Origin of the sequence: Variovorax sp. GrIS 2.14 (assembly GCF_046115955.1) — a bacterium.
Lineage (GTDB): Bacteria > Pseudomonadota > Gammaproteobacteria > Burkholderiales > Burkholderiaceae_C > Variovorax.
Map to the genome: position 1 here is coordinate 56568 of NZ_JBJXIA010000011.1, position 114880 is coordinate 171447.

Genomic DNA, 114880 nt, shown 5'->3' on the forward strand with positions numbered 1-114880 from the left:
AGCGCCCTCCGCGCTGCTCGCCGTATCGGGTGCTGATCTGGTGCTGATCGCGGTGCCCGTCGCTGCATCCGAGGCCACTTTCAAAGCGATCCGTCATGGCCTCTCGCCCGACACGCTGATCATGGACGTCGGCTCCACCAAAGGCGACGTGATCGAGGCGGCGCGGCGCGGGTTGCAAGACCAGTTTTCGAGCTTCGTTCCAGCGCATCCGATCACCGGCAAGGAAGTGGCCGGCATCGAGCATGCCGACGCGGGGCTCTACGCTGGTCGGCAGGTCGTGCTCACGCCAGTGAAGACAACGCTCCGCTCGAAAGTTCAGTGCGCGTCTCAGGTATGGACCGACATCGGCGCGCACGTCGTCACGATGACCCACCAGGATCATGATTTGGCTCTCGCCGCGGTCAGCCACTTGCCGCATCTGGTCGCTTTCGCTTTTACCAACGCGATCGCGGCCCACCCGCATGGCGCGCGCTTCATGGCGCTGGCTGGACCGGGTTTTCGCGACTTTTCGCGCATCGCCGCCAGCGACCCTGCCGTTTGGCGCGACATCTTGCTGGCCAACCGCGAGCAGGTGCTGTTGCAGTCGCAGGCCTTCCGAAAGCAGCTGACGCAATTCGAGGCGCTGATTGCTTCGGGCGATTCTCAGGCGCTGGAAAACGCGATCGCCGAGGCAAGCCGAACGCGGGCGCAGTGGCAGCCGTCCGGCTCCTCTTCCGGCAACTGACGCCCGATGTTTTCGACGCCATTTCTCGACCTGCCCCCGCTGGTCGCCGCGGCAGGCACGGTGCAACTGCCAGGATCCAAGAGCATCTCGAATCGCGTGTTGCTGCTGGCCGCGCTCGCGAGCGGCACGACCACCGTTCACGACCTGCTCAATTCAGATGACACCCGCGTGATGCTGGACGCCCTGGTCCGACTCGGGTGCGGTGTGCAGCACGACGGCGGCACCACGCGCATCGAAGGGTTGGGCGGCGAACTCGGCGTCGCTTCGGCGGCCCTCTTTCTCGGCAATGCCGGCACCGCCATGCGGCCGTTGACCGCCGCGTTGGCGCTGCTCGGCGGCGAGTTCGAACTGAGCGGCGTGCCGCGAATGCACGAGCGACCGATCGGCGACCTGGTCGACGCGCTCACGCAGTTCGGTTGTCGCATCGATTACCTTGGCAACCCGGGCTACCCGCCGCTGCGGATTCATCCAGTCGACCACGTCGCGCTGGCGCTCGACACGCCGATCCGCGTGCGCGGTGATGTGTCGAGTCAGTTTCTGACGGCCCTGCTCCTGGCGCTGCCGCTGGCCGCGACGCGCGACATAGTGATCGAGGTCATGGGCGAACTGATTTCCAAGCCTTACATCGAAATCACGCTCAATTTGCTTGCGCGCTTCGGCATCTGTGTGCGCCGCGATGGCTGGGAACGTTTCACGATTCCTGCCGGCAGCTGCTATCGCTCGCCAGGCGACATTCATGTCGAGGCCGATGCTTCGTCTGCCAGTTACTTCATTGCTCTGGGTGCGATCGCGACCGGAGGCGCGAAAGCCGCGGATGGCCCGAGCAGCGCAGTGGCCTCGCTCCGCATCGAAGGGGTCGGTGCCGACTCCATCCAGGGCGACATCCGCTTCGTCGAAGCCGCGCGGCAAATGGGCGCCGACATCACGAGCGGCGCCAACTGGCTCGAAGTGCGGCGCGGCGCCTGGCCGCTGAAGGCAATCGACCTCGACGCCAATCACATCCCCGATGCCGCCATGACGCTGGCCGTGATGGCGCTCTACGCCGACGGCCCGAGCACGCTGCGCAACATCGCCAGTTGGCGCGTGAAGGAAACCGATCGTATCGACGCGATGGCGAACGAACTGCAGAAGTTGGGCGCCACCGTAGAGGCCGGACCGGACTTCATTCGCGTACATCCCTTGCCAACGGGCGGCTGGCATGCCGCCAGCATCCACACGTATGACGATCACCGCGTCGCCATGTGCTTTTCGCTAGCAGCGTTCAATCCGGATCGAATCGGGGTTCGCATCCTCGATCCACATTGCGTAGCAAAGACCTTTCCCGACTACTTCGAAACGCTGTTTTCGGTGGTCGAGCCTGCATCTGTGCCGGTCATCTGCATCGATGGCCCGACCGCTTCGGGCAAAGGCACGCTGGCGGTCGAAGTTGCGTATCGGCTCGGCTACCACTACCTTGATTCCGGCTCACTCTATCGCGTGACCGGCCTCGCGATGCGACGCCAAGGCTTCATGCCCGAGCCACAGCACGAAGCGCAAATCGCAGACATGGCGCGCTCGCTGCCGCTGCGTTTCGTCGAAGGCAAGGTCATGCTCGCCGACGAAGACGTGACCGACGCGATTCGCAGCGAAGCCGCCGGTATGGACGCGTCGCGCGTGTCTGCATTGCCGGCCGTGCGCGAGGCCTTGTCCGCCCTGCAAAAGAGCTTTCAGCGGTTGCCCGGACTGGTGGCCGACGGGCGCGACATGGGCACCGTCATCTTCCCCGATGCGCCGCTCAAGGTTTACCTCACGGCCAGCGCCGCCCACCGCGCCGAGCGCAGGTATAAGCAGTTGATTTCAAAGGGTATTTCGACTACACTCGACAGTCTTCGCGCTGACTTGGAGGCACGCGACGCAAGGGACTCATCCCGCAGCGTTGCGCCTCTCAAACCCGCGCAAGATGCCCGCCGCTTGGACAACTCCAGCCTTTCGATCGAACAGTCGGTCGTCCAGGTGTTGGCTTGGTGGCAGCAAACGCAGCCCTTCAAGGAAGCTTGACCGGCTGCGTGGTTCCAGCCGGTCCCTGCCGCGCGACAAGCGCACCGGCCTGCTGGCTTTTTTAACTCAACCCGGGCTACTTGCCCACAACCGCCGTCTACAGAACTTACGCAGCCGCACGCAATTTCGCACTGGCGCCTGCTCACCCTGCCTGACGGAAGGAACCATAAATGTCTGAATCTTTTGCTGAACTGTTCGAAGAATCGCTGAAGCGTTCCGAGATGCGTACTGGCGAGGTCATCACGGCCGAAGTCATCCGCGTCGAACACAACCACGTCGTCGTTAACGCCGGGCTCAAGTCCGAAGCGTACGTGCCGATCGAGGAGTTCAAGAACGACAAGGGCGAGCTCGAAGTGCAGGCCGGCGACTTCGTTTCCGTTGCCATCGGCAGCGTCGAAAACGGCTACGGCGACACTATCCTGTCGCGTGACACCGCCAAGCGTCTCGCTTCATGGCTGGCGCTTGAAAAAGCCCTGGAATCGGGCGACTTCGTCACCGGCACCACCAGCGGCAAGGTCAAGGGCGGCCTGACCGTTCTGGTCAACGGCATCCGCGCATTCCTGCCGGGCTCGCTGATCGACACGCGTCCTATCAAAGACCTGACCCCTTACGAAAACAAGACCCTCGAATTCAAGGTCATCAAGCTCGATCGCAAGCGCAACAACGTGGTCTTGTCGCGTCGCGCCGTTGTCGAAGCCAGCATGGGCGAAGAACGCGCCAAGCTGATGGAAACATTGAAGGAAGGCGCAGTCGTGCGCGGTGTCGTCAAGAACATCACCGAATACGGTGCGTTCGTCGACCTCGGCGGTATCGACGGCCTGCTGCATATCACCGACATGGCATGGCGTCGTGTTCGCCACCCAAGCGAAGTCGTCCAGGCCGGCCAGGAAATCACCGCCAAGATCCTCAAGTTCGACACCGAAAAGAACCGTGTCTCACTGGGTCTGAAGCAAATGGGCGACGACCCATGGATGGGCGTTTCGCGCCGCTACCCTCAATCGACCCGCCTGTTCGGCAAGGTCACGAACATTGCCGACTACGGCGCGTTCGTCGAACTCGAACCCGGCATCGAAGGCCTGGTGCACGTCTCCGAAATGGACTGGACCAACAAGAACATCGCTCCGAACAAGATCGTCTCCCTGGGCGATGAAGTCGAAGTCATGGTCCTGGAAATCGACGAAGACAAGCGCCGGATCAGCCTGGGCATGAAGCAGTGCAAGGCCAATCCGTGGCAAGAGTTCGCGCAAAACACGAAGCGTGGCGACCGCGTCAAGGGCCCGATCAAGTCGATCACCGACTTCGGCGTGTTCGTTGGCCTGGCAGCAGGCATCGACGGCCTGGTTCACCTCTCCGACCTCTCGTGGAACGAAACCGGCGAAGCCGCTGTTCGCAACTACAAAAAGGGCCAGGAAGTCGAAGCGCTCGTGTTGGCAGTCGATGTCGACCGCGAACGCATCAGCCTCGGCATCAAGCAGCTCGACAGCGATCCGTTCACTACCTTCACGACCGTGAACGACAAGGGCCAGATCGTCACCGGCAAGGTCAAGACCGTCGACGCCAAGGGCGCTGAGATCGACCTCGGCGAAGACATCCTCGGCTACCTTCGCGCCAGCGAAATCTCCCGCGACCGCGTGGAAGATGCTCGCAACGTGCTGAAGGAAGGCGACGAAGTCACTGCTGTCGTGTTGAACGTGGACCGCAAGACCCGCAACATCCAGCTGTCGATCAAGCAGAAGGACATGGTCGACGAACAAGGCGCCATGGCCAACCTGAGCCAGCAGTCGGCACGCGAAAACGCGGGCACCACCAGCCTGGGCGCCCTGTTGCGCGCCAAGCTTGACAACAACGACAGCAAGTAAGCTGCGTCCGCAAGACAGAGCCGGCCAGGTGGCCGCTCTGTCTTTTTTTTCGCCTTCGTTTTTCTTGCGGCCTATGACACGCTCTGACCTCGTCGAAGAACTTGCAGCCCGATTCGCGCAACTGACACATCGCGATGCCGAATACGCAGTCAAGACGATTCTCGACGCCATGAGCGAAGCACTCGTGCGCGGGCATCGCATCGAGATTCGCGGCTTCGGCAGCTTCTCGGTCAATCGGCGACCGCCGCGCATCGGACGCAATCCACGCTCGGGCGAGAGCGTGCAGATCCCCGAAAAGCGGGTACCGCATTTCAAGCCGGGCAAGGCACTGCGCGAAGCGGTAGACGCTCGCACCGCCGAGCTCGACGCCGCGAGCCGCAAGGCCTGATGGCAAAATCGTCGCGCCAACGGGGATGCGCATGAAATACCTCCTGTGGCTGCTCAAGGCAGCCATTTTTTTTACCCTCTTCGCCTTTGCGCTGAACAACCAGCAAGACGCGACGGTCTATTTCTTCTTCGGTACCTTCTGGCGCGCACCGCTCGTGCTGGTCGTGCTGGCCGCGTTCACCGGTGGCCTGGTGGTCGGCGCCCTCGGCATGCTGCCTGGCTGGTGGAAGCACCGCGTCGCCGCGACCCGAATCCCGGAGACGCTCCCCGTCGCAACGGCAGCCCCGGCGGCTAACGTGGAACTGCCTGTGGCACGACAACATGGACTTTGACTTCAGCTGGCTATTGCTCGGCTTGCCGATCGCTTTCGTTCTCGGCTGGCTGGCATCGCGCTTCGACCTGCGACAGTTGAAGCTCGAGAACCGTCAGGCACCCAAGGCCTACTTTCGGGGCCTTAACTTTCTGCTGAACGAACAGCAGGACCAGGCCATCGACGCCTTCATCGAAGCCGTGCAGAACGACCCCGATACGCAGGAACTGCACTTCGCGCTCGGCAACCTTTTTCGACGGCGCGGCGAGTACCAGCGAGCTGTGCGGGTACATGAACATCTGCTCGGACGCGGCGACCTGAGCCGCGCTGACCGCGACCGCGCGCAGCATGCATTGGCGCAAGACTTCCTGCGCGCCGGCCTGCTCGATCGCGCAGAAGCCGCACTGCAAAAGCTCGAAGGCACACGCTATGAGAACGAGGCCCGTTTGTCGTTGTTGGCGATCTACGAGCGCTCGCGCGAATGGGCGCAAGCGGCCGAGGTCGCGCAAAAACTCGATGACTCGGACCAGGCCAGCTACGGCACGCGCCGCGCCCATCATCTGTGCGAGCAAGCCGCCGAGCAGACCGCAGCGGGCGACCTTTCTGCTGCAGCGCAGTTGCTCGCTCAAGCGACCGCTCTGGCGCCGCAAGCCCCACGGCCGGCCATCGACACGGCCAACCTTCAACTGCGCAATGGCGAGTCGGCAGCGGCCTTCGAAACATTGATGGCCCTGTCGGAAGCTGCGCCGCTGGCGTTGCCGCTCTTCGCCGCGTCGTTGCAGCAGGCTGCCGTAGCGTCACAACGTGCCGGAGAAGCGCTCGCGTTGCTGCAGCGCCGTTATGCCGCGTCACCATCGATCGACGTGCTCGAGGCCGTCATCGCGCTGGGCGGCACGCCGATCCTGCCGGACGATCTCACCTCAGCCGAAGCACCGACGCCACGAGACGGCTACATCGCGCATTTGACCCATCAGCCCTCGCTTGTGGCCGCATCGCGCTGGCTCGCGGGAGAAACGCTGACCCACGAACAGTTTCATCCGCAGGTTCAACGTGCGCTTGACCAGGCCACACGGCCACTGATGCGCTACCGGTGTGCCGCTTGCGGCTTCGAGGCGCACCAGTATTTTTGGCACTGCCCGGGCTGCCAGGCATGGGACAGCTACCCGCCGCGACGTGTCGAAGAACTGTGAGTAAGAGCCAACAGAACGCTGAGCCTCACCCCAAGATTTGATGAGTTTTTGCGGCGTGGGTATTGAGACATTTGATTGGGAAATCCCGGTCAACGCCCGTTGTCGTGACTCCGTTGAAACGAAGCCGGCGCGTCTTGCGCCGTGCTTTCACATCAATAAATCAGGGAGTAGTAATCATGTTCAAGAAATTTGCAGCGGCTCTGGCCGCCATGGTGTTCGCAGTCGCTTCGTTCGCCGCAGTCGATGCCAATAAGGGTACGGCCGCAGAACTCGATGGCCTCAAAGGTGTCGGCCCCGCGATGTCGAAGCGCATCATCGATGCGCGCACCACCAGCCAGTTCAAAGACTGGCCCGACCTCATGAGCCGCGTCAAGGGCGTCAAATCCAAGACGGCAACCAAGCTTTCCAACGAAGGCTTGACCATCAACGGTGAAGCTTTCAAGGGAGCAGTCGATGCAGCACCGGCGAAGTCGGCTAAGAGCGCAAAGGTCGCCGTCAAGGAAGACGCCAAGCCGAAGGTCGCCGCCAAGCCGTGATCAGATCACGTGCTGCGATTTCAAGACGAAGTCAGCAGCAAAGAAAAAGCCGCCTTCGGGCGGTTTTTTTGCGTCTGCGTCGCCGGTGCCGGTGCAAGACGGCATCGGCATGATCGTCCGGCCCTGCGCCGTCATGCTGCAGAACATGACCGGCAAGGACAGCAACGTGATCGCCAAGGCGGCCATTCCGTTCTTCTTTTGTTTGGTAGTCTGCATCGCGCTCATGACGATTTTCCCGAGTATCGTGACCCTCCGTCCCGACCTGATGATGGGCGTAGAAAAGTAGCCAAACCATGTTCCTGCAAGGCCTCGTCATCTGCATTGCCGCGTGCGTCGGCGCTCTGTTGCGGTGGGGCGTGCAGCTCTGGCTCAACCCCGGCGGCACCTTGCCGTGGGGCACGCTGGCAGTCAATCTGGTCGGCGGCTTCCTGATCGGAATCTGCATCGCGGCCTTCGACGCCTTTCCCGATATCGACCCTGCCTGGCGCCTGATGGCGATCACCGGCTTTCTCGGCACGCTGACCACGTTTTCCAGCTTCTCCGCCGAGGTGGTCGGCATGCTGCTGCAGGGTCGCGCTGGCCTGGCGCTCGGAACCGTCGCGCTGCATCTCGGCGGCTCGCTCTGCCTGACCTGGCTCGGCTTTCGCGCGGCCCAATCCGTGCTTGCGTGAGTCGGGAAGTGCCTGTGACAGCGCACCCATGCAACGCACACCAAATGCCAAAGTAATACTTCTTCAATAAGGTCAGCCGTCGATTCCCTGCCTTCATCGTCATGGGGCTGCTGATCGTGCTTGCGACGCCGTTCGTGCTATTGAAGATGGCGACCGACTGGCAGCCAGATGCCAACCTCGAGGCCGGTCGGCAAAGCCCGAAAAACTAGCGCAGTTCGCAAGGCTCGTCCAACAAGGCGGTCGATAGAATCATTCTCGATGCCCCTGGTTTTCCTCGTCGTCCTCCCCTTCGTTGCCAGTCTGCTGGCGGCGCTGCTGCCGTCCAATGCGCGCAATCGGGAGTCGACGCTGGCAGGGCTTGTCGCGTTGGGCTGTGCGATTCAAACGGCCTGGTTTTTCCCGCGACTGGCCAACGGCAACGTGCTGCGGCAAGAGATCGAATGGTTGCCCGAACTGGGCCTCAATCTCGTGTTTCGCATGGATGGCTTCGCATGGCTGTTCTGCATGCTGGTGCTGGGCATCGGCGCGCTGGTGGTGCTCTATGCGCGCTACTACATGTCGGCATCGGACCCGGTGCCACGCTTCTTCTCGTTCTTCCTCGCATTCATGGGCGCGATGATGGGCGTGGTGCTCTCGGGCAACCTGATGCAGATGGTGTTTTTCTGGGAGCTCACCAGCCTCTTCTCGTTCCTGCTCATCGGCTACTGGCACCACCGGCGCGACGCCCGACGCGGCGCTCGCATGGCGCTCACCGTGACAGGTGCCGGCGGGCTCTGCCTGTTGGCCGGCGTGCTGGTGCTGGGCCGCATCGTTGGCAGCTACGACCTCGATGTCATACTCGCTTCGGGCCAACTGATCCGCAGCGACACGCTCTACCCGGTCGTGCTGGTGCTGGTGCTGCTCGGCGCCTTCACCAAGAGCGCGCAGTTTCCGTTTCACTTCTGGCTGCCGCGCGCCATGGCGGCGCCGACCCCCGTGTCGGCTTACCTGCATTCGGCCACGATGGTGAAGCTCGGCGTGTTCCTGATGGCCCGGCTGTGGCCGGTCCTGTCGGGCACTGAAGAATGGTTCTGGCTGGTCGGTGGCGCCGGCGCCATCACGCTGCTGCTCGGTGGCTTCATCGCGATGTTCCAGCGCGACCTGAAGGCGCTGCTCGCTTACTCGACCATCTCGCACCTCGGCCTCATCACGCTGCTGCTCGGGCTCAACAGCCCACTGGCTGCGGTGGCAGCCGTCTTCCACATCATGAATCACGCGACCTTCAAGGCGTCGCTGTTCATGGCCGCCGGCATCATCGACCACGAGAGCGGCACGCGGGATATCCGCAAGCTGAGCGGGCTGCTCAAGCTGATGCCGATCACCGGCACGCTGGCGATCATCGCGAGCGCATCAATGGCCGGCGTGCCGCTGCTCAACGGCTTTTTATCGAAGGAAATGTTCTTCGCCGAAACCGTGTTTATTCAATCGACTCCGTTGATCAACTGGGGCCTGCCGACTCTGGCGACGCTCGCGGGCATCTTCAGCGTGACCTATTCGGCGCGCTTCGTGTTCGACGTGTTCTTCGGCCCGACCTGCGCGTCGCCCGACGTGCCACGTACGCCGCACGAGCCGCCGCACTGGATGCGGGTGCCTGTCGAACTGCTGGTGTTGCTTTGTCTGGTCGTCGGCGTCGCGCCCGCCTGGTCGATCGGCGCGCTGCTGGCGACCGCGGCCGCGCCGGTGGTCGGTGGCGAACTGCCCGAATACAGCCTGGCGGTGTGGCACGGTTTCAATCTGCCGCTGATGATGAGCTTCGTCGCGCTGGTCGGTGGTGCGGCGTTGTACCTGCTGCAGCGCAAGCGCCGCGCGGCGGGCGCCCTGGAGCAAACACCGTTGCTGCATCGGTTCGATGGCCAGCGCATGTTCGAGCATGCGCTCGCACAGTTGAGCGAGGCAGGCCGCCGCAGTCGGCGTCTGCTCGGCACGCGCCGGCTGCAGTCGCAACTGCTGCTGCTCATCGGCTTCGCTGTCGTTGCCGCAGGCGCTGCGCTCTGGCAAACGCCGGCGGTACGCGGTGGCCGCGAGTTGCTGCCGTTCTCCCCGATGTTCGCCATGACCTGGCTCATCGGCATCGTGTGCGCGCTGGGCGCAGCGTGGCAGGCCAAGTTCCACCGCCTCGCCGCGCTCATGCTGGCGTCGGGCGCCGGGCTGGTCTGCTGCATCACTTTCATCTGGTTCTCCGCGCCCGACCTGGCGCTGACGCAACTGGTTGTCGAGGCCGTCACCACCGTGCTGATGCTGCTCGGCCTGCGCTGGCTGCCGATGCGCAAAGAGGCAACGCAGCCGGCCCGCACACAGCTGCGGCAATGGAGTCGCCGCGGTCGCGACGTGCTGCTTGCGACAGCGGCGGGCGCGGGTATGGCGTCGCTCGCTTGGCTCTTCATGACGCGGCCGTTTCCGCTCAGCATCTCGCCCTTCTTTCTTGAACATGCACAGACCGAAGGCGGCGGCACCAATGTCGTCAACGTGATGTTGGTCGACTTCCGCGGCTTCGATACCTTCGGCGAGATCACCGTGCTCGGCGTGGTCGCACTCACGATCTACGCACTGCTGCGCCGCTTTCGGCCGGCGCCCGAATCGATGGCCTTGCCGGCGCAACAACGCGCGCAGGACGACGGCAGCAGCGACCTGCTCAACCCGCGGCTCGCCAAAGACACGGCCGTCGGCTACCTGATGGTGCCGGCCGTGCTGGTGCGCCTGCTGCTGCCGCTGGCGGTGCTGGTGTCCATTTACTTCTTCATGCGTGGTCACAACGCGCCGGGCGGCGGCTTTGTCGCCGGGCTGGTGATGTCGGTCGCGCTGCTGCTGCAGTTCATCGTGTCGGGGACCGAATGGGTCGAGGAGCACTTGCGCATCTATCCTCGGCGCTGGATCGCTATCGGCCTGTTGCTGGCGCTGGTGACCGGCGGTGGGTCGGTGGTGCTTGGCTATCCGTTCATGACGACGCACACCGCGCACCTGCATCTGCCCCTGCTGGGCGAAGTGCACGTGCCGAGCGCGCTCTTCTTCGACATCGGCGTGTTCGCACTGGTGCTCGGCGCCACCATGCTGATACTCACCGCGCTCGCGCACCAATCGGTGCGCAGCCACCGCTGGGCCGAAGAGCAGGACGAGCGCGAGGCCGAGGCCAAAGCGGCCACAGCGTCGGCCTTATCCGCCCCACCCGCAGAGGCCGCTGCCTGATGGAACTCGTTCTCGCCATCGCGATCGGCGTGCTCACCGGCTCCGGCATCTACCTGCTGCTGCGCCCGCGCACGTTCCAGGTCATCGTCGGTCTCACGCTGATGTCGTATGCCGTCAACTTGTTCATGTTCAGCACCGGCCGGCTGGCGGTCGACAGTGAACCGGTGCTGGTGAAGGGGCTCAAGGCCACGCTCGCCAACACCGCCGATCCGATGCCGCAGGCGCTGGTGCTCACCGCCATCGTCATCGGCTTCGCGATGACCGCGTTGTTCCTCGTCGTGCTGCTGGCCTCACGCGGACTGACCAGCACCGACCACGTCGACGGCGAAGAGGTCCGGCGTGAATGAGCTGACCCACATGCTCGACCGGCTGCTCGAGTTCAGCATGCCGCACCTGGTCGCTGTGCCGATCCTGGTGCCGATGTTCACCGCCGCGCTCATGCTGCTGCTGGGCGAACAGCAGCGACGGCTCAAGTCCGCGGTGAGCGTGATCTCCGGCTTGGTCGGCCTGCTGGCGGCGCTGGCGTTGCTGCGCTGGGTAAACGCACCTGACACCGGCACCGGGCCGGGCTCCATCGGCGTCTACCTGCCCGGTAACTGGAAGGCGCCCTTCGGCATCGTGCTGGTGGCGGACCGGCTCTCCACCATGATGGTGGCACTCACCGGCGTGATCGCTTTCGCGGCATCGATTTATTCGACCTCCCGATGGGACCGTGCCGGCGTGCACTTTCATCCCTTGCTGCAACTGCAGTTGATGGGCCTGAATGGCGCGTTCCTCACCGGCGACCTGTTCAACCTCTTCGTGTTCTTCGAGGTGATGCTGGCGGCTTCCTACGGCTTGCTGCTGCACGGCTCTGGCCGTTTGCGGGTGCAGGCAGGCCTGCATTACATCGCGATAAACCTCGCGGCGTCGTCGCTGTTCCTCGTCGGCGCAGCGATGCTCTACGGCGCGACAGGCACGCTCAACATGGCCGACCTCGGCATGCGTATCGCGCAGATCGCGCCGGCCGACCGCGGCCTTGTCCATGCGGCGGCCGCCATCTTGGCGACGGCCTTCTTCGCGAAGGCGGGCGCGTGGCCGCTCAACTTCTGGCTGGTGCCGGCGTACAGCGCCGCCGTATCGCCGGTCGGTGCGGTGTTCGCGTTGCTCACCAAACTCGGCATCTACACGATCCTGCGTTTGTGGACCACGCTCTTCGCGCCCGACACCGGCCTGTCTGCGCAATTCGGCCAGGGCGTGCTCATCGGTGTCGGGCTCGTCACGCTGTGCATCGGCGCGCTCGGCATCGTCGGCACGCAGCGGCTGTCGAACCTCGCCGGCTACAGTGTGCTCATCTCCGCCGGCACGCTGCTCGCGGCGGTCGGGCTGGGCGACCCGGCCGTGTGGGCCGGTGCGCTCTACTACCTGGTGAGTTCGACCCTCGCGGTCAGCGCGTTCTTCCTGCTGATCGACATGATCGAGCGCTGGCGCAACGCCGGCGTGAGCATCGCGCCGCACGAGCAATCGGGCAATGCCCCCTTTTTGGCCGAAGATCTGAAGCCGCTCGCCGACGTCAACCTCGACGACGAACAGCAGGCGCTCTATGGCCGCGCCATTCCGGCCGGCATCGCGTTCCTCGGCCTGAGCTTCATGGCCTGCACGCTGTTGCTGGCGGGCTTGCCACCGCTCTCCGGCTTCGTCGGCAAGTTCGCGATGCTGTCGGGACTGCTCGATGCACCCGTGGTGACGCCGGCCGGCATCGCCTTCATGGTGCTGCTGATCACCTCGGGCTTCCTGACGTTGCTCGCGTTGAGCCGCGCCGGCATCCGGCATTTCTGGACGCAGGTGCACGCGACCATGCCTTCGTTGCCCGCGCTCGAAGTGCTGCCCGTCGCGGCGCTCCTGGTCGCCGCCGCAGCCTGGACGATTGCAGCAAACCCGGTCATGCACCACGCGATCGAAACCGCCAATGGGTTGCACACGGCCACGGCCTACCGGCACGCGGTGATGAACGCGCGGCAGGTTGCCAATCCAGTACCCAAACGTGCAGCCGCCGCGCCGGGCCCAGTTTCTGGTGAGGTCGTGCAATGAAGCGCTGGCTGCCCTCGCCGCCGCTCTCGCTCGCGCTCTTCATCGTGTGGCTGCTGCTCAACCAGTCGATGGATTACTCGACGCTGTTGCTCGCCGCCATCCTGGCGATCGCGGTGCCGCTGCTCACGCGCAGCCTGCGCCCCGCCACCGTGCGCATGCAACGGCCCGGCGTCGCGCTGATGCTCGTCGGGCGCGTCATGGTCGACCTGTCGGTGTCGGCATGGACGGTCGCTCGCATGCTGCTCACGCGCCGCACCGCAGACATCCACTCTGCATTCGTCAAGGTGCCGCTCCAGATGCGCGACCCCAACGGCCTGGCCGTGCTGGCGATGATCCTGTGCCTGACGCCCGGTACTGCGTGGGCCGAGCTGTCGTTCGACAGCTCCGTGCTGCTGATCCACGTGTTCGATGTCGACGACGAGGCCGCATTCATCGCGCAAGTGCAGCAAAGGTACGAGCGCCCCCTCATGGAGATTTTCGAATCATGACGCCGGTGCTGCTCTGGGCGCTCAAGCTGGCACTGCTGCTGCTGGCGGTCGCGATGCTGTGCGCGCTCGCCCGCCTGACGATCGGCCCCACCGCTCAGGACCGCATCACCGCGCTCGACTGTCTCTACATCAACGGCATGCTGATGATGCTGGTGCTCGGCATCGTGTACGCGAGCAATGTGTACTTCGAGGCGGCGCTGCTGATCGCGCTGTTCGGCTTCGTCGGCTCGACGGCGTTGGCCAAGTTTTTGTTGCGTGGCGAGGTGATCGAATGAACGACGCTTTTCTCGGCGGCCCGTTGCCGCTTTGGGCAGAGATCGTCACCGCGGTGTTCGTGGTGGTAGGCGCCGCCTTTGCCGCCATCGGCTCATTCGGGCTGGTGCGCCTGCCGACCTTTTTCCGGCGCATCCATGCGCCCACCATCGGCGCCACGCTGGGCGTGTGGTGCATGACGATCGCGACGATCGTCTACTTCTCAGTGCAGGGCGGCAACCTGTTCTTGCACGCTCTTCTCATCGCAGTTTTCGTCGCGCTGACAGCACCGGTGACGACGATATTTTTGATGCGGGCGGCCCTGTTCAGAGAACGTCAAAAAGGGGGCGATGTTCCGCCGGCGTCGAAACGCGATTAAGGTGGCGCCTATGAGCAAATCGATCATTGCCCGGCTCGGGCTGTATGGCCTGTTGGCGTTACTTGGCATGGCCTGCTGCGCCTCCGCGCTCGCGCAAGACGCACCGAAAGTTCCGATCCAGACCGATGACAAGGGCAGCGTCTACGTCGCACCCAATGTTTCGTCGACAGAGACCTCGATGGACGCGAAAGGCGCCACGGTCGGCGTTCAGCAGAAGGACGGCAGCGGTGTCTACACCGGCATGGACACATCGACTGCGCGTCCAACTTATTCGGTAGGCGGCAGCACCGGTGGCAACACGTCTTTCTCGGCGGGCGTCAACTCCAACGGAAAAGAGAACAAGGGCATGAAGGCCGGTATCACCATCAAGTACTGATCGCAGGCCGATGGGCCCGCGGCGCTTCCGAGTCGCTTATTCCTTGCTTATTCCTTCACCGACCCCGTCATCCCGGACACGTAGTACTCGACGAAGAACGAGTAGATAAAAGCCACCGGCAGCGAGCCGAGCAGCGCACCGGCCATGAGCGGGCCCCACTGGTACACGTCGCCCTGCACCAGCTCTGTGACCACGCCGACCGGCAAGGTTTTCATCTCGGATGACGAGATGAATGTCAGCGCATAGATGAACTCGTTCCACGACAGCGTGAAGGCAAAGATGCCGGCCGAGATCAAGCCCGGCACAGCCAGCGGCAGCACGATCTTGATCAGGATCTGCCAGCGATTAGCGCCATCGATCAGCGCGCACTCTTCGAGCTCGGCCGGGATCGACCTGAAGTAACCCATCAACAGCCAGGTGCAGAAGGGAATCAGGAAAGTCGGGTACGTAAGGATGAGCGCCCAGCGCGAGTCGAACAGGCCGAGGTTGAACACCACATTAGCCAACGGAATGAACAGGATCGACGGCGGCACCATGTACGCCAAGAAGATCGACAGGCCGACCTGCTTGGAGCCGGTAAAGCGCAGCCGTTCGATGGCGTAAGCCGCGAACACCGAGGCTGCGAGCGAGACGAAGGTCGACACGACGGAGACCAGCACCGTGTTCCACAGCCACTGCGGATACGAGGTTTCAAACAGCAGCTTGTAGAAGTGCCCGAGGGTCGGCTTGATCACCCAGAACGGATTGCCGTCGCGCGACAGCAGCTCCGCATCAGGCTTCACCGAAGTGATCGCCATCCAGTAGAACGGGAACAGCAGCACGATCAAAAAGACCAGCAGCGGCAAATACACCGTCACCATCTTGCGTGGCAACGAGTCCAGAAAACTCATGCCGACGGTGTCGACCTGGTTGTTGGGATTGCTCATTTGTCGCTTCCGCCTTGTTGCCATGCACGGCGTTGGAGGCCGAAGAAACTGAACATCACGCAGGCCAGCAGGAACGGCACCATTGCGATGGCAATGGCGGCGCCCTCACCGAGCGCACCGCCGGAGATGGCACGCTGGAACGACAGGGTCGCCATCAGGTGGGTCGCGTTGAGCGGGCCGCCACGGGTGATGACGTAGATCAACTGGAAGTCGGTGAACGTGAACAGCACCGAGAAAGTCATGACCACCGCGATGATGGGCGTCAGCAGCGGCATCGTCACGTGGCGGAACTGCTGCCACGGCGTCGCCCCGTCGATGGCCGACGCTTCATAGTACGAAGGCGAAATCGTCTGCAGGCCGGCGAGCAAGGTGATGGCCACGAAAGGCACGCCGCGCCACACGTTGGCGATGATGACCGCGATGCGCGCGTTCCACGGGCTACCGAGAAAGTCGATGTACGTATCGATCAGCCCCATCTTCACCAGAGCCCAACTGATGATGGAAAACTGCGAGTCGTAGATCCACCAGAACGCGATGGCCGACAGCGCGGTCGGCACGATGTACGGCAGCAGGATCACCGCGCGGAAAAAGGTCTTGAAGCGGATGTTCTTGTTCAGAAGAATTGCAAGCCACAAGCCCAGAATGAACTTGAACACGCTCGCCACGGCTGTGTAGAAGAGCGTGTTGAAAAGTGCGAGCCGCACCACGGCGTCGCCCCACAGGTACTCGTAGTTTTCAAGCCCGACCCAATGGCCGGGCCGGCCGACCTTGGCATCGGTGAAGCCCAGGTAGGTGCCCAGCCCCAGCGGGTACGTCAAGAACAGCAGCAGCAATACCGCGGCCGGCAACATGAACATGAAGCCGAGCGCGTTGCGACTGTTCTGCATCCTTGCGAGCAGAGGCATCGGGCGCGCCGCGGCGGCTGGCTGCAGCCGACCGCCGTTGGCCCCTGACGATGAAGTGACGACCCGTGGTGTGGACATTTATCTGGCGACTTCTCTGAGCTGGTAAAGCTTGTAGTTAAAGCTTGTAGTAACGCTCGGCGCGCTTCTGTGCGCGCTCGGCGGCTTCCTTCGGCGTCTTGGCGCCGCTGGCGGCTTCAGCCACCATGTTCGGAATGATGAAGTCCGCTGCCGCACCAGCCGAGGCGTAACCCAGCTTGCCGTCGTAGCCCGCAGGACGCAGGTTCTTCACCGAATCGCGGTACGGCGTGTTCTTCGGATCCGAGCTCCAGATCGTGTTCGCTTCGTAAGCACGCAAGGGCTGTGCGACGTACCCGCCGCCACCTTGAAGCCACGGATCGAACTGTTCTTTTTCCATCATGAACCGCAGGAATTCCTTGGATGCCTGCGGAAATTTCGTGTACTTCATGATCATCTGGTTGAAGAACAAGTGCGACTCGGTCGGCACGCCGACCGGGCCGATCGGGAACACCGCGTGGTTGATGTCGGCGGCCATCTCCTTGACCTTGGGGTCCGGCGAATTCTTGGCGGCGTAGTAGATCGAGATGCCGTTGTTGGTCACGCTGATCTGGCCATCGAGGAAAGCCTTGTTGTTGTTCGGGTCGAGCCACGACAAGGTGCCAGGAATGAAGTTGGCGTAGAGCTCCTTGCTGTACTCCAGTGCCTTGATGGTCTCCGGGCTGTCGATCACGACCTTGTTGGTCTTGTCGACCAACTTGCCGCCGAATGCCCAGACCAGCCAGTTGGTCCATACGCTGTCGCCGGTCGCATTGCCGAGCGCCATGCCACCGGGCGTGCCCTTTTCTTTCAGCGCCTTCAACAGTTTCAGGAAGTCGTCGGTGTTCTTCGGGAAGGTGTCGAACCCGGCTGCCTTGACCATGCTCTCGCGATACACGATGAGCGAGCCCGACGCGCCGAGCGGCAAGCCCAGCCACTTCTTGCCGTCGGGCCGCATGAAGGCCTCACCGGCCGGATACCAGCCGCCGTACTTCTTGCCGAGGTATTCGGCCAGGTCGGTCACGTCGAGCAGCTTGTCGGGGTACAGGTTGGCATCGTCGTTGGTCGACAGAATGATGTCGGGGCCGGCACCGGTGTTGGCCGCCACTGCCGCCTTGGGACGCACGTCTTCCCAGCCCTCGTTGTCGACGCGCACCTCGACACCCGTGACTTCGGTGAATTTCTTGACGTTCGCCATGTAGGCGTCGATGTCGCCCTGCACGAAACGGCTCCAGCGCAAAACGCGCAGCTTGGCGCCTTTTTCGGGTTTAAAGGTCATCGTCTGCGCTTGCGCCGACGAAGAGAACAGCGCAGTGCCGGTGCCGAGTGTGGCTACTGCGGCGACGCCGGCAGAGCTTTCCAGAAACTTGCGGCGGTTGAAGTCACTCATTCATGTCTCCTAGGTTTGAACGGGGTCAACAGATAACTCAGGCCACCAGCCGTTCGCCGGTGCCTGCATCGAAAAGGTGTGCGCGCTGCAGGTCGGGCTGCAGATGGATCGTGGTGCCGGGCACGAAGTCGTGGCGCTCGCGGAACACGGCCGACAGCTCGGCGCCCTCATGCCGGCACGACACGAAGGTGTCCATGCCGGTGGGCTCCAACACCACGACCTTCGCAGGGATGCCGCCCGCGTCGGCCAGCAACAGGTGCTCGGGCCGCGTGCCGTAGACAACAGGTTGGCCATCGGCACCACCAGCCTGCAACGGCGCATCGAGCCGCGTGCCGTCATGCAGTTCGACATGCGCTGCACCGGAATTGCGGCGCAGCGTGCCGGGCAGGAAGTTCATCGACGGCGACCCGATGAAGCCGGCGACGAACTGATTCGCTGGCCGGTCATACAGCTCGAGCGGGCTGCCGGTCTGCTCGATGCGGCCATCGCGCATCACCACGATCTTGTCGCCCATCGTCATCGCTTCGATCTGGTCGTGCGTGACATAGATCGACGTCGTCTTCAGGCGCTGATGCAGCTCCTTGATCTCGCTGCGCATCGCGACACGCAGCTTGGCGTCGAGGTTGGATAGAGGTTCGTCGAACAGGAAAACCTGCGGGTCGCGCACGATGGCACGACCCATCGCCACGCGTTGCCGCTGACCACCAGACAGTTGTCGCGGATAGCGATCGAGCAACGGGATCAGCGCCAGAATTTCGGCCGCGCGCTTGACCTTCGACTCGATGATCGACTTGTCGGCCTTGGCCAGCGCGAGCGAGAACGCCATGTTGTCGCGCACCGTCATGTGCGGATACAGCGCGTAGTTCTGGAACACCATCGCGATGTCGCGCTCCTTTGGTGGCAAGTCGTTGACGCGCTTTTCGCCGATGCGAATTTCGCCGCCGTTGATTTGCTCCAACCCCGCGATCATGCGCAGCAACGTCGACTTGCCGCAGCCCGAAGGGCCGACCAGCACGGTAAAGGAACCGTCCTTGATGTCGATGTCGACGCCGTGCAGGATCGGGACATCACCGAAGTTCTTCTTGACACCCTGGATCGTGACGCTGGCCATGCAGATGGAATCCTCAAAAATTCTCGAACAGACTTAAAGAATGCGGAGACTCCGCATTACAGCCAGCGGAGTATCGACATTGCAGCCATCTATCGCTATCAGGGCAAACCGGTAGGAGAAAACCCCCGAAAATTTGTATGATGACCTGATAACCGTGCTTCATTCCGCTGCTGCCGCACAGGCATCTCCCTCTTCAAAGCCCTTCCATCTGGTGGCCGACCGGCTGTCGGACAGGCTCGCGCTGCGCCTGATTTCGCAGATCGAGTCGGGCGCGTGGCAGCCCGGTGACCGCCTACCGACCGAGCAGCAACTGGCCGAGTCGCACGGCGTCTCGCGCACCGTCGTACGAGAGGCAGTGCACCAGCTCAAGTCAAAGGCGCTGGTCATTTCGCGGCAGGGCTCGGGCGTGTACGTGGCGCAAACGCCGGTCAACCGGCCGCTGGTGTTCGACCCGGCGGTGCTCGAGTCGGTTCAGGCTGTCGTGCATGTGGTCGAGGTCCGTCGCGTGCTCGAAGGCGAGATCGCTGCACTGGCCGCCGAACGCGCCACGCGCCCCCAGATCGCGGCCTTGCGTCGTGCACTCAAGGCGATCGACACGGCGGTCGCGGCCGGCCACGACGGCGTTGCCGAAGACCTCGCGTTCCATCGGGTCATCGGCGAATCGACCGGCAATCCGCAGTTCCGCCTGCTGCTCGGCTTTCTGGAGCAGTACCTGCGCGAAGGCATGCGCATTACGCGCGGCAACGAGGCACGGCGCATCGACTTCATGCAGGCGGTGCAGCACGAGCATCGGGCACTGGTCGAGGCCATCGCCAGTCGCGACGCCACCGCCGCGCGGCACTACGCGACGCAACACATCATCCGCGGCGAAGAGCGGCTGGTCGAAGGCGGCGTCATCACCGGACAGCGCCGCCGTGCCGCGGCGCGTGTCTCGACACGGCAGACCCCAGTACTTCAAATCAAGACGAGACGAACCATCCAAAAGGAGACCCCATGAAATTGCTGATCACCGGAGGCGGCGGCTTCCTCGGCGCGCGACTTGCGCGCACCCTGCTGCGACGCGGCACCTTGGCCGGACAGAGTATCGACAAGCTCGTGCTGACCGACATCGCACCGCCGCCAGCCGACCTGCTTGCCGATCCTCGGGTCGAGGCGCGCACCGGCCCGCTGCTGACGCAAACCGATGCGCTGCGTACCGAGCCCTTCGACGGCGTGTTTCATCTGGCCTCGGCCGTGTCCGGCGAATGCGAGGCCGATTTCGACCTCGGCCTGCGCTCCAACCTCGACAGCACGCGCGCCTTGCTCGATGCCTTGCGCGCCAATGTGAACGACGGCGGCAAGATGGCGCGCGTGGTGTTCTCCAGTTCGGTCGCGGTGTTCGGACCCGACCCGGCGATCACCTTTCCCAAGGTGGTCGCCGACGACACGCTGCCAGCGCCGCAAACGTCCTACGGCGTGCAAAAGCTGATCTGCGAGCACCTCATCGCCGACTACACGCGCAAGGGCTACATCGACGGCCGCGCGGCGCGCCTGATGACGGTTACGGTACGCCCTGGCAAGCCGAACGGGGCGGCATCGTCTTTCTTCAGCGGCATCATTCGCGAGCCGCTGGCGGGCGTCGAGTCGATCTGTCCGGTGTCGCCCGACGTGTCGCATCCGATGTCGTCGCCGTCGCGCACGGTCGACGGGCTGATCGCCGTGTACGAAGCCTCGCGCGAAGCTTTCTGCGGCCGGCTCGCACTCAATTTGCCCGCGCTCAACGTGCGCGTGAGCGACATGCTCGAAGCGCTCGAACAGGTGGCCGGCAAGTCGGTGCGCGCGCTGGTGCGCTTCGAGCGCGACGAGCGCGTTGCCGGCATCGTGGCCAACTGGCCGAGCGGCGCAACCGCTGCGCGCGCTGCCGGCCTCGGCTTGCTGCCGCACGAAAGTTTTGCCGAAATGATTCAGCAGTACATCGATGACTGCTCCGCCTTGCCGACCGCACAAGAAACCCTCAAGGGGATGAAACGATGACGAAAGCCTCTACGCCCAAAAGCGACCCAAAGAGCAACCCCAAGAGCACGCCCAAGAAGCCGCGCACCAGCCCGCAGCGCCTGCGCTCGCAGTCGTGGTTCGACAACCCCGACAACGCCGACATGACGGCGCTCTACATCGAGCGCACGATGAACTTCGGCCTGAGCTTCGACGAGTTGCAGTCGGGCCGGCCGATCATCGGCATCGCCCAGACCGGCTCTGACATCGCGCCGTGCAACCGCCACCACATCGTGCTGGCCGAGCGCGTGCGCGAAGGCATCCGCGACGCGGGCGGCATCGCGTTCGAGTTTCCGATCCATCCGATCCAGGAGACCTGCAAGCGCCCGACCGCATCGCTCGACCGCAACCTGCAATACCTCTCGCTCATCGAGGTGCTCTACGGCTACCCTATCGATGGTTGCGTACTTACCACCGGCTGCGACAAGACGACACCGGCGCAGCTGATGGCTGCCGCCACAGTCGACATTCCGGCTATCGCACTCAATTCCGGCCCGATGCTGAACGGCTGGTACAAGGGCGAGCGCACCGGCTCCGGCACCATCGTCTGGAAAGCGCGGGAGCTGATGGCCGCCGGTGAGATCGGCTACCAGGAGTTCCTGAAGCTCGTCGCGTCGTCGGCCCCATCGACTGGTCACTGCAACACGATGGGCACGGCATCGACGATGAACTCGCTGGCCGAGGCACTGGGCATGACCTTGCCCGGCAGCGCGGCGATTCCGGCGCCCTACCGCGACCGGCAGGAGATGGCCTACCTGACCGGCAAGCGCATCGTCGAAATGGTGCGCGAGGACCTGAAGCCATCGGACATCCTGACGCGCGAAGCCTTCGAAAACGCCATCGTCGTCAACTCGGCCATCGGCGGATCGACCAACGCGCCGATTCACCTCAACGCCATCGCCAAGCACATCGGCGTGAAGCTGGACAACGACGACTGGGAAAAGATCGGCTACAAGGTGCCGCTGCTGGTCAACCTGCAGCCAGCCGGCGAATACCTGGGCGAAGACTATTACCGCGCTGGCGGCGTGCCTGCCGTGGTGGCCGAGCTCATCGCCAAGGGCAAGATCAAGCCCGCGATGACGGCCAACGGCAAGACCCTCGTCGAGAACTGCGAAGGCCGTTTCACCGACGACCGCGACGTGATCTTCCCGTATGCCAAGCCCATGAAAAAGGACGCTGGTTTCCTGCATTTCAGGGGCAACCTGTTCGACTCGGCCATCATGAAGACCAGCGTGATCACACCGGAATTCCGCACGCGCTACCTTGAAAACGCCGCTGACCCGATGGCGTTCGAAGGGCTGGCTGCGGTGTTCGATGGCCCGGAGGACTACCACCACCGCATCGACGATCCGAAGATGAAGCTGAACGAGCACACCGTGTTGTTCATGCGCGGTGTCGGCCCGGTCGGCTACCCCGGCGCGGCCGAGGTCGTCAACATGCGCGCACCCGACTACCTGCTGAAGAAGGGCGTGACCGCGCTGGCCTGTATCGGCGATGGCCGGCAGTCGGGCACGTCCGGTTCACCGTCGATCCTCAACGCCTCGCCCGAAGCTGCGACCGGAGGCAACCTGGCATTGCTGAAGACCGGCGACCGCGTGCGCATCGACCTCAAAAAGCGCACCGCGAACATGCTGGTGAGCGACGAAGAAATCGCCAGGCGCCGCGCCGCGCTCGAAGCGGCCGGCGGCTACAAGTACCCGGCGAGCCAGACGCCTTGGCAGGAGATCCAACGCAACATCGTCGGCGAGCTGTCCGAAGGCATGGTGCTGAAGCCGGCCGTGAAGTACCAGAAGATCCATGCGACCTTCGGAGTGCCGCGCGATAACCATTGATCGGCGAAGGCACGGTGCCGACGGCCTAAGGCCCCGGTTTCCCTACACCTTTTCCGTCGCCTTTCCCCGTGTTTGCCCCGTGTAGACTGCGTGGTTTTTCGCTCTGGACGGTATGGTGCAAGTGCCCCGGCGTGCAGGCTTCAGCGGGTCGACACTCGTTCGCCTCCTCGCCCGACTGACGGACATCGACGTCGCCGACTCCAAACGGTCTTTCGCAGACCGATTGAGTCAGTGGCTCGGCTGGACCGACGCGATCACGCTCTCTTCGGTGTTGAACGGCGAGGTGTCGAATGCACCGTTGCGCCTGCGCAATCCCCTCGCGGCATCGAGCACCGAAGAAGCCGAATGCGTACGCGTGCGGGCCGTGCTGGTCACCGCGATCAACGGAGACCTCGCGCCTTCCCGCAACGCGGCAATGGGCACGACCACCGACTTCGCGCCTTATCGCAGGCGCTACATTGCCCGACAACAGGCTATGGAGACGAATATCGCCGGCCTGCGCAGGCGTGTGCGCGTGGCGTTGGCGAGCAAATCACCGGCCATGGTGCAGCTCGCCGCGCTGGATGCGGTGATGGAGCGGGCGCTGGCCGTGCACGAGCAACGTTTGCTGGCGACGGTGCCGGGCTTGCTCGAGAAGTATTTCAAGCGCCTGGCGCATGGCGAGCCTGAAGCGTGGCGAGACGCATTCGTCAAGGACATGCAAAGCGTGTTGCTCGCCGAGCTGGAGATTCGATTGCAACCAGTCGAAGGGCTGCTCGAAGCCCTTCGAGAGACATAACGGGATGCCATGAGCAGATCACTTCACTTCACAGCGTTTTTCCTCGGCTTGGCAGCCATCTGCTGGGTCGGCATCGGCTACATCGGCGTGAGCCCGCTGGCGCTGGTGATGACGCTGATCATCGGCGGGTTTTATGTGATGGGCGGGCTGGAGCTGTACCGCTTCGATCAGGCGACGTCCACGCTGGCACGCGCGGTGACGGGCACATCCGAAGCGCCGGCTGGCCTTGCCGCATGGCTCGGCCAGCTTCCCGCTTCGTTGCAGAACTCGGTGCGTCTGCGCATCGAAGGCGAGCGCGTTGGCCTGCCTGGCCCGACGCTGACGCCGTACCTCGCAGGCCTGCTGGTGCTGCTCGGCATGCTCGGTACTTTCCTGGGCATGGTCGTCACGCTGAACGGCACCGGCACCGCGCTCGAAAGCGCATCGGACCTGCTGTCGATCCGCTCGTCGCTGGCTGCGCCGGTCAAGGGACTGGGCCTGGCTTTCGGAACATCGCTCGCGGGTGTCGCGGCATCGGCCATGCTGGGCCTGGTTTCCGCTCTGTGCCGACGCGACCGGCTGCAGGTTGCGCAGTTGCTCGACACCAAGATCGCGACGACCTTGCGTGTCTTTTCGAGTGCGCACCGGCGCGAAGAATCGTTCAAGCTGCTTCAACGCCAGGCCGAGGTCATGCCTGAACTGGCCGACCGTCTGCAATCCATGATGGCCGCGATGGAAAAGCAGAGTCAGGCGCTGAACGAGAAGCTCGTCGCTGGGCAAGACAGTTTTCATGGGCAGGCCGAGTCCGCTTACGCGAGCTTGGCGTCGGCCGTCGGCGAATCGCTGAAAGAAAGCCTGACCGAAAGCGCCCGCATCGCCGGCGCGACGATTCAACCTGTGGTCGAGGCCACGATGGCCAGCATCGCCAAAGAGACGGCCGCTCTGCACACCCACGTCGCGCAGGCAGCGCAGCAGCAACTCGATGGGCTGTCGACCCGCTTCGAGGCCAGCACCGCAAGCCTGGGAGCGCATTGGAGCGCTGCGCTCGCTGAGCATCGCCGTACCAGCGAATCGTTGGCCGAAGACCTGGGCACCTCGCTCGATCGGTTCGCAGAAACCTTCGAGCAACGCGCGACATCGCTCGTGCATTCATTGGGCGAAGCGCATGGAGATTTGCAGAACAAGATCGCATCGCAAGACCAGCAACGTCTGGCGTCGTGGACCGAAGCACTGGGCTCGATCGCCGGGTCGCTGCAGCACGAATGGCAGCAGACCGGCACGCAGGCCGCCAGCTTGCAGCAAGAGATCGTGAAGACGCTGGAGCGCACCGCGAGCGACCTATCGGCCCAGACCGAGGCACACGCGAAGAACACCATCGCCGAGGTCGCACAGCTGGTACAGACGGCTTCGGAAGCGCCCCGTGCGGCGGCCGAGGTCATTGCCGAACTCAGGCAGAAGCTGTCGGACAGCATGGTCGGCGACAACGCGCTGCTCGAAGAGCGCGCCCGCATCCTCGGCACACTCTCGACCGTGCTCGACAGCGTCAACCACGCCTCCACCGAACAGCGCGCGGCCATCGATGCGCTGGTTGCGACATCGGCGGATTTGCTGGCACGCGCCGGCACGCAGTTCACCGCCAAGGTCGACGCCGAATCCGAAAAGATGGCGGGCGTCAGCGCGCAACTCACCGGCAGCGCGGTCGAAGTGGCGAGCCTGGGCGAAGCCTTCGGTCACGCTGTGCAGCTCTTCAGCCAGTCGAACGACAAGCTGGGTGCCCAACTGCAACGCATCGAAGGCGCGCTCGGCAAATCGATGGTGCGCAGCGATGAACAACTTGCCTACTACGTGGCGCAGGCCAGGGAGGTCATCGACCTCAGCATGCTGTCGCAAAGGCAGATCGTCGAAGACCTGCAGCGGCTCGCAGATCAGCGCTCGCTCGTGGGCAGCGAAGCGTGATGAACGAACTTTCCGAAGACAGCGACGGCGGGCTCGAATCGAGCGTGCCGATCTGGGCTGTCTTCGGCGACCTGATGTCGGGACTGCTCGGCGCCTTCGTGCTCATCCTGGTGTGCGTGCTCGGCATGCAACTGGAACTCGCGACCAAGCTCGAAGCCGAGGTCAAGCAGCGGCAAGCCGAGTCACAGCGCCGCGAGACCTTGGAAAAGGCGCTGGCCGGGCCCTTGGCTGCGGGCCGCGTGACGCTCAACAACGGGCGCATCGGCATCAGCGGCAGTGTGCTGTTCGCGCTCAACTCGGCTGAGCTGCAACCCGAGGGCCGGCAACTGTTGAAGAGCCTGACCACACCGCTGGCGGCCTACCTGCAGTCACGCGACGAGATCCTGATGGTGAGCGGCTTCACCGACGACCGGCAGGTGCGCGGCGGCAATCGACAGTTCGCGGACAACTGGGAGCTGTCGGCGCAACGGGCATTGACGGTGACGCGGACGCTGATCGAAGAAGGTCTTCCGGCAGCGTCGGTCTTTGCCGCGGCTTTCGGCGCCGAGCAGGCCGTGGCATCGAACGCCGATGCGGATGGACGCTCAAAAAATCGGCGCGTCGAGATGGCGCCGACGCCGCGGCCTTCTGGTGCCAACAATGCAGCCACTGGCACTGCAAAGGTCCGTGAGTAAGGGCGTCGTCGCGAGCGATGCCGGCGTGGACCACGGCGCCACGCTCAACGCGTTGCGCGCCCGTGGCGATCACCGTATTGACCCCGTGCGCTTCGGCTTCATAGAGGTACTTGCGCGGCGAGCTTTGCTGCAGCAAGGGGCAGCGCGCCGCATCCTCGACGACAGGCTGGCGCAACTGTTGTCTGCTTACTGCGAGGACGTCGAAAGAGCGAGACTTGCCAGAGATGCGGAGCAGGCAAAAAGCGATGTTGCAGGCGAACTGCCCGGCCTGCCGGGAGCCCCGGGTACAGGTTCCGCGGTTCGCAGCGCGCTTGCAGAACTAGCCGGTCAACTCGCACCGAGGGCGAACGGTGACGATGGCGCCATCGAGGGCTCGATGACGCGCGCGCTCAAGTACTTCAGAAGCACATGGTCGAAGCTCAGCGCCGAGCGCCATTTGTCCCAATCTCACGCGACGGTGCCGGACAATCCAGGTCCCCTCAACTCGCACCATCTGGTGCACCAGGCACTCAAGTCGATGCGCGATCTTTCGCCGGGCTACCTCAGCCACTTCATGTCGCATGTCGACGCGTTGTTGTGGCTCGACGATGCGAATGCCGTTGCTGCGGTGTCGAGTGCGAGTGCGAGTGCGCAGCGCGACGCGGTTCAGAAGAAGCCTGCGCGCAAAAGCTCTCGCGAATCCAAAGGCAGCATCTAAAGATTAGCGGGAACAGTCTCCGCGTAGTTTCCGCTCCATGCGGACTGACCGGCTCCGCTAGCCGCGCTGGCTCTTTGCATCGCGGCATTGCCGGCAGCGATGGCGGCCTTCTTGCTGGGCAACGGGCCCATGGCAAAGTCGACGACAAAGGGAGTCTCTTTGGCCGGTGCGCGCCGCACCAGCGTCCAGAAAAAATGTCCGGGAATCGTCTCTTCAACAATCAGATCGAGCGTCTTGCTCATGTTCAAGCTCCAGTTGGTTTGAAGCCATTGGGCACGGCGGACGACATTCGCGGGGAGTGCAAAGTTCACATCTGCGGGAAGTGCGGTGCAAAGCCGCCTCGGTCCTACGGCCGGGTACGCCTGGCCCTACAACGAAGAGCGTTGCGAAAGAAGGTGCCATCACCGCGCACGCCGCAAAGCGTGGTCGACCTGATCAACCGCAGGGTCGACGAACTGCTCGCCACGCCCGAAATGAAGGCTGTTCTGCAGGGGCAAGGCGCCGAGCCGATGCCGATGTCGTCGCAGCAAATTTCGAAGATGGTGAATGAGGACTACGTTAAGTGGAAGGGCATCGTCGAAGCATCTGGCGCGACGATCGAGTAGACGCACCGTAGGCCACCTCAACCTGCAGCCGGTCCAGCCCTGCTGGGCCGCGCTCTGCTGCTCGGCCTCAGCGGTAGGTCGCCAGAAGGATGCTCGTCTCGGTGTTGCGGATCCCCTTGATCAGCCGCACCCGTTCCAGCACATTCGACAGCTCGGCCATGCTCTCGGCGCGCAACTCGGCCAGCAGATCCCAGCGCCCGTTGGTGTCGTGCAGCGCCTCGACGGCGGGCTCTCCGAGCAGCGCGGCGATGACGGCGCGGGTCTGGTTACCTTCGACCACCACGCTCATCCAGGCCTTGATGGTGGCGGGCTCGGCGTCGGGCCTGAGGCGCACTGAATAGCCGACGATCACTTGCTCGTCTTCGAGCTTGCGCAAGCGGTTAGCAATGGTGCCGCGCGAGACGCCAAGCTTCGCAGCCAGCGCCGCGGCAGTCATGCGCGCATCCTTGCGCAACAGTGAAATCAGTTTGCGATCGGTGTCGTCCATGGCCATGGGCGAAGTATCGCCCGGCGGCGTGAACCGGCTGCCGGCTCACGCACTGCGCGCCTTCCGCACCGGCAGCGTTCAGTCGCCGCGCTCAATCGCCGTGCAGCGCCTTCGCCAGCGCCACGTCGGTCTCACGCGGCAGAGTGACCGCGTTCTTGACCGCGAGGATTTCGCCCATGACGCTTACCGCAATCTCCGGCGGCGTCTTGCTGCCGATGTAGATGCCGATCGGGCCGCGCAGGCGCGCCAGCGATTCGGCCGTCTGCTCGAAGTGCTCGATCATGCGGCTGCGCCGCGCCTCGGCGTTGCGGCGCGAGCCGATGGCCCCGACGTAGAAAGCATCGCTTTCCAGTGCTTCGAGCAAAGCCAGATCATCGAGCTTGGGGTCGTGCGTGAGCGCGACCACACAGCTGCGACGGTCGGGCTTGAAGGCGGTCACCGCGTCGTCGGGCATCTCGGTCGTGATGGCGACGCCAGGCACCGACCACGACGACCGGTATTCGATCCGCGGATCGCACAGCGTGACTGCGAAGCCGCTGAATTTCGCCATGGTGGCGAGGTATTCGGCCAGCTGGCCGGCGCCGATCAACAGCATCCGGTACTCGGGGCCGAAGGTATTGACCAGCGTCTTGTCGTCGACCATGAGTGCGTCGGGCGACGTGGCTTCGGCCAGCCGCACAGCGCCGTCTGCGAGCGACACGGTGCGCTGCATCAGCTTGCCCGATTCGAGCGCAGCGACGAGCGTTTCCAGCGATGCAACATCGGGGTCGTACTCGAGCAGAAGCTCGAGCGTGCCGCCGCACGGCAAGCCGAAGCGATGCGCCTCGTCGGCCGTGATGCCGTATTTGACGAGCGAGGGCGCGCCGCTGGGGATCTCTTGGGCCGCGCCATGCGATCGGCTGTAGCGCGCGATCAGGTCGTCTTCGATGCAGCCGCCCGAGACCGATCCGACCACCGCACCGTCGTCCGCCAGCGCCATGATCGAGCCGACCGGCCGGGGCGACGAGCCCCAGGTGCGCACGACGGTCGTGAGCAGCGCGCGTTTGCCGGCGCGGCGCCAGTCGAGTAGCGTGCGCAGCACCATGACGTCGAGGTTTTCCATCCGGGACCCGTGTGGACGCGTGATCAGGGCGCGCTGTCGGGCGCGCCTTCCTGGGCAACCTTCGGAGCATCGTCGGCAGCAGCCGCGGCGTCCTTGTCGGCCTTCTTTCCGAGCCCGATCTTCTTCATGAAACCGGCCATCGCGCCCGTCTTTTCGGCGGACGGGGTGGCGCCGCCGTCTTCGGTCTGTGCGGCGGGCGGCGGCCCGTAGCGGCTCTGCATCTCGGCTTCGAAACGCTTGAAGAAATCGTCGGCCGTGGATTTGGCCGCGCCGTCGATGAGGCGCTGACCGAGCTGCGCGATCTTGCCGCCGACCGTGGCTTGTACGGTGTACGCCAGTTCACAGCCGGGCTGCGCTTCGACGACCCCGGCACCCTCGGTGTCTGCCCCGTCGGTGCTGGGCAAAGGCCGAAGCGTGACACTCGACGCGCCCTTGGCAAAGCCGGCCACGCCGCCCTGCCCCTCGAAGGTCAGCTTGTAGCCGTCCGGTGCAACGATGTCCGACAGCATGACCTTGCCCTGAAACTTGGCCGAAACCGGGCCAATCTTGAGGGCCAATGCCACGCTGTAGGTGTTGTAGCCGGTCAGCTCGAACTTGTCGCAGCCGGGGATGCACTTCTTCAGCGTCTCCGGGTCGTTGAGCGCTTCCCAGGCCTGTTGCTGCGTGATGCCGAGGTGTCGGTTGCCGAGCATTTCCATGTGATTCCCTTTCGTTGTTCGCAGTCGGGCGCTAACGGCCCGAACGCATCAGTGTGGCGAGACTGGCGGCCAGTTCCTCCAGTGCGCCGAGATTGTGGACTGCCAGCATCGCATCCGCATGGCGGTGCAGCACCGTGGCCCCGCGCGCCAGCGGAGCGTACCCGTCGAAGCGCAGCAAGGGGTTGAGCCACAGGAGGCGCCGTGAGTGTCGCCTGAGCCAGAGCAATTCGTCTTCGAGCACATGAGGTTCGCCGGTGTCGAGCCCGTCGCTGATGACCAGCACCAGCGTGCGGCGGCCCGTCAGCCGGCGCGCATGCAGCCGGCGCAGGGTGGCGAAGGAATCGCCGAGCCGCGTGCCGCCCGCGAAGTCGTCGATCGCCAGGCTCGCAGCGCCCAGCATCTCGTCGGTATCGGCCAGCCGAAAGGCGGGCGTGAGATCGGTCAGGTGCGTGCCGAAGGCGAAGACGTCGCGCCGGCCGGCACGTCGCGTCGACGCATGCAAAAAGGCGAGCAACAGACGCGCATAGCGCTCCATCGAGCCCGACACGTCGACCAGCACGAGCAACGGCAGCGGCTGTTCGCGGCGTGCCATGCGCGGAAGCCGCAGCATTTCGCCGCCTGTGCGCGCAGCCTCCTGAAGCACGCCGGGCCAGTGCATGCGTGCGTGCTGGGCAGCACCGCTTGCCACGCGCAGCCGCCGCGAACGTACCGTAGGCACAGGAAGAGAGATGTCGCGCGCAAGCCGCTCGACCAGTCGGTATTCGGAAGCGCCGAGCGCATTGAAGTCGGCGTGCTTGAGCAGGTCGCGGTCGCTGGCGGTCATGGCCGCGTCGAAGTCGACTTCGCGTTCGGTTTGCGCGGCCTTGCTGGGTTCGCGCGGCGCCGTCAGCGCCTCGCGAACGCGAGGGCGCCGCTTCGAAGGTTCGGCTTTGCCCTCGGCGCTCGGCAACATCTGCGCCAGCAGCTTGTTGGCCAGCTCAGGATCGCGAAACCAGGCATCGAACAGCTCGCGAAACACCATGCGGTCTTGCTCGCGACTGACCATGACAGCTTCCATGGCAGCACACACATCGGCCCGCTCGTCGACGCCGACCAGCCCGACCGCTTCAGTCGCCAGGCCGATGCGCATGGCGTCGGTTCGCACGCCAGCGCGGCGCAAGGCACGCCCGAAAGCGACAATGTTGCCGGCGAGCTTGCCGCTGCGCGCATCGCCGAGCTGCGGAATCCGGCGGCTCGTGCTCTCCGTGCCTGCAGTGCCCGCCGTACCCGCACGACCGCCCGGAATCATGACGCCGGCTCTTTTTCCGGGAGCAGCAGTTCGGTTGCCAGGGTGTGCGTGAGGGCCGCCACGTCATCGCGTTGCTTGAACAGGATCCCGGCGGTGTCGATCACCACTTCCGGGTCGAGTTCGATTGTGTCGAGGGCGATCAGCGCCCGTGCCCACTCCACGCTTTCGGCGATGCCAGGGGCCCGCTGGAAAGCATTGACGAACGGTGCGCTGCGCAGTTTTCCCATGAAGGCTGCGACCTGCGCCGACAGCGCTTGGCCCGCCTCGGGAACCTGGCTGCGCACGATCGCCAGTTCACGGTCGCGATCGGGATAGTCGAGCCAGTGATAGAGGCAGCGCCGCTTGACCGCGTCATTGAGCTCGCGCGTCCGATTGCTGGTGAGCAGGGTGATGGGCGGCACTACGGCCCGGATGGTGCCCAGCTCCGGAATGCTGACCTGGTATTCGCCGAGGTACTCGAGCAGGAAGGCTTCGAACGGTTCGTCCGCGCGGTCGACCTCGTCGATCAGCAGCACCGCGCCGGGCGCGGGCGTTTGCAGTGCCTGCAGCAGCGGACGGCGGATGAGGTAGTGAGGCTGGTACACCTCGGCCTCGACGTCGCGCGCTGCACCGCTGGCCTCAGCCGCGCGCATGTGCAGCAGCTGCGCGGCGTAGTTCCATTCGTAGAGCGCCTCGCGCTGCTCGAGCCCGTCATAGCATTGCAGGCGCAGTAACTGGCGCTGCAGCGCCTTGGACAGCGCCTTGGCAAGTTCGGTCTTGCCGACGCCGGGCTCGCCTTCGAGCAGCAAGGGCCGCTGTAATTTGAGCGCGAGGAACACCGCCGTCGCCAGCCGGCGGTCGGCGTAGTAGCCCGCGAGACGCAGGCCTTCGACGACCGCGTCGATGGTGGGAAACGTCATCCCGAAGCGCTTAGCCGAGCGCTTTGGTCACGGCCCGCTGCGTCAGCACGCTGATCAGGTTGGCACGGTACGGCGCGGTGGCGTGCAGGTCGCTGTTGAGATCGGTGGAGTCGATCTTCACGCCGGCTGCGGCTTCGGCTGTGAAGCTCTTGTTGAGCGCGTCTTCCAGGCCTTTGTGCCGGAACACACCATTGGCTGCGCCGGTGATCGCCACCCTCACACCGCCGTCGTACTGCGCGACGAAGACGCCGACCAGCGGAAAGTGCGAAGCCTTTTGCCGCAGCTTTTCGTAGCAGGCGCGCTTGGGCACCGGGAATTTGAAGGCGGTGATGAGTTCGCCTTCTTCAAGCGCTGTAGTGAACATGCCCAGAAAGAAATCATCGGCGGCGATTTCGCGCTTGTCGGTGACGATGGTCGCGCCCGAGGCCAGGACGACGCTGGGGTAGCACGCCGCCGGATCGTTGTTGGCGACCGATCCGCCGATAGTGCCCATGGCACGCACCTGCCGGTCGCCGATGCGCGACGCAAGATCGGCAAGCGCTGGATAGGCCGCCTTGACGTCGGCGTTATTGGCGACATCGAGGTGCCGCGACATCGCACCGATGGTGAGGGTGGCGCCGTCTTTCTTGATACCGGTCAGCTCTTTGATACCGCTCAGATCGGCCAGCTGTTCGGGCGCCGAAAGCCGCAGCTTCATGGACGCCAGCAAGGTTTGTCCGCCGGCCAACGGCTTGGCGCCTGCACTGGAGAGCCTGGCGGCATCCGCCAAGGTGGTCGGCTTTTCGAGGGTGAATGGATACATGGTGTTCTTCCTTGAATGACGACCGCGGTCAGACGACCGGACGGCCCTGGGTGCTGCCAGCCAGCGACGGTGTTTGCGGTTGTTGCGTAGGCGTGGTGCTACCTTTTTGCATGGCTTCCCACACGCGATGCGGCGATGCGGGCATGTCGAAGTCGATCACGCCGAGCGGCGCCAGCGCATCGAGCACGGCATTGATGACGGCCGGCGGCGAACCGATGGCACCGGCTTCGCCGCAGCCCTTGGTGCCCAGCGGGTTGTGCGTGCACGGCGTGGAGTGGGTCGCCAGCGTGAACTGCGGAAAGTCTTCGGCGCGTGGCATCGCGTAGTCCATGAAACTGCCGGTGAGCAGCTGGCCGGTCTCGTTGTCGTACACGCAGTTTTCCATCAGCGCCTGGCCGATGCCCTGCACCAGTCCACCATGCACCTGACCCTCGACGATCATCGGATTGATGATGGTGCCGAAGTCGTCCACCGCGGTAAAGCGATCGACCTTGACCTCGCCAGTCTGCTTGTCGATTTCGACTTCGCAGATGTAGGTACCGGCCGGAAAAGTGAAATTGGTCGGATCGTAAAACGCGGTTTCGTCCAGCCCGGGCTCCAGCTTGTCGAGCGGGTAGTTGTGCGGCACGTAGGCCGTCAGCGCCACCTGCCCGAACGGGATTTTCTTGTCGGTGCCCTTGACGGTGAACTCGCCGTTGGCGAACTCGATGTCGGCGTCACTGGCCTCCATCAAATGCGCAGCGATCTTCTTGGCCTTGGTCTCGATCTTGTCGAGCGCCTTCATGATGGCTGCGCCGCCGACCGAGATCGAACGCGAGCCATAAGTGCCCATGCCGAACGGTACGCGGCCGGTATCGCCGTGCACCACGTCGACATTTTCGACCGGGATACCCAGGCGTGCCGCCACGACCTGGGCGAAGGTCGTTTCGTGACCCTGCCCATGGCTGTGCGAGCCGGTGAACACCGTGACGCTGCCTGTCGGATGCACCCGGATCTCGCCGCATTCGAACAGGCCCGCGCGCGCGCCGAGGGCGCCGGCGATGTTCGAGGGTGCGATACCGCAGGCTTCGATGTAGCTCGAGTAGCCCATGCCACGCAGCTTGCCCTGCGCTTCGCTGGCGGTGCGTCGCGCAGCAAAGCCGGCGACGTCGGCCAGCTCGTTGGCCTTGTTCAGCAGGGTGTGGAAGTCGCCGGTGTCGTACTGCAACGCGACCGGCGTCTGGTACGGAAAGGCAGTGATGAAATTGCGCGCCCGTATATCGCTTTGGCTCAGCTTCATTTCCCAGGCGCAGCGCGTCACCAGACGCTCGACCAGGTAGGTCGCCTCGGGCCGACCCGCCCCGCGGTAGGCATCGACTGGTGCCGTGTTGGTAAACCAGGAGTCCACTTCGACATAGATCTGCGGCGTGGTGTATTGCCCCGCCAGCAGTGTCGCGTACAGGATGGTCGGCACGGCGGTCGAGAACGTCGACAGATAGGCACCGAGGTTGCAGTCGGTGTGCACCCGCATCGCCAGGAACTTGCCGTCCTTGTCCATTGCCATTTCCGCATGGCTCACGTGGTCGCGGCCATGCGCATCTGAAAGGAAGCACTCCGACCGGTCGCCCGTCCACTTGATGCTGCGGTTCAGTTGCTTGGCCGCCCAGGTCAGGCACACGTCTTCGGCGTACAAATAGATCTTGGAGCCGAAGCCACCGCCGACATCGGGTGCGATGACGCGCACCTTGTGCTCCGGCAGGCCGAGCACGAAGGCCGTCATCAACAGCCGCTCGACGTGTGGGTTCTGATTGGACACGTAGAGCACGTAGTCCTCGGTGGCCCGGCTGTAGCTGCCGATGGCCACGCGTGCTTCCATCGGGTTCGGGATGAGCCGGTTGTTGACCAGATCGAGTTTGGTCACATGCGCTGCATTGACAAACGCCGCATCGACTGCCGCCTTGTCCCCGATGGTCCACTTGTAGCACTGGTTGTCGGGTGCTTCGTCATGGATGACGACACCGCTTGCCTTCTTGGCTGCATCGGCGACGCTCACAAGAGCTTGGTGCACGTCGTAGTCGACCACCACCGCTTCGGCCGCGTTCTTCGCCTGCTCGACCGTTTCAGCCACCACCATGGCGACGTGATCGCCGACATAGCGCACCTTCTTGATCGCCAGGATCGGGTGCATCGGCTCCTTCATCGGCGTGCCGTCGGGGTTGTTGATGAGCCAGCCGCAGGGCAGCCCGCCCATTTTTCCCTCGATGTCCTTGCCGCTGAAGATGCCGACCACGCCGGGCATCTTCATGGCCTCGGCAATGTCGATCGACTTGATGGTCGCGTGTGCGTGCGGCGAGCGCACAAAGATGCAGTGCGTCTGGTTCGCCAGGTTGATGTCGTCGGTGTAGTTACCGGCACCGGTCAGAAAACGGTAGTCCTCTTTCCGGCGAAGCGATTCGCCGATGTGCGGCAGGTTGGCAAAGTCGGGTGCGCCCATGGTGATCCCCTTATGCCGTGGCAGTGGCTTTGACCGGACCGGCGAGCATCGCTTCGCCGCCCATCTGCACGGCCTTCACGATGTTCTGGTAGCCGGTACAGCGGCACATGTTGCCGTCGAGCAGCGAGCGGATTTCTGTCTCGCTCGACTTCGGGTGGTAGGTGCACAGGTCGATGGCGCTCATGACCATGCCGGGCGTGCAAAAACCGCACTGCAGGCCGTGACACTCCTTGAAGGCCGCCTGCATCGGGTGCATGGTGCCGTCGGCTTCGGCAATACCTTCAATCGTGGTGATGTCGGCGCCGGCGACTTGAGCCACCAGCACGTTGCACGACTTGACCGCCCGACCGTTGACCAGCACGGTGCAGGCGCCGCACTGCGCGGTGTCGCAGCCGACATGGGTGCCGGTAAGGTGGAGATGCTCACGAATCGCGAACACCAGAAAAGTGTTGGGGGGTGCGTCGACCGTGACCGCGCGGCCGTTGACGGTGAAGGGAACCTGCATGTTGGCTGTCTCCGTGGAAGGTGATGGCTGAGGCGATGCCTGCTTGGGCGATGGCCGTGGTGAAGGCCGCTATGGCGGATGGCATCTTGTCTGCGTGACCATGCCCTCAGCCTAGGCAAAACCCTAGGCGCTTGCGCCACAGCCGCGAAATTCTCAAAATGAAACAGATGCCCGCTTCCGTCCGCCCCTTCAGTCCCACTCCCCCCACGCCGTTTGATGCGTCGCGTTCTGTCGTCATCGCCGAGGCGCGTCGACGCTGGATCGACGGCGAGGCGGTTTCTCGTGATCTGCCGGCCGGCGCAACGCGCATCGAACCATGGATCACGCGGTCATGGCAGCGTTGCATCGACGCTGGCCAGCGGTCGCAAGACGTCGTCACTTTCGATGCTGTTTCGAAGGCTGTGGCAAAGCGCGTCGCCGAACAGCATCACGCCCTGGTATCCGCGGCGCGACCCGTCATCGAACGCCTTTCTCGTGCCATCGCCGACACCCGCTATTTCGCGATCCTGACCGACGCCGACGGCATCGTCGTCGACGTCGGCAGCCTGCCCAGCGGCACCGATGCAGCCGACCGGCACGCCCGGGACATCGCACGCATCGGCATCGACCTGTCGGAGCGCGCGGTCGGCACCACTGCCATCGGCGCGGCGCTGGCCGAGCACGAGTCGGTCTGGCTGCATGGCGGCGAACATTTCTTCGACGCCACCAGTGTCTATAGCTGCGCTGGCGCGCCGCTCTTCGGGCCGGAGGGGGACTGCATCGGCATGCTCGACCTCACCGGCGTGCAGGTGGCCGAGCGGCCAGAACTGCGGCACCTGGCATCGCAGTCGGCGCGCGGCATCGAGAACGCGCTGGTGCAGCGCCACCCTTGCGAACTGCTGTTGCATCTGGCGTGGCCCGGCTCGGCGGAAAGCGAATCGAGTGACGGCCTGCTGTGCATCGATGCCGAAGGCAGAGTCACCGGCGCCAATGCGGCCGCGCGGCAGATGCTGCATCAGCCGCTGCTGCGACAGCTCGCGACGCTGCACTGCAACGACCTGTTCGCGCTGCCGTTGGACATGTTGTTCGACGCGTCGCGGCGCGGCGATGCGGTCGAGGTGCCGTTGTGGTCGGGCCTGCGCATGCGGGTGCGGCCACGGCGTGGTGGTCACGATGGGCGCGACCGGCCAGAGGCAGTCGGCGCCAGTGCTGATGTGTCCGCTGCGGGCGTCGATCGGCCACGTCTGCGCGATGTCGAGACCGCGCTCATCCGCAAAGCCGTGACCGATGCGCGTGGCAACGTCGCCGAGGCCGCACGCGCGCTAGGAATCAGCCGGGCGACGGTGTACCGGAAGCTGTGGCACGGGAAGATCTCCGGGCGCGGGCCGGGGGATCGAACAGACTGACCTTATGTGCGGCACCGAACACTGATCGCGCATCCCAGCTCTTATAGTGGGCAGAGCGCCTTCGAAGCACGAGCTGCCGGTATCCCCAACGCTTTGTGCCCAGTGACATGGAGGTCCTATTGCACCGATTTCTTTCGAGTAACCGCGACGATCTGATCGCGAGGTGCAAGGACAAGGTGGCGCAACGCCCTCTGCGGGCCGCCAGCGAACGGCAACTGGCCCACGGTGTGCCGATGTTCCTGGACCAACTTACCCGAACGCTTGCTGCGGAAGAAGACGATGAACCCGCGCTGAGCATCGCTATCTCGGGACCTTCTGGCGGCGATTCGCTGGCCTTGTCGGAAATCGGGGTCACTGCCACCGCGCACGGCAAGGAACTGCTGGGACTCGGTTACACCGTGGATCAGGTCGTTCATGACTACGGCGACCTGTGTCAGGCGATCACCGACTTGGCATTCGAGCGAGATGCACCGTTTGCCGTGGCCGAATTCCGTACTCTGAATCGCTGCCTGGACAACGCCATCGCCGACGCCGTGACCGAATTCAGTTTTCAGCGCGATGCGCAGATATCGACGCACCAGACCGCAGCCGAAAAGCAAAGGTTGGGTTTTCTGGTGCACGAGCTGCGCAATTCGCTCGGCACGGCCACCCTCGCCGTGCGGGCGCTCGAACTGGGCAATCTGGCGATCGGTGGCGCAACTGGCGCGGTCCTGAAGCGCAGCCTATCTACCCTCGGCCTGTTGATCAGCCGTGCCACGGCCGAAGTCAGGGGCGAAGGGCTGGACCAGCGCCAGACGTTCTCGGTTGCATCGTTCATCGCCGATGTCGGGCTGGCGGCCCGGCTCGATGTCAATCTGAAATCTTCGATCTTCGATGTGGCTACCGTCGACCCGTTGCTGGCGGTCCTCGCGAACCGCGAGCTCTTGCATGCGGCGCTGGCCAACCTGCTGCAGAACGCCTTCAAGTTCACGCACCAAAACTCCGCAGTGACGCTGACCGCCTACGCTTTCGGGGAGCATGTCCTGATCGATGTCGAGGACCATTGCGGTGGACTGCCGCCGGGCGGCGCCGCGAGGATGTTCGTGCCGTTCAAACCGAACGAAGACAGCCGGGCCGGTTTGGGACTCGGGCTGTCCATCGCCCGTCAGAGCATCGAAGCGGATCTTGGGACGTTGACGGTCCGGGACGTGCCGGGCTCAGGTTGCATATTCACGATCAGCCTGCCTCGCTACACGCTTCAATAGCCATCGGAGTTCGCCATGCATGCACCGAGGGGAGTCATGAATGGACCGGGACCGGCGATTCAGCGATCCTCGCCGATCTGCACACGCATCTTGGTGCCGGACTGCCGCTCTATCGTCAGACCCCCGAAGCCCACCCCATACGTCGTCGACGAATCACTCGGACTCTTAACGGAACGGACGGTCTGCCATTCTTCGGCAAGGTGTCGGGTCGACCCGGTATACACCAGGTCACCAACCTGCAATTGCTCGATACATACGTCTTTAACAATAGCCAAAATCATTCCTTCCAGATGTTGAAGGAAGTAGCGCCGTCGGCCTGTTGACCTTCGGTTCATTGCGACCCTGCACATCATTCAGCGCCTTTGAGACCTCAATAGCAACCGCGCTGTTCGCAAGGCGAAAGGTCCCGCGCGTTGCACCGGTTGTCATGGGGCCGCCAACGAGCAATGGTGTACGCCAACGCACATACACGCATCGAGCGGTGACCAATGCTCTTCGGGCTAGCCCAGGCTGCTCCTCGGAGCTTGCGCCGTTTCGCGCAATCACATAAACAAGAGACATCCAAAATGACATGCGAAGGCATTCACCGTTTCGATCTTGGCTCGATCCGGTTTGCGTTTTATCCCGATGGCAACGATGGCGGCAAAATCCTCGCCGACATTTCGGAGCAGACGCTCTCGCACGTTTTTGGCAACCGGCTGGGCGGAGAAAGCTGGGTCGATTTGTGCGGCCGTCACCGAGACCTTCTCGCAGCCGAAGCGTTGGTCCAATACCGCACCGACCCGTCACGTCCGATCGAACTCGCCGTCAAAGATTTTGCGGCGTTCCGCGGTGCCTCCGCAACGTCTACCGGGGTCAGTGCACCCGTCAGATAGCGTCGAGGTGCTCGACCTCAAGCCGCCAGCGCGACGACCAACGACGCCTCATCGATTTCGGCGGTGACACGAGCGCGCACACGCAAACCACTGCCCGTTCCCGCGAAGCCGACCAATTGCACGCCGCTGCCAAAGACGAGCGAGACTTCATCGCCCGACTCACCCCGCTCCATCGAGGTCACTCTGCCTTCGATGCGACTCGATGGATGCGCCGCAGGCACCGCGTCGTCGGCGCGGCAAACGCGGACTGCGGTCGCCTTGCACAGCGCGACCACCCGTATACCCACGACCAGACCAAGCAGTTCGGTGCTCTCACGGGTGATGCGCGCCGTCACCGCGGCATCATTGCCCAACTGCAAAACCACGCGCGAGATTGGACCTGTCGTGTCGATGGCCGCGACGATAGCGGGCAGTTGGTTGCGCATGCTGGTGCGCAGCGCGAGCCGGGTCACCCCCAGTTCCGCCACGCAATTGGCATTGACGCCTGCTGCAATGGCACCAGCGCCCAATGAATCGCGCCAGCGCTGTTGCACGGCCGTGCGCGCCACGTCGAGCGCCTCGGACAGTTCCAGCAATTGCACGCCCTGTGGTGTAAGCGAAGCACCGCCACCTCCCGCGCCGCCGACCGCGCGCTCCACCAGCGGCACGCCTGCCAGGTTGGTCAGCGTATCGATCGCCTGCCACGCGGCCTTGTAGCTCACCGACGCGTCGCGTGCAGCTTGAGAAATGCTGCCGCTGCGCCCGATGCCTCGCAGGATATCGATGCGTTTGTCGCTCTGGCTGTGGCCCAGGGCATCGGTGAAACGAGGGGTCTTCATGCGAGGATTGTGCGGGTCACCGAATCGCTATGCCCTCCGTCCGGCCTACAGCAAGTCAGGCGCCAGACAGGTAGCGCCAAAGGCTGGTGCAGGGCACGGTAGTCTTTTCAACAAGGAGATGTCCCCATGAAAAGGCTTTTGCTGATCCTCGCCGCCTCATCGATGCTCGCTGGCTGTATCGCCGTTCCGTACGACCAGGGCCGCCCGCCACCGCCGCCGCGCCCATATGGCGATCGTGATCGCGACGGTGTACCGAATCGAGCTGATCGCGACCGCGATGGCGACGGCATCCCGAACCGCTACGACCGGGCGCCAAACAATCCGAATCGCTAATCGGCTCGCCACCTCGGCGCGCCTTCGTTCATCGCCGGCAACCCGATTGCCGTGGCCTGCTTGCGAAGCGGGATGCTGCTAGATCGAAAGCTAGCGGTAGAAGGCCTCGACCTTGCCCTTCAGCTTGATCAACAGCGGCTTGCCCTTGCGGTCGAGCGCCCTGCCAGCGGGCACCTTGACCCAGCCTTCGCTGACGCAGTATTCCTCGACGTCGACCCTGTCTTTTCCGTTGAACGTGATGCCGATGTCGTGATCGAAGACGGCGGCCACGTGATGCGGACTGCGCGGATCGATGGACAGGTGGTCGGGCAGTTGTGGCTTCTGCGTGGATTCCGTGGCGGTGGCGGTGGCGGTGGCGGTGGCGGTTGTGTCGGTCATGAATGTCGGTCCGGTTCCGGGTTCTTTCGAGTCTCTTCATTTTGAACGCGATTCGAGCAGGCTCGCTTTGCACGTTCTACACTTTCGCTATTCCACTTTTGCATAGCGCCAGATGAGTTCGACTGTCCGGTGCCAAGGAGTCCTTCTTGAACGCCGACCGACTCGCCACAAACTTTGCTCGACGCGTCGCATTGTTATCATCGTTATTCCATATTTGAATAGCGTTCCGAAGGAGCTGCTTTGATGAAGACGACGACCCGCCGCCTGACCGTCCCACTGCGCGTCATGGCCTTGTGCGCAGTGCTGCTCGCAGGCAGCGCCGCCTCCCAGGCGCAAGAGCTCGTGGTCTCGGCCGCCGCCAGTTTGACCAACGCGTTCCAGACCGTCGGCCGGGCATTCGAGCAGAGCAAGCCGGGTGCCAAGGTCACATTCAACTTCGCGGCATCGGGACCGTTGCTCGCGCAAATCCAGCAAGGCGCGCCGGTCGACGTGTTCGCGTCGGCCGACCAGGAAACGATGAACAAGGCCGCGACCGCGAACCTCCTGGCGGAGCCGACGCGGGTCGACTTCGCAGCCAACACGCTGGTGCTCATCGTGCCCGCCACCGCCAAGGAAACGCCCAGGAAGCTCGGCGACTTGAGCGGCGCGACGTACCAGCGCGTGTCGACCGGCACGCCGGCCACCGTGCCCGTAGGCCGCTACACCACCGAGGCCATCGAAAAGGCCGGCCTCACTGCCACGCTGCAGCCCAAGTGGATCTACGGCGAGAGCGTGCGGCAGGTGCTCAACTACGTGGCGCGCGGCGAGGTCGATGCCGGCTTCGTCTACCGCACCGACGCCATGATCGAACCCGACAAGACGCGCATCGCGCTGACGGTGCCGACCACCACGCCGGTGAGCTACCCCATCGCGCAGATCGCGACCAGCAAGCAGCCCACGCTGGCCGTCGAATTCATCGCCTACGTGCGCAGCGCGCCGGGCCAAGCCATCTTGCAGCGCTTCGGTTTCTCCAAGCCGTGAGTGCGGAGAGCCTGCCCCTTTGCTCACTCCCCTCTGGCTGACGCTCAAAGTTGCCCTCATCGCCACGCTCATTGCGGGCGTGGTGGGCATTGCACTCGGTTGGTGGATGTCGCGGCGCCGGTTCGCCGGCGACAACATCATCGACGCGATCTTGATGCTGCCGATGGTGCTACCGCCCACGGTCATCGGGTACTACCTGATCGTGCTGATCGGCCGAAATGGGGTCTTCGGGCAGCACCTCGATCGCTGGTTCGGCATCAACCTCATCTTCACCTGGCAGGGCGCGGTCATCGCTGCATCGGTCGTGTCGTTTCCGCTGGTCTACAAGGGCGCGCGGGCAGCCTTCGAAGAGGTGGACGGCCGCTTCGCCAACGCGGCACGGACGCTGGGCGCCGACGAGTTCGAAGTCTTCGTGCGCGTCGCGCTGCCGCTGGCGGTGCGCGGCATCGCGGCCGGGCTCATGCTCACCTTCGCGCGCGCCATGGGCGAGTTCGGCGCGACGCTGATGATCGCCGGCAACCTGCCCGGAAAGACGCAAACGCTGTCGATCGCGGTGTACGAAGCGGTGCAAGCCGGCAACGACCAGCTCGCGTTATGGCTCACGCTCGTGATCTCGGTGGTGTGCATCACGGTGCTCGTGGTGTCGAGCCGCTTGCTGCAGGCGCGGCATTGAGATGACTGCCTCACTGCCTTCTATTGCTCCGGCGCTCGACATCGATTTGCGGCTCACGCTTCAGACTTCCGAACGCGTCTTCGAGCTGCATTCACGCTTCACTTCGACCGCTCACCGCACCGCGTTGATGGGTGCATCGGGCTCCGGAAAGTCGACCGTGCTGATGGCAATCGCCGGCCTCACGCCCTCGGTGCGCGGTCATGTGCGTATCGGCTCGCATGCACTACTCGACTCGGCACGCGGCATTGATCTGCCAGCGCGCTCGCGCCGCGTGGGCATGGTGTTCCAGGACTATGCGCTGTTCCCGCACATGACCGTCGCGCAGAACCTGATGTTCGGCGTGCATCGCCTCGGCACGCGGCCCGACGATGCGCAGCAGGCGCGCGTCGATGCGCTGATGCAGCAGTTCGATCTGGTCCGATTGCGCGATGCGATGCCGCGGCACTTGTCCGGCGGTCAGCGGCAGCGCGTGGCGCTGGCCCGCGCACTCGCGGCGGAGCCGCAACTGCTGCTGCTTGACGAGCCGCTGTCGGCGCTCGACGCGCCGCTGCGCGTGCGCCTACGCCGCGAGCTTGCCGAAATGCTCGACCGCGTGCGGGTGCCGACGTTGCTGGTCACGCACGACCCGCAAGACGTCGAAGCGCTGGCGCAATCGGTCATTCATATCGATAACGGGCGGGTCGTCGAGGCGGGCTCTGCCGATGCGTCGCCCGAGGTGTCAACCGACGCATTGCCCGTCTTCGTCTCTACCGGAGTTCCTTGACATCCGCGCCTGGACCCTCTTTCGCTTGCTGAGGCACAACCTGGCATCTTTCGCCACCGCGACCGATGGTTACCGCGCCGTGTTCTCGTGGTCGGTGATTCGCAGCACAGCAGTCGGCGATGGCGTGCTGGTGCTGTTTGAGCGTGACGGTCATGCGCCACGTGCGCAACCTGGTCCGCATCGAAGTGCGCGTTCTCGACTGATTGCATCGGTGCCGGGATCAGCCGCATGTGCTGCACAGTGCCGTCAGAATGAGCGCTTTTCATCCCTGCACACATGATCGTCCGACCCCGACCCCATTGGCTGCGCATGCTCTTCGTGTGGCGCGGGTCGGTGCTTCGCGACATCGCACCGCAACTGCTGGCGACGACGCTGTTCGCCATCGCCATCACACTGCTCCACGGCCGCGTTTTCCAGTGGAAGATCCCGCTCAATTTCGTGCCCTTCTCGCTCATAGGCCTGACGCTGGCGATCTTTCTCGGCTTCAGGAACAGCACCAGCTACGCGCGGTACTGGGAGGCGCGAACGCTGTGGGGCACCCTGCTCAACGAGACGCGGTCGCTGGTGCGCCAGGCGCTCACGCTGGTCGATGAGCCCGAGCGTGCGTCGGCGTTGACGCAACGGCTGATCGCCTTCGTGCATGCGTTGCGGCATCAGTTGCGCAGCACCGATCCGACGACGGACCTTGCACGGCTGCTGTCGCCTGCGGAATGCGAGCGACTTTCGGCCGTGCAGTACAAGCCCGCCGTCCTGCTCCTGATGGCTGGCGAATGGCTGCGCGACCAACGGCAAGCCGGCCGACTCGCGCCCGCGTTGCAGCAGGCGATGGAATGGCCGCTCAGCCGCATCAGTGAAGCACTCGGCGGCTGCGAACGCATTGCCAGCACACCCATTCCGTTCACTTACGCGGTCATCATTCATCGCACGATCTACATCTATTGCGTACTACTGCCCTTTGGCCTGATCGATTCGATCGGCCCCATGACGCCCGTGATCGTGGCCTTCATCGCCTACACCTTCTTTGCGCTCGAAGCGCTCGCCGCAGAGATTGAAGAGCCCTTCGGCGAAGCGGCCAACGACCTCGCTCTCGACGCCATGTCCCACATGATCGAGTCGACATTACGGGAGATGATGGGGGAAATCGCGGCAACCCCGAAACCGGTTCCAGCCAACTTCATCTTGACTTGAAACCCTTCGCAAGCGCCTGCGAATTGGACGGCGTATGTTCCGTGAGTTCAATTTTTCAAGCCTAGCTTTAAGCCAACGCACCGGAAGCTTTTTATGACTCTCACCCACGCCTACGCGGCCCAGTCCGCCACCACGCCGCTCGCCCCTTTCACCTTCGAGCGCCGCACGCCCACCGCACGCGATGTTGCCATCGACATCCTCCATTGCGGCGTGTGCCACTCCGATCTGCACACCGCCAAAAGCGAATGGGGGCCATCGGTTTTTCCGTGCGTGCCGGGCCATGAAATCGTCGGCCGCGTGACTGCCGTTGGCAGCGATGTCTCCAAGTTCAAGGTCGGCGACATCGTCGGCGTCGGCTGCATGGTCGACAGCTGCCAGCACTGCCAACCCTGCGCCGACGGGCTCGAACAGTATTGCGACAATGGCATGACCGGCACCTACAACAGCCAGGAGCAGGTCTCGCGCGCCAACACGCTGGGCGGCTACTCCGACCACATCGTCGTCTTCGAAAAGTTCGTGCTGAAAGTAACGCACGACGAAAAAGACCTGGCCGCCGTGGCGCCGCTGCTGTGCGCCGGCATCACGACCTACTCCCCGCTGCGTCACTGGAAAGTCGGCCCGGGACACAAGGTCGGCATCGTCGGTTTGGGCGGCCTGGGGCACATGGGCGTGAAGATCGCCGCGGCACTCGGTGCGCATGTGGTGCTCTTCACCACATCGCCAGGCAAATCGGCCGACGCGCTGCGGCTCGGCGCCAAGGAAGTCGTGGTGTCGAAGAACCCCGACGAAATGAAGGCGCATCTCAACAGCTTCGACTTCATCCTCAACACCGTGGCCGTGTCGCACGACCTCGACCCCTTCCTCGCGCTGCTCAAGATGGACGGCACGATGACGCTGGTCGGCGCGCCGAGCACGCCGCATCCTTCCCCTGGCGTCTTCGGCCTGATCACCAAGCGCCGCAGCATCGCGGGCTCGATGATCGGCGGCATCCCGGAGACGCAGGAGATGCTCGACTTTTGCGCCAAGCACAACATCGTCTCGGACATCGAAGTCATCAAGATGCCGCAGATCAACGAAGCCTACGAGCGCATGCTCAAGAGCGACGTCAAGTACCGCTTCGTCATCGACATGTCGACCGTGCAGTAAACCCTCTGATGAAAATCAGTGCACGCAACGCCCTCCCAGGCAAGATCATTTCGATCGTCCGTGGTCCAGTCACCACTGAAGTGACACTCGAAATTGCCACCGGCGTCGAGCGTGATGATCGGGACCGACTGAGCGAACGCTGGCCCTCGCTCTTGGCGTGACGCAGCCCGAGCAAATTGCGGCGGTCGTGGCCGAAGCCACGCGCCGCTTCGGCCGAGCGAGGCGCTCGTCAACAACGCAGGCTATGGCTATCTCGCTGCCATCGAGGAAGGCGAAGACGCTGAAGTGCGCGCCATGTTCGAGACCAACGTCTTGCGACTCGTCGACATGACGAAGGCGGTGCGGACCGCCCTTCCCTTAAGGCACGAACTAGCTCTGCGCTGACGCCAAGGCCGCGTTGAGCGTCGCGCTGGGCCGCATGATGGCGTCGCACTTCTTTGGATCGGCAAGGTAGTAGCCGCCGATGTCGGCAGGCTTGCCTTGCACTGCTGCAAGCTCGTCGACGATCTTCTTTTCGCCGTCGGTGAGGCTCTTGGCCAGCGCGGCGAAACTCGACTGCAATTGCTTGTCGTCCGTTTGTGCCGCGAGCTCTTGCGCCCAGTACATGGCCAGATAGAACTGGCTGCCGCGGTTGTCGAGCTGGCCGGTCTTGGGTGACGGGTTCTTGTTGTTGTCCAGCAGCTTGCCGGTTGCAACATCCAGCGTCTTCGCGAGGATGACCGCCTGCTTATTGCCGGTCTTCAGGCCCAGGTCTTCGAGCGACACGGCCAGCGCCAGGAACTCGCCGAGCGAGTCCCAGCGTAGGTGGTTTTCTTCCACCAGTTGCTGCACATGCTTGGGCGCCGAACCGCCAGCACCGGTCTCGTACATGCCGCCGCCGGCCATCAACGGCACGATCGACAGCATCTTGGCGCTGGTGCCCAGCTCCATGATCGGGAACAGGTCGGTCAGGTAGTCGCGCAGGATGTTGCCGGTCACCGAGATGGTGTCGAGCCCACGAATCACGCGCTCCAGCGTGTAGCGCATCGCGCGCACCTGCGACATGATCTGGATGTCGAGGCCCGTGGTGTCGTGGTCCTTCAGGTAGAGCTTGACCTTCTTGATGACCTCGTTTTCATGCGGGCGGTACGGGTCGAGCCAGAACACGGCGGGCGTGCCCGAATTGCGGGCGCGCGTGACGGCCAGCTTGACCCAGTCGCGGATGGGCGCGTCCTTCACCTGGCACATGCGCCAGATGTCGCCCTTCTCGACGTTTTGCGAGAGCAGCACTTCGCCAGTGGCAAGGTCGACGATGTTGGCCACGCCGTCATCGGGGCACTCGAAGGTCTTGTCGTGCGAACCGTACTCCTCGGCTTGCTGGGCCATCAGGCCGACGTTGGGAACGGTGCCCATGGTCTTTGGGTCGAAGTTGCCGTTCCACTTGCAGAAGTTGATGATCTCCTGGTAGATGCGGGCGAAGGTCGACTCGGGCATCACGGCCTTCACGTCCTTCAGGCGGCCGTCCGCCCCCCACATCTTGCCGCCGTTGCGGATCATCGCGGGCATCGACGCGTCCACGATGATGTCGTTGGGCGAATGGAAGTTGGTGATGCCCTTGGCCGAGTCGACCATCGCCAGCTCGGGCCGATGCTCGTGGCAGGCGTGCAAGTCCTTGATGACCTGCTCACGCTGCGACGACGGCAGCGTCTCGAGCTTGTCGTACAGGTTGACCATGCCGTTGTTGACGTTGACGCCCAGCTCTTCGAACAGCTTGGCGTGCTTCTCGAACGCATCCTTGTAGAAGATGCGCACGCAGTGGCCGAACACGATGGGGTGCGACACCTTCATCATGGTGGCCTTGACGTGCAACGAGAACATCACGCCGGTCTTGTGCGCGTCTTCGATTTCTTTCTCGTAGAAGGCAATCAATTCCTTCTTGCTCATGAACATGCTGTCGATGATCTCGCCGTCTTTCAGCGGCACCTTGGCCTTGAGCACGATGGTCTTCCCGGTCGCGGTGGTGAGTTCCATCTTGACGTCGCGCGCCTTGTCGAGGGTCATCGACTTTTCGCCGTGATAGAAGTCGCCGCGATGCATGTGCGACACATGCGAGCGCGAGGCCTGGCTCCAGTCGGCCATGCTGTGCGGGTGCTTGCGGGCGTAGTTCTTGACGGCCAGCGGCGCGCGACGGTCGGAGTTGCCTTCGCGCAGTACCGGGTTCACGGCGCTGCCGGTGCACTTGCCGTAGCGGGCGCGAATCGCTTTGTCTTCGTCGGTCTTCGGGGCTTCCGGATAGTCGGGCAATGCGTAGCCCTTGCCCTGCAGTTCCTTGATGCAGGCCTGAAGCTGCGACACCGATGCGCTGATGTTCGGCAGCTTGATGATGTTGGTGTCCGGTAGCAGCGTGAGCCGGCCGAGTTCTGCCAGGTTGTCGGGCCGGCGCTGGGCTTCGGTCAGAAATTCCGGGAACTCGCCCAGGACGCGGGCCGCCACCGAAATGTCGCTGGTGGTGACCGTGATGCCGGCCGGCGCGGTGAATGCGCGGACGATCGGCAAAAACGCCGCTGTCGCCAGCGCCGGCGCCTCGTCGGTCAGCGTGTAAATGATGGTCGGTTCGGTCGTCGTGCCCATGCGCGTGATTCCTTGATGAAGATGCGTAATTGTCGCTCTGTCGCCGAGCGGACTGCCAGTCCGAACGCTGGAAAACCCTGATTTCACGAATGCATCGGTCCATTTTTGGATTGAATTGGACTGACCGGCGCTGAAGGTCGAAACTTTTCCCGGACACGATGACTCCACTGACCTACCCCTCGCCTGCACTCTCGGCCCGGTCCTCACCACATGCCGACGCGGCTTCCGTCGTGGGCGACGTGCTGATGCGCCGCGCCGGCGAGCCCGGTGCGCTGCTGCCGATCCTCCACGACGTGCAGGATGCGCTCGGCTACGTCCCTGCCGACCAGGTGCCGACCATCGCCGAGGCATTGAACTTGTCGCGCGCCGAGGTGCACGGCGTCGTCACTTACTACCACCACTTTCGGAGCGCGCCCGCGGCGCGGCATGTGCTGCAGATCTGCCGCGCCGAGGCGTGTCAGTCGATGGGCGCCAATGCGCTGATGGCGCATGCGGAACTCCGCCTCGGCTGTTCGGCGCACGACAGCGCGAAGAGCAGCACTTCGGCAGATGGCGCCTTCACTCTGGCGCCGGTCTTTTGCCTCGGCTTGTGCGCCTCGTCGCCAGCCTTGCTGCTCGACGATGAATTGCACGCGCGCATGACGCCGCGGGCTTTCGATGCCTTGATCGCCGAAGTCGTCGCTGTTGCCGAGCCGGTCGGGACCACAACATGAATGCGGTCACGGTGTACGTCCCGCGCGATGCTGCCGCACTCGCTGTCGGTGCCGACCGCGTGGCGCGCCGCATTGCAGACGAGGCGCAAATGCGTGGACTCGACGTCCACATCGTGCGCAACGGATCGCGCGGCCTGATGTGGCTCGAACCTCTGGTCGAGGTCGCCACGTCGGCAGGTCGCGCCGCGTACGGGCCGGTGACGCCTGGCGATGTCGCGGGCCTGTTCGATGTCGACTTCATCGTGCCGACCGGCGCCAGACCACATCCCCTGCATCTCGGCCTGACTGACGACATCCCGTATCTCAAGAACCAGGAGCGCCTGACCTTCGCGCGCATGGGTATTACCGACCCGCTGTCGCTCGCCGACTACGAAGCCCATGAAGGTTACGCCGGCCTGCGCCGTGCGATGAACCTGCAGCCTGCTGACATCGTGCAGCAGGTGCTGGATTCAGGACTGCGCGGGCGCGGTGGCGCGGCCTTTCCGGCGGGCATCAAATGGAACACGGTGCTCGCCACGCCCGCGTCGCAAAAGTACATCGTCTGCAACGCCGACGAAGGCGATTCGGGCACCTTCTCGGACCGCATGACGATGGAGGGCGACCCGTTCATGCTGATCGAGGGCATGACCATCGCCGGCATCGCGACCGGCGCGACGAAGGGCTATGTCTACATCCGGTCGGAGTACCCGCATGCGATCGCCACGATGAACGAGGCCATCGGCATCGCCAACGCGGCCGGCTTTCTCGGCGACGACATCCTCGGCTCGGGCCACGATTTTTCGCTCGAAGTGCGCAAAGGCGCCGGCTCGTACGTCTGCGGCGAAGAAACCGCCTTGCTTGAAAGCCTCGAAGGCAAGCGCGGCATCGTGCGCGCAAAGCCGCCGCTGCCGGCCATCACCGGCCTGTTCGGCAAGCCGACGCTCATCAATAACGTGATCACGCTGGCCAGCGTGCCGGTGATCCTTGCGCGTGGTGCGGCGTTCTATCGCGACTTCGGCGTCGGGCGCTCGCGCGGCACGCTGCCGATTCAGCTGGCTGGCAACATCAAGCACGGCGGGCTGGTCGAGAAGGCCTTCGGCGTGACGCTGCGCGAACTGCTCTACGACTACGGCGGCGGCTCGGCATCGGGCCGGCCGATCAAGGCGGTGCAGGTCGGCGGTCCGCTCGGCGCCTACCTGCCGGAGTCGAAATGGAACTTGTCACTTGACTACGAAGCGTATGCGGCGGCCGGCGGCACGGTCGGGCATGGCGGCATCGTGGTGCACGACGACACGGCCGATTTGTCGAAGCTGGCACGCTACGCAATGGAGTTCTGCGCCATCGAATCGTGCGGTAAGTGCACGCCCTGCCGCATCGGCTCGACCCGCGGCGTCGAGGTGATCGACAAGATCCGCGCGAACCACGGTCGAGAAGAGCAAGTCATGCACGTCGAGCTGTTGCGCGACCTGTGCGACACGATGGTCCACGGCTCGCTCTGCGCCATGGGTGGCATGACGCCCTTCCCGGTGCTGTCGGCGCTCGACCACTTCCCGCAGGACTTCGGCATCGTCGCGGTCGAATCCATTGCGCCACTGCCTGCCTGAACCGGCCTGAAGCCGTCAAACGAAGTCACCGAACCAACCCATGCTGGACGCCCACAAAGACACCGACTACGGCACGCCCCACCGCGAATCGCCACGCGAGGTCACGCTCGAAATCGACGGCAACGAAGTGACCGTGCCGGCCGGCACGTCGTTGATGCGCGCTGCCGTCGACGCCGGCATCCAGGTGCCCAAGCTCTGCGCGACCGACAGCCTGGAACCCTTCGGCTCTTGCCGCCTGTGCCTGGTCGAGATCGACGGCCGCAAGGGCTACCCGGCCTCGTGCACCACGCCTGCCGAGGCCGGCATGAAAGTGCGCACGCAAACGCCCAAGCTGCAGCAATTGCGCAAGGGCGTGATGGAGCTCTACATCTCCGACCATCCGCTCGACTGCCTCACCTGCGCGGCCAACGGCGACTGTGAACTGCAGGACATGGCGGGCGTGACCGGCTTGCGAAACGTCCGCTACGGCTTGGACGGCGCCAACCATCTAAAGGCAAAGAAAGACGAGTCGAACCCCTACTTCACCTATGACCCGAGCAAGTGCATCGTGTGCAACCGCTGCGTGCGTGCCTGCGAAGAAACGCAGGGCACCTTTGCGCTGACGATCAGCGGCCGCGGCTTCGAGTCGCGCGTGTCGCCCGGGCAAGACGAACCCTTCATGGCGTCGGAATGCGTGAGTTGCGGCGCCTGCGTCTCGGCCTGCCCGACCGCCACGCTGCAGGAGAAGTCGGTCATCTGGCTCGGCCAGCCGGAGCACAGCGTCATCACCACCTGCGCCTACTGCGGCGTGGGTTGCGGCTTCAAAGCGGAGATGAAAGGCAACGAAGTCGTGCGCATGACGCCGTGGAAAGACGGCAAGGCCAACGAGGGTCACTCGTGCGTCAAGGGCCGCTTCGCCTGGGGCTACGCGACGCATCAAGACCGGATGTTGAAGCCGATGATCCGCGAGAAGATCACCGACCCATGGCAGGAGGTCAGCTGGGATGTGGCAGTGAACCACGCGGCCAGCGAGTTCAAGCGCCTGCAGGCCAAACACGGCCGCGATTCGATCGGTGGCATCACCTCGTCACGCTGCACCAACGAAGAAACCTACCTGGTGCAAAAGCTGGTCCGCACCGCTTTCGGCAACAACAACGTCGACACCTGTGCGCGCGTGTGCCACTCGCCCACCGGCTATGGGCTGGGCCAGACGCTCGGCACGTCCGCCGGCACGCAGACGTTCAAGTCGGTCGAGCAAGCCGACGTGATCGTGGTCATCGGCGCGAACCCGACCGACGGCCATCCGGTGTTCGCGTCGCGCATGAAGAAGCGGCTGCGCGGCAGCGCTACCGTGGCTGGCGCCAGGCTGATCGTGATCGACCCACGCCGCATCGACATCGTGCGCTCGCCGCATGTGCAAGCGGATCACCACTTGCAGCTGAAGCCCGGCACCAACGTGGCGGTGATCACCGCAATGGCGCATGTCGTGGTCACCGAAGGGCTCGTCGCCGAAGCATTCGTGGCCGAACGTTGCGACGCCAAGTCGTTCGGCGAATGGCGCGAATTCGTGGCGCGTGCCGAGAATTCGCCCGAGGCGATGGAAGCGGCGACCGGGGTGCCGTCGGCCGACCTGCGCGCAGCGACACGCCTCTATGCGAATGCCGCGAACGGTGCCATCTACTACGGCCTGGGCGTGACCGAACACAGCCAGGGCTCGACGATGGTGATGGGCATCGCCAACCTCGCGATGGCCACCGGCAACGTCGGCCGTGAAGGTGTGGGCATCAACCCGTTGCGCGGACAGAACAACGTGCAGGGTGCCTGCGACATGGGCTCGTTCCCGCATGAACTGCCCGGCTACCGGCACGTATCCGACAGCATCACGCGCGCGTCGTTCGAAGCAGCGTGGGGTGTCGAGATCAGCCCCGAGCCGGGCCTGCGCATACCCAACATGTTCGATGCGGCGTTGAGCGGCAGCTTCAAGGGTCTGTATTGCGAAGGCGAGGACATCGTGCAGTCGGACCCCAACACGCAGCACGTGGCCGCCGCCATGATGGGGATGGAATGCGTGGTGGTGCAAGACCTCTTTCTGAACGAGACCGCCAAGTACGCGCACGTGTTTTTGCCCGGCTCGTCGTTCCTCGAAAAAGACGGCACTTTCACCAACGCCGAGCGGCGCATTTCGCGCGTGCGCAAAGTGATGCCGCCCAAGGCCGGACTGGCCGATTGGGAAGTGACGCAGAAGCTGGCGCAGGCGCTGGGCTATCCGATGCACTACGCCAGCCCGAAAGAAATCATGGACGAGATCGCCGCGCTGACGCCGACTTTTTCCGGCGTGAGCTACGAGCGGCTCGACGAACTCGGCAGCATCCAGTGGCCGTGCAATGCCGACGCGCCCGAGGGAACGCCGACCATGCATATCGACGCCTTCGTGCGCGGCAAGGGCAAATTCATCGTCACGCAGTACGTGGCGACGGACGAGAAGGTCACGCGCAAATTTCCGCTGCTGCTGACCACTGGCCGCATCCTGTCGCAATACAACGTCGGTGCGCAGACCCGCCGCACCGACAACAACCAGTGGCACAGCGAAGACCGGCTGGAAATCCATCCGCACGACGCCGAGGAGCGCGGCATCGCGGAAGACGACTGGGTCGGTATCCAGAGCCGTGCCGGCGAGACGGTGCTGCGCGCGACGGTGTCCGAGCGCATGCAGCCGGGTGTGGTCTACACGACATTCCACTTCCCGGAATCGGGTGCCAACGTCATCACCACCGACAACTCCGACTGGGCCACCAACTGCCCTGAATACAAGGTGACAGCGGTGCAGGTCATGCCTGTGATGCAGCCTTCTGCGTGGCAACAGGAATACAGCCGGTTCCACAAGGTGCAGCTGGACCTTCTGGCTGCGCGCGCCGAGCCAGCAGATGTCGCGTCGGCGAAATGACGGTCGTGCGCGATGCAAGTTGATTCGCTGGTACGCATGGCCAACCAGATCGGCACCTTTTTCGAGGCCATGCCCGACCGCGAGGAGGCGCTGGAAGGCATTGCGCAGCACTTAAAGCGATTCTGGGAACCGCGCATGCGGCGTGCGTTACTGGCGCACGTCGACCAAAGTGGCAGAGGCGACACCACCGACTTAAGCGCAATGGTCGTCGAAGCAATCAGCCTGCACCGCGACGTGTTGGGCTGACCAGAGCGCATCGGAAGCGCCCGGCGCCCGGCTCAGGTCTGGACGGTGAACGCCATCGCCAGACCGTTCATGCAGTAGCGCAGGCCGGTCGGCGGCGGACCGTCGTCGAAAACGTGACCCAGGTGGCCGCCGCAGCGCCGGCACAGCACCTCGTCCCGGCTCATGCCCAGGCTGTTGTCAGACGTCTTTTCGACCGAGTTGTCCATCGGCTGGAAGAAGCTGGGCCAGCCGGTGCGGCTGTCGAACTTGGTGGTCGACGAGAACAACGGCAACTTGCAGCCAGCGCACGAGAACGTGCCGGTACGCTTTTCCTTGTCGAGCGGGCTGGAGTACGGCCGCTCGGTGCCCGCCTGGCGAAGCACCTGAAATTGCTCGGGCTTGAGCATCGCCTTCCACTGCGCCTCGGTGTGCGTCACCTCGTAGGCCTTGGCGGCGCGGGCGACCGGAGTGAGCAACAAGCCGGGAAGCGTGCCGAGCGCGCCGGCCGCGAGAGTGAACAGAAATTGCCTGCGGGGTGCCATGGGTGCTCCGATGAGGTGTCTGGTTGACGCAATCCGGAGTTTCGGCGGCGTTTGGTACCTGCTGTGTACGCAGACAAACGCTCCGTGGATTCTTTTACTGGGACTTTTCCGGACAACAAAGCACTGGCGCACCTCCCATAATCTTTCGATGAAGCGCGAATCTTCCTTGCTCGGATGGCCGGCTGGCGCCGGCGAGGCGGCGGCGCTGGCGCGTGGGCTCGATGCCCGTCGCTCGCCTTTGGGGGCTCCACCGGCCTGGCCGCAAGCCTTGCGCACAACGCTGGAATTGATGTTGCCGGCGCATGCGCAGATGGTGCTTTTCTGGGGGCCCGAGCTGGTCGCGCTGTACAACGACGCCTACGCGCCGACCATCGGCCTGAAGCACCCGACAGCCTTCGGAAGGCCGGCGGCAGAAAACTGGGCGGAACTGTGGGACGACCTCGGCCCGCTGTTGAATCAGGTGTTGCAACAGGGCGAGAGCTTTTCGGCCATCGACAGACCGTTCCATATCGATCGCCACGGCCATCTCGAAGAAGTGTTCTTCGACGTGTCGTTTTCCCCCGTGCGCGAGGCCGACGGCCACATCGGCGGCGTGCTGTGCCTCGTCAACGAAACCACCGAGCGCGTACACGGTCGCCTGGCACTTTCTGAAAGTGAAACGCGCCTTCGCGATGCGTCACGGCGCACCGCACTTGCCCTGAGCGCGAGCGCCATCGTCGGCACCTGGATGTGGGACGTGCAGACCGACATGGTGTTCGCCGATGAAGCCCTCGCGACGGCTTTTTCCTTGCAGGCGCCGGACAGGCAACGCGGCCTGCCGATTTCGCGATTTCTGGAAGCGATTCATCCCGATGACCTGTCCAAAGTGCAGGCAGCCATCGCCGAGTCGCTTGCCCAGGGCGCGCCGTACCGCGTCGAGTACCGGGTGCGGACGCTCGACGCTCGCTGGCGGTGGGTGGAGGCCAGCGGCTACGTAGAACACGATGCGATGAACCGGCCCCTGCGCTTTCCGGGCGTGATGGTCGACATCGACAGCCGCAAGCTCGCCGAACAGGCGCTGCGGGAAACCAACAAGCAACTGCGACTGGCGCAGGCGGCGGGCGGCATCGGCGTCTTTCTGCTCGACATCGCGACCAACGAACTGAGTGTGTCGGCAGAGTTCTGTCGCATCTTCGGCGTGCCGGTGCGGCCTGAATTCCAGGCCTCGGTCGTCGACACCTTGCGCATCGACGCCGTAGAGCCCATGTCGACGCTCACGAACCGCGTCGATGGCTCGTTGCGCCTCAATGTCGAATACCGCATTCGCCGCGCCGACGATCAGTCGTTGCGCTGGATCGCACGGCGTGCCGAACTGGTTCGCAACGACGCCGGCAAGCCGATGTTGTTGCGCGGCGTGGTGCAGGACATCACAGGGGCCAAGCAGGTAGAAGCCACTTTGCGCCAGAGCGAGGGCCGCTTTCGTGCGCTGGCCCAGGCAGTGCCCAACCAGGTCTGGACCGCAGCAGGAGACGGCCGGCTCGACTGGTTCAATGACCAGGTCTATGAGTACTCCGGCATGCACTTCGAGCAGCTCGAAGGCAACGGCTGGGCGACGATCGTCCATCCAGACGACCTGCCCGATGTCGTCTCGCAATGGCAGCTTTCGCTTGCGACGCAATTGCCCTACGCAGCGGAGTTTCGGCTTCGTCGGCTCGACGGCGACTACCGTTGGCATCTGGTGCGCGCCCATCCGGTGCAGGACGGCGACGGTCACGTCGGCGCAAACGGCGAAGGCGGCGCGCCGATGCGCTGGGTCGGCACCAACACCGACATCAACGACCAGAAGGCAGCGCAGGAGCGCCTCGCGCAAAGCGTCGAAGAGCGCACGCGCGACCGCGACCGGCTGTGGCAACTAAGCGCCGACATCATGGTCGTCGGCGACTTCGTAGGGGTCATTCGGGCGATCAACCCGGCTTGGGAAACGTTGCTCGGCTGGACCGAAGCGGAATTGGTCGGCCAGCCCCTGTTCGATTTTGTGCACCCGGACGACATCGACTCGACGGTGGCCGAAATCGCCAAGCTGTCGCGTGGGCAGATCACGCTGCGCTTTGAAAACCGGTACCGCCACAAGGACGGCAGCTATCGCACGTTGTCATGGATCGCGGTGCCTGAGACGGACTCTCTTTATGCGGTCGGGCGCGACATCACGGCGCTGCGCGACTCCGAGTCGCGGCTGCGCCAAAGCCAGAAGATGGAAGCCATTGGGCAACTCACCGGCGGCATCGCGCACGACTTCAACAACCTGCTGCAAGGCATCACCGGCTCGATCGAGATCGTGCGGCGCCGCGTCGCGCTGGGCCGCATCGACGACCTCGATCGCTACATGAGTTCGGCAACACAGTCGGCGCATCGTGCAGCCGCGCTCATTCAACGTCTGCTGGCGTTCTCGCGGCGCCAGACGCTCGACCCGCGCGCGGTCGATGTCAACGCACTGATCGGCTCGATGGAAGATCTGCTGCGCCGCACGCTGGGCGAGCAGGTGCGGCTCGAGGTGCAGTTGGCCGACGGCATAGGCGCTGCGCTGGGTGACGAGCCGCAACTCGAAAGCGCCATTCTCAACCTGGCCATCAATGCGCGCGATGCCATGCCGCATGGCGGTGCTCTGATCTTGTCGACCGGCCATGCGACGCTGCGCGAATCCGAAACGCGCCATCACGAAGGCCTGGATGCCGGCGACTACATCGCCATTTCGGTCGCCGACACCGGCACCGGCATGTCGCCTGAAGTTCTGGCCAAGGTGTTCGACCCCTTCTTCACGACCAAGCCGATTGGCCAGGGCACCGGCCTCGGACTCTCCATGGTCTACGGCTTCGCACAACAGTCGCGTGGCCATGTCCGCATCGAAAGCCGCGTCGGCCACGGCACGCGCGTGACGCTTTATTTGCCGCCAGCCCATGCCGACGCCGCTGCAGCCGTCGAGGCGGAGGCCGCAGCCGCTGCGCTACCGCAGGGACGCGGCGAAGTCGTGATGGTGGTCGAGGACGATCCGGCTGTTCGACTGCTGGTGCTCGACGTGCTGGCCGACCTCGGCTATCGCACCATCGAGGCCGTCGACGGCACCACGGCCATTCCGATATTGCAGTCCGCGGTGCCGATCGACCTGCTGGTCACCGACGTTGGCCTGCCAGGCATCAACGGCCGGCAGTTGGCTGAGTTCGCACGCCAGCAGCGGCCCGGCTTGCACGTGCTTTTCATGACCGGCTATGCGGAACATGCAACGACTCGCGCCGAGTTTCTGGAGCCTGGCATGGACCTGATCGCCAAGCCCTTCGCAATCGACGATTTCGCGCAGCACATCGAGCAGATCGTGCGAGGGCCGTCGAGCTGATCGCGTCCGCCCGCGCGACCGATATTCCGGCGCGGCTCGACCGCTTGCCCTGGTCGCGCTGGCACTGGCGCGTGGTCATGGCGCTCGGTATCGCGTGGGTGCTCGACGGACTCGAAGTGACGCTGGTCGGCTCGATCGGCGCGGTGCTCGAACGTGCCGACACGCTGGCGCTCACCGCGACCGAGATCGGCTGGTCGGGTTCCGTCTACATCGCCGGTGCGGTCGTGGGTGCCCTGCTGTTTGGCCGGCTGACCGACAGGCTCGGCCGCAAGAAGCTGTTTCTCGTCACGCTGGTGGTCTACACGATCGGCACGCTGGCGACGGCGTTCTCGAACGACTTCGCCTTCTTCGCGCTCTGCCGCTTCGTCACCGGACTGGGCATCGGCGGCGAATACGCGGCCATCAACTCGGCCATCGACGAACTCATTCCGGCGCGGCTGCGGGGGCGTGTCAACCTCGCGATCAACGGAAGTTTCTGGGTCGGTGCAGCGCTCGGTGCCGGGCTCAGTCTGGTACTGCTCGACCCGCGCGTGCTCGGGCCGGTGTGGGGCTGGCGCGTCGGCTTCGGACTCGGCGCAGTGCTGGCCGTCGCCATATTGCTGGTACGGCGCGACGTGCCTGAAAGTCCGCGCTGGCTGATCGCGCAAGGCCGCGAAGAGGAAGCTCGCCGCATCCTCGACACCATCGAATGCAAAGTGGCAGCGGAATGCGGGCCGCTGCCACCGGCGGTCGGCCTGACGGTGTCGGGCCGGCGCACGCCGCCAACGATGCGCGAGGTCGCGCACGTGCTGTTGCGCAAGTACCGGCGCCGCAGCGTGGTCGCGATGGCCTTGATGGTCTCGCAGGCCTTTTTCTACAACGCGATCTTCTTCACCTACGCGCTGGTGCTCACGCGCTTTCATGGCGTACCCGAAGGCCGCGTGGCGCTCTACATCTTTCCGTTCGCGCTCGGTAACGTGCTCGGTCCGTTGCTGCTCGGCCCGCTGTTCGATCGCATCGGGCGGCGCAGGATGATCGCGTTCACCTATGTGCTGTCGGGCGTCGGGCTGGCGCTCACCGGCGGCGCGTTCATGCCGGGTTGGCTCGACGCATTGACGCAGGCGCTGTGCTGGTCTGCGGTGTTCTTTCTGGCGTCGGCGGCGGCCAGCTCGGCGTATCTGACGGTGAGCGAGGTGTTTCCTCTGGAGATGCGGGCGCTGGCCATCTCGATCTTCTATGCAGTGGGCACAGGCGCGGGTGGTTTCGCTGCGCCGGTGTTGTTCGGCATGCTGATCGAAACCGGCAGCCGCGGCGCGGTGACGGTCGGCTATTGCATCGGCGCCGCGCTGGTCATCGTGGCGGGTTTGCTGGCCCTGCGGATGGGCGTGGACGCGGAACGCAAATCGCTGGAGGATGTGGCGCCGCCACTGGGCGCGGACTGACTTTACCTCTGATTTTTACCCGTCGACTGCGGCACTCATGTGCAAAAAAATGGGTGCAGGCGCAGCCTGGCCACCGACCGTCTTCAAACCGCGCAGGTTCTGAATCCGAAGAAGCCATCGTCACGACCCGGCGCGGCAAAGTCGCGTCGCTTGTCGGAGCGCAGCCGGGCGCGGGTCGCGAACGATGCACCGCGCAGCACGCGCGCCTGGCCGAAGGCGGGCACCGGATCGAAGGCACTGCCGGCACTCCACGGGTCGGCCTTGAAGCCGACCCACGGCTGCAAGGTTCCAGCGGTCCACTCCTGCACGTCGGACCACCGAAAGCCACGGCGTGCCGCCGTGTGCGCAGCGATCTCCCATTCGACTTCGGTCGCGACGCGGCGACCGGCCCAGCGGGCCCAGGCATCGGCCTCCCACCAGCTCAAGTGCACGGCACTCTGCTGGCCCGCGGCACGCACCGTGGTGCCGAAGCGGCGTTGCAGCACCGAGCCACCGCTGCCATGCCGCGCACCGCCGATCTGCTCGACATAGCGTGGCGCACGACGCCCTTCGACCTGCGCGTTGAGCCAGCGCCATCCCTCGGGATGCCAGAGCGCGCTCGCGTCGTAGCCGCCATCGTCGACGAACTCGATGAATTGGCTCCAGGTGATCGGCTGCGCATCGATCTCGAACTCTGGCACTTCGATGCGGTCGCCGCCGCGTTCCTGTGCAAAGACGAAACCGGCATCGGGCAAACCTAGCTCCCACGTCGTCGCAGGCACCAGCAAGGGTTCACGCGTGACGGCAGTCGGGGTCTGCTCGATGCCGAGCGGCAAACCGAGTGCTTGCGCCGTCACGACCAGCTGCTCGCCGCACAGATCTTCATAGAACAACGCGAGCCGATAGAAGTACAACCCGGCATCCGTTTCTGCCGCGTGCTCCAGCAGCTCGAGCGTGCTCTCCAGCGTTTCGAGCAGATAGGCCTTGGTCTGGCTCAGGTCGGGCAAGTCGGGCAACCAGCGTGTATCGGGCGTGCGCTGCGTCGGGTTCCACCAGCCGTCGGCGTTGGGGTCGATGGCAGCCAGCCGCGTCGGACGCGCCGGGCAATCGGCGCCGAAAGCACGCTGCGTGTTGCGGGCGATCCACCACTCGGAAAACCAGCCGACGTGGCCGGCCATCCAGACCGGCGACGCGACACCCTCTTCGCCCTCTGCATACGCAGCAGCGGCCGGCAACTCGACCGAGCCCCACACGTTTTCGCACAGCGACAGCAGGTGCAACGTGTGATTGCGTGCATCGATCAGCGCCAGCGAAAGCAGTTCCCGGCCCGCACGCCGCATGTCGGGCGAGTCAATGGAATACGGCACCGGATGTGCGCTGAACGGCGTCGATGACGGGGGGCTCGAAGGCATGCGCGATTATGGCGACAGCCGTTGCGCACGCTGATGCGGGCTGTAACATGCGCGCTTTTGTCGAGCTCGGAGCAAGCCCCAACGCAAGCTCAAGAGGGCTCCCATCTTGTTGCGATCCGTCGGGAGATAACCCTTTGTCCGCACTTTTGAGGTTCGCGACAGTCATGGACTGGATCAGCGAAAAATTCGGCAAGCTCGCCGGTTATGCGGTGCTGTTCGCAACGCTCGTCTTGGCCGGCAACGCGCTTATCCGCTGCGGCTTCGACTTCAACAATGCTCCCACGAAGCCGGCGCCACCCCCGGCTTACGAGACGGCGCCATGAACGCGATCGACAGCCCCGCGTTCCCGCGCCTGCTCCGCATCCTCGCGGTGGTGCTGGCGTTCGACGTCGTCGCATTCGGCGTCTGGAGTTTTCCGGCCCTGCGCAGCACGGCGTGGTCGGCTGGCAGCGTGTGGGTCTTCGGCCTGGCATCGGTGTGCGTGATGTGGATGGGCTACTGGACCGTGCGCAGCCGCACCCGCCTCGATGGCGACGTCATGACGCAGACGTGGTTGTGGAACAAGCGCGCGGACGCACACGATGTCGTGCAGCTCAAACTCGTACACATCGGCTGGCTCGAACGTGCCATGGCGCCGCGTTTGCTGGTGCGCCGACGCAATGGCGCGATCACCTGGTTTCACTCGGCCGACCCACGGCTGCTCACCGCTTTCATTGAGCGTGTGGCGCAGTGCGCCATGCAAACTACAGCTTCTGCTGCTGCATGAAGCGATCGAACGTGCCTTCGGTGTAGCGGAACCAAGCGTTTTCGTCACCGAGAAACTTGACCCAGTCTGGGTAGATCTTTTTCCACTCGGGGTTCGTGTGGTTAAGGTCCGAGTAAATCTGCCGCGCCGACTTGAAGGCCGCATTCATCACGTCTTGCGAGAAGGGTCGCAGCTTGGTGCCCGAGCCGACCATTTGCTTCAGCGCGATCGGGTTCTTGGCGTCGTACTTGGCCGTCATCGAGAGGTTGGCCTGTGCGGCCGCCCCTTCGACGATGGCCTTGTACTCGGCCGACAGGCCTTCCCAAGCCTTGCTGTTGATGTAGAAGTCGATTTCCGCACCACCCTCCCACCAGCCGGGGTAGTAGTAGAACGGCGCGATCTTGTTGAAGCCGAGCTGCTGGTCGTCGTAGGGGCCGACCCATTCCAGGCCGTCGAGCGTGCCCTTCTCGAGTGCCGGGTACAGGTCAGCGCCGGGGATGGATTGCGCAATGACACCGAAGGGCTCGAGCACCTTGCCGGCAAACGGATTGGTGCCGAACTTGAGGCCCTTGAGGTCGGCGATCGACTTGATTTCCTTCCGGAACCAGCCACCCATCTGGGCCCCTGTATTGCCGCCCGGCAGGTTGACGATGTTGTACTTGGCATAGAAGGCACGCATCAGCTTCATGCCGTTGCCCTCGTACATCCATGCGTTCTGCTGCCGCGTGTTCATGCCAAAAGGCACTGAGCAGCCGAGGCAAAACGCCGGGTCTTTGCCGTAGAAATAATACGGCGCGGTGTGGGCCATTTCGACCGCCCCGCTTTGCACGCCATCGACTACGCCGAACGCCGGAATAAGTTCGCCGCCTGCATGCATCGATATCTGGAACCTGCCGCCGCTCATGTCGCGGACGCTTTTAACGAAGGCCTCGCTGGTGCCGAAGATGGTGTCCAGCGACTTCGGAAAGCTGGAGGCACAACGCCAGCGCACCGCCGCCTGGGCGTGCACGGCGGGCGCACTGCCGACGGCGAGGATGCCGGCAATGCCTGCGTTTTTAATGAGAGAACGACGGTCCATTGGGTTGTCTCCTGGGATGCGGGGAACTACGCAAGACGCAGCTGGTGACCGCGTTGACGGCTCTTGAAAGCTGTCGACTCGAAAGCTCGAGGGACCGGAGCATTGTAAAAACCGCCTCCCGCGCGAACGAGCGGGTTTTCCCCGCGAGGTCCCGAGGACGTTCCGGGCGGCGCAGTAACGCCGCGGATCGGATCAACGCTTCAACTCAGCGGCGTGCCTTCGACCGGAAATCGCGCCTCGATAGACGCTTGAATGCCCGCCGCGTCGAGCCCGAGCCCTGACAGCAACTTGACCGGATCGCCATGCTCGATGAAACGGTCGGGCAAGCCGAGCTGCAGCACAGGCTTCTGGAGGCCGGCCACTTGCAGCGCCTCGAGCACCGCGCTACCCGCGCCGCCCATGATCGCGCCCTCCTCGAGTGTGACGATGGCATCGTGCGACTTGGCCATTTCATTCACCAACGCGACATCCAGCGGCTTGGCCCAGCGCATGTTGACAACCGTGGCGTCGAGCGCCTCGGCCGCGACCAGCGCCGGATACAGCAACGTGCCGAACGCGAGGATCACGATGCCTTTGCCCGTGCGGCGCACTTCGCCCTTGCCGAAAGGCAGCGCATCGAGCGTGAGGTGCGGCGTGACGCCCGCGCCGGCGCCGCGTGGATAACGCACCGCCACGGGGTGGTTCTGTTCGTAGGCGCTGGTGAGTAGCTGGCGGCACTCGGCTTCATCGGCCGGGCACGCGATGCTCATGTTGGGAATGCATCGCAGGAACGGGATGTCATAGGCGCCCGCGTGCGTGGCACCGTCGGCGCCCACCAGCCCAGCGCGATCGAGCGCGAACACGACAGGCAAATTCTGGATCGCAACGTCGTGGATCAGCTGGTCGTAGGCACGCTGAAGAAAGGTCGAGTAAATGGCAACGACCGGCTTCAGCCCTTCGCAAGCCAGGCCGGCCGCGAAAGTGACGGCATGCTGCTCAGCAATGCCGACGTCGTAATAGCGGTCCGGAAAACGCTGCTCGAACTCGACCAGCCCCGAGCCCTCGCGCATCGCCGGTGTGATGCCGACCAGGCGACCGTCCTGCGCGGCCGTGTCGCACAGCCACTGGCCGAAGACTTGCGTGAATGTCAGCTTGGGTTGCGTGGTCGGCTTGACGATGCCAATGCTCGGATCGAACTTGCCAGGGCCGTGATAGGCCACGGGATCGGCTTCGGCCAGCTTGTAGCCCTGGCCCTTTTTGGTGACGACGTGCAGAAACTGCGGGCCGTGCAGATGCTTCAGGTTCTCGAGCGTGGGCACCAGCGAATCGAGGTCGTGTCCATCGATCGGGCCGACGTAGTTGAAGCCGAACTGCTCGAACAGCGTGGCTGGCACGACCATGCCCTTGGCATGCTGCTCGAAGCGCTTGGCAAGCTCGAACAACGGCGGCGCGCCGCGCAGCACGCTCTTGCCGACGTTCTTCGCGGCGGCGTAGAAATTGCCGCTCATCAGCTGCGCCAAATAGCGGTTGAGCGCACCGACCGGCGGGCTGATCGACATGTCGTTGTCGTTCAGGATCACCAGCAGCTTGCAGTCGGCCACGCCTGCGTTGTTGAGCGCCTCGAAAGCCATGCCGGCCGTGAGTGCGCCGTCGCCGATGATCGCCACGGCATGGCGGTCTTCGCCCTTTTGCTTGGCGGCCATCGCCATGCCGAGCGCAGCCGAAATACTGGTCGACGAATGCGCCGTGCCGAAGGTGTCGTACTCGCTTTCGCTGCGCTGCGGAAAGCCTGAGATTCCGCCCTGCTGCCGCAGCGTCGGCATGCGCTCACGCCGGCCGGTCAGGATCTTGTGCGGATAGGTCTGATGACCCACGTCCCACACCAGGCGGTCGTGCGGCGTGTTGAAGACGTGGTGCAGCGCGACGGTCAGCTCCACCGTGCCCAAGTTCGAACTGAGGTGGCCACCGGTGCGCGACACGTTGTCGAGCACGCAGGCACGCACCTCGTCGGCCAGTTGCTGCAACTGCGCGCGGTCGTATTGGCGGATCGGAGACGGGTCGTGGAGAGTGGGGAGCAGCGGAGCCATGAAGAGTTGTTGTTATCGGTCGCGATCGACGACCATATGGGCCAGCGCTCGCAGCGCGTTGGTGTCGGGCAATGCGCTGCGTTCGAGCGCCGCCAGAGCCGCAGTCAAAAGTTGTTGCGCCTGCGCGCGTGCGCCGTCGAGGCCAAGCAAGGAGACGTAAGTGGGTTTGTCGCTGGCCGCATCCTTGCCGGCGGTTTTGCCAAGCGTGTGCGAATCGGCAGTGACGTCGAGGATGTCGTCGACCACCTGGAATGCGAGCCCGATAGCAGCGCCATAGTCGCGCATCGCGGCCAGTGCAGGCGCGGGCACGCTGGCAGCGCACGCCGCGCCCATCTCGACGCTGCCTTGCAGCAGCGCGCCGGTCTTCATGCGATGCATTTCGCGGAGTTGCGGCTCGTCGAGCGAGCGCCCGACGCTGGCCAGGTCGATGGCCTGGCCACCGGCCATGCCCTGGCTACCAGCGGCACGTGCCAGCAGGCGGCACAGCAGGGCCTGCATCACCGGAGGTACCGCATCGCCCGCAGCGTTCGGGTCATCGGCATCGGGAGTCAGCAGCTCGAACGCCAACGCCTGCAACGCATCACCGGCCAACAGCGCATCGGCCTCGCCGAACTTGACGTGCACCGTGGGCTTGCCGCGGCGAAGAATGTCGTTGTCCATGCACGGCAGGTCGTCGTGCACGAGGGAATAGGCGTGGATGAGCTCGGCGGCACAGGCGGCGCGCAGGGCGGCGTCGGGCCGGCCGTGCACAGCCTCGCTGGCCGCCATCACCAGCAACGGCCGGAGGCGCTTACCGCCGTCTAGCACCGCGTACCGCATCGCATCGCCCAGCAGCAGCGGCGCATCGACGCCGACCCAACGCGACAGGGCCCCCTCGACGTTAGCCAGATGCGGCTCGCTCCAGGCGGCGAGGCACGCGGCATCCCACCGCGCGGCAGGCATAGCAGACGGGTCTGTCATCGCTGCGTGCGAACTCATTCGGCGGTCCACACCTTCAGGCTGCCAGCGTCGAGCACCTTGATCTGGTCTTCGACGGCTTGCAGCTTGTCGCGGCAGAACGTCAGCAAGGCCGCGCCGCGCTGGTAGCTGACCAGCAGCTGGTCGAGCGGCAACTGGCCCGATTCGAGCTCAGCTACCAACTGTTCGAGCTCCTGAACGCCGGCTTCGTAGGTTGCGGGCAACGCGATCGTGACTGGCTGGAGAGAGGGCACCTTGGGCATGCGGGAATCGATTGTTCGTGTGGAGAAGCTGGAAGATAGCCCGGTCGGGGTAAGGCATTTTAGGTCGGGGCACGATTTGGGGGCGGCAGGTACAATTGCGTCTCTGCCCGACGGTTTATCCGTTCATCTTTTTCTCTCCCTGTGGGGAGCTTGGTCAGGTCCCCCATGTCTGATTTAAGTCTTCAACTGCAGCAGGCCGCGAGCCCCCTTCACGTTTCTGCGTACTTCGACGAGGCGCTATACGCCCGCGAGCTGCAAACGTTGTTTGCCAAAGGCCCGCGCTACGTCGGCCATAGTCTGGCCGTGCCCGAACCGGGCAACTTCCATACGCTGCCCCAGGAGCACCACGGCCGCGCACTCGTGCATACGCCCAAGGGCATCGAGCTGATTTCGAACGTGTGCCGCCATCGGCAGGCGCTGATCCTGCAGGGCCGCGGCCAGCTCGCCACGCAAGCCGGCGGCAACATCGTTTGCCCGCTGCACCGCTGGACTTACGCCGCTGCAGACCCGCGAACCACCGGCACGCTGATCGGCGCGCCGCATTTCGACCAGGACCCCTGCCTGAACCTGCATAACTACCCACTGACCGAGTGGAACGGCCTGCTGTTCGAGCGCAATGCGAGCGCCGATGGCACGAGCCGCGACGTCGCTGCCGACATGGCCAGCCTGGGCCCGCGTGCCGACCTCGACTTCACCGGCTACGCGCTCGACCGGGTCGAACTGCACGAGTGCAACTACAACTGGAAGACCTTCATCGAGGTCTACCTCGAGGACTATCACGTGGGCCCGTTTCATCCGGGTCTCGGCAGCTTCGTCACCTGCGACGACCTGCGCTGGGAGTTCAACCGGCATTTCTCGGTGCAAACGGTGGGCGTCGCCAATCGGCTGGGCCGCGCGGGCAGCCCGGTCTATCAAAAATGGCAGGAGCAACTGCTGAAGTACCGTGAAGGCAAGCCGCCCAAGTACGGCGCGATCTGGCTCACCTACTACCCGCACGTGATGGTCGAGTGGTATCCGCATGTGTTGACGGTGTCGACGCTTCATCCGATCAGTCCGACGAAAACGCTCAACATGGTGGAGTTTTTCTACCCTGAAGAAATCGTCGCTTTCGAGCGCGAGTTCGTGGAAGCGCAACAGGCCGCCTACATGGAAACCTGCGTCGAAGACGACGAGATCGCCGAGCGCATGGATGCCGGGCGGCGCGCGCTCATGCTGCGTGGCGACGACGAGAGCGGGCCTTACCAGAGCCCGATGGAAGACGGCATGCAGCAGTTTCACGAGTGGTATCGGCGGGAGATGCACACCACGACGCAGCCGCGCTGATGCAGGCGCTATGGATGGTGCTGGCCTCGCTGCTGTTCGCCAGCATGGGCGTCTGCGTGAAGATCGCATCGGCCTGGTTCTCCAGCTCTGAACTGGTCTTCTATCGCGGCATGGTCGGCATCGTTTTTCTGGCGGCGATCGCCCGAAGCCGCGGCGTCTCGCTCGCGACGAAGTACCCGGGCATGCACGCATGGCGCAGCACGGTCGGCGTGCTCTCGCTTGGCGCCTGGTTCTACGCCATCGCCCACATGCCGCTCGCCACCGCGATGACGCTCAACTACATGAGCAGCATCTGGATAGCGGTGTTTCTGGTCGGGGGCGCACTGCTCGCCTGGGTGCCGGTGCCGGGTCGCGACGGCAGCCTGCCCAAGCCGCCACTACAGGGTCCGCTGGTGCTGGCCGTGATCGCCAGCTTCTGCGGCGTGGTGATGGTGCTGAAGCCTACCGTCGGCGACAACCAGGGCTTTGCCGGCTTGATGGGCTTGATGTCCGGGCTGACCGCCGCCTTCGCCTATATGCAGGTCGTCGCGCTCTCGCGCCTGGGCGAACCCGAGACCCGCACGGTGTTCTATTTCGCGGTCGGTTCTGCCGTGGTGGGTCTGGCGGCGGCGTTGACGACCGGCTTTTCGGCATGGAACTGGATGCACGCGATATGGCTGCTGCCGGTCGGCGTGCTGGCCTCGCTCGGACAACTCTGCATGACCCGCGCCTACGCCAGCGCCAAGACCGAAGGCGGTACGCTGACTGTCGCCAACCTGCAATATTCGGGCATCGTGTTTTCAGGCATCTACAGCGTGCTCGTGTTCGGGGACCGCATCGATGGCGCGGGCTGGGCCGGCATGGCGCTGATCGTGGCGAGCGGCATCGCAGCGACCGTGTTGCGGCAACGCTCGCTACCGAAGGCGCCGGCTGAAGAACACTGAAAACATCGAAGAAGTTGAAGAAGTTGAAGAAGAGCGAAAGACTTTTATGTACGCCACCCTGATCTCCGTCGAGCAAACGCAAGCACTGCAAAAAGCGGGCGCAGCGATGATGATTTTCGACTGCACCTTCGCGCTGATGCAACCCGAGGCAGGCGCTGTGGAGTACCGAGCCTCGCACATTCCCGGTGCGGTCTATGCCAACCTCGATAACGACCTGAGCGCACCGCACGGCGCCCCGAGCAGCGACGGCACCGTGCTGGTCGCTAACGACGAAGGCAAGCCGTCGTCGGGCGGGCGCCACCCTTTGCCGAGCCGCGAGAAATTCGTGTCCTGGTTGTCGAGCGTCGGCTTCCGCGACGACATGCAGGCTGTCGTGTACGACCGCAACGGTGCCAACTATTGCGGCCGCTTGTGGTGGATGCTGAAGTGGATCGGCCATGACGCCGTCGCGGTGCTCGACGGAGGCTTGCAGGCCTGGCAAGCCGAAGGCGGCGCGGTGACCGATCGCGAAGAGCCGGCACGTTTCCAGTCCAACTTTGTCGCGAGCGCGCCGCGCCTTGCGCTGGTCCAAACGGCTGACGTGGTGGCGCATCTCGGCGACGGATCGCGGACGTTGATCGATGCACGCGCCGGTGCCCGATATCGCGGCGAGGTCGAACCACTCGACCCGATTGCCGGCCATATCCCGGGCGCGTTGAACCGGCCTTTCAGCGACAACCTCGGCCCCGACGGCAAGTTCAAACAGGCGGCGCAGCTGCGGGCGGAATTCGAAGCGTTGCTTGCCGGCCGAGACGCCGCCACGGTCATTCACCATTGCGGCAGCGGCGTGAGCGCGCTGCCCAATTTGCTGGCGATGGAAATTGCCGGGCTGGGTCCGACCGGCCTGTATGCCGGCAGTTGGAGCGAATGGAGCAACACGCCGGGCCTGCCGACGCGCCAGGGCGCCGCGCCGTAAAGCTGTCTTGTCGACATTGAAACGGATTGCAAAGCCATTGAAAAGAAGGCGTCGAACGACAGGCGCCGCCGATACCCACTGTCACATCCTGCGTCGGCGAGCGCGCTACGGTGGACGTTGATTGGGGAGCACCTCGCTCTTCAGAAAGCGTTCCATGAACCAAACCCCTTCAGGCTTGACAAAAGGCTTCAAAAGCGCCAAGACCGCCATCGCAGCACTCTGCATTCCGGCGTTGATGCTGGCCGGATGCGACAAGATCGGCAGCACATCGGCACCGGCCGCCGCGCCCGTGGTTGCGGCCACGCCCGCGGTCGAAACGCCGGCACCGTCCATAGTTGCCCAGCCGGTTACCGCACCCGTAGCACCCGCCTACATGCCTCCCGGCGCCGAACAGCTGTATCAAATGGTCGCGCCCATCGCGCTGTATCCGGACAAGCTTGTCGCGCAGGTATTGGCCGGCTCGACCTACCCCGACCAGGTCACTGCGGCCGATGCGTGGATTGTGCAGAACGGTGGGTTGAAGGCCGGTCCGCTGGCCGATGCCGCCGAGCGGCAATCCTGGGACCCGAGCATCAAGTCGCTCACCGCATTCAAGCGCGTGCTCGACCAGATGGCGAAGAACCTGCCATGGACCACCGCCCTGGGACAGGCCTACTACAACGACCCGGACGACGTGATGAATGCGATCCAGGTCATGCGTCAGCGCGCATCGCGTGCAGGTCAACTAAGAAGCACGCCCAAGCTGCGCGTCGCGACGGCATCGGCGCCCACCAACTACACGCCCGACCCGAACGCCCCTGTTTATTACGCCGGACCGGCCGTCATCGAGCCGCCGCCGCAGTACATCACCATCGAGCCCGCGCAGCCCGACGTGGTCTTCGTGCCGAGCTACGACCCGGAAGTCATCTATGGCGAGCCGGTCGCGGCTTACCCAGGGTATGCCTACGCGCCGCCGGTGTACGTCGAACAGCGCGATGCTCGCTATTCGAATGGGCAGATCGCCGCGGCGGGTGCGGTGACTTTTGGCCTGGGTGTGGTAGTCGGCTCTGCGCTGGAGCGACACGGCTGGGGCTGGAACTCGTGGGGCATGAACTGGGGACGCCCTGACACCTACCGCGGTGGCAATCGACCGCAAGGCGTTCGCGGCTTCGACCGGCCGGCCGTGGTCTACAACCAGTCGACCTATATTCCGCGCGCCGAGTTCGCGGGCGGCAGCAGCGCACGCGGACCGCAGCAGATGCAGCTACAGCAGGCTCAACAAGCTCAAGCGCTCGCACAACAGCAGCAGCAGGTCCAGCAAGCCCAGCAGAATCAGCAAAGGGCCCAACAGCAGTTGCAGATTCAACAGGCGCAGCAAGCGCAACAGGCACAGGCACAGGCACAGGCACAGGCACAGGCACAGGCGCAGGCGCAGCAAGCACGAGGGCAGCAACAGCAACAAGCGATGCAAGCGCAAGCGCAGCAGCAAGCACAACAAGCGCAGCTTCGCCAACAGGAGCAGGTACGTCGACAGCAGACCCAGCAGGCGCAGGTGAATCAACAGCAAGCGCAGCAGGTCCAGCAGCAACAAGCTCAGCGGGCACAACAGGATCAGGCGAGGCGCGAACAAGGCCAGCAGCAGGCAGCACAGCAACAGCAGGAGCAGGCGCGCCGTCAACAGCAGCAAGGACAACAGGCGCAGCAACAACAACAACAACAACAACAGCGCCAACAGCAACAGCAACAGCAACAGCAACAGCAACAGCAACAGCAACAGGCTGCGCAAGAACAGTCACGCCGCCAGCAAGAACAAGGTCAGCGGGCGCAGCAGGTTCAGACTCAGCAAGCACAACAAGCGCAGGCTCAAGCTCAGGAACGGCAACAACAAGCTCAGGCGCAACAGCAACAGCAACAGCAACAGCAACAGCAACAGCAGGCGCAAGCCCAGGCCCGCCAGCAACAGGCGCAGGCTCAACAAGCACAGCAGGCTCAGGTGCAACAACAACAACAACAACAGCAGCAACAGCAACAAGCTCAGATGCAGCGACAGCAGCAGGCGCAACAACAGCAACAACAAGCCCAGCAGCAGCAGGCACAGCAGCAAGCGCAAGCTCAGCAACAACGCCGCGCGCAGGAGCAACAGGTACGTGCCGCAGGACGGCCTCCGGGTGGCCGCCCTGACGATCCGAATCGCTGACCGACAGTGCCATCGCTCGCAGAACCGCGTTTCGGCGGCAGCGCGCTAGCGATGCAGGTCGGGCCGAAACGAGCGCGGCAAGCCGATGGCATCTCGCTACCGCGCTAACTCGCCGCAGCACCTCAGGGCCGCAGGGGCGCACGCGTTCCGGCCGCACGCCCACGCCGACGACGTATGCCGGGATCACCTGCAAGATCGGAAGGTGCCGAAGCAGCCGCACCGGCCATGGCAGAGGGTGCAGGCCATTGCTCTCGGCACAACATCAGCCGCTGCGCCGGCACGGCTCTTGCCCAATTCGTCGAGCGTTTGCAGTATCCCAAGACCGCCTGGTTCGGTGCGTTGACGGCGCCGTGCCTTTGTGGCCGAAGGCACCGGTCGCTCAGTCCGGCGCGTTCAGCACCCGATCGCTCTCTTCGTCCGAGGGCACGTTGTCGGCGTCGAGCCCGCTCGCCTCGCTCAGGTCGAGGCCCGTCTCTTCTTCAAGCTCGTCCATGCCTTCGTTCTCCGGCGAATCGAATTCCTCTCCGAGCAACGGTGCATCTTTGGGGATGTCGGTGGGTTCGCCAGAGCGGCGGGTGGGGTCCACGTTGGGCATGTTCGGCTCTCCTTTGACTGCGGCTTCAGAAATCGAAGCACGTGGGCGCATAGTGCACCCGCCGGCCGACTTTGGCGATTCAGCCGCGGGGAAGAATCGATGTCGGAAAAGGCCGTGCGAGTGCGATGTCATCGGGCATCAGGAACCGCACCGCACCCTGTTCATGGCCATGCGCCTGGTGATCGCCATGACCCGCATGCTCGCCGTGCGCCAGTCGGCTCACGAGCGTTACCAGCACGATCCCCGCCACCAGCCACACGATTTGCGCCGCCGTCTGGCGCGCCGGCAAGCGCCGCTGCAATTGCGGAATCAAATCGGCCAGCGCGACGTAGACGAAGCTGCTGCCGGCCAGCACCAGAAAGTACGGCAGCCACGCGTGAAGCTGGTCGACCAGCCACCAGCCGGCGATGCCACCGAGCGCGGTCATGGTGCCGGCGAGCGACACCTTGAGGAGCGCAGCACGCGGGTTGGGCGAACTCTGCCGCAACACGACCAGGTCGCCGATGTGGTGCGGCACTTCGTGCGCCAGCACCGCCACTGCGGCCACCAGACCCAGCTTCAAGTCCGCGGTGAACGCCGAGGCGATCAGGATGCCGTCGCCGAAGCAGTGCACGCTGTCGCCCGTGAGCACGGCCCAGCCGCCGGCCTTGGAAGGACGTCCGTGGTCGTGCGTGTCGTCGTGCCCATGCGAATGTTCATGACTTTGATCGCCGTGATGATGGACGTTCGCATCCGCCTGGTGATGCTCGTGCCCGTGGTGCCACAGCTCCGCCTTGTCGAGCAGAAAGAAAAACACGAGCCCGAACAGCAGCACCGCGAACAGCACCGCCGGCTCGATGCCGCTTTCGAAGGCCTCGGGCAGCAGGTGCATGAAGGCGGTCGCGAGCAGCGCGCCGGCGGCAAGACTCAACAGGTGCTGCGGATTGACGCCGCCGGCGTCGCGCCGCACGCCGACGCGCATCAGCAAAGCGGCCAGCCAGACGCTGCCGATGCCGGAAACCAGCGTCGCCGCGATGATTGCAATCAGGTTCATGGCTCTTCTAAAAATAAAAAAAGCCGCCCCGAGGGACGGCTTCGATAGTCGATCGGACCGAAAAGTCGACGGCGTCAGGTCACGCCGTGCGCCTTGAACCGCGCCACGTCGCGCTTCCATCGGCTTTCCGCCGGCCCTGCATATAAATCGGCCGGTATGCCGCATGAACCGCGTGGCCGGCTTCCGGGAACACGACAAATTCGGAAGTTTTGGCTCCCGCAGTTCCAGTCGCCGAAGCAGCTTTCATCTTATCAATGCTGTCAAGCGGGATGCCGCGTACTTGCCACCATGTAGGCCGAGCAACCGCGCGCTCAAGGTCGCGGCGATGTCGATCGATCAATGCACCTTGCATCAATGCGCCTTGTCCCAGTTCGACCCGAAGCCGATTTCCGCCAGCAGCGGCACCTTGAGCACCGCGACCCCCGCCATGATCTTCGGCACCTCGGTGCGTACCCAATCGACCTCTGCCTCCGGCACTTCGAACACCAGCTCGTCGTGCACCTGCATGATCATCTTCGTCGCACGCTCCTCGGCGTCGAGCACGCGCTGCACCTCGACCATGCTGAGCTTGATCAGGTCGGCCGCCGTGCCCTGCATCGGCGCGTTGATGGCAGCACGTTCAGCCCCGCCTCGGCGCGGGCCGTTCGGCGAGTTGATTTCCGGCAGGTACAGGCGCCGACCGAACACGGTCTCGACGTAGCCTTGCGCCTTGGCTGTGAGCTTGGTCTCGTCCATGTACGCCTTCACACCCGGATAGCGCGCAAAGTAGCGCTCGATGTACGAGGCTGCTGCCTTGGTCTCGATGCCCAGATTGCGCGCCAGACCGAAGCTGCTCATGCCGTAGATGAGGCCGAAGTTGATGACCTTGGCATAGCGGCGCTGCTCACTCGACACCTGCTCGGGCGTGCCGCCGAAGACTTCGGCGGCGGTGGCGCGGTGCACGTCGATGCCGTCGGTAAAGGCGCGCAGCAGCGACTCGTCGCTGCTCAGGTGCGCCATGATGCGCAGCTCGATTTGCGAGTAGTCGGCGCTGGCGATCACGCTGCCGACCGGCGCCACAAAGGCTTCGCGCACGCGCCGGCCCTCGGCGGTTTTGACGGGGATGTTCTGCAGGTTCGGATCGTTGCTGCTGAGGCGACCCGTCACGGCCACGGCCTGCGCATAGTGCGTGTGGACGCGGCCGGTGCGCGGGTTGGCGAGTTGGCCGAGCTTGTCGGTGTAGGTGCCCTTGAGTTTGGACAGGCCGCGATGCTCCAGAATCTTGGCCGGCAGCGGAAAGTCTTCGGCGAGTTTTTCGAGCACCTCTTCATCGGTGCTGGGCGCGCCACTCGGTGTCTTTTTGACGACCGGCAGGCCGAGCTTGGTGAAGAAGATTTCAGCGATCTGCTTCGGCGAGCCGAGATTGAAGGGCTGGCCCGCGAGTTCATAAGCTTCGGTTTCGAGCGCCATGATGCGCAAGCCGAGTTCGTGGCTTTGCGTGGCCAGCATCGGCGCGTCGATCAGCACGCCGGTGCGCTCGATGCGGTAGAGCGATTCGCTGCTGCGCATTTCCAGCTCATAGATGAAGCGCAGTTTGGCATCGGCTTCGAGCAGCGGCCACAGCACGCGGTGCACATCGAGCGTCTGGTCCGAGTCTTCGCACGAATATTCGGCGGCCTTGGCGATGTCGACCTGGCTGAACGAAATCTGATGCGCGCCCTTGCCGCACAGGTCTTCGTAGTCGATTCCGCTGCGGCCCAGGTGGCGCTCGGCCAGGCTGGCCAAGCCGTGCGGCCGATGCACTTCGAGCACGTAGCTTTGCAGCATGGTGTCGTGCGCGTAGCCCTGCACTTCGATGCCGTGGTTGGCGAAAACATGGCGGTCGTATTTGACGTGCTGGCCGAGCTTCTGTTTAGCGCCGTTTTCAAGCCAGGGCTTGAGGCGCGCCAGCACCTCGTCGCGCGGCAGTTGCGCCGGTGCGTCGGGGTAGTTGTGGGCCAGCGGAATGTAGGCGGCCTCGCCGGGCTTGACGCTGAAACTGACGCCGACAATTTCGGCGCGCATCGCGTCGAGCGAGGTGGTTTCGGTGTCTACCGCGACCAGTTCGGCGGCTTCGACGCGCGCCAGCCAGCTGTCGAAAAGTTCCCAACTCAGGATCGTGTCGTAGGCCAGGTTGCTGACCGGTTCGGCCAGCGCGTTGGCGTCGAGCACGGAACTTTCCCCCGATGCTTGTCCCTCTGCAAACAGGTCGCCGTTGTTGCTTTCAGCAATGCTTTTACCGCCCTTGCGCTGCTTGTTTTCAGCGATCAGTTCGGGTGGCACGGCATGCGTTTCCAGCGTCCTGACCAAGCCCTTGAAGCCGTACTTTTCGTAGAAGGTCTTGAGGCCGTCGACCTGCTGCTCGCCGATGGCGATGCTGGCCAACGACGGCAGGCCGGTGACGTGGCCGTCCAGATCGCAATCGGTACGGATGGTCACCAACCGCTTGCCCTGCGGCAGCCAGTCGAGCGCCTTGCGCAGGTTCTCGCCGGCCTGCCCCTTGATCTCGTCGGCATGCACCAGCAGTTCATCGAGCGAGCCGTACTGCATCAGCCATTTGGCGGCGGTCTTGGGTCCGACCTTGTCGACGCCGGGCACGTTGTCGACCGTGTCGCCTACCAGCGTCTGATAGTCCACCATCAGGTGCGGCGGCACGCCGAACTCGGCCGTCACCCCGGCCACGTCGCGCTTCTTGCCGTTCATGGTGTCGATGATGGTCACGTGCTCGTCGACCAGTTGACTCATGTCCTTGTCGCCACTCGACACGATCACCTCGATCGACTGCCGCGCCGCCGTGCGGGCCAGCGTGCCGATAACGTCGTCAGCCTCGACATCGGGCACGGTGAGTACCGCCCAGCCCAACAGCTGCACGACCTCGTGGATGGCCGGCACCTGACTGCGCAAATCGTCCGGCATCGGGGAGCGATGCGCTTTGTAGTCGGGGTACCAGTCGTCGCGGAACGTCTTGCCGGGCGCGTCGAACACGCAGGCGGCGTAGTCCGCGCGCACCTCGCGCCGGAGTGCCTGCATCATGTTGATCATTCCGCGGATGGCCCCGGTGGCCGGACTGGTCGGGTCGCCCGGCACGGCGCGCAAGTCCGGCATGGCGTGGAAGGCGCGGTACAAATAGCTCGAACCATCGACGAGCAGCAGCGTTTTCTTGTCTGTCATCTCACCATTTTGCCGCGTGCGGCGGACGCATCGACGAGGCCCAGGTTTGGCATCGGCCGATGTCACCTGCTTACAACTGGGGGGGCACACGCCACCTACAATCACATACATGTTCTCCACCGATTCCTCCTTCGCCCGCCGCGCCGTCGCCCTCGTGCTCTGCGCAGTGCCGTTCGGCCTGGCGACCATGGCGGTGGCGCAAACCCCGGCAGCCGCTGCACCTGCGACACCCGCCGCCCCCGACGCCGCGCAAAGCCAGGAGCAGTCCTCGCCTCGGCAGAACCAGAAGATCGAGAACATCCACGTCGAAGACAGCAGCGCCACGGTCGACGAGGTGCGCTATGGCGGCCGCACGCAGAGCATCAATGTCAAGCCCAAGTCGAACATGCCGGGCTACGAGGTGCTGCAACCTGGAACCGGTGGATCCGGCCCCGGCAACAACGACGCGAGCAACACCAACGGCAACGGGCCGCGCGTCTGGAACGTCCTCAAGTTCTGAACGCCTGGCGCCGTGGCGGTCTTTACTGAAGTCGGATTCGACCCCGCGGACGAGCTTGTCCGGCGCTTAGGGCTCGGTGCCTTGCGCGAGCTGCGCGGCATCGAAGGCGGCATCGAGAACACCAACTACTTCGCGACCACTGAACAGGGCGAATACGTCCTCACGGTGTTCGAGCGGCTCGGTTTTCAGCAGTTGCCGTATTACCTTTGCCTTATGAAGCATCTGGCCGAGCGCAGCATTCCGGTGCCGGCGCCTGCTGCCGATCCGACTGTGGTGTCCGGCGCCATTGGAGTCGTTGCTGCACTCGGTGCACAAGCCAAGACCCAGGCGTTGAAAGTGCCATCGATCGCACCCTGCGCGCTGCTGCACACCCTGAACGGCAAGCCCGCCGCCGTGGTGCAACGACTGGCCGGCAAGAGCGAACTCGCGCCCACGGCGGCCCACTGCGCCGAGTTGGGCCGCATGCTGGCGCGAATGCACCTGGCCGGACGCGATTTCGACCGCCTGCAGCCCAATCTGCGTGGCCTCGCCTGGTGGAACGACACGGCGCCTGTGGTGCTGCCGTACCTCGAAGCCTCTCAGGCCGCATTGCTGCGCGGCGAACTCGCGTACCAGAACCATGTGGCCGAGTCGTCGGGCTACGCCGCTTTGCCACGCGGACCGGTGCACGCCGACTTGTTCCGCGACAACGCGATGTTCGCTACCGGGGTCGATGGCGAATTCAGCGACGGCCAAAGCAGCGCACCACGCCTGACGGGCATTTTCGATTTCTACTTCGCCGGCACCGACACCTGGCTGTTCGACCTGGCCGTGTGCCTGAACGACTGGGCGATCGACCTCCCCACCGGCGAGCACGATGCGTCGCGGGCCGATGCGCTGTTGGCCGCGTATGCCACCGTACGGCCGCTCACCGGCCCGGAGCGCGCGTTGTTGCCCGCCCTGCTGCGCGCGGCCGCCCTGCGCTTCTGGATATCGCGGCTGTGGGACTACCACCTGCCGCGCGAAGCCAGCATGCTCAAGCCGCACGACCCGACCCACTTCGAGCGGGTGCTGCGCCAGCGCGCGCGGCATCCCGACGCGCTGCAAATGCCGATATCTGCAGCAGACCCGACACCGGCTCTTATTCCGATCTTCACTTCGGTGGAAGCGCCCGCGACGGCACAAACCGCCGCAGCTATTGCCTGACCTCGAAACAATGAAACTTCACATCGTGCCGGCCCGCACCGGCGCCGAATGGGTCAAGCTCGGCCTCCGGACTTTCTGGCGGCAACCGCTGGCCTTCGTCTCTCTTTTCTTCCTCTTCATGGCGGCGATTTCGGCCGTTTCCCAGGTGCCGCTGCTTGGCAGCTTGCTTGCGCCCGTGCTGCTGCCCTTCATGACGCTGGGGCTGATGGTCGCGACTTCTGTCGCGTACATCAACGACACGCAGAAGCCGACCGCGCCTGCCATGTTCATCGCGGCCTTCGCTGCGATGCGCAGCAAGTGGCGTCCGATGCTGGTGCTCGGCGTGATCTCGGCGGCGTATTTCGTGGCGGCCGTGTTGCTGTCCATCCTGGTCGACGGCGGCCAATTGGCCAGGGTCTACCTGCTCGACGCCGACATCACACCCGAGGCTGCCGCAAGCGCCCAGTTCCAGACAGCGCGCGTGCTGGTGATGTGCCTCAACCTGCCACTCTCGCTTGCGATGTGGCACGCACCGGCGCTGGTGCATTGGCACAGCGTCGAACCGGTCAAGAGCCTGTTCTTCAGCCTGGTCGCGCTGTTTCGCAACTTCAGCGCTTATGCGATGTTCTGCCTGGCATGGTTCGGCGTGTTCCTCATCGGCGGCATCGTGCTCGGCTTGATGGCAACGCTGCTGGTCGCGCTCGGTGGCATGGGAATGGGCGAAGGCGCCTCGGCCGTCGGCGGCGCGATGATGGTCGGCAGTGCGCTGATCCTGGCGGCGATGTCGCTCAGCTCGACGTGGTTCACTTTCAGGGACAGCTTCGATACCGACTGAACGCGGCTACTTCGCCGCCGGCCCGGTGTCCGGCTCGATCCTGGGCTCTACGGCTTGCGCTTTGAGTCCGCTCAGCAGCGACCACGCCATCCCGCCCAGCAAGAGCAAACCGACACCGAGCGCACTCCATAGCCAGAGCTTGCGCGACAACGGTGCGGGCTCTACTTTCGATTCCGTCTCGACAACGGCAGGCATCGCGGGCACCGCCACTGCTGGGCCCAGTGCCAACGTCACGCTCGCTCCATCCAGCACCGGCGTGCGGCCAGGCTGGTAGCCCGGCATCAACTGCGCCAGTGGCAAGGAACCGGGCCCGTCAAGTGCAGCTTGTGCATTGGCGTTCCAGCCCAAGACGAAAGGCGGCTGGCCTTGCGCCAGGAACACGAGCGCGCGCGGACGTGCGCCGAAGAGCAACGACGGCGGGCTGGCGCCAAGGGCCGCTATCGGACCATCTGTGCGAAGGCGCAGCCGGGTGTGTACGCCACCGTCCATCGGGATGGCAGACGATCGCGCTTCGCCGGCTGGCTGATTAAGGCGGAACACCGTGGTGTCGGCCAGCAGCGTTTCGGTGGCAGCAGGCGCTTCACCGAAACGGCCCCTCGGCTCCCGCGACGCGTGCAGCCCATGTCGCAGCACAAAGAGCGCGTTGCGGGGACGAGCCCGCCGCTGGTCTACGGCTGAGCTCGGCTCCGCCACGCTCGACAGGCGAACCGGCGCCAGCGTGTTCGCCTGACCAAGCACGATGCGCAGACTCTGCAGAGGAAGGCCGTGCGGTGCTGGATAGTCGCAGAAATCGACGCCGCAGGCAGCAGGCCGGACCTCGTTCCCCCAGGCAATGGCAGGCACCGAGCGTTCCGGCTGCTGAACGCTATCGAGCCAGGCCGCACTCAGTTGCGGTGCCAGCGCAGGGTTCTGCCAACGCAGGCGCAAAAACCGCGTGCGAACCTGATCGAGCTCTACGGCGAGTCTTTCGATGGTCTGCTCGCCGTGGCGCAGTCGCACCAGTTGATCGTCGGCGCCGAGCCGATGCCACTGCCGCAGGTCGTCGCTGCCTTCGAGCGTGTACGGAAACAGCCCCATCGGGCCGGCCGCCAGCTCGAACCGGATCTGCACCAATGCGCCGGTGACCTGGCTGGCATCGATCACCCATTCGGCAACCGGGGCAGGCAGCGCAACAGCCTTAGCAGCCGACGGCGCGGCACCCACCCTGGCCAACGCGATCGAACCGTCGGGGCGCATCTTGAGCAAGAGCAATTCGTCGGCGGGCGCGGTGGATGTACCGCCCGAGGCACTTGTCGATGCGGACGGCAACGCGAACAGCGGCGCACGCGACGAAGCGGGTACGGCTTGCGCGGCTTCAGCCTCGCCATCAAGCCAGCCGAAGGGCGCCACCTGGCCGGCACCGTTGCGCACGCGCAGGTCGCGCAAATCGTCGAAGGCCGCGAGGCCATGCAGGGCAAGCGGCAGCTCGAGACGATAAAAAGGTCCGTTGCCATGCAGCGCGATCGGGCTCTGTGCATGCGCAGAGCTTGCGGTGGTCAGTGCCAGCGCAAGTGCCAATGGCAGCGCCAGGGCGAGCGATAGCGCGGCAGTGAAGCGTCGGGATTGAATCATGCCGGCACCTCGACCGGTGCGCTGCGCCGCAGCGTCGGCACCGGCGCGAAGTCGCCGACCAGCAGCAGCAAGGTGCCCACGCCGATGAACGAGACGATCCGAAACAAGCTGCCCTGATTCGCCAGCTCGACGAAGAACAGCTTGAATACCACCACCCCCAGTAACGCGACACCCGCCATCCAGACGATGCGCGTGCCCCGGCGGTTGCCTAGCACCATCGCGAGTACGCCGCAGATCGCCCAGGCGATCGACAACGCGGCTTGGGTCAGGGTCGACAGGTACAACGCGTTCAGGTTCCACGCGACATCGGCGTAGTGATGGCATGCGCGCAGCACCGCGCCGGTCAGCAAGGCCCACGCCGTGAGCGCGGCAACGCCCTTTGCCCACGGTGGTGGCAACCGCATGTCGGCACTGGCCGGCAGTGCCTTCCACCAGAGTACGAGCGCAGCCAACACCAGCCACTGCGCCATTTCGAGCGGGTTGAGCACTGGCACGAAGGGCAATGGCGCAGCGTCTCCCGCGCTCAGCACGTTGGTCGCCCAGCACCAGCAAAGCAGGCAGAGCGCCACCGGTTGCAGCGCGAATTCAAGGTAGACACTCCGGTATTCGGTGAGCGGCCAGCGCGACAGCAAAAGGCGAGAGCGCAACGCCCACAGCACGATGACCGGCACGAGCACCCAACCCAGCAGCGGCCATGCCGAATAGGCGTCGCCCAGATTGCCAAGTTGCCATTGGCACTCGCGCGCAGCCATCAGCAAGAAGAACCAGAGCCCCGATGGCGCCGAGCACGAGTGCCGCGCCCATAGATTGAAAAACCGCACCGGCCAACAGCCCGGCTAGCAAACCGACAAACCACATCCCTGAACCTCGCTCTTTTTCGGCGAGTCTACGGTTGGCTCCTGAGGGGAAAGGCTAAACCGGCGTCAGCTTGGCCACCGATAGCGCCAACCATTTCACGCCGTGACGCGGAAAGTTGATCTGCGCACGCGCGTCGTCGCCGGTGCCTTCGAGGCCCAGCACGGTGCCCTCTCCAAACTTGTTGTGGAACACCTGCATACCCGAGCGCAGGCCGTGCGACGGCGCAGTCTTTTGCGGTGGCACCGGTGGGCTGGCGAACGAATCTTTCGAGAAGCCAGCGCCGCCGACCGGACGTGACGTCGCATAGCCGCCGCCATAGCCGAACGCCGATGGCGTAAAGCCCTGATTCTTCGGCGTCAGCCACTTCAACGCGCCTTCGGGCAGCTCGTCGAAGAAGCGGCTCCTGACGTTGTAGCGCGTCTGGCCGTGCAGCATGCGCGTCTGTGAGTGGCTCAGGTACAGACGTTTGCGGGCCCGGGTGATGGCGACGTACGCGAGCCGGCGCTCCTCCTCGAGGCTCTCGTAGTCGTTCATCGAGTTTTCGTGCGGAAACAGGCCCTCTTCCATGCCGGTGATGAACACGCAATCGAACTCGAGGCCCTTGGCCGCATGAACCGTCATCAGTTGCACTGCGTCTTGGCCTGTTTTGGCCTGGTTGTCGCCCGACTCCAGCGCCGCGTGTGTGAGGAATGCGGCCAGCGGACTCAGCGTTTCGCCGGTTTCCGAATCGGGCGCCAGCGGCTCATCGATAACGGGCAAATTCGGGTCGAGCCCCTGGCTGACGAGCGACTGCCGCAGCTCGTCGATCGGCAGCGCCACCGCATCGCGGCCGAAGCCTTCCTGCGTGACGAAGCTCTCGGCCGCGTTCACCAGCTCTTCCAGATTCTCGATGCGGTCGGCGCCTTCGCGGTCGGCCTTGTAATGCTCGACAAGCCCGCTGTGGTCCAGCACCAGATCGATGATCTCGCGCAGGCTGATGCCTTGCGTCTGCTCGCGCAGCACGTCGATCTTGGCGACGAAGCCGGTCAGGTTGGAGCCGGCCTTGCCGGCCACTGCACCGACCGAGTCATGCATCGACTTGCCCGCTGCACGCGCCGCGTCCTGCAATTGCTCGATGGTGCGGGCACCGATGCCGCGCGGCGGAAAATTGACGACGCGCAGAAAGCTGGTGTCGTCATCCTTGTTTTCGAGCAGTCGCAAATACGCCAGCGCATGCTTGATTTCGGCGCGTTCGAAAAATCGCAAGCCGCCGTAGACGCGGTACGGCACGGCCGCGTTGAAGAGCGCCGTTTCGATCACGCGACTCTGCGCATTGCTGCGGTAGAGCACCGCCATCTCTTTTCGGTCGAAGCCGTCGCGCACCAGTTGGCGCATCTCTTCGACCATCCATTGCGCCTCCGCGAAATCGCTGGTCGACTCGTACACGCGCACCGGCTCGCCGGGGCCTTGGTCTGTTCGCAGGTTCTTGCCGAGCCGCTTCTTGTTGTGGCTGATCAGCTCGTTGGCCGAGTCGAGGATGTTGCTGTAGCTGCGGTAGTTCTGCTCCAACTTGACCTGGTGCGTCACATGGAACTCGCGCACGAAATCAGCCATGTTGCCGACGCGCGCGCCGCGAAACGCATAGATGCTCTGGTCGTCGTCGCCCACTGCGATCACGCTGTTGTCGCCGGGGATGAAGGTGCCGTCGACGATGTGGCCCGACAGCATCTTGATCCATGCGTATTGCAGGCGATTGGTGTCCTGAAACTCGTCGATCAGGATGTGCCGGAAGCGCCGCTGGTAGTGCTCGCGAATCGGATCGTTGTCGCGCAGCAGCTCGTAGCTGCGCAGCATGAGTTCGCCGAAATCGACCACGCCTTCGCGCTGGCACTGCTCTTCGTAGAGCTGATACAGCTCGACCTTCTTGCGGTCGTCGTCGCTGCGCACTTCGACATCCCGTGGGCGCAAGCCGTCTTCCTTGGCGCCGGCAATGAACCATTGCGTCTGCTTGGCCGGAAAGCGCTCGTCGTCGACCGCGTACTGCTTCATCAGCCGTTTGATGGCCGAAAGCTGGTCTTGCGTATCGAGGATCTGAAACGTCGAGGGCAGGCCGGCCAGCTTCCAATGCGCGCGCAACAAGCGGTTGCACAGCCCGTGAAAGGTGCCGATCCACATGCCGCGCACATTCACCGGCAGCATGGCCATCAGCCGCGCGGTCATTTCCTTGGCGGCCTTGTTGGTGAAGGTGACGGCCAGGATGCCGCCCGGCGACACCTGCCCCGTCTGAAGGAGCCAGGCGATGCGCGTGGTGAGAACGCGGGTCTTTCCGGAGCCGGCGCCGGCCAGGATGAGGGCATTGCCGGCCGGCAGTGCTACGGCAGCGCGTTGCTCGGGGTTGAGGTGCTGGAGCAGCGGCGATTCCGCTGATTCGGAGGCAGTCGCGAGATCGATAAACATGCCCCGATTGTAGAAACCGCAGCGTGCGGTGGTTATATGAAATGCCATCGCCCCACGTCCAAACGACCGCGTAAACTCAGACACCGGGCCCAAGTTTTTTGCGCCCGGTTTTTTGTGGGCGCCTTATTGAGGCGGATGCTGCGAAAACCGGCCGGACCAAGCGCTCGTTCGTTATTTCAAACGACCTTCACAGGAGCTTGGGACCTTAGCTATGCAGATTTTCGACTACGACAACATCCTCTTGCTTCCGCGCAAATGCCGCGTGGAAAGCCGCTCGGAATGCGACGCCAGCGTCACTCTGGGCCCCCGCAGTTTCCGCATTCCGGTGGTCCCCGCCAACATGAAGACGGTGATCGACGAGACCATCAGCCTGTGGCTCGCCAAGAACGGTTACTTCTACGTGATGCATCGGTTCGACCTCGACAACGTGCACTTCGTGAAGCACATGCACGCGCAAGGCGTCTTCGCCTCGATTTCGCTGGGGGTGAAGAAGTACGACTACGACACCGTCGACCTGCTGGCCGCCGAGGGTCTGGTGCCCGAATACATCACGATCGACATCGCGCACGGCCACGCAGACAGCGTGAAGAACATGATCGGCTACCTGAAGCAGAAGCTGCCGAAATCGTTCGTCATTGCAGGCAACGTCGGGACCCCCGAAGCGGTGATCGATCTGGAGAACTGGGGTGCCGACGCGACCAAGGTCGGCATTGGCCCGGGCAAGGTCTGCATCACCAAGCTCAAGACCGGCTTTGGCACCGGCGGTTGGCAACTGTCGGCGTTGAAGTGGTGCGCCCGCGTCGCGACGAAACCGATCATTGCCGACGGCGGGATTCGCGACCACGGCGACATCGCCAAGAGCGTTCGCTTCGGTGCATCGATGGTCATGATCGGCTCGCTGTTCGCCGGCCACGAAGAGTCGCCCGGCAAAACGGTCGAAGTCGACGGCGCGCTTTTCAAGGAGTACTACGGCTCGGCCAGCGACTACAACAAGGGCGAGTACAAACACGTCGAAGGCAAGCGCATCCTGGAGCCGATCAAGGGCAAGCTGGCCGACACCCTGATCGAGATGGAGCAGGACGTGCAGAGCTCCATAAGTTACTCGGGCGGGCAGAAGCTGATGGACATTCGCAAGGTCAACTACGTGACCTTGGGCGGCGGGGACAACGCGGGCGAACACCTGCTGATGTAGACCACGACCGCGGCGACACGGCTCACGCGCCCAGCAACCGCGATGCGTGCTGGTGCAGACGGTGCGTCGGGTCGATCAATGCATCGAGCACGCTGAAGTGATGCAGCCCCGGCAGGATGTCGCAGACCGGCACGGTGGCTTTGCCCCATGCGTCCTGAATTAGGCGCGCTTGCGAGGCGAATGCTTCGCTTTCGTCACCGCCGGCCACGGCATACAGCGTGCGCGCCTTGGGCGCAGGAAACAGCGCCGGGCTTGCGCGCTGCGCATCGACTTCGGTCAGCCGCAGCGCGTCCATCAGGAACGGCGTGTGCTGAATCGGCCGAAGGTCGTGCACGCCGGAAATCGACAGGGCGTTTCGCACCAGGTTCGTCGGCAACTTGGCGGCGACCGCGCCCCACTCACACGCCAGCAGCATCGCCGCCAGATGGCCGCCGGCCGAGTGCCCTGCCACGGTGATGCGCGACGGGTCGCCACCGTATTCGGCGATGTGCCGCCACGTCCATTCCAGCGCGCGCACGATGCACAAGACGATGTCCGGGATGCCGACCGGCCGATCCGGCGTGCCCGGACACAGTGGATAGTTCGGCATCACGACGCAAAAACCTTCGCGCGTAAAACTCGGCGCAATGAACGAGTGGCCGCTCTTGTCGAGCGAGCGCCAATAGCCGCCGTGGATGAAGACCAGGACCGGCGCGGAGGTCCTGGCTTTCGCGTCTCCGGTTGCCGGAAAGATATCGAGCGTCTCGCGCGGCCCGTTGCCATAGGGCAAGTCCAGCGTGCAAGGCTCAATGGCTCGAACCTGCTCGGATTCGGTCGTCCAGCGCGCGAGGAATTCGGCATGGTCGGGCACCAGCGCACGGTTGTTGTAGACACGATCGAGCCAGGCGGGGTCTTGCAAAGTCATGCGCAGATTCTGATCGATCGCAGTAGAATTTTTCTTGCTTGTTGGGGGGGTAGCTCAGCTGGGAGAGCGCCGCGTTCGCAATGCGGAGGTCGTGAGTTCGATCCTCATCCTCTCCACCAACATTCCCTTCAAACCGAACCGCTCGGGCACTGGCCTTCAACGTGCCCGCTGAAACCGGTTGCGCTTCTCGACAACGAATCGGAGACAACATGACTCACAACACCTCCCCCGCCAAAGTAGCCCTCGTCATCGGCGCAGGCGATTCCACCGGTGGCGCCATCGCCAAACGCTTTGCAGCTGGCGGGTATACGGCGTGCATGACGCGGCGCGATTCGGAAAAGCTCAAGCCGCTGATCGAAGGCATCGAGGCAACCGGCGGCAAGGCGCATGGCTTTGGCTCCGATGCGCGCAAGGAAGAAGAAGTGATCGCGCTGTTCGACACCATCGAACGCGACATCGGGCCGGTCGAGGTGCTGGTCTTCAACATCGGCGCCAACGTGCCGACGCCCGTGGTCGACGAGACCGCGCGCAAGTACTACAAGATCTGGGAGATGGCCTGCTTCGGCGGCTTCTTGAACGGCCGTGAAGCCGCGCGGCGCATGAGCGAGCGCGGGCGTGGGACGATCATCTTCACCGGCGCGACCGCCGCATTGCGCGGCTCGGCCAACTTCGCGGCGTTCGCTGGCGCCAAGCACGCGTTGCGTGCGCTGTCGCAGAGCATGGCGCGCGAGCTGGGGCCGAAGAACATCCATGTCGCGCACGTCGTGGTCGATGGCGCCATCGACACCGAGTTCATCCGCACCAACTTCCCCGAGAAGTACGCGACCAAAGACCAGGACGGGATCCTCAACCCGGACCACATCGCCGAGAACTACTGGTTCCTGCATACGCAGCCGCGCGACGCGTGGACCTACGAACTCGACCTGCGGCCGTGGAACGAGCGCTGGTAACTCACGCCACTTGCACCGCGGCCGCTGGCCGAGGTCGCGCCCTTAGCCGATCGTCATCAAGGTCGCGTTGCCACCCGCAGCCGCGGTGTTCACGCTCAACGCGCGTTCGACCACCAGGCTTTCAAGCGCGATGTCGACTGCGCCATGCGCCAGCGACCTGACGCCGACGATCGGCCCTGTGCGTCTTGCCAACGCCTGATTGATCTGCATCAACGACGCAGCATCTCCATGGTGAAGCACCGCATCGAACATCACCGTATCGGCACGCCAGTTTTGCGCCATGACGATCGACTGCCGCACTGCAGGCGGTAGCGAGGCACGCAACCTTTCGACATGCGATCCGGCTGGCCACACGGCCGTGCTGCCAACTGCAAACACGGCGGCGAGTTGCACCATGCGGTCGGCATCATCCTCGGCCAGGCACAACACGGCCTCGCGCGGCAGCAGCGTGTAGACGTTGCGCTCACCGGTCGGGCCGACCAGCGTGCGGGCATAGCCACTGCGCGACAGGCCGGCGAAACGTCGGCATTGCGCAGCAAGCGATTCGCGACCCTCGCGCTGCGCCCAAGCCACGAGTGCCTTCATCGCCACACTCGACCCGCCGTCCGCCGAGCCATCGCTTTCATCGACCGCAACTGCATTGCCCGGACCCGCATCCGCCATCGCGCGCGCCATCACATCGTCCGGCCGTGCCGACAGCATCCGGTACATGTACAACGGACCGCCCGCTTTCGGTCCCGTTCCCGACAACCCCTCGCCACCAAAAGGCTGCACGCCGACGACCGCACCGACGATGTTGCGATTGACATAAACGTTACCGGCCTTGGCCTGCTCGATCACTTGCGCGATCGTCTCGTCGATGCGCGTGTGCACGCCCAGCGTCAATGCATAGCCGGTGCCATTGATCTGGGCAATAAGCGCACCGAGATCGCGGCGGCGGTAGCGCACGACGTGCAGCACCGGCCCGAAAACCTCGCGCTGGAGCTCCGACAAGCTGTCGAGCTCGATCAGCGTCGGCACGACAAAAGTACCGTGCTGCGTCGCGTGATCGATGTCGCGCGCTGCACGGAACACCTTGCGGCCACGTGCTTGCATCGCGGCGACATGGCGCTCGATGCCACCACGCGCCTCGGCGTCGATCACCGGGCCGACATCGACTGCGAGGGTCGCCGGATTGCCGATGCGGCTCTCGGCCATCGCGCCCTTCAGCATCTCGATCACACGGTCGGCCACCTCCTCCTGCACGCACAGCACGCGCAGCGCCGAGCAACGCTGGCCGGCACTGTCAAAGGCCGATGCCACCACGTCGACGACAACCTGTTCCACCAACGCGGACGAGTCGACGATCATCGCGTTCTGACCGCCGGTCTCTGCGATGAACGGCACGCTGCGACCCGCTGCGCCGAGCCGCAGCGACAAGGTCTTCTGAAGGATGCGCGCGACCTCGGTCGAGCCGGTGAACATGACGCCCTGCACGCGCGCGTCGCCGACCAGCGCGGCGCCGACCGTCTCGCCTCGTCCCGGCAGCAACTGCACTGCAGCGCGCGGCACGCCGGCACGCCACAGCAACCGCACGGCTTCGGCAGCGATCAGTGGCGTTTGCTCTGCCGGTTTGGCGAGCACCGGATTACCAGCTGCCAACGCCGCGGCGATCTGCCCGACGAAGATGGCGAGCGGAAAATTCCACGGGCTGATGCACACCATCGGACCCAACGGCCGGTGCGTCTCGACGGCGAAGTCGGTACGCGCTTGCGCCGCGTAGAAGCGCAGGAAGTCGACAGCCTCGCGCACTTCGGCAATGCCGTTGGCGTAGGTCTTGCCGGCCTCTCGGGCCAGCAAGCCAAGCAGGCGCGGCATCTGTTCTTACAGCAGATCGGCAGCACGATCGAGCTGAGATGCACGTTCGGCAGGGGGCGTTATGGCCCACATCGGCGCGAAGGCTTCCGCGTCGGCGACGGCAGCTTCCACGTCGGCCAGGGTCGCTTCCTGCACATGACCGACGACATCGCGCAGGTCGGCGGGGTTGCAGACCGGTTCGGCCGGCGCGCGCGGCGAGGCATAGGCGCCAGAGGCCAGCAATGGACCAGCGGCCCAAGCCTCCGACGCACTCCGGGTCAGTGCCTCGCGCAGCGCGCGCAGTCGATCGTCGTCGGCAAGATCGAGCCCGCGCGAGTTGGCCCGCGCTGCACCATACAAAGCCGCCGGTAGCGCTATCGAAGGATGCGGCAACCCCACCGCACTCTCGCTCTTCGCCATCTGCTCGACGGTCGCAACCGGGTCTTCCACCAGGACGTCGATGGCGATCGTCGGGTCGGCAATGCGATTGACGAAGGAGGTGTTGGCGCCGTTCTCCAGCAGCCGCCGCACGAGATAGGCCAGCAGCGTCTCGTGCGTGCCGACCGGCGCATAGATGCGGCAAGGACGATTCAACCTACCGAGTTCGATGGCACCGACCACCTGCTCGTAAAGCGGCTCCCCCATCCCGTGCAGACACTGGAATTCATACTGCCCCGGCATGTACGTCGACGGATTCGCCATCTCGTAAATTGCAGACAGCGTGTGCGCGTTGTGCGTGGCGAATTGCGGGTAGACCGCATCGGGCGCTGCGAGCAACCTGCGCGCGCACGCGAGGTACGACACGTCGGTGTAGGCCTTGCGCGTAAACACCGGATAGCCTTCGAGCCCGTCGATCTGCGCGCGTTTTATTTCGCTGTCCCAGTAGGCGCCCTTCACCAAACGGACCATCAACCGGTGGCCGCTGCGACGCGCCAAGTCGACCACGAAGTCGATGACGAACGGGCAGCGCTTTTGGTACGCCTGAATGACGAAGCCGATGCCGTTCCATTGCGCGAGCGCAGGCTCGAAGCAGAGCTTTTCAAGCAGGTCGAGCGAGAGCTCCAGGCGGTCGGCTTCTTCGGCATCGATGTTCAGGCCGATGTCGTAGTGCCGCGCCAGCAGCGTGAGGTCGCGCAGCACAGGATACAGCTCGTCCATCACGCGCGCATGCTGGGCGCGGACGTACCGTGGATGCAGCGCCGACAGCTTGATCGAGATGCCCGGCCCTTCGTACACACCGCGGCCGGCCGATGCTTTGCCGATCGCGTGAATCGCCTGCTCGTAAGCCACGCGATAGTGCTCGGCGTCGTGCGCGGTCAACGCGGCCTCGCCGAGCATGTCGTACGAATAGCGAAAGCCTTCGGCCTCCGGATGCTTTGCATGGTCGAGCGCCTGCGCGATGGTTTCGCCGGTGACGAACTGCTCGCCCATCATCCGCATCGCCATGTCGACGCCCTTCCGAATCAACGGCTCACCGCCCCTGCCGATCAGCCGTGTCAGCGTGTTCGACAGGCCGGCTTCGCTGTGCGTGGCGACCAGCTTGCCGGTCAACAGCAAACCCCATGTCGCTGCGTTGACGAACACCGACGGACTGCGGCCGGCATGCGCCTGCCACTGACCATGCGCGATCTTGTCGCGGATCAAGGCATTGCGGGTGGCCGCGTCGGGGATGCGCAGCAACGCCTCGGCCAAGCACATCAGCGCAACGCCTTCCTGCGACGACAGCGCGTATTCCTGGAGCAGACCCTGTACCAGGCCGGCGCGGCCGGTCGCGTTCTTCCGGTTCCGCAGTTGGGTGGCGATGCGATGCGCCAGCCTGTGCGCTGCCGCTGAAGCCTCGCCTTCCAGACGTGCGGCTTGCAACAGTGGCGCAAGCGCATCGGGCTCCGGCGTTCGATAGGCCGCCGTGATGTGGGAACGCAGCGGCGTCGCGGTGTCGAGGGCATCGGCGAAGTCGCTGAACGGCAGGGGCATCGAGCGCTGCAAGGCGATGTCGGAAGCGGGGTCCGACCTGTTGTTCAAAGCGATGTCCGGTACGAAAGGTGCGACAGTGGCGGTCATGGCGGCGTTCTTTGGTGGTTAAACCGATAATGCCGGGCCTGGCACCGACGTTTATTTCGAATTCAGATGATTAAGCCGAAGAAACCACCAAAGACTTCCGCGCCACCCATCGAAGATCCTGCTCCGGGTCTGGATCGACTCGACGTTCGCATCCTCGCCGCCTTACAGGACGACGGCCGCCTCTCCAACGTCAAGCTCGCGGACACGATCGGCCTGTCGCCAACGGCGGTCCTGGCCCGCGTTCAACGCCTGACGCGCGAGGGCTACATCCTCGGCTATGAAGCGCGACTCAACCCGCTCAAGCTGGGCGCCAGCATGCTGGTCTTTGTCGAGGTGATGCTCGATCGCACGACACCCAACGTGTTCGATCAGTTCAAGGCGGCGGTACAAGTACGCCCTGAAATCATGGAGTGCCACATGGTCGCGGGAGGCTTCGACTACCTGCTCAAGACCCGAAGCGCCGACATGGGCGACTACCGCGCCTTCGCGGGCAGCGTGCTTTGGCAACTGCCGGGTGTGCGCGAAACCCGGACCTATGCCGTGATGGAAGAAGTGAAGAACTCGACGCACCTGCACTTGCGCGGCGGCTAGAAAACGCCGGGGCTGAGGGCGCTCCGACGAATCGGCCTCGCTCAGCCGCGCGCCGGGCCGGACAGCCCCAGCAACGACAGCGCATGCGCGTAAGTCGATGACTTCGGGTCCGCCAAATCGTTCAGCACGCTCATGTGGTTCTTGCCGGCAACACGTTCGTTGGCCACGACGATGTCCGGACCCCATGCGGAAGACATCGCATCGGCCTGACGCAAGAACTCTTCGCTCTCGTCGGCACCGACGACTGTCACCAGCGAGCCCATCGTGGGCGCGCGCATCCGCAGCGGACTCAGGCGCAGCGCAGATGCTTCCGTCAGCCCGATGTCGGCCGACAGAAACGGCGCATGCCGCAGCGGCTCCAACTCATACACACCCGATATCGACAGTGCCGACTTGACCAGGTCGCGCGGCAGGTCCGGCGCCACGGCGCGCCAATCGCAGGTCAGCAGCATCGTCGCGAGATGACCGCCGGCGGAGTGGCCGGCCACCACGATGCGCTCGCGATCACCGCCATGTGCTTCTGCATTTCTATAGACCCATGCAAGCGCCTGCACCATTTGCAGCACGATGTGCTCGATGCCGACCGCAGGGCACAGCGCGTAGTTCAACTGCACGACCATCGCACCCGCGGCATGCAACGGCGGCGCGATGAAGGCATGGTCGCGCTTGTCGAGTGCGCGCCAGTAGCCGCCGTGGATGTAGACGAAGACGGGTGCGCCCGAGCGCGCAGGGAGGATGTCGAGCCGCTCGCTCGCATGGTCGCCATAAGCGACATCGAGCACCCAGTCCGGTCGCTTGAACGCGTCGGCGGATGCGTCGGCCCAATAGCGGAGGATGGCCGGATGCTCGGGGATGCGCGCGCGATTGTTGTACTGCGCGTCGAGCCACTCGGGATCCACGGCGACCGTGCTCTCTTGCGCGCTCGCGGCATCCGCGAGCGGCGGCAGCGGGTCGGGTCCGGACTCACGCAGCGCCGCGTCGATCAACGCATCCGCCATCCACAGCGCGGTGCGCTCGACCTCACGGTCACGCAGACCCCAGATGTCTTTCAAGATCACATACGGCTCGATGCCGTAGACGACCGACAGCGCCTGGTGCAAACGGTCGCGCACGTCCGGTCGCAGCAATGGAATCATCGGCTGCAGCGCATGTTCGAGAATGCCCACGCGATGGCCGCGCCGATAGGGTTCTTCCTCCAACAACCCTGCACGCTCCAGGCCCCACTGCTCCAGCGACAACTGCGCGGCAGCACGCATCTGCGCCTCGAATTCCTTGAAGCGCGGGAAGGTCTTGATGAACAGCTCGTGCACGCGCTCACGTCCGTTCGGCTTGTCGGATGCGAGCTTGCGAACCGGCCCTAAAGAGCTGTCGACCACCGCTGTCACCAGCGCGCTGCGACTCGGAAAGTAACGGTATGCGGTGGCGCGCGAGACCTTCGATCGCGCAGCCGCCTCGGCGACCGAAGGGATACGACCCTTCAAACGAATGATGTCCATCGCGGCTTCGAGCAAGGCCTTGAAGGTCGCAGCGCGAACGCCGCCTTCGGGTGCGATCGGCGGATCGGTCAGCTTGTATTTGAGTCGCGGCATCGGGTTTGTACGGGTCAATAAGGGCCTGTGTCGGCTTGTGAATATCGGAACGCCGACCGTATGATGCGGCCAACCAGATTTGAGACGCAAGTCTCAAAAATGACTTCCGAGATCTCGTGGCGGCCAGTGAACACCGGCAAGACCACGGGGCAATATGGAGACAAAGTCTATGCGTTTTGCCAGCTGGAGTTGGGGTGGCCGCGACCATGTCGGCACCATTTCGCAGGATGGCCGCGAGGCCACGCCGTTGGCCGTGCGCGATCCTTCGCTCGGCACGCTGCCGCTGATCCAGGCGATGGCGCGAGACGAAGTGCTACCGCACGCTTCGGGTGCGCGGTTGCCCGTCGACGTCGTCACGCTGCGCTCGCCGTTGCCGCGCCCGCTGCGCAGCCTGTTCTGCGTCGGCCGCAACTACCACGCACATGCGGCGGAGCTGGCGGGGTCGGTGTTCAACGCAAAACCAGAAGCTGAGGCATGGCCGATCGTCTTCGGCAAGCTGGCCGAATGCGTGATCGGCCCCAACGACACGGTGCAGCTTCCGGCACCGGCTGCCTCGGTGCAGATCGACTATGAATCGGAGCTCGCGGTCGTCATCGGCCGCGGTGGCCGCAACATCCCCCGCTCGCGCGCCATGGACCATGTCTTCGGCTACACGGTCGTCAACGACGTGACCGCGCGCGACGTGCAGATGCGCCACCAGCAATGGGACCTGGGCAAGAGCTTCGACACCTTCTGCCCGATGGGACCGTGGATCGTGACGGCCGACGAGGTCGATGGTTGCGCCACCCGCGTGCGCGGCTGGGTCAACGGCACGTTGCGGCAAGACGGCCAGACGCGCGACATGATCTTCGACATTCCGACGCTCATCGAAACCTGCTCGCGCGGCATCACGCTGTACCCCGGCGACGTGATCGCGACCGGCACGCCATCGGGTGTCGGCATGGGCATGAAGCCGCCGCAATGGCTGCGCTCGGGTGACGTCGTGCGCGTCGAGATCGACGGCGTCGGCGTCATCGAGAACCGCTTCGAATGACAACACCGACATCGCCATGACATTCCAGCTCATCGACCGCGTTGCGGTGGAAGAAGAAGGCGACGGCCCTGTGGTGGTCTGCGTGCACGGTCTGGGCGGCAGCTCCAACACTTACACGCCGCTGATGCCGGCACTGGCGCGGCACCGCGTGGTGCGGGTCGACCTGCCCGGCAGTGGCCGATCGCAAAGCGTCGAAGGCGCTCTTTCGATCGAGCGCTATGTCGAAACGCTGCTCGGCATCTGCGATCGCTTGGGCATCACACGCGCGCATTGGCTCGGCCATTCGATGGGCACCATCGTGTGCCAGCACATCGCTGCGACGCATCCCAAGCTCGTCGCGAGCGTCGCTTTGTTCGGCCCGCTCGTCGCGCCGCCCGATGCGGCTCGCACTGCGATGAAAGCCCGCGCCGCCAAGGCACGCGAAGGTGCTGCGGGCATGCAGGAGATCACGCAGTCACTGCTGCAGGCCGCCATCTCCGCCGACACGCGGCAACGGCTTCCGGTGGTGGTCGCATTCGTGCGCGAGAGCCTGATGCGGCAGGAAGGCGAAGCCTATGCACGCAGCTGCGAAGCATTGGCCGGCGCGCAGGCTGCAGCCGTCGAGCAGATCGAAGCGCCGGTGCTGCTGGTGACTGGCGACGAAGACGGCGTGGCGCCGCCGCAAGCCGTGCGCGCCATGGCCGACCGGCTGCACCGCGCGGCCAGCAAGCGCGTGGTGGTGCTGCCCAAATGCGGCCACTGGACACCCGTCGAGCGGCCCGACGAATGCCAGCGCGAACTGCGTGAATTTCTTGCGACGCACGACCGCGTCCATCGCATCCAGTAGGGAGCACGACCATGGCAGACGTTCTCTTCACCAACGTGCGCGTCTTCGACGGCGGCGGCGAGGCGCCCTTCACCGGCGACGTGCTGGTGCAAGGCAATCGCATCTCGCGCGTCGTCAAGACCGCTTACGGCGCGAGGCAAGCTCCCATCCACGGCGCGCAAGTCATCGACGGTGCCGGCGCTTTCCTGATGCCGGGCATGGTCGAGGCGCACACGCACTTCTCATGGAACGACCAGCCGAGTCTCGATGCGATCCAGCGCATGCCACCGGAGGAGCACATCCTGTGGTGCGCCGAAGTCGCCAAGAAGTACCTCGACATGGGCTGGACCAGCTGCGTCGGTGCGGCAGCCGCCAAGCCACGGCTCGATGTTGTGATCCGCAATGCGATCGCCGACGGCACGATCATCGGCCCGCGCTACCTCGCCGCTGGACAAGAGATCACCGTGCCAGGCGGACTCGGCGACAGCACACAACCGCATCTGCCGCAGCCGGAGTTCGCGTTCGGCGCCGTCGTAAGTGGCGCTGAAGAGATGCGCCGTTGCGTTCGCATGATGGCCAAGTGGGGCGTCGACTCGGTGAAGATCAATCTGTCGGGCGAGTCGATTACCGGCATGTCGAGCGAGATGAGCCAGTTCACCGAAGAAGAGATCCGCGTCTGCGTGCAGGAGGCCAAGGCCTGGGGCAAACGCGTCGCCGCCCACGCGCGCTCGACCTGGGCCATCAAACAGTGCGTGAAGCAGGGCATCGAGGTGATCTACCACGCGAGCTTTGCCGACACCGAGGCGCTTGACCTGCTTGAAGCCCACAAGACAGAGCACTTCATCGCACCCGGTCTTGCATGGCTCATCAACACCTGCCACAACGCGAGCCAATGGGGTTTGACCAAAGAGGTCACGATGAAGATGGGCTACCACCGCGAGCTCGATGCCGCGGTCGAAAGCATGCGGGCGTTGCGCAAACGCGGCGTCCGGATCCTGCCCGGCGGCGACTACGGCTTTGCCTGGACACCGCACGGCACCAATGCCAAAGACCTCGAATACTTCGTCAAGTACGTGGGCATGAGCACGATGGAGGCGCTGCTCTCGGCCACCGCATGGGGCGGTCCGATGATGCGCATGGGCAAGGTGCTCGGCTACATCCGCGAAGGCTACCTCGCCGACATCCTGCTGATCGACGGAGACCCACTGGCCGACATCACCGTGCTGCAAGACAAGTCGCGAATCATGGCCGTCATGAAAGACGGCGAGTTCCACCGCGCGCCGCCGATGCGTTCGGCCCGCACCACCCGCTGGGCTGCTTGAGCAGCAAAGGAGCACGCCATGAACGATGTCGTCTTCACCAACGTTCGCATCCTCGACGGGACCGGACAGAACCCTTTCAGCGGCAGCGTGCTGGTGCGCGGCAACCGCATCCGGCAGGTCGGTCGAAGCACGGCACCGATCGCGCCGAGCGGGGCCACTGTCATAGATGGTGCCGGCGCGACCTTGATGCCCGGCATGTGCGAGGCGCACACGCACTTCTCATGGAACGATGCCGCCACGCTGTCGGCCATTCAGACACTGCCGCTCGAGGAACACGTGCTGTGGTGCGCCAAGGTCGCAAAGAGATACCTCGAAGCCGGCTTTACCTCGTGCGTCGGTGCGGCCTGCGCCAAGCCGCGGCTCGACGTGGTGATCCGCAACGCGATCAATTCCGGCCAGATTCCCGGACCGCGCTACCTGGCCGCCAGCCAGGAGATCACGGTGCTCGGCGGGCTCGGCGACGAGACCTTGCCGCACCTGCCGTTCCCGGAGTTCAGCTTCGGCGTGAACATCTCGGGTGCGGATGAAATGCGCAAGGCCGTGCGGATGTTCTTGAAGTACGGCGTCGACTCGGTCAAGCTCAATCTGTCGGGCGATAACTTCACGCCGCAGTCGCCTTCGGAGACGACATGGATGCTCGATGAAGAAGTCGCCGCGGCCATGCGCGAAGTCAAGATCCGCGGCAAGCGCGGCATCGCGCACGCCCGCTCGTCGGACAGCGTGAAGCAGGCACTGCGGCACGGCATCGACCTGATCTACCACGCCAGCTTCGTCGACAACGAGGCGCTGGACATGCTCGAAGCCGCCAAAGACCGCGTCTTCGTCGCACCGGGCATCGCCATCCTTTACGCGATGCTGAACGAAGCAGAAGCGTTCGGCATCACCAACGCGATGGCGACCGACATGGGCTACCAGATCGAATGGGACGCCGCGCTCGAGTCGCTCTCCAAGATGCACAAGCGTGGCATTCGCGTGCTGCCGGGCGGCGACTACGGTTTCGCTTTTACGCCGCACACGCAGAACGCACGCGACCTGGAGTTTTTCGTCAAGTACCTCGGCTTCACTCCCATGGAAGCCATCCGTTCGACCACGCTCTACGGCGGTCAAATCATGATGCAGCCCGACGAACTCGGCGTCATCAAGGATGGCTATCTGGCCGACATGCTGCTGATCGACGGCGACCCGCTCGCCAACCTGTCGATCCTGCGCGACCCCAAGCGCATCCTCGCGGTGATGAAGGACGGCGTGTTCGCCAAGGCGCCGAACATCGCATCCGAGCGTGCCTGGGAACGCGTCGCATGAACGGCATGGCGCGCATGAATCGGAAGTCGCTGGCGCTCTGGCTGATTTTCGGAGTGCCCATCGCAGTGTTCTCTGTCTGGGCCATCTCCGACAACTACCCGCTCTACTTCAAGACGCTGCTCAACGGCCTCACGCTCGCGTCGCTCTACTTCCTGGTCGCGAGCGGCTTCACGCTGGTGTTCGGGCTGATGCGCAACGTGAACCTCGCGCACGGCTCCCTCTATCTCTTCGGTGCCTACGTGGGATGGTTCGTCGGCGAGCACACGGGCTCGTGGGTGCTCGCTGTCATCGCCGGCTTTCTGGCCTCGGCGATCCTCGGGCTGCTGATGCAGTTGCTGGTGTTCCGGCACATGCAGGGCCAAGACCTTCGGCAGACCTTGGTGACCATCGGCCTGTCGATCGTCTTCGCCGACTTGATGCTGTGGATCTGGGGCGCGGAGATCTACACCTTCGATCCACCCGCGTGGATCTACGGCTCGACCACCCTTCCCCTCGTCGCCAAGTTTCCAACCTACCGACTGTTCGTGTTGCTGGCATCGATCGTCATCGGCGTGGGCCTCTGGCTGCTGCTGGCGCGCACGCGCATCGGCATGATGATCCGCGCCGGCGTCGACGACCGCGGCATGCTGGCCGCGGCGGGCGTCAACGTGCAACTGGTGTTCGCGCTGACCTTCGCGATCGGTGCCGGGCTCGCCGGGTTGGCCGGCGTGGTGGGTGGCACCGCCCTGTCGATCTCGCCGGGCGAAGACACACGCTATCTGCTGGCTTCCCTGGTGGTGGTCATCGTCGGCGGCATGGGCAGCGTGGTCGGCGCCGCCATCGGCGCGCTGCTGATTGGCCTGGCGGAGCAGTTCGGGTTGGCCTATGCGCCGACCTACAGCGTGGTCTTCACCTTCGTGATCATGGTGGTTGCGCTCGCGTTCAAGCCGCGTGGCCTGATGGGGAAAGCGACATGAGCGCAGCGCAGTGGCGACGGGCGATGAAGTCGCCGGCGGCCGGTGTCGCGGTGCTACCACGCGCCGCCATCACCACGAGCAGCACGCGCAGCACGCGCACCACAAGCACTACACGCCCGGCCGAACCACTGCCAGCGCACGGCGACCTCCCGCGCTGGCTGCGCGTGCTGTTCCGCCCGGTGCGCTGGCGCCATGTGCTGGTTGCCGCGCTGGTGCTGCTTTATCCCTTCTTCGCAACGCCGTTTTTCACCTTCCAGATTGGCGCGCAATCGCTCGCGCTCGGTCTGGTCGCGTTGTCGCTCACCTTCCTCGGCGGCTATGGCGGCATGGTGTCGCTGGCGCAAATGACGGTGGCGGGCTTCGCCGCCTACCTGGTCGCCATCATCGGCAGCAGCAGCAACGCGACGATCAGCCTCGGCTGGCCGTGGTGGCTGGCGGTGATTGCAGCGCTCTCGTTGTCGACCATGTTCTCCGCCGCGGTCGGATGGTTGTCGGTGCGCACCGAAGGCATCTACACGATCATGATCACGCTGGCCGTGGGCGTGGCGTTCTTCTATCTGGCGCAGCAAAACTACACGCTCTTCAACGGCTTCCAGGGCTTCAGCAAGCTGGCGGCACCGGTCGTCTTCGGCCTCGACCTGCGCGAGCCGATGCCGTTCTACTTCCTCGTGTTGGCCTGTTCGGTCGCCGGCTACTTTCTGGTGAAGCACCTCGTTCGCGCGCCTTTCGGCATAGCGCTGCAAGGCATCCGCGACAACCCGCGGCGCATGCAGGCCCTCGGCTACAACGTCACCGCGCACCGCGTCGCAGCCTATGCGGTTGCGGGCTTTCTGGCGGCCGTCGGCGGCGTGCTGCTGGTTTGGTACAACGGCCGCATCTCGCCCGGCACCGTCGGTATCGGCGCGATGATCAACATCCTCATCATCGCCGTGCTCGGCGGCATGAAGCACCCGATCGGCGCGTTCATCGGCGCCGTGGTCTTCGTGCTTTTGCAGAACTTCGCCATCGACCTGGTCGACCGCGAGCGCTTCAATCTTGTGATCGGCGGGGTCTTCCTCGCGATCGTCCTGTTCTCACCCGACGGCTTGCTGGGCTTGTGGCAACACCTGCGCAGTCGCCTGTCGGGTCGAGGTCCCCAGCCGCGGCACAGGCCGCATTCGACAACCACAAACAGGAGCGAGACATGACGGTTAAGCAAGAGCACAAGAAGATATTCGCGCGCAGCCTCGTTGGTGCCGCAGCGGCGCTGGCCATGGCCGGCCTCGCGGGCATGGCCCAGGCGCAAGAGGTCTTGAAGATCGGCCTGCTGGCCTCGCTCGAAGGTCCGTTCGCGGCGCCCGGGCAAGACGGCATGCGCGGCGCCGACCTGGCGCTGAAGGAAAAGAACGGCATGGCCGGCGGCAAGAAGATCGAGTTCATCAAGGTGTCGTCGGACGCGACACCCGACAAGGCCGTCAACTCGACGCGCAAGGCAGTCGAGCAGGACAAGGTGCAGATCATGATTGGCCCGCTGTCGGGCGACGAAGGCATCGCGGTCAAGAACTACGCCAAGACGCAGCCCAACGTCACCTTCATCAACGGCTCGGCCGGCGCACAGGCTGCCACGCTGCAAGACCCTGCGCCCAACTTCTATCGCTTCAACACCGAAGGCGCGCAGTGGATGGTGGGCCTCGGCGAGCACGCGCTGGCCAAGGGCTACAAGCGGACCTTCCTCATCGCCGAGGACTACGGCTTCCCCTATTCGCAGGTGCAAGGCTTCATGGCGAGCTACTGCGCCAAGGGCGGCAAGGTGATCGACAAGGCGTGGGTGCCGCTGGGCACCAAGGACTATGCGTCGGTCATCGCCAAGATCCCGAAAAACATCGACGCCCTGGTCGTCGTATTGGGCGGTTCCGACGCAGTCAACTTCCTGACGCAATACGAACAGGCCGGTGGCGACAAGCCCATGATCGGCGGCTCCATCACGGTCGACCAGACTGTTCTCAACTTCAAGGGCAAGCGCCGCGAGTCGTTGCTGGGCACGGCTTCCGCAGGCCCGATGGCCGACTCGATCGACACGCCGGAGTGGAAGAAGTTCGTGTCCGACTACAAGGCGACCTTCAAGGACGGCTTCCCGAGCCCTTCCCTCTTTGCCTACCTGTACTACATCAACACCAAGGCGACGCTCGATGCGCTCGACGTGGTCAAGGGCGATCTTTCCGGGGGCCAGAAGGCTTATCGCGATGCGCTGCAAAAGACCGACTTCAAGGGGCCGGCAGGTGAAGTGAAGATCGACGCCAACCGCAACGGCGTCGGCACGACCTACATCACCGAAGTGGCCAAGGCGGCCGACGGCTCGTTCTACAACAAGGTCGTGAAGTCGGTGCCCAACATCTCGCAGACGCTGGGTTTGCCGGAAGCTGAGTTCAAGAAGATGGGCCTCGGTACGCGCGACGTGCCGGACTGCAGGACTTGACGCTTTAAAGATGGCCACGATCACCTCGCTCCGCCGCGCCACAGTGCGTGGCCCCGCTGCGAGCAGCCGCGACGGCGCGCAGTTGCTCTCGGGCGATGCGTTGCGGCTGGACGGGGTGACGCGCGCCTTTGGCGCGTTGCGCGCGGTCGACGACGTCTCGCTCACGGTCACGGCCGGCCAGAAGTACGCGGTGCTCGGCTCGAACGGCGCCGGCAAGACCACACTCTTCAATGCGATCACCGGCGACTTTCCGCCGACGGCCGGTCGCATCTATTTCTTCGGCGAAGACATCACCGACCTCGCTCCGCAAGACCGCATTCGCAAGGGTATGCGGCGCACCTATCAGTCTTCGCTTTTGTTCCGCGACCTGACGGTGCGGGACAACCTTTTTCTCGCGGTGCGCGGCGTCGCCAGCGGCCGTTTCAGCTTTCGGCGCCCGGGCGCCGGGCACCCTTCGACACGCGCGACCGACGACTTGCTCGATCGGTCGCGCCTGAGCCACATCGCCGACGAGCGCGTGGCCAACCTGGCGCATGGCCAGCAACGCCAGCTTGAAATCGGCATGGCACTCGCCGGTGCGCCGCGGCTCATCCTGTTTGACGAACCCGCTGCCGGCCTCTCGCCCGCCGAGCGTCGCGAACTCGTTGCACTGCTGACCTCGCTGCCGGCGCACATGAGCTTCGTGCTGATCGAGCATGACCTCGACATCGCACTGCGCGTGGTCGACCGTGTCACCGTCATGCACAACGGTCGTGTGCTGCGCACCGGCAGCCCGGACGAGATCGAGAACGACGCGCAAGTGCAGGCGATCTATATGGGGAGCAAGCACTGATGGCCTGGTTCGGCGGTGATCGCGAAGCAGCGGCCAGCAAGTCGACGGCGCTCGTCATCGACGGGCTCGACGTGTACTACGGCCGCGCCCATGCGTTGCAGGGCGTGAGCCTCACGCTGGAGCGCGGCGTGCTCGGCATCGTGGGCCGCAACGGCATGGGCAAGACGACGCTGTGCAACGCGATCACCGGCATGGTTCCGGCGCGGGGCAGCATTCGCTTTGCCGGCGAAGAGATCCTCGGCATGGCGCCGAACGAGATCACGAAGCGCGGCATCGCCTATGTGCCACAAGGTCGCCGCGTCTGGCCTTCGCTGTCGGTCGATGAAACGTTGCGGCTGGTGGCGAGCCGACGTCGCGACGTCGACCGGGTCTACACGATGTTTCCGAGATTGGCGGAACGCCGCAGCAATGGCGGCGCGCAGCTCTCCGGCGGCGAGCAGCAGATGCTGGCGATCGGCCGCGCGTTGTTGCTGAACCCGAAGCTGCTGGTCATGGACGAGCCCACCGAAGGGCTGGCGCCGGTGATCGTCGAGCAGGTTGCGCAGGCGCTGCGCGAGCTGGCGGCGGACGGCATCGCGGTGCTGCTGATCGAGCAGAACCTGGGCGTCGCACAGTCCGTGGCGGACCGGATCGGCTTGATGGTCAATGGCCGCATCGCGCAGGAGATGCCGGCGGCGGCACTTGCCGCGGACCGCGAGTTACAGGAGCGACTGCTGGGTGTGCGCTCGGGCGGTCACGGGGATGAACTCGATGCGGAGTTGCCGGCGGCCGGTGCGGCGCCATCGACCGGCACGCAGGTCTTCACCGTCCGGCGTGCGCATGGCGATGGGGCGCCATCGCTCGGCGACTTGGCGCCGGCGACGGTGCGCGGTTTTACGCGATGGAACGCTGGGGGGACTGCGGCGACGGTGACGGATATTTCGCGGGAGGCGATCTCGCCGTCTTCCGCATCGCTGTCGCCTTCGCATCGACCCTCACCCCAACCTTCTCCCGCTAACGGGAGAGGGGGCAATACCGCCGTCTTCGACTTTCCGGTGGCTGCCAGCAGCGAGCGCGCCGCCTATGTCGTGGGCACCTTCGACACCAAGGGACGCGAGCTCGGCTTTCTGCGCCAGTGCATCGAAAAGCTCGGCTTGCGTGTCGTCACGGTCGACCTGTCGACCTCGGGCAAGCCGTCGCCGGCCAGCATGCATCCGCGCGAGGTTGCGCGTCATCACCCCGAAGGCGAGTCGGCCGTCTTCAGCAATGACCGCGGGCGTGCGACGGAAGCGATGGGGCTCGCCTTCGAAGCTTTCGTGCGCACGCGTCGCGACATCGGCGGGGTCATTTCTGCAGGCGGCTCCGGCGGCACCTCGATGGCAACGCAAGGCATGCGCGCACTGCCGATCGGCTTGCCCAAGATGATGGTCTCGACCATGGCCAGCGGCGACACGCGCCCCTACGTCGGACCGAGCGACATCTGCATGATGTATTCGGTCACCGACGTGCAGGGCATCAATCGAATCAGCGAGAGCGTGCTGGCGAATGCAGCGAATGCGCTGGCCGGCATGGTCGCGCATCCGCCGGCAGTGTCCGCCATCACCCGGCCGGCCGTGGGACTCACCATGTTCGGGGTGACCACGCCCTGCGTGCAGGCCGTGACCAAGGCGCTCGAAGAAAGCTACGACTGCCTGGTATTCCACGCGACCGGCGTCGGTGGCCAGTCGATGGAAAAGCTCGCGGAGTCGGGCTTGCTGGCCGGCGTGATCGACGTCTCGACCACCGAAGTCGCGGACGAGATCGTCGGCGGAGTGCTGTCTGCCGGCCCGACACGGCTCGACGTGTTTGCCCACCACGCACTGCCGTACGTCGGCTCGTGCGGCGCGCTCGACATGGTGAACTTCGGCGCTTTCGAGACCGTTCCCGAGCGCTTCAGGGCGCGCAAGCTGTATCGGCACAACACGACCGTCACGTTGATGCGAACGACCGTCGAGGAGTGCCGCGCGATAGGCGAATTCATCGCGGCCAAGCTCAACGCGATGCGCGGGCCCGTGCGCTTTCTGATTCCCGAAGGCGGCGTCTCCGCGATCGACAAGGCCGGCCAGCCATTTCACGATCCCGAGGCCGACCGCATGCTGTTCTCGACCATCGAAGCAGGGTTCCGCGCCGGGCCCGACCGGCGTCTGCAACGCTTGCCGCTGCACATCAACGACGAAGCTTTTTCTGCCGCGCTCGTGGCCGCATGGCACGAGGTGTCGCGCACGCCGGTCGACGCGCGGCGCGCCTGAATCGAATAAGCCAGAACCAAAAACCAAGGGAAACCGAACACCATGCCACGCATCGCAAGATCGACATTGCTCGAACGCTTCCGCGCCAAGATCGAGTCGGGCAAGCCGCTCATCGGCGGGGGCGCTGGCACCGGCCTGTCGGCCAAGTGCGAAGAGGCCGGCGGCATCGACCTCATCGTTATCTACAACTCGGGGCGCTACCGCATGGCCGGCCGCGGCTCGCTGGCGGGGTTGATGGCCTATGGCAACGCAAACGAGATCGTGTGCGAGATGGCGCGCGAGGTGCTGCCGGTGGTCAAGCACACGCCGGTGCTGGCCGGCGTCAACGGCACCGATCCTTTCATGATCGCCGACGAGTTCCTGGGCCGGCTCATCACGCTCGGCTTCTCGGGCGTGCAGAACTTTCCGACGGTCGGACTCATCGACGGCACCTTTCGCGCCAACCTCGAAGAGACCGGCATGGGCTACGCGCTCGAAGTCGATCTCATCGCCCGCGCTCATGCGCTCGATCTGCTAACGACGCCCTATGTCTTCAACGAAGACGAAGCGCGCGCCATGGCCGGTGCCGGGGCCGACATCGTCGTGTGCCACCTCGGGCTTACCACCGGCGGCGCCATCGGGGCCGAGACCGCGCTGACGCTGGCCGACTGCGTGCCGCGCATCGACCGCTGGGCGGCAGCGGCGCGCGAGGTCAACCCGAATGCCATCGTGCTGTGCCACGGCGGCCCGATCGCCACGCCGAAAGATGCGCAGTACGTGCTCGAGCAGTGCCGCGCATGCGACGGCTTCTACGGCGCCAGTTCGATGGAGCGCTTGCCGACCGAGACGGCGCTCACCGACACCACGCGACGCTTTGTCGAGATCACGCGATAACAGGAGACGATGTCCATGTCAGGTTCTCAATTCGGTAGTTTCATCCTCGGGCTGATCGTTGTCGCGATCGTCGTCGCCATCGCGGTCTGGCTGCTCCACTGGCTCTATTTGCGCAGCTCGAAAGAGCGCGCCTTCGTGCGCACCGGCCTGGGCGGGCAAAAGGTGGTGCTCGACGGCGGCGCCTTCGTGCTGCCGATCGTGCACGACGTGATACCGGTCAACATGAACACGCTGCGCATCGAGGTGAGCCGTGGCCGCGACAAGGCACTCATCACCAAGGACCGCATGCGTGTCGATGTGATCGCCGAGTTCTACGTGCGGGTGGCTGCCAATGCCGATTCGGTGGCAGTGGCCGCGCAGACGCTGGGCCTGCGCACCATGGAGCCCGATCAGCTCAAGGAGCTGGTCGAAGGCAAGTTCGTCGATGCACTGCGCACCGCGGCGGCAGAGATGACAATGGAAGAGCTGCACGAAAAGCGCGGCGCCTATGTCAAGCGCGTGCGCGAAGCGGTGGCCGAGGATCTCACCAACAACGGCCTGGAGCTCGAAGCCGCTTCGCTCACGCAGCTCGACCAGACCGGCATGGAGTTCTTCAACCCGAGCAACGCTTTCGACGCCGAAGGTTTGACGCGGCTGACAGAGCAGATCGAGCATCGCAAGAAGCAGCGCAACGACGTCGAACAGGACACGTTGATCGCCATCCGAAACAAGAATCTCGAAGCCGAGAAGCTGTCGCTCGAAATCGATCGCGAGAGCGAACACGCGCGGCTGTCACAGCAGCGCGAAGTCGAGATGGCGCGCTCGCGTCAGCGCTCCGAAGTGGCGGTCGAACGGGCACAGCGGGAGCAACATGCAGAGAGCGCACAGATCGCCGCCAAGCAGAGCATCGACGCGGCGCGTATCCGCTCCGAACAGACGATCGAAGAAGGTCGCATCGGCAAGGAGCGTGCCATTCAGAGCGCCGAACTGGAGCGGCGCATGTCGCTGGAGCTGGCCGAACAACAGCGCTCGATCGCGGTCGCACGCGAGAGCAAGGCCCAAAGCGAGGCCCAGGCAGAAGCCGAGCTGGCGCGGGCGCAAGCCGTGTCGGCAGAAGAGAAAGTCTTCACCGCGCGCGAGGTCGAGATGGCCGAGCGCAAGAAGGCGATCGAGCTGATCGCGGCTGCATTGATCTCGGAGAGAGATGCTTTGCGGCTCACGTCGGCGGCGCAAGCGGAGAGCGATGCCAGCGCCAACCGCGGCGCGTCGATCCGCGCGCAGGCCGAAGCGGATGCGGATGCCGACAAGATCCGCTCGATGGCGTTGCGCATCCGTGCCGAGATCGAAGCTGAGGCGGCGCGCCTGATGAATGAAGCGCACAACATGCTCACGCCCGAGGCCCGGATGTCGGCGCTGCGTATGCGACTGGTCGAAAAAGCGGAGGGGATCATCCGCGAATCGGTACGCCCGATGGAGCGCATCGAGGGCATCAAGATCCTGCAGGTCGACGGCTTCGGCGGATCGTCGAACGGTGGCGGGCGCGATGGCGATGGCGTCGGTCTGGCCGATGGCTTGGTCAACTCTGCGCTGCGCTTCCGGGCGCAGGCACCGCTGGTCGACCAGTTGCTGCGCGAAATCGGCATCGAGGGCGGCGACATCCAGAAGCTGGTCGGCAATGTGAGCGGCTCGCATGCTGCGCTGCCGTCGAACGCATCCAAGGCCAAGCAGGACTAAGAGGAGCAGCGCATGGTGAATGTCTACGTTTCCAGCGTGATCGATGCGAGCGCCGACAGTGTGTGGTCGCGCGTTCGTGATTTCAACGGCATGCCGCAGTGGCATCCGCTGATCGCGGACAGCCGGATCGAGAACGGCCAGCCGGCCGATCGTGTCGGCTGTATCCGGCACTTTCATTTGCGCGATGGCGGCGCGATCCGCGAGCGCTTGCTCGCCCTGTCCGACTATGACTACAGCTGCACCTACGAGATCCTCGAAAGCCCGATGGGCGTGACCGACTACACCGCCACGCTCAAGCTGACGCCTGTGACCGACGGCACGCGTTGCTTCGCCGAATGGAGCGCCGAATTCGACTGCGACGAAGACCGTGAGCGCGAGTTGACCGAGTCGATAGGCGGCGGTGTTTTTCAGGGCGGCTTCGATGCTTTGAAGCGCCACTTCGGTAGTCGCTGATGCTTCAGAAGGTCGTCCGCTCGACCATCATCGATGCACCGATCGAGCGGGTGTGGGCCGTGCTGCGCGACTTCAACAGCCATGCCGAATGGCACGACGTGGTCGAGTCGAGTCGCATCGAAGGCAACGAACGAGGCGACCAAGTCGGCTGCGTCAGGAGCTTCACGCTGAAAGACGGCAACCGCATCCGCGAGCAGCTGCTGACGCTCTCCGACAAGGATCACAAGAGCACTTACTGCATCGTCGAGGCGACCTTGCCGCTGCAGCGCTACGTGGCGACGCTCACCCTCAAGCCGGTGACCGACGGCCGCCGGACCTTCTGGCATTGGGAGTCGACCTTTGGCACGCCGCCTGGACGGGAACGCGAGTTGCGCGAAACGGTAGCGCAAGGTGTGTACGAGGCCGGCTTTGTCAATCTGCGGCGGTATCTTCAGCAAGGCGGTGACCTTCATGGAGGCGGCAACACGACGTCTTCGTTGCCTCGCGCTTTGCCTGTGTCGACGCGACGTGTCGGCCTTTCGCACTATGGTGCCGCCGACGTGCTGCAGCCGCAAAGCGGTGAAGCAGCGGCACCGCGCGCCGGCGAAGTACGCATCCAGCAGCGCGCCATCGGCATCAACTTCATCGACGTCTATCTCCGTCGTGGCTGGATTCCCTCCCTGCTGCCGGTGTCGGAGGCGTCGCCCGGCGTTCCCGGCATGGAGGCCGCCGGTGGCGTGCTCGACGTCGGCGAAAACGTCCATGGCTTTTTCTCCGGCGACCGCGTCGCCTACCTCGGTCCGGTGCCGGGCGCCTACTGCGGCGTGCGCTCGGTCCCGGCGGAATGGGTGGTGCGCTTGCCGCCGGCCATCGAAGACGAGGTTTCTGCGGCATTGCTGCTCAAGGGCATCACCGCCGACTGCCTGCTCCATGATTTGGGGCGAGTGCAGCGCGGCACGCGCATCCTGGTGCATGCGGCGGCCGGTGGCGTCGGACTGTTGCTGTGTTCATGGGCACGGCACCTTGGCGCGACCGTGGTGGGCACCGTGTCGAGCGAGGCCAAGGCGCGCATCGCGCGCGAACATGGTTGCGAGCACGTCATCGTCACGCGCGACTATCGCTTTGCCGATGCGGTGCAGCATGCGTGCGGCGGCGTCGACGTTTTGGTCGACGGGCTTGGTGAAGCGGCCCGCGACGAAAACCTCGCATCGCTCGCGCGCCGCGGGCACTGGATCAGCCTGGGTCAGGCCACCGGCGCATTGACGGCGCTGTCGTCCGACATGCTCGGGGCCAAGTCGCTCAGCTTCTCGCGGCCCGTGGTTTTCGACTACGTGTCGGCGCCGGGACAGCTCGCAGAACGTGCGCAGCGCGTGTGGAACGCGCTGGCCGAGGGCGCCATCAGGACGCCGGTGATCGAACGCTTCTCGCTCGATGCCGCGGCCCAGGCGCACGCGCGGCTCGAATCCCGGACCAGCATCGGCGCGCTGGTGCTCATTGCATAACGAACTGAAACGGAGACAAAGATGATCGTCGGAATGAACCATTTCACCGTGACCGCGGAAGACGAAGCGAAGACGCTGGACTTCTATTGCGGCCTGCTCGGTCTGCACGTCGGTCATCGGCCGGACCTCGGCTTTCCCGGGGCCTGGCTGTATGGCACCGGCACGCAGGCGGTACTGCACATGTACTTTGGCCGCCCGGTGCCGACGCAGCGCACAGGCGTGATCGACCACATGGCGTTCACGGCCGAAGGTCTCCGCGAGGTCAAAGCGCGCTTCGATCAGCGCGGCTGGAAATACGAACTGGGGCAACAGGTCGGCTCCGGCATCTGGCAGCTCTTTTGCCACGACCCGAGCGGGGCAAAGGTCGAACTGGACTTCGATGCAAAGGAATCTTTAGCGGCCTCCTGAGGCGCCGAACGAATCCAATGTGAGCGGAGGACCGTATCAAGCGCAGCCAACGCACATCTTTGCGACGGCCTACCTCGAGAGGATCCCTCCAATGAAACGCAATCTTCACCGCTTCGCCTCCATCACCCTCGCCGCAGCCATGGCCCTGGGTGCCGCTTCCGCCATAGCCCAAGTGACTGTGGGCGGCGCAATGATGTACCCGACCAAGGACATCATCGACAACGCTGTCAATTCCAAGGACCACACGACGCTCGTCGCGGCCGTCAAGGCAGCCGGTCTGGTCGACACGCTCAAAGGCCCAGGCCCGTTCACCGTTTTCGCACCGACCAACAAAGCGTTTGCAGCCCTGCCCGCCGGAACGGTCGACACTTTGCTCAAGCCTGAAAACAAAGACAAGCTGACCACCATCCTGACCTACCACGTCGTGGCCGGGAACATGGATTCGAAGATGCTGATGAAGGCAATCAAGGACGGCAAGGGAACGGCGTCGCTGAAGACCGTGTCGGGCGGCACGCTGACGGCAAAATCGAGTGGCAAGAAAGTCATGATCACCGACGAAAACGGCGGCACGGCAAACGTGACGATCGCCGACGTGAAGCAATCCAACGGCGTCATTCACGTCGTCGACAAAGTTCTTTTGCCGAAGTAACGACTCGCCAGCCGTCAAAATGTGGGGATTCGCTCCGGTTTCCACATAGGCCCACTGACCCGGGCTACGCACGGCCCTATGCATCCGCTCGTTCCCCTCGCCATCCTGACCGTATTGATCGGTGTACCCGCATTTCTTATGACTCCCCGAGAGAAGCGGGGAGTCTTCACGCTGCATCTCGCGATGGTGACCGGCCTGACCGCTTATGTGGTTCTGGGGGACAGCCTGTAGCTGTCAGCTGTCGTGCAGCAGCTCGTTCAGCAGCCGAGTCCGCCGGTAATAACCAGAATCAGCGCCTGCAGATGCCCAACACCAGCTCCTGCTCGGTGCAGTTTCTCGGACTTGGTAGCGCTGTTCCTCCAGCGGTAGAGAAACCGACAGCACTCCGCTTAGCGATGCAGGCGCGCATGCGTTTTTCTGTCGGCGCGTAGTAGCGCCATCCCTGGCTCAGTGGTGGGAGCTCCAGCCGCACCTGCTTCCACTTGGGATGTCCATTTGCCTGAAGCTTGTCGAAGTTGGCACAGAGCGACTCGGCAAAACGATTCAGGTTGACAACTGTCGACTGCAGTCCGTAGTCGTAGGTGACGAGGTAGGCTTTGACGGTCAATGCAGGCACGTCGTTCTTGAGCCACGCCGAATAACTGGCGGCACGTATCACCGCAGGAAAGTAAGTTTTCTTGGCGCGGGCCGACTCGGGTTCCGTATCGTCGAGCTTCAGGAGCTTGATGTAGATGCGGGCCTCGGCCTTCATCTCGGTGAACAGCTTGGCTGGCTGACCCGCGACGATGATCGCAACGTCGATCGACTTGTCGACAGTGAGCTTGGCAAGTGCTTCTTCATTGCTGAGGTACTGCGTATTGGCAGGCGGCAGCGGCTCCCCGAACATCAGTTGATACAGCGTTCTCGACGTGAGGGCGGTGCCGCTTCCCAAGGGCCCGACGGCGATCTTCTTGTTCTTGATTTCGTGAATGCTGTTGAGCGGCGAATCGGCGCGCGCGACGAAATAGATCTCCTCGTCATAGAGCGGCATGATGAGGCGCAGAGGCTTGATGATGTCCCCGGCGTCGGCGTTGCCGGCCTTGGCTTCGTCCAGAAACGCCTGGTACACGTCCGACTGCACAAGCGCCAGCTTGACTCCCTGCTCGAATCGCATTCGCTGAATGTTTTCTGCCGAGCCTTTCGACTCGAGAACTTCCAGCGCAATGTCGGCGGGTTCCGCGACCAGCGTGGCCAAGTCGCGACCGATCTGAATGTAGGTGCCTGTTTTCGTCGCGGTGACGATCTTGTACTCAGCGCGAGGCGCCGCGGTCGCGCACAGAACGACAGAGATCCACAACAGGGCTGCTACCAGCAATCTGATGGGCATGTGGCTCCCTCCGAGCGGCTATTCTTTTGGGCACAGTGCCAATGCGGCGAGCGCCACACTGCACTCTTTCTGCGACGCTCGAAGCGGGCCAGTGGCTTGCTCGAGGGGGTCGGTAGTCGGTGCGTCCGGCGTCTCAGGGGCGCCTGGCGCTGAGTCATCCGATACAGACGCGTTGGACGCCATGCGAGAAGTGGCATCCAGCAGTTCGCTGCGAGAGGTAGACCGCTCCTGAATGCGCAGATCGAGGGCGTCTCTGAGCGATTGGACAGCGGGGTCGTCCGGATGACTTGATTCGATCGCATCGAGAAGCTGGACGGCACTCCTCAGATCACCGCGATTCAAGGCTGTCTGCACTCGCTCGGTGTCGACCTTGAAGTCACTCCGAGTGTCGAAATAGCCTTGCCTCGCGCCCAAGAAAGCGACCGCCATCACTACCAGCGCCAAGGCGATTCCAGCCTTCAGGTTTTTAGGCGATATACGCGCCATCCAGTCCGTCTTACCCCCAACGCCCAACACTTCTGTCTGCCAGTAGTTGCTGGGCTGGGCCAGTGAGACCCCGGTGTCTCCTTTTGCGTTGGGCGCCTTGCCCGCCGGGCCGGAAATTGGAATGACTTCCGCCGCGCCCGGGTGGACGGTGTCCGCGAATTCGAGTCCGATGGAGTCTTTCTCTTTACTGGAGGCGGATCTATGGCGTGCAGACTCGGTTGCCGCTGCAGCATCTGTTTCTGCATCTCCATCGACGGGCGAGAACTGATCTTCCAGGCAGAACGGGCAAAACCGGTTCCACTCCTGCAACAGCCCGGCACATCGTTTACAGGGCACTGAGAACGATGGGTCCAACTCACGGGGGTTCGCAATGGTTCGATAACGGTCCATGCTGGCGGTGAAGGGTTTTGTGTATTTTGGACCTACTTTGCTGCGCAACCAAGGGGGTCGAATACAACTCGGACGGTGTGCAGACGCAAAAAAGCCACCCGAAGGTGGCTTTTTTCATTGGGCAAATCCCAAAATACTGGCGGAGCGGACGGGACTCGAACCCGCGACCCCCGGCGTGACAGGCCGGTATTCTAACCAACTGAACTACCACTCCTGGTAGACAACGTTCACTCTGTGAAGAGCCAAGTGCTGACGACTTGCTTGCCTCATCGACCGAAGCCGATTTGGCGACCCTACGGGGATTCGAACCCCGGTAGCCACCGTGAAAGGGTGGTGTCCTAGGCCTCTAGACGATAGGGTCAAAACCTTGGACTAATCCGATAACTTCCGATTCGACAACCTTGATGGTGGAGGTAAACGGGATCGAACCGATGACCTCTTGCATGCCATGCAAGCGCTCTCCCAGCTGAGCTATACCCCCTCGGGTGTCGAGCCTCGAATTATAGCTTGAAACTCAAGCCGCTCTCAACCTTGCGACAGCGGTTTCGCGAGTGAACAACGCAAGCACCGCATCGAGCGATGGTGTCTGAGCCGTTCCCATCGTTAAAACACGCACCGGCATGGCGAGTGTGGGCATCTTGATGCCATGTGCAACGAGCACTTCCTTGATGGCGGCGCCGATCGAAGGCTTGTCCCACGTCGCGTCAGAAAGCTTGTCGGCCAGCGCGAGGACGACCGGGCGGATCGCCTCGGTCACATGCTGCACGCGGTCGGCCTCGCCGGGTGTCACATCGGCATAGAACGCCGCAGCCCAGTGGGCCAACACGACCGTGGTGTCGCAGCGGTCTTTGAACAACGCGCAAATCGCAGGCAGCCGCTCGTCGGCCACGATGCCGCGCTTTTGCAACTGCACCGCAACCAGCGGCGCGAGCGCATCGTCGGGCTTCGCCTTGATGTACTGCGCATTGACCCAGGCCAGCTTGGCCGCGTCCCACTGCGCCGGGCTTTTGGACAGATGCGAGCCATCGAACCAGCTCACCATCTGCTCGCGCGTGAACAGCTCTTCGTCACCGTGGCTCCAGCCCAGCCTGGCCAGATAGTTGAGCATCGCCTCGGGCAGGTAGCCGTTCTCTTCGTACGCCGTCACGCTCACTGCGCCGCGCCGCTTCGACAGCTTCTGCCCATCGTCGCCGAGGATCACCGGCACGTGGCCGAATCGCGGCAGCGGCGCGCCGAGCGCGTTGAAGATGTTGATCTGCCACGGCGTGTTGTTGATGTGCTCGTCGCCGCGAAACACGTGGCTGATCGCCATGTCCCAATCGTCGACCACCACTGCAAAGTTGTATGTCGGCACACCATCGGGCCGCAGGATGATCAGGTCGTCGATCTCGCGGTTGTTGATGGTGATCTCGCCCTTGACGAGGTCGTCCCAGGTCACGTCGCCGCTCATCGGATTGCAGAAGCGCACCACGGGCGGCACGCCTTCCGGCACCGGTGGCAGCACCTTGCCCGCCGCGGGGCGCCAGCGACCGTCGTACAGAGTTTTCTCACCGCGCGCGCGTTGCGCTTCACGCACTTCTTCCAACTCGGCCGGAGTGCAATAGCAGCGGTACGCGGTGCCGGCCGCGAGCATCTGTGCAATGACTTCCTGGTAGCGCGCCAACCGCTGCATCTGATAGATCGGGCCTTCGTCGTAGTCCAGACCGAGCCAGTGCATCGAGGCGAGGATCTGGTCGGTCGAATCCTGCGTGGACCGTGCGACGTCGGTGTCTTCGATGCGCAGCACGAACTCACCGCCGTGATGCCGCGCGTAGGCCCACGAATACAGCGCGGTGCGCGCGGTGCCGAGGTGCAGAAAACCCGTCGGGGAAGGAGCGATGCGGGTGCGAACTTTGCCGGTCATGAAAGCGATCAGGTACTGAGTGTGTCGAACCCGCGCAGCAGGTCGGTCTTGATGTCGTCGATATGGTCGAGGCCGACCGCGAGCCGGATCAAGCCCTGCCCGATGCCGGCCGCCTGGCGCTGCGCTTCGGTCAGGCGACCATGCGAAGTCGTGCCGGGGTGCGTGATGATCGTCTTCGTATCGCCGAGGTTGGTCGCGATGCTGACGACGCGCGTGCTGTTGATGACATGGAATGCATTGGCACGCGCCGTTTCCGGGTCGCCGCCGCGCACGTCGAACGACAGCACCGCACCGCCCTGCCCCGACTGCTGGCGCATCGCCAACTCGTGTTGCGGATGCGACTTCAAGCCCGGGTAGTAGACGCGCGAAACAGCCGGCTGCGTTTCGAGCCATTCGGCTACAGCCAAAGCATTCGCGCACTGCGCCTGCATGCGGATGCCGAGCGTCTCCAGGCCCTTCAAAACGACCCACGCATTGAACGGCGCAAGCGCCATGCCTGCGGTACGCACCACCGGCCCAAACACATCGACGATCAACCGCGAAGGCCCGCAAATCGCGCCCGCCATGACGCGGCCCTGGCCGTCGAGGTACTTGGTGCCCGAGTGAATCACCAGATCGGCACCCAACTCGGTCGGCCGCTGCAACGCTGGCGAACAAAAGCAGTTGTCGACCGCGAGCAACGCGCCCACGCTGTGCGCAAGGTCTGCGAGCGCGCGGATGTCGCAAACGTCGGTCAGCGGATTGGTCGGCGTTTCGGCGAACAGCAGCTTGGTGGTGGGGCGCAACGCGTCACGCCATTCGGTCACATCGGTCTGCGAAACGAAGCTGGTTTCGACGCCGAACTTCGCGAACTCCTTGGCGAACAGATTGAGCGTAGAACCGAACATCGAACGCGAGCAGATCACGTGATCGCCCATCTTCAGCAGACCCATGCACATCATGAGGATCGCACCCATGCCGGTCGATGCGCCGATGGCCGCTTCTGTGCCTTCCAGCGCTGCGAGCCGCTGCTCGAAGCTGGTAACCGTCGGGTTCGACGTTCGCCCGTAGGTGAAGCCTTCTTCGGTGCCGGCGAAGCGGCGCATCGATGTTTCTGCATCGGGCTGCACGAAGCCGCTGGTGAGGAACAAGGCTTCTGAGTTTTCGCCGTGCTGGCTGCGCGGCAACGCGGTGCGCACGGCCAGCGTGTCGCGGTGCAGTCCGGGTGGCAAGGATCGATCGGTCACGGATTCTTTCGCTTCTTCGCAGGTTATTCGGAGCACTATTCAGAGAAATTCGGTAGCGCGAGCCGCGAGGAGTCTTCTTCCGTCTCCTCCATGCGCGGTCGGCTGCCGTTCATGCGGTTGATCGACTCAGTGTCGATGTCGCCGGTGACGTACACGCCGTCGAAACACGAGGCATCGAAGCCGTCGAGCTTGGGATTGAGCGAACCGATGGCTCGCTTCATGGCATCCACGTCCTGATAGATCAACGCATCGCAACCGATGAGTTCGCGAATCTCTTCGATGGTGCGGTCGTGTGCCACCAACTCGTCTTTGGTCGGCATGTCGATGCCGTACACGTTGGGGTAGCGCACCGGCGGTGCCGCGCTGGCCAGATAGACCTTGCGTGCGCCGGCGTCGCGCGCCATCTGCACGATCTCTCGACTCGTCGTGCCGCGCACGATCGAATCGTCAACCAGCAGCACATTGCGCCCTTTGAATTCGCTGGCGATCACGTTGAGCTTTTGCCGGACCGACTTCTTGCGAATGCCCTGCCCCGGCATGATGAAAGTGCGACCGACGTAGCGGTTCTTGACGAAGCCTTCGCGGTACGGAATGCCGAGCAGATGCGCCAGCTGCGTGGCGCTCGGCCGGCTCGATTCCGGGATCGGGATGATCACGTCGATCTGGCTCGGCGGCACCGTCGACACCACGCGCTTGGCCAGCGCTTCGCCCAGGTTCAGGCGCGCCTGGTAGACCGAAATGCCATCGAGTGTCGAATCGGGCCGCGCCAGGTAGACGAACTCGAAAATACACGGTTTGAGGGTCGCCGCCTCGGCACACTGGCGCGAATGCACTTGGCCC

100 protein-coding genes, 4 tRNA genes and 5 pseudogenes (2 of these 109 only partly in view) are annotated in these 114880 nt (G+C 64.2%); 69 read left to right on the forward strand and 40 right to left on the reverse strand.

Features of this window, described 5'->3' with window-relative positions; all coding sequences use genetic code 11:
- The 16 genes and pseudogenes from RCH10_RS17780 to RCH10_RS17855 all read left to right on the forward strand — a co-directional run.
- Positions 1–724, forward strand: the 3' portion of a protein-coding gene (locus RCH10_RS17780) for a prephenate dehydrogenase (protein ID WP_409053415.1). The gene continues 155 nt to the left of window position 1, outside the view; only the last 724 of its 879 coding nucleotides appear in the window; its start codon lies beyond the left edge, outside the window; the stop codon is at positions 722–724.
- A 6-nt stretch (positions 725–730) separates the two neighbouring features.
- Positions 731–2761: a bifunctional 3-phosphoshikimate 1-carboxyvinyltransferase/cytidylate kinase gene (locus tag RCH10_RS17785; protein WP_409053416.1), complete on the forward strand. Its 2031-nt coding sequence runs from the start codon at positions 731–733 to the stop codon at positions 2759–2761.
- 170 nt (positions 2762–2931) lie between these two features.
- Complete coding sequence (gene rpsA, locus RCH10_RS17790; RefSeq protein ID WP_187051070.1) at positions 2932–4620, forward strand: 30S ribosomal protein S1; 1689 nt, start codon at positions 2932–2934, stop codon at positions 4618–4620.
- A 73-nt stretch (positions 4621–4693) separates the two neighbouring features.
- Positions 4694–5008 (forward strand): integration host factor subunit beta, encoded by a 315-nt coding sequence (locus RCH10_RS17795; RefSeq protein WP_187051069.1) that lies wholly within the window; start codon positions 4694–4696, stop codon positions 5006–5008.
- A gap of 31 nt (positions 5009–5039) precedes the next feature.
- Positions 5040–5339: a lipopolysaccharide assembly LapA domain-containing protein gene (locus RCH10_RS17800; protein ID WP_187051068.1), complete on the forward strand. Its 300-nt coding sequence runs from the start codon at positions 5040–5042 to the stop codon at positions 5337–5339.
- Positions 5329–6507 (forward strand): lipopolysaccharide assembly protein LapB, encoded by a 1179-nt coding sequence (lapB, locus tag RCH10_RS17805; protein WP_187051067.1) that lies wholly within the window; start codon positions 5329–5331, stop codon positions 6505–6507. Before RCH10_RS17800 ends, lapB begins: the two co-directional genes overlap by 11 nt.
- Before the next feature lie 176 nt (positions 6508–6683).
- A complete protein-coding gene (locus RCH10_RS17810) occupies positions 6684–7043 on the forward strand; it encodes a helix-hairpin-helix domain-containing protein (protein ID WP_323497380.1) in 360 nt (119 codons plus the stop codon).
- 133 nt (positions 7044–7176) lie between these two features.
- Positions 7177–7329: pseudogene (locus tag RCH10_RS17815) on the forward strand (C4-dicarboxylate ABC transporter permease); the annotation flags it as partial.
- Positions 7330–7336: 7 nt separating this feature from the next.
- The gene (crcB, locus tag RCH10_RS17820) at positions 7337–7714 is read left to right on the forward strand and encodes a fluoride efflux transporter CrcB (protein ID WP_409053417.1); all 378 of its coding nucleotides are present in this window, start codon (positions 7337–7339) and stop codon (positions 7712–7714) included.
- Positions 7715–7972: 258 nt separating this feature from the next.
- Entirely contained in the window at positions 7973–10936 is a 2964-nt protein-coding gene (locus RCH10_RS17825) for a monovalent cation/H+ antiporter subunit A (protein WP_409053418.1), read from the forward strand.
- Positions 10936–11283: a Na+/H+ antiporter subunit C gene (locus tag RCH10_RS17830; protein ID WP_409053419.1), complete on the forward strand. Its 348-nt coding sequence runs from the start codon at positions 10936–10938 to the stop codon at positions 11281–11283. The genes RCH10_RS17825 and RCH10_RS17830 overlap by 1 nt, the downstream gene beginning before the upstream one ends.
- Before the next feature lie 37 nt (positions 11284–11320).
- Complete coding sequence (locus tag RCH10_RS17835; RefSeq protein ID WP_409053520.1) at positions 11321–13006, forward strand: monovalent cation/H+ antiporter subunit D; 1686 nt, start codon at positions 11321–11323, stop codon at positions 13004–13006.
- The gene (locus tag RCH10_RS17840; protein ID WP_409053420.1) at positions 13003–13494 is read left to right on the forward strand and encodes a Na+/H+ antiporter subunit E; all 492 of its coding nucleotides are present in this window, start codon (positions 13003–13005) and stop codon (positions 13492–13494) included. The genes RCH10_RS17835 and RCH10_RS17840 overlap by 4 nt, the downstream gene beginning before the upstream one ends.
- Positions 13491–13769 (forward strand): K+/H+ antiporter subunit F, encoded by a 279-nt coding sequence (locus RCH10_RS17845; RefSeq protein ID WP_187051061.1) that lies wholly within the window; start codon positions 13491–13493, stop codon positions 13767–13769. Before RCH10_RS17840 ends, RCH10_RS17845 begins: the two co-directional genes overlap by 4 nt.
- Positions 13766–14125 carry a monovalent cation/H(+) antiporter subunit G gene (gene mnhG / locus RCH10_RS17850; RefSeq protein WP_409053421.1) on the forward strand — a complete coding sequence of 120 codons (360 nt, stop codon included), beginning with the start codon at positions 13766–13768 and terminating at the stop codon, positions 14123–14125. Before RCH10_RS17845 ends, mnhG begins: the two co-directional genes overlap by 4 nt.
- A 10-nt stretch (positions 14126–14135) precedes the next feature.
- Positions 14136–14501, forward strand: coding sequence for a hypothetical protein (locus tag RCH10_RS17855; RefSeq protein ID WP_409053422.1), 366 nt, complete (start codon positions 14136–14138; stop codon positions 14499–14501).
- A gap of 47 nt (positions 14502–14548) precedes the next feature.
- On the opposite strand, the gene RCH10_RS17860 is transcribed toward RCH10_RS17855, so the two are convergent.
- The 4 genes from RCH10_RS17860 to RCH10_RS17875 all read right to left on the reverse strand — a co-directional run bounded on the left by RCH10_RS17860 (position 14549) and on the right by RCH10_RS17875 (position 18887).
- Entirely contained in the window at positions 14549–15427 is an 879-nt protein-coding gene (locus RCH10_RS17860; protein WP_323497387.1) for a carbohydrate ABC transporter permease, read from the reverse strand.
- A complete protein-coding gene (locus tag RCH10_RS17865) occupies positions 15424–16326 on the reverse strand; it encodes a carbohydrate ABC transporter permease (protein WP_409053521.1) in 903 nt (300 codons plus the stop codon). The genes RCH10_RS17860 and RCH10_RS17865 overlap by 4 nt, the downstream gene beginning before the upstream one ends.
- 121 nt (positions 16327–16447) lie before the next feature.
- Positions 16448–17776 carry an ABC transporter substrate-binding protein gene (locus tag RCH10_RS17870; RefSeq protein WP_409053423.1) on the reverse strand — a complete coding sequence of 443 codons (1329 nt, stop codon included), beginning with the start codon at positions 17774–17776 and terminating at the stop codon, positions 16448–16450.
- A 37-nt stretch (positions 17777–17813) separates the two neighbouring features.
- Positions 17814–18887: a sn-glycerol-3-phosphate ABC transporter ATP-binding protein UgpC gene (locus tag RCH10_RS17875; RefSeq protein ID WP_323497389.1), complete on the reverse strand. Its 1074-nt coding sequence runs from the start codon at positions 18885–18887 to the stop codon at positions 17814–17816.
- A gap of 154 nt (positions 18888–19041) precedes the next feature.
- Between RCH10_RS17875 and RCH10_RS17880 the strand changes: the two genes are divergently transcribed.
- The 7 genes from RCH10_RS17880 to RCH10_RS17910 all read left to right on the forward strand — a co-directional run bounded on the left by RCH10_RS17880 (position 19042) and on the right by RCH10_RS17910 (position 26834).
- A complete protein-coding gene (locus RCH10_RS17880; protein WP_409053424.1) occupies positions 19042–19884 on the forward strand; it encodes a FadR/GntR family transcriptional regulator in 843 nt (280 codons plus the stop codon).
- Positions 19881–20900 (forward strand): D-erythronate dehydrogenase, encoded by a 1020-nt coding sequence (gene denD, locus RCH10_RS17885; protein ID WP_409053425.1) that lies wholly within the window; start codon positions 19881–19883, stop codon positions 20898–20900. Before RCH10_RS17880 ends, denD begins: the two co-directional genes overlap by 4 nt.
- Positions 20897–22750, forward strand: a complete 1854-nt coding sequence (locus RCH10_RS17890; RefSeq protein WP_409053426.1) for an IlvD/Edd family dehydratase — start codon at positions 20897–20899, stop codon at positions 22748–22750. Before denD ends, RCH10_RS17890 begins: the two co-directional genes overlap by 4 nt.
- Positions 22751–22862: 112 nt before the next feature.
- Positions 22863–23528, forward strand: coding sequence for a DUF3348 domain-containing protein (locus RCH10_RS17895; RefSeq protein WP_409053427.1), 666 nt, complete (start codon positions 22863–22865; stop codon positions 23526–23528).
- A gap of 9 nt (positions 23529–23537) precedes the next feature.
- On the forward strand, positions 23538–25463 hold the full coding sequence (locus tag RCH10_RS17900; protein WP_409053428.1) for a DUF802 domain-containing protein: 1926 nt from the start codon (positions 23538–23540) through the stop codon (positions 25461–25463).
- The gene (locus RCH10_RS17905) at positions 25463–26137 is read left to right on the forward strand and encodes an OmpA family protein (protein WP_409053429.1); all 675 of its coding nucleotides are present in this window, start codon (positions 25463–25465) and stop codon (positions 26135–26137) included. The genes RCH10_RS17900 and RCH10_RS17905 overlap by 1 nt, the downstream gene beginning before the upstream one ends.
- Entirely contained in the window at positions 26130–26834 is a 705-nt protein-coding gene (locus RCH10_RS17910; RefSeq protein ID WP_409053430.1) for a DUF2894 domain-containing protein, read from the forward strand. Before RCH10_RS17905 ends, RCH10_RS17910 begins: the two co-directional genes overlap by 8 nt.
- Here the strand turns inward: RCH10_RS17910 and RCH10_RS17915 are convergent.
- Positions 26831–27076 (reverse strand): hypothetical protein, encoded by a 246-nt coding sequence (locus RCH10_RS17915; RefSeq protein WP_323497397.1) that lies wholly within the window; start codon positions 27074–27076, stop codon positions 26831–26833. The genes RCH10_RS17910 and RCH10_RS17915 overlap by 4 nt on opposite strands.
- Before the next feature lie 153 nt (positions 27077–27229).
- Between RCH10_RS17915 and RCH10_RS17920 the strand changes: the two genes are divergently transcribed.
- Positions 27230–27439 carry a hypothetical protein gene (locus tag RCH10_RS17920; protein WP_409053431.1) on the forward strand — a complete coding sequence of 70 codons (210 nt, stop codon included), beginning with the start codon at positions 27230–27232 and terminating at the stop codon, positions 27437–27439.
- Between the two features lie 67 nt (positions 27440–27506).
- Here the strand turns inward: RCH10_RS17920 and RCH10_RS17925 are convergent, their stop codons facing one another.
- The 8 genes from RCH10_RS17925 to RCH10_RS17960 form a co-directional block, all read right to left on the reverse strand.
- Positions 27507–27926 (reverse strand): Lrp/AsnC family transcriptional regulator, encoded by a 420-nt coding sequence (locus RCH10_RS17925; RefSeq protein ID WP_409053522.1) that lies wholly within the window; start codon positions 27924–27926, stop codon positions 27507–27509.
- 91 nt (positions 27927–28017) lie between these two features.
- Positions 28018–29028, reverse strand: a complete 1011-nt coding sequence (locus tag RCH10_RS17930; protein ID WP_409053432.1) for an XdhC family protein — start codon at positions 29026–29028, stop codon at positions 28018–28020.
- A gap of 23 nt (positions 29029–29051) precedes the next feature.
- Positions 29052–29726: a CoxG family protein gene (locus RCH10_RS17935; protein ID WP_409053433.1), complete on the reverse strand. Its 675-nt coding sequence runs from the start codon at positions 29724–29726 to the stop codon at positions 29052–29054.
- A gap of 31 nt (positions 29727–29757) precedes the next feature.
- The gene (locus RCH10_RS17940) at positions 29758–31014 is read right to left on the reverse strand and encodes a vWA domain-containing protein (protein ID WP_409053434.1); all 1257 of its coding nucleotides are present in this window, start codon (positions 31012–31014) and stop codon (positions 29758–29760) included.
- A complete protein-coding gene (locus tag RCH10_RS17945; RefSeq protein ID WP_409053435.1) occupies positions 31011–31913 on the reverse strand; it encodes an AAA family ATPase in 903 nt (300 codons plus the stop codon). The genes RCH10_RS17940 and RCH10_RS17945 overlap by 4 nt, the downstream gene beginning before the upstream one ends.
- Positions 31914–31923: 10 nt before the next feature.
- On the reverse strand, positions 31924–32715 hold the full coding sequence (locus RCH10_RS17950) for an FAD binding domain-containing protein (protein ID WP_409053436.1): 792 nt from the start codon (positions 32713–32715) through the stop codon (positions 31924–31926).
- Positions 32716–32743: 28 nt separating this feature from the next.
- Positions 32744–35188 (reverse strand): xanthine dehydrogenase family protein molybdopterin-binding subunit, encoded by a 2445-nt coding sequence (locus tag RCH10_RS17955; RefSeq protein ID WP_409053437.1) that lies wholly within the window; start codon positions 35186–35188, stop codon positions 32744–32746.
- 10 nt (positions 35189–35198) lie between these two features.
- A complete protein-coding gene (locus RCH10_RS17960) occupies positions 35199–35693 on the reverse strand; it encodes a (2Fe-2S)-binding protein (RefSeq protein WP_187051045.1) in 495 nt (164 codons plus the stop codon).
- 167 nt (positions 35694–35860) lie between these two features.
- On the opposite strand from RCH10_RS17960, the gene RCH10_RS17965 reads away from it, so the two are divergent.
- From RCH10_RS17965 to RCH10_RS17975, 3 genes are all read left to right on the forward strand, one after another.
- Positions 35861–37078: a helix-turn-helix domain-containing protein gene (locus RCH10_RS17965; RefSeq protein ID WP_409053438.1), complete on the forward strand. Its 1218-nt coding sequence runs from the start codon at positions 35861–35863 to the stop codon at positions 37076–37078.
- Between the two features lie 107 nt (positions 37079–37185).
- The gene (locus tag RCH10_RS17970) at positions 37186–38322 is read left to right on the forward strand and encodes a sensor histidine kinase (protein ID WP_409053439.1); all 1137 of its coding nucleotides are present in this window, start codon (positions 37186–37188) and stop codon (positions 38320–38322) included.
- A 566-nt stretch (positions 38323–38888) separates the two neighbouring features.
- Complete coding sequence (locus RCH10_RS17975) at positions 38889–39197, forward strand: hypothetical protein (protein WP_409053440.1); 309 nt, start codon at positions 38889–38891, stop codon at positions 39195–39197.
- Positions 39198–39214: 17 nt separating this feature from the next.
- On the opposite strand, the gene RCH10_RS17980 is transcribed toward RCH10_RS17975, so the two are convergent.
- On the reverse strand, positions 39215–40015 hold the full coding sequence (locus RCH10_RS17980; protein WP_409053441.1) for a TOBE domain-containing protein: 801 nt from the start codon (positions 40013–40015) through the stop codon (positions 39215–39217).
- Positions 40016–40141: 126 nt separating this feature from the next.
- Between RCH10_RS17980 and RCH10_RS17985 the strand changes: the two genes are divergently transcribed.
- Entirely contained in the window at positions 40142–40348 is a 207-nt protein-coding gene (locus tag RCH10_RS17985; protein WP_323500987.1) for a thrombospondin type 3 repeat-containing protein, read from the forward strand.
- Positions 40349–40438: 90 nt separating this feature from the next.
- Here RCH10_RS17985 and RCH10_RS17990 read toward each other — a convergent pair whose 3' ends face one another.
- The gene (locus RCH10_RS17990) at positions 40439–40726 is read right to left on the reverse strand and encodes a DUF3297 family protein (RefSeq protein WP_409053442.1); all 288 of its coding nucleotides are present in this window, start codon (positions 40724–40726) and stop codon (positions 40439–40441) included.
- 243 nt (positions 40727–40969) lie between these two features.
- Between RCH10_RS17990 and modA the strand changes: the two genes are divergently transcribed.
- From modA to RCH10_RS18020, 6 genes and pseudogenes are all read left to right on the forward strand, one after another.
- A complete protein-coding gene (gene modA, locus RCH10_RS17995; RefSeq protein WP_409053443.1) occupies positions 40970–41746 on the forward strand; it encodes a molybdate ABC transporter substrate-binding protein in 777 nt (258 codons plus the stop codon).
- A gap of 19 nt (positions 41747–41765) precedes the next feature.
- A complete protein-coding gene (gene modB / locus RCH10_RS18000) occupies positions 41766–42419 on the forward strand; it encodes a molybdate ABC transporter permease subunit (RefSeq protein ID WP_409053444.1) in 654 nt (217 codons plus the stop codon).
- Between the two features lies 1 nt (position 42420).
- Positions 42421–43182 (forward strand): ATP-binding cassette domain-containing protein, encoded by a 762-nt coding sequence (locus tag RCH10_RS18005; protein ID WP_409053445.1) that lies wholly within the window; start codon positions 42421–42423, stop codon positions 43180–43182.
- A 276-nt stretch (positions 43183–43458) separates the two neighbouring features.
- On the forward strand, positions 43459–44370 hold the full coding sequence (locus RCH10_RS18010; RefSeq protein ID WP_409053446.1) for a bestrophin family protein: 912 nt from the start codon (positions 43459–43461) through the stop codon (positions 44368–44370).
- 93 nt (positions 44371–44463) lie between these two features.
- Complete coding sequence (locus tag RCH10_RS18015; RefSeq protein ID WP_409053447.1) at positions 44464–45516, forward strand: NAD(P)-dependent alcohol dehydrogenase; 1053 nt, start codon at positions 44464–44466, stop codon at positions 45514–45516.
- Between the two features lie 121 nt (positions 45517–45637).
- Positions 45638–45885, forward strand: a pseudogene (locus RCH10_RS18020) (SDR family NAD(P)-dependent oxidoreductase); the annotation flags it as partial.
- On the opposite strand, the gene RCH10_RS18025 reads toward RCH10_RS18020, so the two are convergent.
- The gene (locus tag RCH10_RS18025) at positions 45886–48126 is read right to left on the reverse strand and encodes an NADP-dependent isocitrate dehydrogenase (protein WP_409053448.1); all 2241 of its coding nucleotides are present in this window, start codon (positions 48124–48126) and stop codon (positions 45886–45888) included.
- Positions 48127–48284: 158 nt separating this feature from the next.
- On the opposite strand from RCH10_RS18025, the gene RCH10_RS18030 reads away from it, so the two are divergent.
- The 4 genes from RCH10_RS18030 to RCH10_RS18045 are packed head-to-tail and all read left to right on the forward strand — an operon-like array spanning position 48285 to position 53591.
- A complete protein-coding gene (locus tag RCH10_RS18030; RefSeq protein WP_409053449.1) occupies positions 48285–48839 on the forward strand; it encodes a formate dehydrogenase subunit gamma in 555 nt (184 codons plus the stop codon).
- Complete coding sequence (locus tag RCH10_RS18035; RefSeq protein WP_409053450.1) at positions 48836–50422, forward strand: formate dehydrogenase beta subunit; 1587 nt, start codon at positions 48836–48838, stop codon at positions 50420–50422. Before RCH10_RS18030 ends, RCH10_RS18035 begins: the two co-directional genes overlap by 4 nt.
- A gap of 40 nt (positions 50423–50462) precedes the next feature.
- Positions 50463–53345, forward strand: coding sequence for a formate dehydrogenase subunit alpha (gene fdhF, locus RCH10_RS18040; RefSeq protein ID WP_409053451.1), 2883 nt, complete (start codon positions 50463–50465; stop codon positions 53343–53345).
- Positions 53346–53357: 12 nt separating this feature from the next.
- A complete protein-coding gene (locus RCH10_RS18045; protein ID WP_323497420.1) occupies positions 53358–53591 on the forward strand; it encodes a formate dehydrogenase subunit delta in 234 nt (77 codons plus the stop codon).
- A 32-nt stretch (positions 53592–53623) separates the two neighbouring features.
- Here RCH10_RS18045 and msrB read toward each other — a convergent pair whose 3' ends face one another.
- On the reverse strand, positions 53624–54112 hold the full coding sequence (msrB, locus tag RCH10_RS18050; protein WP_409053452.1) for a peptide-methionine (R)-S-oxide reductase MsrB: 489 nt from the start codon (positions 54110–54112) through the stop codon (positions 53624–53626).
- Positions 54113–54260: 148 nt separating this feature from the next.
- Between msrB and RCH10_RS18055 the strand changes: the two genes are divergently transcribed.
- Both RCH10_RS18055 and RCH10_RS18060 read left to right on the forward strand, forming a co-directional pair.
- Complete coding sequence (locus RCH10_RS18055) at positions 54261–57479, forward strand: PAS domain-containing protein (RefSeq protein ID WP_409053453.1); 3219 nt, start codon at positions 54261–54263, stop codon at positions 57477–57479.
- 77 nt (positions 57480–57556) lie between these two features.
- On the forward strand, positions 57557–58900 hold the full coding sequence (locus tag RCH10_RS18060; protein ID WP_409053523.1) for an MFS transporter: 1344 nt from the start codon (positions 57557–57559) through the stop codon (positions 58898–58900).
- 83 nt (positions 58901–58983) lie between these two features.
- On the opposite strand, the gene RCH10_RS18065 is transcribed toward RCH10_RS18060, so the two are convergent.
- Positions 58984–60291 (reverse strand): SUMF1/EgtB/PvdO family nonheme iron enzyme, encoded by a 1308-nt coding sequence (locus RCH10_RS18065; protein WP_323497424.1) that lies wholly within the window; start codon positions 60289–60291, stop codon positions 58984–58986.
- Between the two features lie 134 nt (positions 60292–60425).
- Between RCH10_RS18065 and RCH10_RS18070 the strand changes: the two genes are divergently transcribed.
- Together RCH10_RS18070 and RCH10_RS18075 are read left to right on the forward strand one after the other, a co-directional pair.
- Entirely contained in the window at positions 60426–60614 is a 189-nt protein-coding gene (locus tag RCH10_RS18070; protein WP_409053454.1) for a hypothetical protein, read from the forward strand.
- Complete coding sequence (locus tag RCH10_RS18075; protein WP_409053455.1) at positions 60611–61057, forward strand: hypothetical protein; 447 nt, start codon at positions 60611–60613, stop codon at positions 61055–61057. The genes RCH10_RS18070 and RCH10_RS18075 overlap by 4 nt, the downstream gene beginning before the upstream one ends.
- On the opposite strand, the gene RCH10_RS18080 is transcribed toward RCH10_RS18075, so the two are convergent.
- The 4 genes from RCH10_RS18080 to xseB all read right to left on the reverse strand — a co-directional run bounded on the left by RCH10_RS18080 (position 61035) and on the right by xseB (position 65400).
- Complete coding sequence (locus RCH10_RS18080) at positions 61035–62114, reverse strand: TRAP transporter substrate-binding protein (protein ID WP_409053456.1); 1080 nt, start codon at positions 62112–62114, stop codon at positions 61035–61037. The two genes, RCH10_RS18075 and RCH10_RS18080, sit on opposite strands and share 23 nt — an antisense overlap.
- Before the next feature lie 200 nt (positions 62115–62314).
- Complete coding sequence (gene dxs, locus RCH10_RS18085) at positions 62315–64180, reverse strand: 1-deoxy-D-xylulose-5-phosphate synthase (RefSeq protein WP_409053457.1); 1866 nt, start codon at positions 64178–64180, stop codon at positions 62315–62317.
- A gap of 12 nt (positions 64181–64192) precedes the next feature.
- The gene (locus RCH10_RS18090; RefSeq protein WP_409053524.1) at positions 64193–65122 is read right to left on the reverse strand and encodes a polyprenyl synthetase family protein; all 930 of its coding nucleotides are present in this window, start codon (positions 65120–65122) and stop codon (positions 64193–64195) included.
- Between the two features lie 32 nt (positions 65123–65154).
- Positions 65155–65400 (reverse strand): exodeoxyribonuclease VII small subunit, encoded by a 246-nt coding sequence (gene xseB / locus RCH10_RS18095; protein ID WP_187051022.1) that lies wholly within the window; start codon positions 65398–65400, stop codon positions 65155–65157.
- Between the two features lie 165 nt (positions 65401–65565).
- Here xseB and RCH10_RS18100 point away from each other — a divergent pair, with 165 nt between their 5' ends.
- The 4 genes from RCH10_RS18100 (at position 65566) to RCH10_RS18115 (ending at position 70777) form a co-directional block, all read left to right on the forward strand.
- Positions 65566–66723: an aromatic ring-hydroxylating oxygenase subunit alpha gene (locus RCH10_RS18100; protein ID WP_409053458.1), complete on the forward strand. Its 1158-nt coding sequence runs from the start codon at positions 65566–65568 to the stop codon at positions 66721–66723.
- The gene (locus RCH10_RS18105; protein ID WP_323500975.1) at positions 66723–67646 is read left to right on the forward strand and encodes a DMT family transporter; all 924 of its coding nucleotides are present in this window, start codon (positions 66723–66725) and stop codon (positions 67644–67646) included. The genes RCH10_RS18100 and RCH10_RS18105 overlap by 1 nt, the downstream gene beginning before the upstream one ends.
- Before the next feature lie 46 nt (positions 67647–67692).
- Entirely contained in the window at positions 67693–68601 is a 909-nt protein-coding gene (locus tag RCH10_RS18110; protein WP_409053459.1) for a sulfurtransferase, read from the forward strand.
- A 154-nt stretch (positions 68602–68755) separates the two neighbouring features.
- Positions 68756–70777 (forward strand): DUF3300 domain-containing protein, encoded by a 2022-nt coding sequence (locus RCH10_RS18115; RefSeq protein WP_409053460.1) that lies wholly within the window; start codon positions 68756–68758, stop codon positions 70775–70777.
- A 379-nt stretch (positions 70778–71156) separates the two neighbouring features.
- On the opposite strand, the gene RCH10_RS18120 is transcribed toward RCH10_RS18115, so the two are convergent.
- The 4 genes and pseudogenes from RCH10_RS18120 to polA form a co-directional block, all read right to left on the reverse strand.
- A complete protein-coding gene (locus tag RCH10_RS18120; RefSeq protein WP_187055154.1) occupies positions 71157–71372 on the reverse strand; it encodes a hypothetical protein in 216 nt (71 codons plus the stop codon).
- 79 nt (positions 71373–71451) lie between these two features.
- On the reverse strand, positions 71452–72405 hold the full coding sequence (locus RCH10_RS18125) for a ZIP family metal transporter (protein ID WP_409053461.1): 954 nt from the start codon (positions 72403–72405) through the stop codon (positions 71452–71454).
- A gap of 74 nt (positions 72406–72479) precedes the next feature.
- Positions 72480–72738 (reverse strand): annotated as a pseudogene (locus RCH10_RS18130) (carboxymethylenebutenolidase); the annotation flags it as partial.
- A gap of 18 nt (positions 72739–72756) precedes the next feature.
- The gene (gene polA / locus RCH10_RS18135; RefSeq protein WP_409053462.1) at positions 72757–75594 is read right to left on the reverse strand and encodes a DNA polymerase I; all 2838 of its coding nucleotides are present in this window, start codon (positions 75592–75594) and stop codon (positions 72757–72759) included.
- A gap of 109 nt (positions 75595–75703) precedes the next feature.
- Here polA and RCH10_RS18140 point away from each other — a divergent pair, with 109 nt between their 5' ends.
- The 3 genes from RCH10_RS18140 to RCH10_RS18150 are packed head-to-tail and all read left to right on the forward strand — an operon-like array spanning position 75704 to position 78092.
- The gene (locus RCH10_RS18140; RefSeq protein WP_323497435.1) at positions 75704–76093 is read left to right on the forward strand and encodes a hypothetical protein; all 390 of its coding nucleotides are present in this window, start codon (positions 75704–75706) and stop codon (positions 76091–76093) included.
- A 12-nt stretch (positions 76094–76105) separates the two neighbouring features.
- Complete coding sequence (locus tag RCH10_RS18145) at positions 76106–77278, forward strand: homoserine kinase (RefSeq protein ID WP_409053463.1); 1173 nt, start codon at positions 76106–76108, stop codon at positions 77276–77278.
- Positions 77279–77288: 10 nt separating this feature from the next.
- Positions 77289–78092 carry a BPSS1780 family membrane protein gene (locus RCH10_RS18150; RefSeq protein ID WP_323497437.1) on the forward strand — a complete coding sequence of 268 codons (804 nt, stop codon included), beginning with the start codon at positions 77289–77291 and terminating at the stop codon, positions 78090–78092.
- 6 nt (positions 78093–78098) lie between these two features.
- On the opposite strand, the gene RCH10_RS18155 is transcribed toward RCH10_RS18150, so the two are convergent.
- The 3 genes from RCH10_RS18155 to RCH10_RS18165 form a co-directional block, all read right to left on the reverse strand.
- Entirely contained in the window at positions 78099–79703 is a 1605-nt protein-coding gene (locus RCH10_RS18155) for a DUF3999 family protein (protein WP_409053464.1), read from the reverse strand.
- Positions 79700–80524 (reverse strand): DUF2339 domain-containing protein, encoded by an 825-nt coding sequence (locus tag RCH10_RS18160; protein WP_409053465.1) that lies wholly within the window; start codon positions 80522–80524, stop codon positions 79700–79702. Before RCH10_RS18160 ends, RCH10_RS18155 begins: the two co-directional genes overlap by 4 nt.
- A gap of 91 nt (positions 80525–80615) precedes the next feature.
- On the reverse strand, positions 80616–82997 hold the full coding sequence (locus RCH10_RS18165; RefSeq protein WP_409053466.1) for a UvrD-helicase domain-containing protein: 2382 nt from the start codon (positions 82995–82997) through the stop codon (positions 80616–80618).
- Positions 82998–83208: 211 nt separating this feature from the next.
- Here RCH10_RS18165 and RCH10_RS18170 point away from each other — a divergent pair, with 211 nt between their 5' ends.
- Complete coding sequence (locus RCH10_RS18170) at positions 83209–84189, forward strand: GMP reductase (protein WP_409053467.1); 981 nt, start codon at positions 83209–83211, stop codon at positions 84187–84189.
- 22 nt (positions 84190–84211) lie between these two features.
- On the opposite strand, the gene RCH10_RS18175 is transcribed toward RCH10_RS18170, so the two are convergent.
- Entirely contained in the window at positions 84212–85093 is an 882-nt protein-coding gene (locus tag RCH10_RS18175) for an alpha/beta hydrolase (protein WP_409053468.1), read from the reverse strand.
- A gap of 43 nt (positions 85094–85136) precedes the next feature.
- Between RCH10_RS18175 and RCH10_RS18180 the strand changes: the two genes are divergently transcribed.
- Positions 85137–85212 (forward strand) — tRNA-Ala (locus tag RCH10_RS18180).
- Positions 85213–85302: 90 nt separating this feature from the next.
- A complete protein-coding gene (locus RCH10_RS18185) occupies positions 85303–86043 on the forward strand; it encodes an SDR family oxidoreductase (protein ID WP_323498502.1) in 741 nt (246 codons plus the stop codon).
- Between the two features lie 42 nt (positions 86044–86085).
- Here the strand turns inward: RCH10_RS18185 and putA are convergent.
- Positions 86086–89940 (reverse strand): annotated as a pseudogene (gene putA / locus RCH10_RS18190) (trifunctional transcriptional regulator/proline dehydrogenase/L-glutamate gamma-semialdehyde dehydrogenase).
- 66 nt (positions 89941–90006) lie between these two features.
- Here putA and RCH10_RS18195 point away from each other — a divergent pair.
- The gene (locus tag RCH10_RS18195; RefSeq protein WP_409053469.1) at positions 90007–90531 is read left to right on the forward strand and encodes an Lrp/AsnC ligand binding domain-containing protein; all 525 of its coding nucleotides are present in this window, start codon (positions 90007–90009) and stop codon (positions 90529–90531) included.
- 41 nt (positions 90532–90572) lie between these two features.
- Here the strand turns inward: RCH10_RS18195 and RCH10_RS18200 are convergent, their stop codons facing one another.
- Positions 90573–92120, reverse strand: coding sequence for an alpha/beta hydrolase fold domain-containing protein (locus tag RCH10_RS18200; RefSeq protein WP_409053470.1), 1548 nt, complete (start codon positions 92118–92120; stop codon positions 90573–90575).
- Positions 92121–92289: 169 nt separating this feature from the next.
- Here RCH10_RS18200 and RCH10_RS18205 point away from each other — a divergent pair, with 169 nt between their 5' ends.
- The 16 genes and pseudogenes from RCH10_RS18205 to RCH10_RS18280 all read left to right on the forward strand — a co-directional run bounded on the left by RCH10_RS18205 (position 92290) and on the right by RCH10_RS18280 (position 108669).
- Entirely contained in the window at positions 92290–93153 is an 864-nt protein-coding gene (locus RCH10_RS18205; RefSeq protein ID WP_409053471.1) for a fumarylacetoacetate hydrolase family protein, read from the forward strand.
- Between the two features lie 16 nt (positions 93154–93169).
- Positions 93170–93979 (forward strand): alpha/beta fold hydrolase, encoded by an 810-nt coding sequence (locus RCH10_RS18210; RefSeq protein ID WP_409053472.1) that lies wholly within the window; start codon positions 93170–93172, stop codon positions 93977–93979.
- A gap of 11 nt (positions 93980–93990) precedes the next feature.
- Positions 93991–95280 carry an amidohydrolase family protein gene (locus RCH10_RS18215; RefSeq protein ID WP_323498510.1) on the forward strand — a complete coding sequence of 430 codons (1290 nt, stop codon included), beginning with the start codon at positions 93991–93993 and terminating at the stop codon, positions 95278–95280.
- Positions 95281–95298: 18 nt separating this feature from the next.
- A complete protein-coding gene (locus RCH10_RS18220) occupies positions 95299–96582 on the forward strand; it encodes an amidohydrolase family protein (RefSeq protein ID WP_409053473.1) in 1284 nt (427 codons plus the stop codon).
- Positions 96579–97538 carry a branched-chain amino acid ABC transporter permease gene (locus tag RCH10_RS18225; RefSeq protein ID WP_323498513.1) on the forward strand — a complete coding sequence of 320 codons (960 nt, stop codon included), beginning with the start codon at positions 96579–96581 and terminating at the stop codon, positions 97536–97538. Before RCH10_RS18220 ends, RCH10_RS18225 begins: the two co-directional genes overlap by 4 nt.
- A complete protein-coding gene (locus RCH10_RS18230; RefSeq protein WP_409053474.1) occupies positions 97535–98725 on the forward strand; it encodes a branched-chain amino acid ABC transporter permease in 1191 nt (396 codons plus the stop codon). Before RCH10_RS18225 ends, RCH10_RS18230 begins: the two co-directional genes overlap by 4 nt.
- Positions 98722–99993 (forward strand): ABC transporter substrate-binding protein, encoded by a 1272-nt coding sequence (locus tag RCH10_RS18235; RefSeq protein ID WP_409053475.1) that lies wholly within the window; start codon positions 98722–98724, stop codon positions 99991–99993. The genes RCH10_RS18230 and RCH10_RS18235 overlap by 4 nt, the downstream gene beginning before the upstream one ends.
- 10 nt (positions 99994–100003) lie before the next feature.
- Positions 100004–100825, forward strand: coding sequence for an ABC transporter ATP-binding protein (locus tag RCH10_RS18240; RefSeq protein WP_409053476.1), 822 nt, complete (start codon positions 100004–100006; stop codon positions 100823–100825).
- Positions 100825–101319 (forward strand): annotated as a pseudogene (locus tag RCH10_RS18245) (ABC transporter ATP-binding protein); the annotation flags it as partial. The gene RCH10_RS18240 and the pseudogene RCH10_RS18245, both read left to right, overlap by 1 nt.
- A gap of 540 nt (positions 101320–101859) precedes the next feature.
- A complete protein-coding gene (locus RCH10_RS18250) occupies positions 101860–103092 on the forward strand; it encodes a Tm-1-like ATP-binding domain-containing protein (RefSeq protein WP_409053525.1) in 1233 nt (410 codons plus the stop codon).
- A 42-nt stretch (positions 103093–103134) separates the two neighbouring features.
- Positions 103135–103965 carry a phosphoenolpyruvate hydrolase family protein gene (locus tag RCH10_RS18255; protein WP_323498517.1) on the forward strand — a complete coding sequence of 277 codons (831 nt, stop codon included), beginning with the start codon at positions 103135–103137 and terminating at the stop codon, positions 103963–103965.
- 15 nt (positions 103966–103980) lie between these two features.
- Positions 103981–105678 (forward strand): flotillin domain-containing protein, encoded by a 1698-nt coding sequence (locus RCH10_RS18260; protein ID WP_323498518.1) that lies wholly within the window; start codon positions 103981–103983, stop codon positions 105676–105678.
- A 12-nt stretch (positions 105679–105690) separates the two neighbouring features.
- Positions 105691–106131, forward strand: a complete 441-nt coding sequence (locus tag RCH10_RS18265; protein WP_187050997.1) for an SRPBCC family protein — start codon at positions 105691–105693, stop codon at positions 106129–106131.
- The gene (locus tag RCH10_RS18270) at positions 106131–107612 is read left to right on the forward strand and encodes an SRPBCC family protein (protein WP_409053477.1); all 1482 of its coding nucleotides are present in this window, start codon (positions 106131–106133) and stop codon (positions 107610–107612) included. The genes RCH10_RS18265 and RCH10_RS18270 overlap by 1 nt, the downstream gene beginning before the upstream one ends.
- 21 nt (positions 107613–107633) lie before the next feature.
- On the forward strand, positions 107634–108020 hold the full coding sequence (locus tag RCH10_RS18275; protein ID WP_409053478.1) for a VOC family protein: 387 nt from the start codon (positions 107634–107636) through the stop codon (positions 108018–108020).
- 91 nt (positions 108021–108111) lie between these two features.
- Complete coding sequence (locus RCH10_RS18280) at positions 108112–108669, forward strand: fasciclin domain-containing protein (RefSeq protein WP_409053479.1); 558 nt, start codon at positions 108112–108114, stop codon at positions 108667–108669.
- Between the two features lie 289 nt (positions 108670–108958).
- Here the strand turns inward: RCH10_RS18280 and RCH10_RS18285 are convergent, their stop codons facing one another.
- The 8 genes from RCH10_RS18285 to purF form a co-directional block, all read right to left on the reverse strand.
- Positions 108959–110035 (reverse strand): TAXI family TRAP transporter solute-binding subunit, encoded by a 1077-nt coding sequence (locus RCH10_RS18285; RefSeq protein ID WP_409053480.1) that lies wholly within the window; start codon positions 110033–110035, stop codon positions 108959–108961.
- Between the two features lie 18 nt (positions 110036–110053).
- Positions 110054–110911: a hypothetical protein gene (locus RCH10_RS18290; RefSeq protein ID WP_409053481.1), complete on the reverse strand. Its 858-nt coding sequence runs from the start codon at positions 110909–110911 to the stop codon at positions 110054–110056.
- A 137-nt stretch (positions 110912–111048) separates the two neighbouring features.
- Positions 111049–111125 (reverse strand) — tRNA-Asp (locus RCH10_RS18295).
- Between the two features lie 71 nt (positions 111126–111196).
- Positions 111197–111272, reverse strand: a tRNA-Glu gene (locus tag RCH10_RS18300).
- A 44-nt stretch (positions 111273–111316) separates the two neighbouring features.
- A tRNA-Ala gene (locus RCH10_RS18305) sits at positions 111317–111392 on the reverse strand.
- 33 nt (positions 111393–111425) lie between these two features.
- Positions 111426–112814: a glutamate--tRNA ligase gene (gene gltX / locus RCH10_RS18310; protein WP_409053482.1), complete on the reverse strand. Its 1389-nt coding sequence runs from the start codon at positions 112812–112814 to the stop codon at positions 111426–111428.
- An 8-nt stretch (positions 112815–112822) separates the two neighbouring features.
- Complete coding sequence (locus tag RCH10_RS18315; protein WP_323498526.1) at positions 112823–114040, reverse strand: O-succinylhomoserine sulfhydrylase; 1218 nt, start codon at positions 114038–114040, stop codon at positions 112823–112825.
- 35 nt (positions 114041–114075) lie between these two features.
- Positions 114076–114880, reverse strand: the 3' portion of a protein-coding gene (purF, locus tag RCH10_RS18320) for an amidophosphoribosyltransferase (protein WP_187050989.1). 698 nt of this gene lie beyond the right edge of the window; 805 of the gene's 1503 nt are visible here — the last part of the coding sequence; its start codon lies beyond the right edge, outside the window — the gene reads right to left on this strand; it ends in the stop codon at positions 114076–114078.

Bases quoted from the DNA above. Each gene is read 5' to 3' on its own strand.
- RCH10_RS17785 (WP_409053416.1), top strand. From the start codon at position 731: ATGTTTTCGACGCCATTTCTCGACCTGCCCCCGCTGGTCGCCGCGGCA.
- rpsA (WP_187051070.1), top strand. From the start codon at position 2,932: ATGTCTGAATCTTTTGCTGAACTGTTCGAAGAATCGCTGAAGCGTTCC.
- RCH10_RS17795 (WP_187051069.1), top strand. From the start codon at position 4,694: ATGACACGCTCTGACCTCGTCGAAGAACTTGCAGCCCGATTCGCGCAA.
- RCH10_RS17800 (WP_187051068.1), top strand. From the start codon at position 5,040: ATGAAATACCTCCTGTGGCTGCTCAAGGCAGCCATTTTTTTTACCCTC.
- lapB (WP_187051067.1), top strand. From the start codon at position 5,329: ATGGACTTTGACTTCAGCTGGCTATTGCTCGGCTTGCCGATCGCTTTC.
- RCH10_RS17810 (WP_323497380.1), top strand. From the start codon at position 6,684: ATGTTCAAGAAATTTGCAGCGGCTCTGGCCGCCATGGTGTTCGCAGTC.
- crcB (WP_409053417.1), top strand. From the start codon at position 7,337: ATGTTCCTGCAAGGCCTCGTCATCTGCATTGCCGCGTGCGTCGGCGCT.
- RCH10_RS17825 (WP_409053418.1), top strand. From the start codon at position 7,973: ATGCCCCTGGTTTTCCTCGTCGTCCTCCCCTTCGTTGCCAGTCTGCTG.
- RCH10_RS17830 (WP_409053419.1), top strand. From the start codon at position 10,936: ATGGAACTCGTTCTCGCCATCGCGATCGGCGTGCTCACCGGCTCCGGC.
- RCH10_RS17835 (WP_409053520.1), top strand. From the start codon at position 11,321: ATGCCGCACCTGGTCGCTGTGCCGATCCTGGTGCCGATGTTCACCGCC.
- RCH10_RS17840 (WP_409053420.1), top strand. From the start codon at position 13,003: ATGAAGCGCTGGCTGCCCTCGCCGCCGCTCTCGCTCGCGCTCTTCATC.
- RCH10_RS17845 (WP_187051061.1), top strand. From the start codon at position 13,491: ATGACGCCGGTGCTGCTCTGGGCGCTCAAGCTGGCACTGCTGCTGCTG.
- mnhG (WP_409053421.1), top strand. From the start codon at position 13,766: ATGAACGACGCTTTTCTCGGCGGCCCGTTGCCGCTTTGGGCAGAGATC.
- RCH10_RS17855 (WP_409053422.1), top strand. From the start codon at position 14,136: ATGAGCAAATCGATCATTGCCCGGCTCGGGCTGTATGGCCTGTTGGCG.
- RCH10_RS17860 (WP_323497387.1), bottom strand. From the start codon at position 15,427: ATGAGCAATCCCAACAACCAGGTCGACACCGTCGGCATGAGTTTTCTG.
- RCH10_RS17870 (WP_409053423.1), bottom strand. From the start codon at position 17,776: ATGAGTGACTTCAACCGCCGCAAGTTTCTGGAAAGCTCTGCCGGCGTC.
- RCH10_RS17875 (WP_323497389.1), bottom strand. From the start codon at position 18,887: ATGGCCAGCGTCACGATCCAGGGTGTCAAGAAGAACTTCGGTGATGTC.
- denD (WP_409053425.1), top strand. From the start codon at position 19,881: ATGAAATTGCTGATCACCGGAGGCGGCGGCTTCCTCGGCGCGCGACTT.
- RCH10_RS17890 (WP_409053426.1), top strand. From the start codon at position 20,897: ATGACGAAAGCCTCTACGCCCAAAAGCGACCCAAAGAGCAACCCCAAG.
- RCH10_RS17895 (WP_409053427.1), top strand. From the start codon at position 22,863: ATGGTGCAAGTGCCCCGGCGTGCAGGCTTCAGCGGGTCGACACTCGTT.
- RCH10_RS17900 (WP_409053428.1), top strand. From the start codon at position 23,538: ATGAGCAGATCACTTCACTTCACAGCGTTTTTCCTCGGCTTGGCAGCC.
- RCH10_RS17905 (WP_409053429.1), top strand. From the start codon at position 25,463: ATGAACGAACTTTCCGAAGACAGCGACGGCGGGCTCGAATCGAGCGTG.
- RCH10_RS17915 (WP_323497397.1), bottom strand. From the start codon at position 27,076: ATGAGCAAGACGCTCGATCTGATTGTTGAAGAGACGATTCCCGGACAT.
- RCH10_RS17925 (WP_409053522.1), bottom strand. From the start codon at position 27,926: ATGGACGACACCGATCGCAAACTGATTTCACTGTTGCGCAAGGATGCG.
- RCH10_RS17930 (WP_409053432.1), bottom strand. From the start codon at position 29,028: ATGGAAAACCTCGACGTCATGGTGCTGCGCACGCTACTCGACTGGCGC.
- RCH10_RS17935 (WP_409053433.1), bottom strand. From the start codon at position 29,726: ATGGAAATGCTCGGCAACCGACACCTCGGCATCACGCAGCAACAGGCC.
- RCH10_RS17940 (WP_409053434.1), bottom strand. From the start codon at position 31,014: ATGATTCCGGGCGGTCGTGCGGGTACGGCGGGCACTGCAGGCACGGAG.
- RCH10_RS17945 (WP_409053435.1), bottom strand. From the start codon at position 31,913: ATGACGTTTCCCACCATCGACGCGGTCGTCGAAGGCCTGCGTCTCGCG.
- RCH10_RS17950 (WP_409053436.1), bottom strand. From the start codon at position 32,715: ATGTATCCATTCACCCTCGAAAAGCCGACCACCTTGGCGGATGCCGCC.
- RCH10_RS17955 (WP_409053437.1), bottom strand. From the start codon at position 35,188: ATGGGCGCACCCGACTTTGCCAACCTGCCGCACATCGGCGAATCGCTT.
- RCH10_RS17960 (WP_187051045.1), bottom strand. From the start codon at position 35,693: ATGCAGGTTCCCTTCACCGTCAACGGCCGCGCGGTCACGGTCGACGCA.
- RCH10_RS17965 (WP_409053438.1), top strand. From the start codon at position 35,861: ATGCCCGCTTCCGTCCGCCCCTTCAGTCCCACTCCCCCCACGCCGTTT.
- RCH10_RS17970 (WP_409053439.1), top strand. From the start codon at position 37,186: ATGGAGGTCCTATTGCACCGATTTCTTTCGAGTAACCGCGACGATCTG.
- RCH10_RS17975 (WP_409053440.1), top strand. From the start codon at position 38,889: ATGACATGCGAAGGCATTCACCGTTTCGATCTTGGCTCGATCCGGTTT.
- RCH10_RS17980 (WP_409053441.1), bottom strand. From the start codon at position 40,015: ATGAAGACCCCTCGTTTCACCGATGCCCTGGGCCACAGCCAGAGCGAC.
- RCH10_RS17985 (WP_323500987.1), top strand. From the start codon at position 40,142: ATGAAAAGGCTTTTGCTGATCCTCGCCGCCTCATCGATGCTCGCTGGC.
- RCH10_RS17990 (WP_409053442.1), bottom strand. From the start codon at position 40,726: ATGACCGACACAACCGCCACCGCCACCGCCACCGCCACCGCCACGGAA.
- modA (WP_409053443.1), top strand. From the start codon at position 40,970: ATGAAGACGACGACCCGCCGCCTGACCGTCCCACTGCGCGTCATGGCC.
- RCH10_RS18005 (WP_409053445.1), top strand. From the start codon at position 42,421: ATGACTGCCTCACTGCCTTCTATTGCTCCGGCGCTCGACATCGATTTG.
- RCH10_RS18010 (WP_409053446.1), top strand. From the start codon at position 43,459: ATGATCGTCCGACCCCGACCCCATTGGCTGCGCATGCTCTTCGTGTGG.
- RCH10_RS18015 (WP_409053447.1), top strand. From the start codon at position 44,464: ATGACTCTCACCCACGCCTACGCGGCCCAGTCCGCCACCACGCCGCTC.
- RCH10_RS18025 (WP_409053448.1), bottom strand. From the start codon at position 48,126: ATGGGCACGACGACCGAACCGACCATCATTTACACGCTGACCGACGAG.
- RCH10_RS18030 (WP_409053449.1), top strand. From the start codon at position 48,285: ATGACTCCACTGACCTACCCCTCGCCTGCACTCTCGGCCCGGTCCTCA.
- RCH10_RS18035 (WP_409053450.1), top strand. From the start codon at position 48,836: ATGAATGCGGTCACGGTGTACGTCCCGCGCGATGCTGCCGCACTCGCT.
- fdhF (WP_409053451.1), top strand. From the start codon at position 50,463: ATGCTGGACGCCCACAAAGACACCGACTACGGCACGCCCCACCGCGAA.
- RCH10_RS18045 (WP_323497420.1), top strand. From the start codon at position 53,358: ATGCAAGTTGATTCGCTGGTACGCATGGCCAACCAGATCGGCACCTTT.
- msrB (WP_409053452.1), bottom strand. From the start codon at position 54,112: ATGGCACCCCGCAGGCAATTTCTGTTCACTCTCGCGGCCGGCGCGCTC.
- RCH10_RS18055 (WP_409053453.1), top strand. From the start codon at position 54,261: ATGAAGCGCGAATCTTCCTTGCTCGGATGGCCGGCTGGCGCCGGCGAG.
- RCH10_RS18060 (WP_409053523.1), top strand. From the start codon at position 57,557: ATGGCGCTCGGTATCGCGTGGGTGCTCGACGGACTCGAAGTGACGCTG.
- RCH10_RS18065 (WP_323497424.1), bottom strand. From the start codon at position 60,291: ATGCCTTCGAGCCCCCCGTCATCGACGCCGTTCAGCGCACATCCGGTG.
- RCH10_RS18075 (WP_409053455.1), top strand. From the start codon at position 60,611: ATGAACGCGATCGACAGCCCCGCGTTCCCGCGCCTGCTCCGCATCCTC.
- RCH10_RS18080 (WP_409053456.1), bottom strand. From the start codon at position 62,114: ATGGACCGTCGTTCTCTCATTAAAAACGCAGGCATTGCCGGCATCCTC.
- dxs (WP_409053457.1), bottom strand. From the start codon at position 64,180: ATGGCTCCGCTGCTCCCCACTCTCCACGACCCGTCTCCGATCCGCCAA.
- RCH10_RS18090 (WP_409053524.1), bottom strand. From the start codon at position 65,122: ATGCCTGCCGCGCGGTGGGATGCCGCGTGCCTCGCCGCCTGGAGCGAG.
- xseB (WP_187051022.1), bottom strand. From the start codon at position 65,400: ATGCCCAAGGTGCCCTCTCTCCAGCCAGTCACGATCGCGTTGCCCGCA.
- RCH10_RS18100 (WP_409053458.1), top strand. From the start codon at position 65,566: ATGTCTGATTTAAGTCTTCAACTGCAGCAGGCCGCGAGCCCCCTTCAC.
- RCH10_RS18105 (WP_323500975.1), top strand. From the start codon at position 66,723: ATGCAGGCGCTATGGATGGTGCTGGCCTCGCTGCTGTTCGCCAGCATG.
- RCH10_RS18110 (WP_409053459.1), top strand. From the start codon at position 67,693: ATGTACGCCACCCTGATCTCCGTCGAGCAAACGCAAGCACTGCAAAAA.
- RCH10_RS18115 (WP_409053460.1), top strand. From the start codon at position 68,756: ATGAACCAAACCCCTTCAGGCTTGACAAAAGGCTTCAAAAGCGCCAAG.
- RCH10_RS18120 (WP_187055154.1), bottom strand. From the start codon at position 71,372: ATGCCCAACGTGGACCCCACCCGCCGCTCTGGCGAACCCACCGACATC.
- RCH10_RS18125 (WP_409053461.1), bottom strand. From the start codon at position 72,405: ATGAACCTGATTGCAATCATCGCGGCGACGCTGGTTTCCGGCATCGGC.
- polA (WP_409053462.1), bottom strand. From the start codon at position 75,594: ATGACAGACAAGAAAACGCTGCTGCTCGTCGATGGTTCGAGCTATTTG.
- RCH10_RS18140 (WP_323497435.1), top strand. From the start codon at position 75,704: ATGTTCTCCACCGATTCCTCCTTCGCCCGCCGCGCCGTCGCCCTCGTG.
- RCH10_RS18150 (WP_323497437.1), top strand. From the start codon at position 77,289: ATGAAACTTCACATCGTGCCGGCCCGCACCGGCGCCGAATGGGTCAAG.
- RCH10_RS18155 (WP_409053464.1), bottom strand. From the start codon at position 79,703: ATGATTCAATCCCGACGCTTCACTGCCGCGCTATCGCTCGCCCTGGCG.
- RCH10_RS18165 (WP_409053466.1), bottom strand. From the start codon at position 82,997: ATGTTTATCGATCTCGCGACTGCCTCCGAATCAGCGGAATCGCCGCTG.
- RCH10_RS18170 (WP_409053467.1), top strand. From the start codon at position 83,209: ATGCAGATTTTCGACTACGACAACATCCTCTTGCTTCCGCGCAAATGC.
- RCH10_RS18175 (WP_409053468.1), bottom strand. From the start codon at position 85,093: ATGACTTTGCAAGACCCCGCCTGGCTCGATCGTGTCTACAACAACCGT.
- RCH10_RS18185 (WP_323498502.1), top strand. From the start codon at position 85,303: ATGACTCACAACACCTCCCCCGCCAAAGTAGCCCTCGTCATCGGCGCA.
- RCH10_RS18195 (WP_409053469.1), top strand. From the start codon at position 90,007: ATGATTAAGCCGAAGAAACCACCAAAGACTTCCGCGCCACCCATCGAA.
- RCH10_RS18200 (WP_409053470.1), bottom strand. From the start codon at position 92,120: ATGCCGCGACTCAAATACAAGCTGACCGATCCGCCGATCGCACCCGAA.
- RCH10_RS18205 (WP_409053471.1), top strand. From the start codon at position 92,290: ATGCGTTTTGCCAGCTGGAGTTGGGGTGGCCGCGACCATGTCGGCACC.
- RCH10_RS18210 (WP_409053472.1), top strand. From the start codon at position 93,170: ATGACATTCCAGCTCATCGACCGCGTTGCGGTGGAAGAAGAAGGCGAC.
- RCH10_RS18215 (WP_323498510.1), top strand. From the start codon at position 93,991: ATGGCAGACGTTCTCTTCACCAACGTGCGCGTCTTCGACGGCGGCGGC.
- RCH10_RS18220 (WP_409053473.1), top strand. From the start codon at position 95,299: ATGAACGATGTCGTCTTCACCAACGTTCGCATCCTCGACGGGACCGGA.
- RCH10_RS18225 (WP_323498513.1), top strand. From the start codon at position 96,579: ATGAACGGCATGGCGCGCATGAATCGGAAGTCGCTGGCGCTCTGGCTG.
- RCH10_RS18230 (WP_409053474.1), top strand. From the start codon at position 97,535: ATGAGCGCAGCGCAGTGGCGACGGGCGATGAAGTCGCCGGCGGCCGGT.
- RCH10_RS18235 (WP_409053475.1), top strand. From the start codon at position 98,722: ATGACGGTTAAGCAAGAGCACAAGAAGATATTCGCGCGCAGCCTCGTT.
- RCH10_RS18240 (WP_409053476.1), top strand. From the start codon at position 100,004: ATGGCCACGATCACCTCGCTCCGCCGCGCCACAGTGCGTGGCCCCGCT.
- RCH10_RS18255 (WP_323498517.1), top strand. From the start codon at position 103,135: ATGCCACGCATCGCAAGATCGACATTGCTCGAACGCTTCCGCGCCAAG.
- RCH10_RS18260 (WP_323498518.1), top strand. From the start codon at position 103,981: ATGTCAGGTTCTCAATTCGGTAGTTTCATCCTCGGGCTGATCGTTGTC.
- RCH10_RS18265 (WP_187050997.1), top strand. From the start codon at position 105,691: ATGGTGAATGTCTACGTTTCCAGCGTGATCGATGCGAGCGCCGACAGT.
- RCH10_RS18270 (WP_409053477.1), top strand. From the start codon at position 106,131: ATGCTTCAGAAGGTCGTCCGCTCGACCATCATCGATGCACCGATCGAG.
- RCH10_RS18275 (WP_409053478.1), top strand. From the start codon at position 107,634: ATGATCGTCGGAATGAACCATTTCACCGTGACCGCGGAAGACGAAGCG.
- RCH10_RS18280 (WP_409053479.1), top strand. From the start codon at position 108,112: ATGAAACGCAATCTTCACCGCTTCGCCTCCATCACCCTCGCCGCAGCC.
- RCH10_RS18285 (WP_409053480.1), bottom strand. From the start codon at position 110,035: ATGCCCATCAGATTGCTGGTAGCAGCCCTGTTGTGGATCTCTGTCGTT.
- RCH10_RS18290 (WP_409053481.1), bottom strand. From the start codon at position 110,911: ATGGACCGTTATCGAACCATTGCGAACCCCCGTGAGTTGGACCCATCG.
- gltX (WP_409053482.1), bottom strand. From the start codon at position 112,814: ATGACCGGCAAAGTTCGCACCCGCATCGCTCCTTCCCCGACGGGTTTT.